The following is a 115,343-nucleotide window of genomic DNA, read 5'->3' as shown; positions in this document are numbered from 1 at the left end:
AAATATCAAAAACAAAAATGAAAAAAATAATCTTTCCAAAATCACTGAAAAAAGGTGATAGAATAGCTGTGATTTCCCCTGCCGGAGCCGTAGATGCTTCTCAATTAGAAAAGGGAATTGAAATGATTAAAAGTAAAGGCTTTGAACCTGTTTTAGGCGAACATCTTTACACTAAATTTTCCAACGGATACAATTACGCAGGAACAGAGCAGGAAAGAATAAAAGACATCAATTGGGCTTTAAACGACAATGAAATTTCAGCGATTTGGGCTTCCAGAGGCGGTTACGGTTGTCAGCATTTAATTCAACATTTGAAACTGAAAAATTTTAATGAAAATCCTAAATGGTATATCGGTTATTCCGATAATACAGTTATTCAAAGTTATTTGTTGAATAAAGGATTTGCTTCGATTCATGGACAAACGATTAAAACTTCAAGTTTTGGAGTGACGGATGAAAGCTATAATCTTATTTTTGATGTTTTAAAAGGAAAAAACCCAAAATACAGTCTAAAATCTCATCAATTTAATAAAACAGGTAATATTGAAGGCGAATTGGTCGGAGGAAATTTAGCCCTGATTTATGCCCTTCTGGGAACGAAATATTCTTTTGATTTTAAAGAAAAAATTCTTTTCATTGAAGATATCGGTGAAAATTTTTATGCGCTTGATCGAATGATTATGAGCTTGGAATTGGGAGGAGTTTTCAATAAAATATCAGGTTTAATTGTCGGAGGAATGACCAATATGGGCGATGAAAAAGAGAATAAACAATACGAAGAAAGTTTCGACGAATTTGCTTATAAACTAATCTCAGACCGAATTTCAAAGTATAATTTTCCAGTAGTTTTTGGTTTTCCCAATGGACATATTAAAGATAACCGACCTTTGATTATTGGAGGGAATGTTAAACTTGAGGTTAAGGACAAGGTTAAGATTGAGTTTTACTAGTCTCTACCTCCCGATTTACTTGGATAACATATTTTTCCATCTCTATTAATGATTACTGGAGCTGAAGTAACAGTTGAATTTATTGGATATTTCCATCTTTCTGTACCATCACTTTCGGAAAAAGCATATATAAAATTTGAACCGCCACCACCTACAAAAACAGTAGAGTTTGTAGCGACAGCCTCTGCACTATTAGAATAAATTGTTTTTTGCCACTTTATATTGCCTGTCTGTTTATCTACAGCAATGATATTTCCAGAACTAGAATTAACATAAACAGAATTTTCATTAACATATGGACTGCTGGAATAAGCACCTGAACTGGAAGTTTGCCAAACAATATTTCCTGTTAAGGCATCTATTTTATATAAAGCATATTGATCAGTAGTATACAAATATCCATCTAAAATTGTAGGAGAAGAAAATTCGATAGAACTACCAAGTTGTTTTTTCCAAATTAATTCACCTGTAAGCTTATTGATATTATAAATACCTCCATTTCTGTTTCCAATATATAGGTTATTTTGTACTATGGAAGCGGAAGAAGAATTGAATAAATCACCAACATAATATTTCCATTTTAGATTTCCACTACTTTGATCTAAAGCATAAATATTACCATCATCACTTCCAAAATATACAATTTCTCCGGAAACTATTGGACTTGAACTAACATTAAAACCAGTAGTATATTTCCATTTCAGTTCTCCGGTTGTAGCATTCAATGCATAGAAATTATCATCATCACTGCCAAAAAAGACCGTATTATTATAGACAAAAACACTTGACTCAATTGCTTGATTTGTTTTATATTTCCATAGCAAACTTCCATTATTTACATCAAGAGCATATAAATAGCTGTCTGTACAACCCACATATAATACCTTATTACTAATAAATGCAGTACTATACTGAAATGTTCCACTTGTAACTGGAAAAGACCATTTTAATATACCGTTTCCAGAATCAAAAGCATAATACATTTTATTGCCACCAATGAACATCATGTTTTTCATCATATTCGGATCACCATTTGTTGTAGTTTCATTATCATCAGAAGAAGAACAATTAATTAAACATATTAGAAGAATGGAATAAAAAATTGAATTAAATTTCATAGGTTTGAATAAGTTTTAAGGCAAATATATAGTTTATTATGGCTACTCACAACGATCTCGGAAAACTAGCAGAAGATCTTGCAGCAGAATTTCTATTAAAAAATGGGTACAAAATTCTTGCAAGAAACTTTCGTTATCAAAAAGCAGAGTTGGATATTATTACCGAAAAAGATAGTTTAGTTGTTATTGTAGAAGTAAAAGCACGTTCAACAGATGTGTTTAATCTTCCGCAAGAAGCCGTTAATAAACGAAAAATTAAGTTGATTGTTTCTGCTGCCAATCACTATATGGAAGAGTTTAATAGAAATCAGGAAGTTAGGTTTGATATTATTTCTGTGCTTCCAGATGAAAAAGGAAAATTAGTCATAGAACATATCAGCGATGCTTTTGAAGCATTTGATGCGAACTGAATTCAATATAACAATCTAAAAATATAGCAATCTAACAATTATTGGTAAACTAATATATTGATAAATTGATACATTTAAAAATTTAAAAAATTTTTATGAAAACAATATTAGTGACCGGAGCAACTTCCGGAATAGGAAAATCTACAGCGGAGCTTTTTGCAAAGCAGGGAAACAGAGTTATCATCTGTGGAAGAAGATCCGAAGTTTTAGAATCTGTAAAAACTGAACTTTCTCAATATACCGAAATTTTTAGTTTGAAATTTGATGTCAGGAATTTGGAAGAAGTAGAAAGTGCCATCAATTCGCTTCCTGAAGAATGGAAAAATATTGATGTTTTGATTAACAATGCAGGGAATGCTCATGGTTTGGATCCTCTTTCTGCCGGGAAAACAGACGATTGGGATTCTATGATTGACGGAAATGTGAAAGGTCTTCTGTATGTTTCTAAGATGATTATTCCGGGAATGAAAGAAAGAAATTCGGGGCATATCGTAAATATTAGTTCAGTCGCAGCGAGACAGACTTATGCAAACGGAGTTGTGTATTGTGCAACAAAAAAAGCAGTCGACGTAATTTCCGAAGGAATGAGGATAGAACTAACTGAATTTGGAATTAAGGTTACCAATATTCAACCCGGTGCTGTAGAAACAGATTTTTCTATGGTAAGATTCAAAGGGGACAGCGAGAGAGCATCCACGGTTTACGCAGGTTATGAGCCTTTGAAAGCTGAAGACATTGCAGATTCTATCGCCTATTGTGTGAATGCTCCAAAACACGTTTGCGTTTCTGATATGACGATTTATCCATCGGCACAGGCAGAGCCGAGAACGATTTACAGAAAATAGTCTGGAAATAATGCTTTAAATTTGCATAAATTATTTAAATAAAATGAAAATTTTATACATCGAAACTTCATCCAAAAACTGCTCAGTTGCAATCTCAGACAATGAAAAGCTCCTTTGCCTTACTGAGGAAGTTTCAGAAAATTATAAACAATCGGAAAGTCTTCATACGTTTGTAGAATGGGCTTTGGAAGGTGCCGGAATTTCAATGAAAGATATCGAGGCGATTTCTTTGGGTAAAGGTCCGGGTTCTTACACCGGTTTGAGAATTGGCGCGGCTTCTGCAAAAGGTTTCTGTTATGGTTTAAAAGTTCCATTGGTTGCGGTGAATTCTTTAGAAACGATGATAGAGCCTTTTTTAGATCAAAACTACGACTTTGTTATCCCTTTGATCGACGCAAGAAGAATGGAGGTTTATACAGTAGTTTATGATGGTAAAACAGGCGAAGAAATTTCTGAAACGGAAGCCAAGATTTTAGATGAGACTTCTTTTGAAGAATTTAAAGATAAAAAAGTAATATTTGTAGGAGACGGCGCAAAAAAAGCGCGGGAAGTTTTTCAGCTTCCAAATGCTGATTTTAATGAAAATATCTACCCTTCTGCACGATATTTAATCAAGAAAAGCCTTGAAAAGATTGAAAATAAAGAGTTTGAAGACATCGCGTATTTCGAGCCTTTTTATTTAAAAGATTTTCATGGTGTAAAGAAAAAAGAAAAGCGAAGATTAATTTCTTCGCTTTTTTATTTTATTGTGGTTTTGCCGGAATCGAACTCGGTTGTAGAGGATTATTATTCGGCGTTTTCTGTGGTCTGTTGCTGTTTCCGCTTGAAGGCTGCATTTTCTGAGGATTGCTCATTTGCCCATTATTTTGGTTTTGGGGTATTCCTACTGCATTGATGGATTGCGTTTGCATAGGTTGTTGCGGAACTCCATTTGCCATATTTGAAGGGTTTTTAGGTATCGCATTTCCCTTATTATCCGTTGGAGTGAAGCTTAGATCACTTTTTAGGTAATTAAGCATTTCTTTAGCCTTTAAGCCTTCAGGTGTTTTGCCATAATTCAAAGCAATTTGTTCTAGCTGAAGAATCATTACCTCTTTCCCACTCGATTTTCCTGCATTGAAAGCATTTAATAAATATAATTTCGGTACTAATGCATCTTTTGGATATTGTTGAATGGTCTTATCGATAATATCTTTACTTTCTCCAAACTTCTCAGATTCATACAAAGCAAAAGCCTGCTTGTATTGCCCTTCAACATCTGCGGATGATTTTACGAAATTATTACTCTTAGGATTTCTTGCAAATTCTGCGTAAGAAGAATACGGATAATCCGTCATTAGAATTTGTTTTGCTCTTTCTGCAGCTTGAGGATTTTTCTCATAATTCATGGCGAAAATCTCGTATAAAGCTTGTAGCATTACTTTTTCTTCGGGTTTTACATCAACCAAGTCATACAATGTTTTTGTCGCCAAAGGGGTGTTGGTAAAATAGTTTTGATACATTACCCCAAGTCCAAGAGAAGCGGTGTCTCTATCCTTTTTCAATTGATCTAATTTTGCAATATCTGTCGGAAGTTGCTCGATATAGAAAGCTGGTTCGAAACGTCTTGGATTTGGAACGTCTGTCGTTCCTAAGGCTTCGTTTTTCATATCGTCGATCGTTGCCATTTTTTTAGAAAAACGCCAGTTATCAATCAATGCTCTATCTCCCCATGTTTGCTTAAAGGTAGAAGTTCCTTTGCTTACTGTACCTGTATTTGCAAAATAGAAACCTTTTGTGGCTACCCCAAAATCTTCAAAATTATTGGAGCTGTTCGCAAATATTGATGTGGAGCTGTAATCTCCCGTATCAAAGCCTTTTGCTCTTTCTGCACGTCTTCTTTCCAGCTCTTCTTTTTCTTCTTTAATCTTTAATTTTGCAATATATTTGGTGAAAAAATCAGTTTTTTGTTCTGGTGACATTTTAGCCAATCTCAGAATACTATCATTTTTCTTGATTAAATAATAGTTTTTCGAGATTTTTTTAATGTAAACAGATTGATCTGCCAAAAGAACTTTCGAAGGCTCATAAGTCATTACAGCTAAAGCAGAATCATAATAAGCCCCTGCTCCGATATAATCGTTTTTGTCTAAATAGCCTTTCCCGATTTCATAATAAGCCAAACCACGAATTTGTCCGTCTGAAACCTTCTCTTTCAAAGATTTTCTGAAATATTCCTGCGCTTCATCTTTCTTACCTGCTTTATTCGCCATTAAACCTAGAGCATAATAAAACTCATTCTTTCTGGAACCGTAAGTTCCTTTTTTACTAATGTCTTCCAGATATTTTTTAGCACCGCTGTAATCGCCTTTTCCGTTAAAAGTTTTGGCAATTTCAATTTGAGATTTAACTTCAAATTCAAAGTCATTGGCGTACTTGTAGGCAGCCATAAAGCTTTCTCTTGCCTTTTCGTTTTGGTTAAGATTTTCCAGAACCTGACCTCTCAGATATGCAATTCTACTCTTTAATTTTCTGTTGGAGTTTAATTCAAAAGCTCTGTCAAGCTCTTTTACAGCTTCTTCTTTTTTACCTTCATCAAGGAAAGCTTCTGCCTGATAAATGCTTAGCAGTTTATCATAATCCTTACTAATTTTTTCGCTTTTTACTTTAGCAAAAACGTCTTGAGATTTATGGTAATCTTTAATTTGTGCATACGCCAAACCCTGATAAACTCTTGCTAAAGGAATTCTTTTATCGTCCTTAAAATGTGTAAAAACATAGTTTAAAGCATCCAGAGCTTCCAGATTCTTTCCTCTGTAAATTCTCGCCTGTGCAAGAATCATGTAAGCATCAAAAATCTTTTTGTTTTTCTCTTCACCGTTTCTGATGACGGAATATTTGTTGATTGCTTTTAAAGCCTTAGCTTCAGCGATTTCCAAAGTCGTTGCCCCTTTTTGTTCGGGTTGCTCCTCTCCTTTTCCAAGTCCCATTTTATCCATTGCTCCGTTTACAGCACCTGATAATGAAGGTAATCCTGTTCCTCCGGACATGCCGTCTGGTCTTCCCGGAGGTCCTCCTCTGCCTTGACTATTGTTTTGAGGACGGTTTACTTCTGCCATTTTCATAGAATTTTCGGCAAAAGCTGAAGATTGACCAAGATCACTTCCCAACGGCTGATCTTCGTAAGTAAGGATAGGAATATAAGGTGCATAAAAATTATCTTTATGGGCCTTATCTCTGGTTTCAAACTCGTTATTCAACGCATCTTTTGCATTAAAAAGCGTGTTGTAATATGTTGTAAATCCTTTCATAAACTTCGATCGCTGCTCCGGCCTCTTCACTTTCGTGGCGCAAGAAGCTACAATACAAAGCATTAAAAGGAAAAAAATATTCTTTTTCATTATTCAATATAACTCGCTAATCTACTTTTTATTATCAGTAGGATTGATGATTTTGTAAAAATAATAAAATTTTATATTGAAACTCTTTATATTTCTTTCAAAATTTTGTAAACCAAATGGGTAGGAAGTCCCATAATGGTATAAAAGCTACCTTCCATTCTTCGGATTTTCGCCATCCCAAGCCATTCCTGAATGCCGTAACTTCCTGCCTTGTCGAAAGGTTTGTAGTTTTGGATATAATATTTTATTTCATCATCTGTTAATTCATCTAGCTCTACATTGGCAACATCTGTTTCTGTAATTGTTTTATCTAAAGTTTTCACCGTAATTGCCGTGTAAACCTGATGTGTTTTTCCCGAAAGCATTTTCAACATGTTCATTGCATCATCTTCGTCTTTTGGCTTTCCAAGAAATTGATTATCAATCGCTACAACTGTATCGGATGTTAATAATACTTCTCCTTCTTCCAGTTTTCGGAATGCATCTGCTTTTAATTCGGATAAATAAGCAGCGGACTCTCCTACTTGGATGTGTTCGGGAACAATTTCTTCACAATCGATTTTTACGACTTCAAATTCAAATCCTAAATTTGATAATAATTCTTTTCGTCTAGGCGATTGTGAGGCTAGTAATAATTTCATTTTCAATTAATTAAATAGATTGAGTGTTGTCGTCATGCCAATTTCCCTGAACTTTCATTACCTGTTCAATCACATCACGCACTGCCCCGCTCCCTCCTTTGATTGGTGAAATATAATCAGCAATTCCCTTTACTTCCGGAACTGCATTCTCAGGACAAGTTGCAATTGCAGATTTTTCCATCATGTGAATGTCGGGTAAATCGTCTCCCATCGTTAAAATTTCTTCGTCTTTAAGATTATATTTTGCCTTAAAATCTTCAAAATCTACCATCTTATCGTGAGATTTCGGATAATAATCCTGAATTCCAAGATAATTGATTCTGTGTTTTACCATTTCATCATTTCCGCCTGTGATAACTCCGATTAAATAATTGTTTTTTAAGGCCTTAACAACAGCGTAACCATCCAAAACATTCATTACCCTGCTCATATTTCCACCGGGCATCAGATAAACGCTTCCGTCTGTGAAAACTCCGTCTACATCGAATACAAAAGCTTTAATATCTTTTAATTTTTCTTTATAACTCATACATTTTTTGAATTGAGTGATTCATTGTTTTATAAATCTCAAGACTTTCGTCTTTTAATAATTGCTCGTGTAATTCAAGAATTCTTTTGTCGTTTCTTACGGCAGGTCCGGTTTGTGCTGCTTTCGGTTCAATTTCATGAATTTTTTGAACCGTTTCATCAATTAACGGTAAAAAATAATCAAACGGAATTTCCTGAGCATCTGAAATTTCTTTTGCCCTCGAAAAAAGATGATTTACGAAATTACACGCAAAAACTGCCGTCAAATGAATGTATTTTCTCTTTTCATGGGTACTTTCCATGACTTTCGATGAAATTTTTGAAGCTAAATCCATTAAAGTTTTCTTGTCTTCATTATTTTCTGCTTCCACAAAAAACGGAATATTGGCATAATCTAATTCTTTAGATTTTGAAAATGTCTGCAAAGGATAAAGACTGGATTTTCTATATTCTCCTGCCAAAATATCTTTAGGCAAAGAACCTGAAGTATGCGTCACCAGACAATCTTTTTTAACAATGATCTTCGAAACTGCTTCTACAGAATTGTCACTTACACAAATGATGTACAAATCTGCATCAACTAAGTTTTTAGTTGAATGGGGTATTTCTAACTCTTCAGAAATTTTATTCAGTTTTGCTTCATTTCTTCCAAAGATTTGGGCTAAATGAATATTATTCTGAACAAATGCTTTTGCCATATGATAAGCTACATTTCCGGAACCGATAATTACAATTTGCATAAAACAAAGATAGGGTTTTGCTGTGAGTTTTTGGTTGGAAGATGTAGGAGGGAAGCTGTAAGTTTAATTACTTCGGATAATATTGGATCTAAACGCAAAGCTTAGGTCATTGCGAGGAACAAAGTTTGCCTGTGCTGAGCTTGTCGAAATAAAGCAAACTCCAAATTGTTTTGTGAGATTCTTCTTTCTAGTAATAAACTGTAAAATGATTTATTTACTCTCGCTGATTTGCAGATTGCACAGATGTTTGTGTTTTATTAGTGAAAATATTTTTAGAATTTGGGTTAAAAAAATTATCAGCAATTTATTTTTAATCAATGAATTATAATTATTTTAATTAAAATAAAATTTTATTAACTCAAAAAAAGACATTTAAATTTAAAATTGAATTTAACATAATGTTGATTATTAAAGGAAAAATTAGATTTATTAGAAAAATATTCATTAGTTTTAAGGATAGGAAATTTTGTAAATATTTAATTTATTGGACTGAAAATTGAATAAGTAATTTAACTTTTAGATATTTTTGTAATCCAAAACAATGAAAGCATCTTATGAAGATTAAGGACGCGGAAATTATTTCGTTGATGCAAAACCCACGAACTCAGAATGAAGGAGTTCGTGCCTTGATGGATGCTTATCAAAGTAGATTGTATTGGCACATAAGAAGGATTATTGTGGACGGAGATCTTGCTCAGGACACTTTGCAGGAGACTTTTATAAAAGCATATCAGAATTTTCACCAGTTCAAAAACGATAGCCAGTTGTACACATGGCTGTACAGAATCGCTACCAACGAAGCATTACAGCAGGTAAATAAACTCAAAAAAATGCAGAAGACTGATGAAGATCCTGAGTATCATATGCAGAATCTGGTTGCCGATAATGTAGAAGGTGATGCCGAGGAAATACAGATTTTACTTCAGCGTGCTATACAAAGCCTGCCCGAAAAGCAGAAACTGGTATTTACTATGAGGTATTATGATGATTTGCCTTACGAAGAGATATCTAAAATTGTAGATATGTCTGTAGGGACTTTAAAAACAAATTATCATTATGCCAAACAGAAGATAGAAGAGTATATCAAAGAGAATTATGAGAGATAATTTTTGAGAAAAAACAACATGAAAGATTTTGATCTAGAAAAATTAGAACGCAAAAACATATACAGGCTTCCTGAAAATCTTTTCGAAGATATTCAGGGAAAGGTATTGAGCGGGGTTAATGATTTTGATCTGGAAAAATTAGAAAGAAAAAATATTTACACCGTTCCTGAAAATCTGTTTCAAAATGTTCAGGAAAATGTATTGAAGAATGTGTTGCCAGTTAAAAAAGCGCCTATCATTAAATTGAATTGGGGATACGCTGTGGCAGCATCATTGGCTTTGGTTTTTGGGGTGACTTTTGTATTCAATTCAGTGAATGATACAAAACCTGCGACTTCAGAGGGAGTTTATGCTTCAAATGTTCAGCAGCCGAAAACAGAAAGCGAAATTGCTTATGAAACTTTAAAATCGGATTTAACTTCTGTTGAAAATAATAATCAAACAGTTGTAAACCAAGATGATAATAAAACTTTTGCACGAGATAACACAACTCCGCAGAAGGAAGAAACGAAAACAGTAAAACCTGTTTCGAGAAAACAAGAAGAAGCTCAAGTAAACGAGTACCTGGATTCATTCTCTAATTCTGAAATTACGGAATTAGCAAGTAATTCTACTCAGGATGTTTACTTAGATCTATATAATTAATGAGAAAGATGAAAAAGATATTATTTACACTTTTAATTATTTACGGTTTTGGCTTAAATGCTCAAAAGACAGATTACGACTGGAAAAAAATGAACCCTAAACAAAGAAAAGAGGTAATAAACAGTCTTTCTCCTGAAGAAAGAAAAGCGCTTCTTACTAAATTTAGGAACAATATGGTTCTTGATAATCTGGACATAGATCCGAGTGATAAAACAGAATTTACACAGATCTATACAGAATATCTGGAAAGTCAGAAGCAGATAAAAAGCCAGTTTAATTCAAACTTTAATCCGGAAACTTTATCCGACGACGAAGCCAAAGCAAAGCTGCAACAAAGCTTTGAAGTAGGGCAGAAGCTATTGGATAACCGAAAAAAATATGCTGATAAAATGCAGCAAGTTATTCCTTGTCAAAAAGTATTGAAGTTATTCCAATCCGAGAAGATGATGAGAGATAAAATGGATGAAAGAATGCCTTCTCACGGAAACCAAAATACTCCGCGACAAAGACAAAACCCATAATAGTTTATTTTTTTAATGTTGGACGACTCTTGCAATTTATTTGTGAGAGTCGTTTAATTTTAAATTAATGCCTATTTTTGCGGAAAATTTAAATTATGAAAAAAATATTGCAGGTTATATTTTCATTTATAGCCATCATTTCAATTGCTCAAACTAAAGAGGCAATTAAATTTCGAGGAAATGTGACGAACTACAACCAAGACAATACATACAAATATCTTACAGTTATTGATCAAAGAGAAGATAAACAAATTGGAACTTTGCCTTTTGGAGATAAGAAAGAAATGCGCGAAGTTGTTTTCCCGACAACGCCTGCAAACGATTTTGGAAACTGGTATACTAAAGCCAATTATCAGGGAGGAAACTATGAGTTTGTTTTAATTTTAAAAAGATTAAAGCTATCCGTCGGAGAAACTGTTGATAAAAAAACAGATGGGAAAATGGATTTTTCGGCTCAAACGTTTTTAAAAGATGGAGATAAATACCATTTTTTATATAAAAAAGATACCGTTTTTGCTTTTAATAATAAAGAAGTTTCTGAATTGATGGTGAAAAATATTCCGACTATTTATTCAATTTTTATCAGAAAGTCTTACGATATTAAACCTACTGAAAAAGCTGTTTCTTTTGATGATTTGAAAGATTATGAAACGCTTACAAAAAATAACTACGAAGCTTTTAAAAATGACAATTTAAAAGACGGAATTTATCTGGATCATCACTCGTTTTTCAACCAAACTCCGGAGCAAGGAAATTATACTTTAGAAATTAATAATAAAGGAGATGTAACAAGGGCTGTAAAGGAAGAAAATGGCAAAAAGGATAAAATTTCTGCCAACAAAATGTACGCTTATGTAGATAAAGGAAAGGCTTATAAGAAGACATTTTCTGGTTTTTTTGAAATTCAAAAAGATGCAAAAGGGTATTTTATTTTAGCAAATAGAGGTTATCTTTTTCCCGTTCAGTCAAATAGCACATTTGGAATGTTTGGCTTAATTGGTGGTGTAGCCGGAGCTATTGAACAGGGTGCAAGACAGAATAAAATGAAAAAAGATGGTGTAGAAAATATTTATCTTGATCCTTTGACGGGAGAATATGATTTTTCTGAGGAATAATTAAAACTAAATGTTCAATATTTAAAACATGAAAAAAATATTATTGTTTTTGTTGTTTTCGGTTTCGTTGACCGCACAACAAACAGAATTGATAAAGCTTAATCAAAATATTAAAGACAAGTTTTCGCGTACAAAATCGCTTACTTTAATTGATAATCGAGCAGATAAAAGTTTAGGAACGGTATCCTATAAAGGGGAAACAGTTCAGATGAGGTTTACTAATGAAGATTTAAAAAACTATATTGAAACTTGGTTTGCCGGAGATAACAAAACAAGAGGAAATAATGATATTACCTTATTGTTGGAAGAGATTAAAATTGATGATTTTAAAAATACGGGTTTAGCTAAAGCAAAGATTAAAATAAGTAGTTTTATCAATAGAAACGGGAAATATTATTTTATTAATAGATACAATAGTACAGTAGATTTCAATTCGAAAATTACTCCGAATATTCCTAGAATGGTTTCCTCAACTATTGAAACTGTTTTCTCATCTTTAATTAATGATTCTTATTCTCATATCGCTTTTAGTACACCAATTCCCGAAGCTGAACTTAATAATTATGAATCTATTGTGAATAAGAATATCAAATTTCTGAATACAACTGAGCTTCCGAATGGAGTTTATAAAGATTTCAGATCATTATCTCTTCTAAAGCCGGAAGCCGGATATTATGTTGAGAAAAACAAAAAAGGGAAGGTAACAGGCGTAAAAAACAGTGAAAATCTTCTTGTATCTGGAGAGTATGTTTTTGCGTATATAGAAGATGGGAAAATTTTTCGATTAACACCCGTTGGCTTTCTGGAAATGCAAAAAAATGATAAGGGATATTTCGTATATTCTTCCAGGCTAGAGTTATTCCCTCCAAAAAACGCGAATAATGGAGCTATGATAGGTGCTATGACGGGAGGTCTGGTTGGGGCTCTTATTGGCGCTGCTATTGATTCTTCAGGCGGCGGTGGGAGAGATAAACCTAATAATTTATCAAATATTTATATCGATCAGCTTACTGGTGAATATACTTTTGAGAAATAAAATTTGATTTAATAAAGAAAAAGAGAGACCGTCCGTCTCTCTTTTTCTTTATTTTTTATCCGTAGAATAAGAATAAGGAAAATCTTTTTCATTCGTTCCTCGATTTTTATTCGGCTTATTTTCCATGTTAAATTGTAAGATTGCCCCCTTCATTAATTCTGAATGACTTAACCAGTTTTTAGAATAATTTTGACCGTTCATATTCATTGATTTTACATAGCGATTTTCGTCACTGTTGTTTTCTGCTTTAATCTCAATTGTTTTTCCGTTTTCTAAATGGATTTTAGCATTTTTAAACAAAGGCGCACCCAAAACATACTGATCCGTTGCCGGAGTTACAGGATAAAACCCCAATGCCGAGAAAATATACCAAGCAGAGGTTTGTCCGTTATCTTCATCACCACAATATCCGTCTGGCGTTGGCTGATACAGTCGATTCATCGTTTCACGAACCCAATATTGTGTTTTCCAGGGCTCTCCGGAATAGTTATATAAATAAATAATATGCTGTGCAGGCTGATTTCCATGAGCATACTGTCCCATATTTGCATTTACCATTTCCTGAATTTCATGGATCGTTGAACCATAATAAGAATTATCATAAATCGGAGGCAATTCAAAAACCTCATCCAATTTTTTTGAAAATTCTTTTCTTCCACCCATCAGTTTTGCCAATCCATCAATATCCTGAAAAACAGACCATGTATAATGCCACGAGTTTCCTTCTGTAAAAGCATCGCCCCATTTAAACGGATTAAAAGGAGCCTGAAAACTTCCGTCCTGATTTCTTCCGCGAGCCAATTTGGTTTCAGGATCAATCACTTTTTGGAAATTTTGGGAACGTTTGTAATATTCTCCCCATTCAGATTCTGGTTTCCCTAAAGCTTTTCCGAGTTGTGCAATCGCAAAATCATCATAAGCATATTCCAAAGTTCTCGCCGCATTTTCATTGATTTTTACATCGTAAGGAACGTAGCCCAATTTTTTATAATATTCAATTCCCAATCTTCCCGTTGCTTGTGGCCCTTCATTATTTGCGCCATGAAGCAGAGCCTGATACAATGTTTCAATATCATAACCTCTCAAACCCTTCATGTAAGCATCTGCAACAACGGAAGCCGAATTATTTCCGATCATAATATCAGAATACGACGGACTCGACCATTCCGGAAGCCAACCGCCTTCTTTATAATCATTAATCAATCCTTTCTGCATTTCAACATTAATGCTTGGGTAAACTAAATTCAGAAAAGGATAGAGCGCCCTGAACGTATCCCAAAAACCAGTTCCCGCAAAACGATACCCAGCTTCAGTTTTCCCTGAATACGGACTGTAATGAACAACTTCTCCCGCCTTGTTAATTTCATACATTTTATGCGGAAAACAAAGCATTCTGTACAAAGAAGAATAAAAAGTTCTCATTTGATCGATGGTTCCGCCCGCAACTTCAACTCTTTTTAATTTTTCATTCCAAGCCAGTTTTGCTTTCTTAAAAGTATCATCGAATGAATCTTTGTTGAGTTCTCTTTGTAAATTTAATTCTGCCTGTTCTAAACTAATGAAAGATGAAGCCACTTTTAAATTCACTTTTTCACCTTTTTTAGTCTTAAAACCAACCACAGCTCCACAATGATCTCCGGTAATCTCCAAAGCATCTTTTACAAAATCTTTATCTTTCCAGGTTGAATATTTCGTGAAAGGTTTATCGGCATAAATCACAAAATAATTTTTAAAGCCAACCAGTTTTCCTCTCGAATATCTTGTTGAATAACCCGTAATTTTGTTCTGAGAAGGAATAATGGTAATGCTTGAACCTTTATCAAAAGCATCGACCACGAACCAAGAATTTTCAGAATCTGGGTAAGTCAATCGAAATTGTGCAGCTCTTTCTGTAGGTGTAACTTCTGCCGTTACATTATGATCTGCCAAATAAACACTGTAATAATACGGTTTTGAAACCTCTGATTTATGGGAAAACCAACTCGCTCTTTCATCTTCATTAAAACGCATTTTCCCTGTTACGGGCATGATGGAAAACATTCCGTAATCGTTCATCCACGGTGAAGGTTGGTGTGTTTGCTTGATTCCACGAATCTTGTCCGCATCATAAGTATATTGCCATCCGTTTCCGTTTTTTCCGGTTTGTGGTGTCCACAAATTCATTCCGTGAGGAACGGCAACCGCAGGATATGTGTTTCCATTGGATAAATCTGGCTTTGATAGCGAACCAATTAACGGATTCACAAATTCTTCCGGATTTTGAACTGCATTTTCAATCCACTGCGACCGAAATTGTGTAAATGGAATAATGAAAAGGAGTAAAAGAACTTTTTTCATGATTTAAAATAAGTTTTGGCTTTCTATAAAGATTTTAAATCTGAAAAGTTAAAAATTTTATTGGAAATGAGAATGAGTATTTATCATAATAATTAGAAGTTATTCTTAGTTTTGTAAAAAATGAAAAACCATGAAGAAAACCTTGCAAATTGTATTTCTATCTTTATCAATACTCATCTTTTCCCAAAGAACTGAAACGATTGAAATTGGCAAAATAAAGGACAAAAGCGGAATGACAAGATCGCTGACAGTCATTGATAACAGAACTTCAAAAGAATTAGGAACTGTTACCGCAAAAGGAGAAACTTATCAATTTGCATTTCCGAAAACGCCAAAATATGCAATAGAAACAGCATTTACGGAATCGAATAAAGACTCAGGAAAAAATGATATTGTTTTGTTGATTCAGGAATTAAATTTTTTCAATGATGATAAGTCTCCTGAAACGGCCAAAGCGAAAATAAGTATTGCCACGTTCTTTAAAAGAAATGATAAATATTTTTTTATCAACAGAACAGATGGCGTCATTTCGGCAACTCAAATAGAAGGGGTAAATGTTGCCAATACAATTACCAGCAAAATTTCAAATCTTTTTAAACAATTGATTTTGAACTCTTACAGTAGTATTGCCGTTGGTATACCAATTAATGAAGACTCAATTGCAAATTATGAAACGATTATTAAAAATACTTATCCTCTTTATAAAACAGAAAGCTTGTCATCTGGAGTTTATTTGAGTTTTAAGTCATTTGTTCAGCAGAAACCTACACCTGCGACCTATCACAGAGATAAAGACGGAGATATTAAAGGTGTAAATGATGGAACTTACAACATTAAAATCGGAGATATTTATTGTATTGTTGAGGATAATAAAATTTTTAAAGCCATCCCAATCGGTTATAAAGAAGTTTTTAAAGATGAGAAAGGATGGTATATTGATGCCATTCCGGCAGATTTGTTTTCACAGAATTTAAATGGAGCCATGCTGGGAGGAATGACAGGAGGAATGGTTGGCGCATTAATTGGCGCAGCAGCAGATAGTGGAAAGAAAAATGCTAATTTTACAAGTAAAGTTAAAACACATATTTATTTAGACCCATTAACTGGAGAATACGTTTTTAAAGATTAAATTTAATTTCGCTCTATAAAATTAAGGTTGAGGAAATATGCTGCAATTTGTTATCTTTGCAAATTACAAGGTTCTTAAATGAAAAACATACGAAATTTTTGCATAATCGCTCATATTGACCACGGTAAAAGTACTTTGGCGGATCGTCTTTTGGAGTATACCAATACGGTGACTCAAAGAGAATTACAGTCTCAGACGCTGGATGATATGGATTTGGAGAAAGAACGTGGGATTACAATCAAGTCTCATGCGATCCAGATGGATTATGAATATAAAGGAGAAAAATATATTTTAAATCTAATTGATACACCAGGACACGTAGATTTTTCTTACGAAGTTTCCCGTTCAATTGCCGCTTGTGAGGGTGCGCTTCTTATTGTAGATGCTGCGCAAAGTATTCAGGCACAAACAATTAGTAATTTATATTTAGCATTGGAAAATGATTTAACAATTATTCCGATCTTAAATAAAATTGACCTTCCTTCTGCAAATCCTGAAGAAGTAACCGACGAGATCATGAATTTGATCGGTTGCGAATATGAAGATGTTTTAAGAGTTTCAGGAAAAACAGGAGAAGGAGTTCATCATTTGTTGGAGCAAATTGTAGAGAGAATTCCAGCTCCGGTAGGAGATCCTGACGCACCGCTTCAAGCTTTGATTTTTGACTCGGTTTACAACCCGTTCAGAGGAATTGAGGCCTATTTCAAAGTAGTAAACGGAAGTATTTCTAAAAATGAAAAAGTAAAATTCTTCGCTACAGGAAAGGAATACGGAGCTGATGAAGTTGGAACATTAAAACTGAAGCAGGTGCCAAAAAAAACGATCCAATGTGGAGACGTAGGATATCTGATTTCCGGAATTAAAGATGCAAGAGAAGTAAAAGTTGGAGATACGATCACAACTTTTGAAAATCCTGCAGCAGGACCAATTGAAGGTTTTGAGGAAGTAAAGCCAATGGTTTTTGCCGGGATTTATCCAATTGATTCTGAGGATTTTGAAGAATTAAGATTCTCTCTTGAAAAATTAAGATTAAATGACGCCTCTTTAGTTTTCGAACCGGAAAGTTCGGCAGCTCTTGGTTTCGGCTTCCGTTGTGGCTTCTTAGGAATGCTTCACATGGAAATCGTTCAGGAAAGATTGGACAGAGAGTTTAATATGAACGTTATCACGACGGTACCGAACGTATCTTATTTTGGTTATACTAAAAAAGAACCAGAAGTTCCGATCCTGATCAATAACCCATCTGAAATGATGGATCCATCGACAATGGACAGAGTAGAAGAACCTTTCATCAAGGCTTCTATCATTACAAAATCTGATTTTGTGGGTGCTGTAATGACGCTTTGTATCGAGAAAAGAGGAGAGATTGTTAATCAAAGTTATTTAACATCGGAAAGAGTTGAATTAATCTTCAATATGCCTTTGGCTGAGGTTGTTTTTGACTTCTATGACCGATTAAAATCTATTTCTAAAGGTTACGCATCATTCGACTATCATCCAATCGGATTCAGAGCTTCTAAATTGGTAAAAATGGACATACTGATTAATGGAGATATGGTAGATGCATTGTCTTCATTGATTCACGATTCTAATGCGTATCACATTGGTAAAAAGATGTGTGAAAAACTTCGCGAGCTAATCCCGAGACAGCAGTTTGATATTGCAGTTCAGGCAGCTTTAGGTACGAAAGTTATTGCAAGAGAAACCATTAAGGCTTTAAGAAAAGACGTTACCGCAAAATGTTACGGAGGGGATATTTCCAGAAAGCGTAAGCTTTTGGAGAAGCAGAAGGAAGGTAAAAAGAAAATGAAGCAGATCGGTAGAGTAGAAGTACCGCAGTCGGCATTTATGGCTGTTTTAAAGCTGAATGATTAAGTAAACGCCAAGTAAAAGGCAAAAGATAAAAGCAAAATCCGCAGAAATGTCTGCGGATTTTTTATTTATTTATTACGAGTGAATTTTATTTCCATCGTTTTAAACTCTTTTCCCGTTTTAGAATCTGGTCCATACATTTCCAGTTTCTGCGTATTGTCATCCACGAAAGTAAAGACTTCTCTTATATCGCAATCTCTTCCGGGTCTTGCAGGATCCGTCATTTTTCCTTTAAATTCTATTGATTTTGATGAAGCATTCCATTCACCTTCCATATTCATAATTCCTGTTCCCATATTGTCTATCCAGTTGCTTACAAACTTCTTTTTGGCATTGTCGTAACCTGTAATGCTCATTCCTTCGAAAGGCATTCCCATAAAATTTCCTTTGTGTTCGCTAACCTGATAACGTCCGTCAAAAATCATTTTATTGCTTACTTCAGAAGTGCTTGTCATTGGCTTTCCACCGTTTTCCATCCACATTGTGTTGGCTCCACTCCAGGCTCCGTCAGATTTTGCCAGCATTTTATGCATCTCACCCGGAGTTGCAAAATCCATCCATGCTTTGGTTGCGGTTGCAGAGTCTACAGGTTTCCATTCCTCTGATTTTGTGGTTTTCACATCCATTTTCACCTTATCACAAGCCAAAAACAAAAATGATGTGCAAACTGCTAATAATAAATTTTTCATAATCGTTTAGTTTTAAGTTGATTATAAATGTAATGAAATTTTTAAAGCAAATTTTTTTAATTTTAAATTTGATATTGCTCAATTTAAAGTGTAAATTTGTGTATTCACAACGCAAATCAATACAATGGAGAATCAAAAAAAAATACAGGATATAAAAGTTGCTGTAGACGCAGTTATTTTCGGATATTTTGATAAAAAAGATCTTCAGCTTCTGTTGATTAAAAGAAATATTGAGCCTTTTAAAGGAGGTTGGGCGCTTCCTGGCGGATTGGTTTTAGATGATGAAAATCTGGATGATGCGGTGAAAAGAGAACTTTACGAAGAAGCAGGTATAAAGCCCGATTTTTTGGAACAGCTCTATACTTTTGGCAACGTAGGTCGCGATCCTAGAAACAGAGTCGTTTCGATAGCTTACTTGGGTTTGGTGAATCCTTCTTATCATGAACTCTTTGCCGATTCGGACGCGGATGATGCGCAATGGTTTGGTATTAAAAACCTTCCAAAGCTCGCTTTCGATCATCAGAATATTATTGATATTGCATTAAAAAGACTTCGAACAAAACTTCAGTATCAACCAATCGGTTTTAATCTTTTGAATGAAGAATTTGCTTTTTCTGATCTTGAAAATTTATATAAAACCATTATTGGAAAGGAAATCGACCGTAGAAATTTCCGAAAAAAGATAATGAGCTATGGATTATTGAATGAAACGAATAATCTTAAAAAAGAAGGCAGCGGCAGACCTGGCAAATTATTTACTTTCAATCAGGATAAATATAAAGAGCTTGAAGAACAGGGTTTTTATTTTGAGATTAAATAGTTTTTCTGCCACTAATTCACGAATTTTTATCTTTAAACCTACTTGATAACTTTTAAATCAAAAATAATTAACAAAATTATTCGTGCATTCGTGGCAATTCTTTAGTACAACGGATTATCTTTAAAATATTTTTAATACTGAAAATCAAACAATTAAATTGTTTAGCGTAAAATTAACACAAATAAATTTGGAAGATAAAATCATAATCTTTTACATTTGTGTAATAATAACGCAATTATGAAATACACATTAAGTAATACGATTGAAAAATATCAGAGAAAAGAAAAGCTGGAATTTCTGTTCTTCTGGGGACATACGATGAAAGATGAAATTACAAAAGCATGTTTCAGCCAATGGTTTCCTTTAGAATTTCAGGAAAACGGAATCAGATATAAAACTGCTGAACATTATATGATGGCAGGAAAAGCTAAATTATTTAATGACCATGAAATTTTAGAAAGAATTTTAAAAGCAGAAATGCCAAACGAAGCTAAAAGTTTAGGAAGAAAAATTAAAAATTTTGATCCTAAAATCTGGGATGAACATAAATATGAAATTGTAAAACAAGGAAACCTGTTAAAGTTTTCTCAAAATGAAGAGTTTAAACAATTTTTACTTTCAACAAACGGTAAAATTATAGTAGAAGCGAGTCCTTATGATACAATTTGGGGAATCGGAATGTTAGAAACAGATCCAAAAGCAGAAAATCCATTACAATGGAATGGTGAAAATTTATTGGGATTTGCTTTGATGAAAGTTAGAGATGAAATAAGAAGGTAAAAACAGAATAACCAAACACAAAATATTAATATAAAAATGCTAATTAAAATAATAATTCGAAAAGAATTAAGGCAAAACCATGCAGTTTTTAATTAGCGTAAAACAAACACAAAATAAAATGAATTATGGAAGAAGACTTAAAACCCAGATTCATCGAATCATTACAGAGAAATAATGACCAGATCAGAGAAGACCGTGCCCGAATTATCGGAGAAGATGCAGAGCTGATTTACAGACGAAGAGTTGAAGATATCGAACTGAAAATCAAAAGACTGGAAAGAGAACAAGAAGGTTTAATCGACATCAGCCCATTAGACAAAAACAGTTTGACATTCGCTGATTTTCAGCCGGAAGCATTCGTTCAGAAAGACATAGAATTATCATTAATCATCAGAAATTTAAATATTCAATTGGAATTAACAAGAACAAGATTCGAATATTTATTTGGCAAAAAATTTTAAGTTATGGGAGGTACAAGATACGACATGGACGCTCGTTTTGACAGAGCAAAGAAAGCAGGATATGCATCAAAATCTGCGAGTGAAATTTTCACGCAGAATGCAAAAAGAAAAGCGCATGAATCGATGAATCCACACGGTATTTCTTTCAGAGAATCAAGAGATTCTGAGGTTCATCCGAATTCGGTTCCCATTATTTTAGGACTGGACGTAACGGGAAGTATGGGACATATTCCTTATGATTTGATCCAAGAAGGTCTTCCAAAACTGATGGGCGGAATTATCCAGGGTGGCGTTCCCAATCCGGCGCTTTTATTCTTAGGAATCGGAGATCATGAATGTGATGGTTATCCCTTACAAGTTGGTCAATTTGAATCGGGTGATGAAGAGCTTGATATGTGGTTAATAAGAACTTATATCGAGTCCGGAGGTGGAGGAAATGCAGGAGAAAGTTATTTATTGGCTTGGTATTTTGCGGCTTTTCACACAAGAACAGATGCTTTTGAAAAGAGAAACCAGAAAGGATTGTTATTCACTATTGGTGATGAACCTTGCCTGAAAACACTTCCTGCTTCTGCAATCAGAGAGATTATGGGAACAGGTCAGCAAACTTTCAAACACACGGAATTATTGGCTGAAGCTCAGAAAAAATATGAGGTTTTTCACATCAGCGTTCTGCATTCCGGACAAGCGGTAAATGCAGATAAAGGATGGAAAGATTTGCTGGGACAAAACTGTTTGTCTATCGAAGATTACAGAGATGTTCCGAAAGTGATCAAAGATGTGGTTTGCAGTAAATTTAAAGATAATTTTACTACAACGGATTTAAAAGGATTAGATAATATTCAAATGTATTAAAAATGAAAACAGCACAAATAATTATAGGCTTAGGATTTGGGGACGAAGGCAAAGGCATTACCACCGATTTTCTGGCTCAGCAACATCCTGAGTCTGTAGTTATTCGGTTTTCTGGAGGTCAACAGGCGGCGCATACGGTTATGATTGATGATAAAAAGCACATTCATTCCAGCTTTGCGAGTGGCGCGCTGCGTGGTTTGCCTTCGTATTTTACGGAACATTGTACGGTTCATCCAACGTTTTTATTCAATGAAAGGGAAGAGCTAATACAAAAAAATGGAAATGTTGAATTGACGATCCATCCGTTAGCAAAAGTAACAACACCTTTTGATGTTTTATACAACAGAAAGAATGTCAAAAACTTAGAACACGGAACTTGCGGAAAAGGAGTGGGAGCAACGATGAAAAGAAATGAAAGTCCGTTTAAATTATTTGCTGTTGATTTAATCGCTCCAAGAGTAATGCTGATTGAAAAATTAAAAGGAATTGCCCATTATTATGGTTTTGAAGAAGATGAAGAAATTACAAATGCATTGCAGGATTTTTTAGAAGCGATTGATAAAATAGATTGGAAAATAGAAGGGTATGAATACTTAAAATCATTTAATCATCTTATTTTTGAAGGAAGCCAAGGAATTTTACTGGACATGGATCATGGGGTTTTTCCAAATGTGACTTACGCAAATACGACTTCTAAAAATGCTTATCAGGTTTGTAAACTGCTTAATATTGAAGATATTGAAATGTTTTATGTGACCAGAAGTTACTCAACCCGTCATGGAAATGGATGGATGAGCAATGAAAAATCATTAAACCTGAAAAATAATGAGCAAGAAACCTGTACTTTTAATGAATACCAAAAGGATCTGCGTTTCGGAGATTTGGATTATGATTTGTTGAATTATGCCTTGAAACTGGATAAAGCTTATGTTGTTGCTCAAAAGAAAAATCTGGTAATAACTTGCTTAGATCAATTGGATAAAACATTTAAAATAGAAAATCTAAAGGTGAGATTTAATCAGGCTTTTGGATCTTATTCGCCTTATTCAAAGAATTTTAAAAGAATTGATTGAAATCTAACATAATGAAAAACTCTTTGTGATCTTAGTTAAGTGAAACGCCTTTGCGAACTTAAAATATACATCGAGAGATAAAACGAAATCTTTGCGGCCTCTGCGTTAAAAAAATTAAAAATAAAAAAGCACACCATGAAAACAAAAACATTATACAGACCCGTCGGAGAAAAAGAAATGCTTTTAATTATCGAAAGCAATTTCAAAAAATTCCCTCCAAGACTCGAATGGCAACCTATTTTCTATCCCGTTTTAGATGAAGGTTACGCTTCCGAAATTGCAGAAAAATGGAATACAAGAGATGAAGCCGGAAATTATCTGGGATTTGTAACAGAATTTGAAGTATTAGAAGAAATTGTCAATAAATATCCTGCACAAAATGTCGGAGCCAAAAATCACAATGAACTGTGGGTTCCTTCGGAAGAATTGAATACTTTTAATCAGGCAATTGTAGGAAATATTAAAGTGACAAAAGTATTTATGGGAAAAGATTTTAAAGAACCAGCAAATGCTCATGTAGAAAATTTACTAATAGACATAAAAAAACTAACGATGACCAATAAAGGAATGGCAAAAGATACTTTGGATATCCTTGCCAAGAAATATTATATAAACGAACACAACGAAAAAATAAATATAGAAAACGAATTGGAAGTTTCCACGAAAGGGACATTTTTGTTCTATCCCGATGAACTTTCAGAATTGGCAAATAACGAACTTCCTGAAACCCATTTTGAAACGCAGTTTGAAGTCTGCAGATGCAGTTCTTTAAAAGCAATTTTACAATTAGCCGAAGAAGAAAATCAGGAAAAAATCATGTGTCTGAATTTCGCATCAGCAAAAAATCCTGGAGGCGGTTTTATCAACGGAGCCGAAGCTCAGGAAGAAAGTCTGGCGAGAACTTCAGGATTGCACGAAAGTCTGCTTCAAGGTTGGGATTATTACAAAATTCACCGCGAAATGGAATCTTGTTTCTACACCGACATGATGATTTACAGCCCGAAAGTTCCGGTTTTCAGAAAGGATAAAGGCGAATTGTTGCCGAAACCTGTTTTGTGTAATTTCATCACTTCTCCGGCGGTGAATGCAGGAGTTGTCAAACGACAGGAACCGGAAAGAGCTCACGAAATTTTCGGGGCGATGGATGTAAGAACAGATAAAATGTTGGCTTTGGCTTTACATCAGGGAAATGAAACCTTGATCTTGGGAGCTTGGGGATGCGGTGTTTTTAAAAATGATCCGAAAGAAATTGCTGAATTATTTAAAAAACATCTTCACGGAAAGTATAAAAATAAATTTAAAAGAGTGGTTTTTGCGATTCTCTCGAAGAAGGAGGAAATGATAAAGCCGTTTGAAGAAGTATAATGGAACTTAAATTTAAAAAATATAAAGAACAACTGCAAGATTGGCCTGAAAAAGGGTATCACATCATGGCTCAATATAATGATGAAAAAATCATCGTTTATCAGTCATATCGAAAAGAGATTGGTGAATTTGCAGTTAAAAATCAATATTTTGGTGGAGCATTCAGCTTAGAAAGAATGACTTGGATAAAACCGAATTTTCTTTGGATGATGTATCGAAACGGATGGGGAACAAAGGAAGGTCAGGAATATGTTTTGGCGATTCATTTAAAAATGAATGCTTTCAAAAAATATCTTGAAAATGCAGTTTATTCAACTTATAATGACAGATTGGGAGTTTCCAGAGAAGAATGGCAAAATCAGGTAAAAGAATCTTCTGTGAGATTACAGTGGGATCCGGATCATGATCCTTTTGGCGGAAAATTGGAAAGAAGAGCTATTCAGATTGGTTTGAGAAATGAATTTACCCGTTCTTTTGCTAAAGAGGATATTCTTTTGATTGAAAATATTTCAGATTTTGTGAAAGAGCAACACCAATTTGTTTTGAATGATGATTTGGATAATTTAATTCTTCCTGAAGAAAAACCGTTGTTGTTTGATGATGAAGAATTAAATATAAAATTAAGGTTAATATAATGAAAGATAAACTCTTACTCGCTTCAAAGTCTCTAACGGGAATCTCTATCGGAGATGCTTTTGGAGAAAGTTTTTTCGGGGAAGAAAGTTTGATGAAATCTTATATTCATCAGAGAATTATTCCTGAAAGTTCTTTAGATTTTACAGATGATACGATTATGGCGATTGCTGTTTACAAATCTTTAGAAAAATTTAGTGAAATCAATCAGTATTTTTTAGCAGAAGAGTTTACCAAAAACTATTATTTAGATATCAACAGAGGTTACGGACCTTCGATGCATCAATATTTTAGAGCAATAAAAAGTGGAGAAAATTGGAAAGAAGTTTCTTATTCAAAATTTGAAGGACAAGGCTCAATGGGAAATGGAGGAGCAATGAGAGCTTCGATAATCGGAGCCTATTTTTATGCTGATTTAGAAAAACTTAAATTGAGTGCAGACCTTTCCTGCGAAGTTACTCATGCCAACAGAGAGGCGATTGAAGGAACGAAAGCCATTGCGTTGGCGGCAGCTTTTGCAGTTCAGGAAAAATTGGGAATAATAAAATTAGATCAGCAGGCTTTTATTCAAAAAATTCAGGATGAATTAAATGATTCTGATATGAAAAGCAAGTTGAACAAAGCTTTATATTTAGATGGAAATCCAAGCATTGAATTATTAGTTAAAACCTTAGGAAACGGAATCAAGATGACCGCTCAGGACACCGTTCCGATTGTAATCTGGATGCTTTCGAGATACAGAAACAATTTTGAAGAATGCCTTTGGAATCCCGTTTCAGCTTTGGGTGACAGAGATACAACTTGTGCGATGGCCGGAGGAGTTAGTATTTTATGTTGCAATGAAAATACAATTCCATCTTGGATTAAAAATGTTGAAAACTGGAGAAAAAGCCAATTTTATGAAAATTGAATTAATAAAAGGTGACATCACCAAAATACAAGCGGACGCAATCGTTAATGCAGCGAATTCATCATTATTAGGTGGCGGCGGAGTCGATGGAGCAATTCATCGTGCGGGAGGAAAACAAATCTTGGATGAATGCATTGAAATCAGAAATCGACAAGGAAAATGTAAAACCGGCGAAGCGGTGGTAACGACCGCAGGAAATCTTCCTGCAAAATATGTGATTCACACAGTTGGTCCGGTTTGGAATGATAATGAAGAAAAAGGATCAAAATTATTGGCAAATTGTTATAAAAACTCACTGAAATTGGCTGAAAGTTTAGACATTAAAACAATTGCTTTCCCAAATATCAGTACAGGAGTTTATAGATTTCCAAAAGAATTGGCAGGAAAAATTGCTGTTGATGAGGTTAAAAATTTCAAATCAGGCATCGTAGAAAAAGTTATTTTCGTCTGTTTTGATGATGAAAATGAAGAGATTTATAAAAAATTATTAGAAGAATAAATTAACACTTATTCGCTGAGTGAAATCGAAGATTCGACGTAGTCAAAAGCCTTTGCGAACGAAAATCTGCAAGACAATTTTAAAATAAAATCTTTGCGAGCTTAGCGTTTAAAAACTAAAACAAAAAACAAATGAAAAAACTAACCATATTAACCGGCGCCGGAATCAGTGCCGAAAGCGGAATAAAAACTTTCAGGGACGGAGACGGTCTTTGGGAAAATCATAATATAACGGATGTAGCAAGTCCGGAAGGATGGCGAAAAGACAGATCTTTGGTTTTGGAATTTTACAATCAGAGACGCCGCCAGCTTCATGAAGTGGAACCGAATGATGCGCACAGATTATTGGCAGAACTGGAAAAACATTTCGAGGTTCAGATTATCACACAAAACATTGACGATTTGCACGAAAGAGCAGGTTCTACACATATTTTGCATTTGCACGGAGAATTATTCAAATCATGTTCCTGCAACAATAAAAATCTGATTTACGAACAAAAAGACGATATCAACATTGGCGATAAAGCAGAAGACGGTGCTCAATTACGACCTTTCATCGTTTGGTTCGGAGAAGATGTTCCATTAATGAAAGAAGCGACGAAAAAAGCAAAAGAAGCGGATATTTTATTGGTAATCGGAACATCTCTGCAGGTTTATCCTGCTGCGGGATTACTTCATGATATCAAGGATGATTGTCTTTTAATTGTAATCAATCCCAACGAAACAGGTTTGGGATACGGACAAAGAGCTGTTGTCATGAAAGAAATCGCAACCAAAGGAATGAAATTATTGTACGATAAATTGTTAAATCTTGCCTAATGGAAAACGCAATAAAATCAGGAATCTTCGGAGTTTGTATCGGTGATGCGTTGGGCGTTCCGGTAGAATTTAAAACTCGAGAATTATTGAAAAGTTTTCCTGTTGAAAATATGCGGGAATTTGGTTCGTGGAATCAACCTAAAGGAACCTGGAGCGACGATAGTTCATTAACGCTTTGTATTGCAGAACAATTAACTAAAGCATATGATTTGGAAAAGATTGGAGAAAGCTTTGTGAAATGGGTGAAATATGGACATTGGACAGCTCATGGAAGACTTTTCGATATTGGCGGAACAACAAGGCATTCCATTGCAAGATTAATTAAAGGGGAAAGCGCCAGATTTTCAGGAAATATTTTTGAAGAAGACAATGGGAACGGTTCTTTGATGAGAACTCTTCCCTTGGCTTTTTATCTTAAAGATGAAGAAAATATTGAGAAATTATATAAAACCGTAAAAGAAGTTTCATCGATTACTCACGGACATTTCCGTTCAGTTTTTGCATGTTTTATCTATGTGATTTTTGCCATTGAATTAATTAAAGGAAAAGATAAAGAAGCAGCTTATCTGCATACTCAAAAAACAGCTTTGGAATTTGCAGAAATTCAGGGTTTTAACTCCAAAGAAATTCAGCTTTTTGATAGGGTTTTAAAGAATGATATTTCAAAATATGATGAAGATACAATTAGTTCCGGAGGATATGTTCTCCACAGCTTAGAAGCCTCATTATGGTGTTTTCTAAATTCTGCAAGTTATTCGGAAGCTGTTTTAAAAGCCGTCAATTTAGGAGAAGATACTGATACAACGGGAGCCATTACAGGAGGAATTGCCGGAATTTATTATGGTTTTGAAAGTATTCCTGAGGAATGGATTAAGGTATTGGCGAGAAAAAATGACATTGAAAACTTATGCATTAAATTAGAAACTCAATTAATGAAATAAATTAAATTAACCATGAACGAACAAAGAAAGAAAAAAATAAGCAAATTTATCAGCTTAGTTCTAAGACATAAACCCGAAATCATCAATTTAAATTTAGATGAAAACGGCTGGACAAGCGTGGATGAATTAATCACAAAATCAAAAAGAGATTCCTACGAGGGCTTTACCTTCGAAGAACTCGAAGAAATGGTGGAAACCAATGATAAAAAACGTTTCATATTTAATGAAGATAAAACCAGAATCAGAGCCAATCAAGGACATTCTATTGATATTGATTTAGCATTGAAGCCACAGCAACCACCCGAATTTCTGTATCACGGAACGGCTGAAAGAAATAGGGATTCTATTTTAGAAAAAGGAATTGAAAAAAGAAACCGGCAACATGTTCATCTCAGTCAGGACAAAGAAACCGCAACCAAAGTCGGAATGCGCCACGGAAAACCTCTTATTTTGATTATTAAAACAAAAGAGATGTTTAATGATGGAATTGAGTTTTATCTTTCCGAAAATAATGTCTGGCTGACGGATTTTGTGGATACTAAATATATTTATAATAAAGATTAATTGAAAAAAATTAGTACAATAAAAAAAAATTATTTTCATATTGAATATTTCATATATTAGTGTAATAATATCGAGGTATCCGAAAAGCGTATAGAGTAGGAAAATCAAACAAAATCATTATGAAAAAATTAAACAAGATTTCAAGAGAAAATTTAAAATCTATTAAAGGAGGAATTACGCCAGAATGTGCATCTTGGTGGGCTTCAGGTAAACCATATTACAGTTCCGAGGCAACTTGCCTTCAATCTTCTACAACAGATCCCGATCTTGAGCCATTTTGTGTTAATCAATGTGGACGTTGGTATGCTTTTTAATTGAAATATAAAGTAAAAAATACCCCTTATAAGCATTAAACTTTTAGGGGTTTTTTATGGGAAATCAAATTTGAATTTTAGTAAAGTCAAAAGAGGTTTTCATCAGGAATTCAAGTATAATTGACATAGTAAAATTAATTTCAAACTTGTGCTTTTGTCGAAAAAAATAATCACATGCAGCCAGAGATTCTTTACTCCATGTATTCTGTTCTGAAGGACAAACTCCATTTTGAAAAATAGATATCAGTTCGCAAACTTTGAGTAATTTTAAACCTCGAAATATCACTTCAATGAAACTGAAATATTTTCTATTTTCTCTTGCTTCAACCTTGGCTTTTGCACAGACTCAATTCCAGACACCTTTTGAAAAAGGAGATGGAAATCAGACCGTTACTTATGACGAGATGAATGCATATTATCAAAATTTAGCTAAAAACTTCAATACGGTTCAATATTTAAAAAAGGGAGAAGATGACAACGGAAAACCAATTTATGTAGTTATTTACAATCCTTTTCCGGAAAAAGATTTACATCAGTTAAGAAAAGAAAAAGCAATTTTGTTTGTCAACAACGGAATTCACCCCGGAGAACCGGACGGTATTGATGCAACGATGATGTTGATGAGAGATTTAGCGACGCAAAAAATAAAAACTCCACAAAACTTTATCATTGCAGCAATTTCAGCATATAACGTGAGCGGAATGCTGAATCGTGGTTCCTTTTCCAGAGCCAATCAAAATGGTCCTGAACAATATGGTTTCAGAGGAAATGCCCGAAATTATGATTTGAATCGTGATTTCATTAAAGCAGATACAAAAAATGCCAGAAGCTTTCAGGAGATATATCAATGGCTGAAACCTGATGTTTTTATTGATAATCATGTGAGTAACGGAGCAGATTATCAGTATACTTTCACTTATATTTCAACTTTCAAAGAAAGGTTGGGAAATGTTTTGGGTGAATATTTTTACAATAATTATCAGGCTAAAAATCTTGAAGATCTAAAGAAACTGGGGTACGAAAGTACACCGTATGTCAATATTCATGGCGATATTCCGGAGGTGGGTTTTACTTCATTTGAAGATTCGCCCAGATATTCTACAGGTTATACAACATTGTTCAATTCTCTGGGAACTGTTCCTGAAACGCATATGCTGAAACCTTACGATAAAAGAGTCGATGCAACGTACAAGTACATGTTGGTGAATCTTCAAAATTTAGATAAAGATTATAAAAAGATTAAACAGCTCAGAATTGAAAATTTAAAACAATATCAAGCCGGAAAACAATACGGAATTCGTTGGAAAATAGATTCAACAAAATATTCTACGATAAATTTCAAAGGGTATGAAGGAAAATATAAACCAAGTGAAATTTCAGGAAAACCGAGATTGTATTACGACAGAAATAAACCATTTACGAAAAATATAAAACTTTTCACAACGGCTGTTCCGACAGGCTATATCACAATTCCGAAATATTATGTGATTCCGCAGTCGCAATATCGTGTAATTGATGAGTTTAAAAGAAACCAAATTCAGATGAAGCCGATTCAAAAGGATAGTATCATTGCCGTTGAATCTTATAAAATTAATGATTTTAAAACGGTGAAAAATCCTTACGAAGATCATTATTCTCATTATGAAACGACAGTTGATAAATCAAATAAAACGATAACATTTTCTGCTGGAGATTATATTGTTCCGACTAGTCAGGCAGGTGTAAAATACATCATTGAAACTCTTGAGCCTGAGGCTTTAGACTCTTTCTTCAACTGGAATTTCTTTGATGGAATTCTAGCTCAAAAAGAATATTATTCAGCCTATATTTTTGAAGATACAGCAGCGGAATTATTGAAAAAAGATAAAGATTTAAAACAAAAATTCGAGGCTAAAAAAGCATCAGACAAAAAATTTGCTGATGACGGAACCGCTCAATTGGATTGGGTGTACAGAAATTCTCCTTACTTCGAAGAGAAAACTTTCAGACAATATCCGATTTATAGAATATTATAGGATGGAAAATAAATCACTCAAAGCGACGAAGGTCAGATAATATTTTTAATTATAATTAATTCATTGATAATCAATGATTAATTTCCGTGATTTTCACACACGCAATTGTTGTTTTTACTGATGGAATTTAATTTTTATCAGACGAAATTTGCTTTACTAAAACCAATAAAAACTAACATTTATGGCAACTAAAAAGCAATTTTTCGTTTCATTGGAAGGCGTAGACCTTACAGACGAGCAGCTAAAAAACATCGACAGAGGAATTCAGAGTGTAGTTCTTGCCGAGCTTTCGAAAGTAGATAATACTCAGGCTTTTGGAGCGCACAGAAATTTCAAAGAATTGGTAAGACCGCTCAAAGTGAAAGATTGGTTTCCTTGGGGAATCATTATTTTCAAACCGGGCGTTGATTTCAATAAGCAAATTATAGACATCCAGGCTCAAATAAGAGGGTATGGAGGCTAGTTTTAATTCTTCAAAGAAGATGTGTCCCAGTTATGTTGGAAAAGTTGGGGCACAGCTTTTTGGAGTGGTCAACAAAGATGGAAAGGTGCAATTTATTACGCCTCTTACCGTTACAGAAGATTTCATTGAACAAAACGAAAACCTCGAACAAAGATTCCGTTTTACGGGAAAATGTGTTGAAAAAGGTTGTGCCCAATGGAATCATGATGAATTAAAATGTTCTTTATCCAAAAAGGTTCAGAATTTAGATCTACATCAAAATAGAGAATTATCATTTTGTCCGATTCGTTCGCAATGCCGCTGGTTTTTTCAAGACGGAAATGAAGCCTGCTTTTCCTGCAACGAGATTACGAGAAATATGGAGGAACTTCTTTTAAACTTTTAATTAAATAAAAAAATAAGCTACAAATTGCAGCTTATTTTTAGTTGTGAATCTAAACTATGTAATTTAGATTTCCTGTTGCTCCCTGTGGCAGAAAAACAACTTTTCTTTTAATGCTTTTTGCTTTTTCCAAAGCTTTTAGTGCTTTTTGTCTTTCGATTTCCCTGTTGAAATGGGAGTTGTCAGATTGTGAAAATGAATTCATATGTAATATTTTTTTTGGTGTGTGTAAAAACATTTAATCTAAAAGTATACCATTTTCAGGGCAAAAATTAAATTGTGGTATCTAAAATAAATTTTTAAAAAATCTTAAAAAAAAATTAAAAAAAACTTATTCTTGGCATAGTGCTTGAATACTTATCGGCAACTATTAAAAGTTAAACATAATAAGGGACACCAAATATTCCCAAAGTAATTTGGGAATATTTTTTAAATCTAAGAGCATTAAAAAACACCAATTCACTATAAATATTAATACTTTGATTAAACCTTCAGCTTTTGCTGAGGGTTTTTTCTTTCCCGAAAAAAAATTAAACAGACAAAAAAAAGACGCTTCAAACAGAAACGCCTTTTATCTTATTTTGGTAAGCCTCTTTTCAAAGCAATTTCTGCTCGTTTGATGGCTATTTTTTCTTTCCAGTCCATGTATTTCTTCTTGAAATTTTTCTTCATGATATCATCGAATTTACGCTGAACCGTAAGATTCCATAAAGAGTGTGCTTTCACTGCCCAAGATTTGTCCCATGCTCTTAGAGAAATAGAGAAACTTCCGTCCAGATATTTCATCCAGTGCCACCAACCGGTTGGCATAAACAATGTGTCGCCGTGCTCCAGATAACAATCAATCCCTTCAATTCCATTCAATGCAGGAAACTTCTCAAAATCAGGATTTTCGATATCATAATCCTCTAACGCATATGTTGCATATGGAATCTGATAAAGTCTTTCTCTCCATTTGTTTTCGAACAAGATAACATGTTTTCTTCCATTAAAATGCGTATGAAAAATGTGAGCTAAATCGATATCAAAGTGAAGAAAAGTAACAGAACCCTTACCTCCGAAGAACATTGAAGGATATTTATCTAAAAATCCACCCATCAATTCTTTGGGAGAAATATAATCCTCCAATAGCTTTTTTGCCTGTTTTATTGGATCAAAAAAGAAAATTCTAAGATCGGTAGGCTCTCTTTGGATAAGGTCTATATAATCTGCAAATTTCATTTTTGCGGTAGGAGTGTTGATGGGAGCAGCAGGATCGGCCTTTGAACTGTCGTATAACGGAACTTCCACATCACCAACTACTTCCTTCATGTATTCCATTGTCCATTTTTGATAAGCAGGCCATTTTCTCGCCATGTTTTTTATCACAACAGGCCTTCTTGGCTTTAGATATTTTTCAATGAATTCTTCTTGTGTAATATCATCAACAATATCTATAGGCTTTAAATTGATTCCCATTTCTTGAAATTTAATGTTACAAAATTATTAAATAAAAAAATATAGTGAAGAATTTAAGTTTATTTTAATCTATGATTCAAATCATTTTTAGCTATTTATTCTAAATAAAAAATGAAAAAATGCTTACTCATAAAATATTTCAATTTACGCAAAAGAAAATACCCTGCAAAAAGAATTTACAGGGCAAAAACACAAATTGATTGAATAAAAATTCATTCTGATTCGAAGATAAAAAAATATTTGAAATTCAAAATTTATAAAAACTTGAAAATGTATATGTTAATATTTGTTTTGTGTTTTTAAAATTCTTTATAAAATCAAAATAAGTTCAAATAAAAAAGTATTAAAACAAAATCTTAGAATGTTTTTACAATTTTCAAAAGATAAAAAAAATTAAAACTCAAAAAATATAACTATGTTTGTAGTGATAAAATAAACTTTTAACTTTTTGTAGTAAAACCAATCTTTATTGATGTGTAACAAAAAGCTATAACCTTTAACTAATTAGGCAAATAATAAATTATGAAAAAGAAAATTTCTTTATTCTTGATGATTTTTTTCGCAGTCCTTTCTTTTGCACAAAAGACGGTATCCGGAAAAATCACGGATGAAGACGGAGTTGCGATTCCTAGTGCAAGCGTAACTGTCGAGGAGCCGGGAAAGGACGCAATTCTGGCTTACGGAATTACAAATTCTAAAGGAGAATATAAAGTAACGTTCACTTCTGCAGAATCTAATGTAGATCTGAAAGTGAAGGCATTCAATCAAAGACCTTTAACAAAACAAATAAGCAATAGTGATCAGACTTTAAGTTTTAAAATGGAGTCTGAAGCCACTGAAATTAAAGAGGTTCAGCTTAAAACAAAGATGATTACCTCAAGGGGTGATACCATTGCGTATGATTTGAAAGCTTTTGACAGCAAAAGCGACAGAACACTAGCTGATGTAATGAAGAAAATCCCAGGAATTGAAGTAAATACAGACGGAACGATTCTTTATCAGGGAAATGCCATCAATAAATTTTATGTCAACGGAAAAGACTTAATGGAAGGAGGTTACGGAACGATCAACAACTCGCTTCCAAAAGATGCTGTACAAAAAGTTGAAGTTTTGGAAAATCACCAGCCTGTAAAAATATTACAGGATAAAGTGCCTTCTGATCAGGCAGCCATCAATATTAAATTAAAAAACTCTGTAACAATTACGGGTCGTGGAGAAGTGGGAACAGGTTTTGGAGATCCATGGCTTTGGAATGTAAAATTAACGCCTATGTTTTTTGGACAGAAAAGTCAGTGGGTAGTCAATTACAAGACAAATAACATGGGAGAGCAGGTGGAAAACGAAGGAAATATTTTGGCATTTGGAAGCGGATGGGAAGGTAGAAGAATAAATGCGGCACAGAATGACTGGCTGAGCGTTGAAACTGCGGGAACACCAAATACTCCTGTAAAAAGATATTTGATGAATAATGTTCATTATCTTTCTGCAAATTATCTTACAAATATTGATAAGAAAAAAGAATGGGAATTAAAGGCGAATGCTAACTACACAAATAATGCTGTAGAAAGAGAAGAATATAAAGAAACGACTTACCAAAACGGCTCGAAAATTATTAACAGTATAAGAAATAATTTTTATACAGATAAAATAAAGGGAGAACTAATTTTCACTAAAAATGCTAAAAAGGGTTTCTTTAAAAATACAACAAGTTTTAGCCAATTCTGGAATGGGGACAGAGGTTATGTAGAAAGAGAAGGGAGAATAGGTAAAGAATCTGTGCAATCGCCAACTTCATCTTTCCAAAACTCACTAAGTACTATTATTCCTTGGAAAGAAAAAATGGTAAATTTTAAATCATATATCAGTTATCAGGATGATAATCAAACTTTGCAGGTAACTCCTGCTACATATATGCAAATTCCTTTTAAAGTAAGCGCAGATTCAATTGGTAGAATCAACTTTGCTCCGGGATCAATTGCAGAACAAAGGTTCAGATTGAAAACTTTAGATACTTCTCATTCAGCAAATATTAGTTTCTCTACAAAAGGATGGACATTCACCCCACAGGTTGGATTTGATTTTTCATCAGACAGATTAAATACGAATTTTGATGGATTGGCAGTTCAAGCAAATCCACAGGATATTCAACCAGACTTTAATAGTCCTGCTTATGAAAACAATTTAAGATTTACAGAAATTAATCCAAACGCATCGTTAGGAGTTAACTATAAATCTGAAAACTGGAGTTTATTTGCAAACTTTCCGGTAAATTTCAACAATATTAAAGCGGATGATGATTTAAGAGGTGTTTCAAAATCATTGAATAAAACAACATTTACTCCAAACATTTTTGCTCAGTATACATTTGCATCTTTCTGGAAAGCTAGTGTGAACGGAAATATCAGTAATAATTTTGGAGATATTCAGACTGCTTATGCAGGATATATGTTATTGTCTCCCACAGGATTTAATGTAATGGATCCTAAAAACCCAATTCCACAAACGACTACTTCAAGTGGAGGAGCAAGAATTGAATATAGAAATCCATTAAATAATCTATTCTTTAACGTAAACTACTCATTGAGTGACAGCAAAAGAAACCTTTTAGGAGCTCCTATTTTGGATCCGTCGACAGGATTTACTTTAATGCAGTATAAAGATCAAGAAAATCATTCAAAAAATAATAGATTAAGTGTTGAGGTAGGTAAATATTTTCCAAAGTTTAAAACAAACGCATCAGTTAGCTATGGAAATACAACTTCAATTTCAGATGCATTTTTATCTGATCCAATTGAAGGAGATGTAGAGTTTAAAAATAAAAACAACGCTCAGACGTATGGTTTTAAATTTAATAACACCTATTTCAGCTGGATGAGCTTAGACTATAATATGAGTCTTTCAAGAACGAAACAAGACAGCCGTGGAGGTTCATTGGGAACATATAAAGGATATAATCATAATTTAGCAGTGTTCTTTTATCCAATTGAAAATCATACAATAGGGTTTAATTGGGATCAGGTAAACACAGTTAATGGACTAAATAAATATAATAATCCTTTCTATGATGTATCTTACCAGTTCACGTGGGCTAAAAAGAAAATTGATTTTGAATTAAAATGGATGAATATTGCTAACCGAAGAGTATTCGAAACATATAATTTAGATGGTCAGTTTGGATCGACAACTTACACAAGAATTCAACTTCGCCCTAGCCAAGTTATGTTCACCGTAAAGTTCAACTTTAAATAAAACAAAAACCAATCTCATTGAGGTTGGTTTTTTCATTATAGGATCTTGAATAATAGAAAAGTAAAAAATAATTTCAAAAAATTTGTAACAAAAGTTAGAAACTACTAACTAATTACAATAAACATTCAAAAAACAATGAAAAAACTATTTTCAATATTCTTTATCGCTCTTTTCGCTTTTGTAAGCGCTCAGGATAATGATTCGAAGGAAACAGCGAACCGATTTTTTTATGAATTAACGTTCAAACCAAAAAAAGATTCTGTAAAAACTGAAAAAGTAATGACTGTTCTGGATATTGTAAAAGACAGATCGGTTTACAGAGATTATACCATGATCGGGCAGGATTCTATTATGAAAGTTCAGATTGAAGCAATGCAGAAATCAGGTGCTTTTAAAGATTTGTCAAAATCGATCAGAATGCCGAAGTTTTCGGAAAAAATCGTGAAGCATTATCCGGATATGAAGCTGCAGTATATCGAAAGAATCTCAAGCGGATTCACCCCTGCAGGAATCGCATACAGCGAAACAGAAAAATTCGACTGGAAAATCTCAAACGATAAAGCAAAAATAGGTGCTTATAATGCTCAGAAAGCAACGGTAGATTTTGGAGGAAAAAAATGGGTAGCTTGGTTTACGACAGAGCTTCCTTTCCAGGACGGACCGTACAAATTCTCAGGACTTCCGGGATTGATCGTGAAGATTGAAGATGAAGGAAAAAACTATTCTTGGGTTCTTCAGGGAAACAAAAAAGTGACGAATTGGGAAGAATTATCTTATGCAGAAAAAATTTCAAATATGAATTTGAAGGTGACGGAAATGCCAAGAGAAAAATTCGAAAAAACATTTACAGAGTTCAAGAAAGATCCTTTTGCGACAGTAAGACCCATGATGAATCAGGAAATGTTGTCTAAAACAATTCCCGGAATGGATGGAACCATTGGCGATATGCTGAAAAAACAGGAAAAAATGTATAAAGATTTCTTCAATGCAAACGACAACCCAATCGAACCCCCTTACCAAAAGCTTAAAGTCGGAAAAGTAGAAAAGGTCGGAAAAGAAAACTAAGACAGACATTCATATCAACTAAATTATATTCAAATCAACCCAAATGTATTAACGCATTTGGGTTGATTTTTTTTACCCCAATCTGTTATTTAGATTAAATTTAAATAACGTATATTTGCAGACACAAAAATTTGGTTTTGAAAGAGAAAGGTTTGCATAAGTTGAGCGGATTTCCCAAAAACAGAATGGGAAAGATTTTGGGGTATGATAATGAAAGTCTTAAAATGCCTAATAAAATCATCGAAATGGGGCTTCTTCCGGAAACTTCATTTAGAATTTTATATCAGGCGCCTTTCAGCGGACCAATGTATGTGGAATTTGGGGATGAAAAAAGCCGTATCGCTCTTCGTGAAGAAGAGGGAGATTTTATTATTGTTGAAGAATTGAATTAATGCAGGAAAACAAGAAAAAACAGGTACTTTTAGTCGGAAATCCAAATGTTGGAAAATCGACGGTTTTTAATGCGCTTTGTACAGATAAGAAGCAGAAAACCGGAAATTATGCAGGAGTTACCGTAGCAAGTCATTCTGGAAATTACACATACAAGGATGAGGACGTCGAGATCATCGATTTGCCGGGTTCGTACAGTATATATCCAAGTTCCGAGGACGAAGCTATTTTTTCTAAGTTTCTGATGGAAAACCAGAAAGACTATGCCGGAGTTATTTATATCCTGGAAGCATTAAGTTTAAAAAGAGGACTTCTTTTATTTCAACAGATTCAGGATCTGGGCGTTCCAATGATTTTGGTTGTAAATCAGATCGATCAGGCAAAAAGAAGAGGAATTTCTATTGATATGGAAAAGTTCTCAGAATCTTTAGGCATTACCATTATTCAGACCAACGCCAAAGAGCAGATTGGAATTGATGATATCAAAGAAGCTGTTTTAAAAAACCATTTCGTAACATCTGAAAAACAATCCTTCGAAACGCCCAACGAACATAAAGATTTCATTCATAAAGTTGCGGCTCACAAAGGCATCAACAACGAATATAAAGCATGGCTAAGTCTATCATTGGGAACAGATTTAGGCAGAATCAGCTCTATTGTTGAGCAAATGAACGAACCAGACTCTAAAAGTTTGGTTCCGAAAAGATTACAGGTTCAGGAAACGGTAAGAAGATATCAGAATGTTGATAAAATTTTATCGAATGTCATTACTAAAAAACCGCAGTTCAAAGAATTATTAACTGAGAAATTAGATAAAGTTCTCGTTCATAAATTCTGGGGATATGTGGTCTTCATGGCGATTCTACTAATCATTTTCCAAAGTGTATTCTTTCTGGCAGAATATCCAATGAACTGGATCGATGATTTCTTCGCATGGCTAACTGCTTTCTCATCTGAACATTTACCGGAAGGACCTATAAATTCATTAGTTTCAAACGGGATTATTCCCGGTTTGGGAGGAATTATCGTCTTCGCTCCTCAAATTGGAATCTTATTATATTTCTTGTATTTATTGGAAGATTCGGGATATATGGCAAGAGTCGTTTTTCTTATGGATAGGCTTCTCCGACCATTTGGATTAAATGGAAAAAGCATCGTTCCCTTAGTTTCGGGAACAGCGTGTGCAATTCCGGCCGTAATTTCAACAAGAAATATTGAAAACTTAAAAGAAAGATTACTAACCATTTTGGTAACTCCTTTCATGACGTGTTCCGCAAGGCTTCCTGTTTACAGCATCATTATTGGTTTAATAATTTCAGATAAAACTTTTTTAGGAATAAATTACAAGGCTTTGGTCTTGATGGGAATGTATTTGCTGGGCTTTGCCGTAGCGTTACTTTCTGCTGCAATTCTTAATAAATTCATTAAAAATAAAGGTAAAACTTATTTGGTAATGGATCTGCCGACATACAAAAAACCACTTTTCATGTACGATTTTAAAATGGTTTTGGGAAAAGTTTGGGATTTCATTACGGGTGCTGGAAAAATTATTTTCATTGTAAGCATCATCATTTGGTTTTTGAGTTATTTTGGTCCAAAGCAAAAGCCGGATCAGTTCGTGGCGACAGATGTTCATTTGGATCATTCTTACTTGGCTAAAATGGGTAAAGGAATCGAACCAATCATCGCTCCACTTGGTTACGACTGGAAAATGGGTGTCGGAATTCTGACGAGTTTTGTGGCGAGAGAAGTTTTCGTAGGAACGATGTCGACATTATACAGCCTTGAAGATGATGCTCCTGAAGTAAAAGTAATCGATAAAATGAGACGGGACGTAAAACCGAACGGCGAAAAAGTTTTTAGTTTTGCAACGGGCGTTTCAGTGCTTTTATTTTACGCATTTGCAATGCAGTGTGTTTCTACACTTGCAGTGGTCTACAGAGAAACCAAAAGCTGGAAATGGACAGCTTTTCAGGTCGTTATGATGACAGGTTTGGCATATTTTGTGTCGATGTTAGCTTATCAAATATTAAAATAATGGGTTCTTCATTAATTTTACAGTACGTAATCGTTCTATTGGTCGTTGCATTCGCATGTTACTCTTTGTTTAAAATCTTGAGAAAGAATTTTGCACCGAAAAAATTTAGCTCAAAAAGAACAAATTGTGATAAGGATTGCGGATGTTCTTAAATTTTAATTAATATTTTTTAGGAGTTATTTCCCGCTTGGAATTTCCACTGAGCGTGTCGAAGTGCTGTATCTTTTTGGTCACGGCTGGAGCGAAGCGGAAGCCGTGACCAAAAAGGATGTTGTTGCAATCGGGGCTAGATAGTCGTATATTTAAGCATTTGGAAATATCCATACAGTTTGTCCTTCCGTAGGAATCTAGACACGAATCTTTCCATAATTTTTCTAATACTATGCCGTAGATCCCTACAGGATGACAAGGGCTGAAAATAAAATAATCTCATCAATATTTTTCGACAACAACTCCCACGTTTTATTTGTATTTTTGAACAAAATTTAAAAACCATTTTCCCGATATCGGCAAAATGGTTTCACTAGGAATGTATAAATAAAAACATAATTAATGTCATTAATAAAAAGTATTTCAGGAATCCGAGGAACAATCGGTGGAAAAGTAAACGATAACTTAACACCGCTTGATGTGGTAAAATTTGCTTCAGCATTTGGAACCTGGCTTCAGAACAATAAAAATAAAAAAGATTTAACGCTTATCATCGGAAGAGATGCCAGAATTTCTGGTCAAATGGTTTCTTCTTTGGTGACTGCAACTTTGCAAGGTCTTGGAATTAATGTGGTTGACTTAGGACTTTCAACGACACCTACCGTTGAAATCATGGTTCCCGAATTGAAAGCAGATGGCGGAATTATCCTTACTGCTTCTCACAATCCAAAACAATGGAACGCACTGAAATTATTAAACGAAAAAGGAGAATTCATCACAGGAGAGAACGGAGCAGAAGTTTTGGCTTTGGCTGAAAGTGAAGATTTCAACTATGCTGAGGTTGATGATTTAGGAAAATACGAAACAAGAGACGATGCTTTTGATATTCATATTCAGCAGATTTTAGATTTGCCGATGGTGGATACAGAAGCCATTAAAGCGAAAAATTTTAAAGTAGTTTTAGATGCAGTAAATTCTACAGGAGGTATCGCAATTCCTATGCTTTTGGATAAATTAGGTTGCGAAACTGTAAAATTATATTGTGAGCCAACCGGTCATTTTCCACACAATCCTGAACCATTAAAAGAACATTTAGGAGATATTTGTGAGTTGGTGAAAAAAGAAGGTGCAGATCTTGGAGTTGTTGTTGATCCGGACGTTGACAGATTAGCTTTAATCGACGAAAAAGGCGAAATGTTTGGGGAAGAATACACTTTGGTTGCTGTTGCAGATTATTTATTGAAAAATAAAAATGGTGTTGCGATTTCCAACCTTTCTTCCAGCCGTGCGTTGAGAGATGTTGCACATGCTCATAATTCAGAATATTTTGCAAGTGCAGTAGGAGAGGTGAATGTAGTCACTTTAATGAAAGAAAAAGATGCGGTAATCGGAGGCGAAGGAAACGGAGGAATAATCTATCCTGATTTACATTACGGAAGAGATTCTTTGGTAGGTATTGCTTTGTTTTTAACTCATTTAGCAAAAGAAAATAAAACAGTTTCTGAATTGAGAGCTGGTTATCCAAGTTATTTCATGGGTAAAAAGAAGATCGAATTAACGCCGGAAATCAACGTAGATGATATTTTGTCTAAAATGGAAAAAGAATATCAGAACGAGGAAGTTTCTACGGTTGACGGAGTGAAAATTGATTTCGAAAACAACTGGGTTCACCTAAGAAAATCAAATACAGAACCGATTATCAGAATTTATACAGAAGCTAAATCTCAGGAAGAAGCGGATAAATTAGGAGACGATATCATCGCGAAAATCAAAAGTTTGATTTAATAAAAAATACAGGGAACGAGGCTTTTTGTCTCGTTCTTTTTTTTAAAAAAATCTTAAAAAATTTATCCGTTAACGGAAATTTAAAAATTGATACAGAAACCATTAACCCTGAAGATATCAAAAGGGTTTGGAAAAGCAAAATTTCAAACAAAAAGCGAGTGATAGTGTTAACTTAACAATAACTCCTCTTTTTTTATCCACAATTCTTTGATTATAATGTTCTTTTCACTATCTTTAAGATAGAAATTTACGAAAATGAATGTCAAAAAAAATTCGCAACTTTGCATACATTTTGAATATTAAATTTCAGAAGTAATATTAATTTAAAAAAGTTTGTCGAGGTTTGTAAGCATATTCAAACATTGGCTGACTAAGGATAACGGTATTGGAAGAGTATTTTGGAAATGAACTTGTAAAAAAGTTCGAAGAAATGATGGAAAATAATGATGAATTTTACTTTGATACAGAAGAGTTGGAAGACATTATTATTTATTATTTGGAGTTGGGAGACTTTAATTACGCAGACACAGCGGTAAATTATGGTCTGAAACTTCATCCCAATTCTTTAGATATCAAGATCAAAAGACTTGAAATTCTTCTTGAATGGGAAGATTATAATACAGCAAAAGAGCTTATCGACGAGTTGAAGGGTTCTTCTATGGAACACACAGACTTTTTGGTTTGTTATGCGAAGTATTATTCGAACCTAGGAAATCCTAAAAGAGCTATAGAAATTTGCAAAAAAGCTTTAACATTGGGTGAGGAAGAAAATTTCCTTCACAACTTTATTGCGGATGAATATGTGAATCTTGGAGATCCTTTTAACGCTCTTAAACACTACAGAAAAGCCCTTAAAGAAGATCCAACAGATGAATATTCTTTGGAAAACTGTATGGTTTGCTTTGCAGATCTAAATAAGAGCGATGAGGCAATTGCCTTCTTAAATGAATATTTGGATGAATTTGCCTATTCCGAAACCGCTTGGTTTGAATACGGACAATTTTATTTCAACAGAAAAAATTTCGAAGAAGCGATAAAAGGTTACGATTATTTATTGGCAATCAATTCAAATTCTGTTGGAGTGTATGCCAATAAAGCGGCTTGTTATGAAGCTTTAGGACAGTACAAAAAAGCAATCGAGGTCTACGAAGAAATGCTCGAGTTGGAATATACAAAAGCGTTTACGTTCTATAAAATCGGACTTTGCTATAAGGCTTTAAAACAACCAATTGTGGCTTTAAATTCATTTCAAAAATCATTGAGAGAAGATCCTCAGTTTTATTTGGCGATGATGGAACAGTCTTATCTTTACGAAGAAATGGGCGGAATGTCCGAGGCTTTACATTTTGCAAGAGAAGCAACTCATTTGAATGAAAATAATCTTGATTATCAAAAAAGATTAGCATTTTTATTCATAGATTCCGGCAAATTTGAAGAAAGCCTTTCTTGTCTGAAGAAATTGGTAGATGCTGAGCCTTCAAGATTTTACAATTGGTATGCATATTCAGAAGTATTGATGCTTTTGGGCGAGTATGAAGAGGCGGTTACGATCTTAAACAGAGCTTTAAAAGCCCACAACAGAGCAGAATTGTATTATCAGCTAAGCAACTGTTATTTTAATCTAAAAGATCAGGAAAAAGGCATCGAATCGCTTAAGAAAGCTTTGGAATTAGACCCTTCTTTAGCCACGGATATGCAAAAAAAATATCCTTTCATTAAAGATGAGGTGAAAAAGGTGAAAGCTAAAGTGAAAAAGAAAAATTAATTATTAGTTGGAAGATAGAGGATGGAAGTCTTAAGTTTACAATTAAATGTTTTTCTTTAAAAATTTAAATAAAGTTTAAATCAAATAAAAATCCTGCAGAAATGCAGGATTTATTTTTTTATAACATTTGGTTTTGTTCTCAGAAAGATTAATCCAGCGATAATAATTCCAGCACCTACAAATTGTAAAACAGACAGTTTTTCGCCATCCAGAAATCCCCAAATAATAGCCACGATCGGCATCAATAAAGTAACTGTGGATGCAAATAGGGGAGAAGAGACTTTTAGCAATCGATAATTCATCATCATTGCCAGTCCGGTTCCGAATATGGATAATAAACTAACGAACATTAATCCTGTTAAATTATTTTCATTAAAACTAAAAGTTGTGAAGAATCCTGTAAAGCTTAAAGCAATCAATGAAGGAAAAAATAAAACAAATGAAAAAACAAAAGCCGATAAAACAGTTGATGAAACTTCCATCAATTTAGATTTTACAGTCGTTGTACTTAAGGCATAGCAGAACGTTGCCAATAACAGTAATAAAATTGGAATTAATTTAAATTTTCCACCTTCTCCGTCTCCTCCAAAAGCGAGCAAACAAACTCCGGCAAAACTGATTAAAGTTCCTACAATCTGCTGTTTTGTGGTTTCAAATTTCCAAATTAAAGCACCAACAATAATCACAAAAATCGGCATCATCGAGTTGATAATTCCGGCAATGCTGCTGCTCACTTCTGTTTCTGCAATCGGAAATAAAAACATAGGAATAAAATTTCCTGTAAATGCAGCTAAAATTAACCATTTTAAATGTTTTTTCGGAAATAATTTATATTTCGAAATGGCAATTGGCAATAAAATAATTCCGGCAATCAGAACTCTCAAAGCTCCGACCTGATACGGACTGAAATGCTCCAGTGATTTTTTAATTAAAATAAAAGATGATCCCCAAATAATACTAAGGACGATCAAAAGAATCCATTTTTCTTTATCTGCGTTCATTGTTTTTGTGTAAAATTTTTAAAAATTCCATCTTAGGAATCATTCTAGCACCAAGGCTTTCTAAGTGGTCTGTATGAGATTGACAGTCAATTAATTCAATATCGTTTTTATGGGTTTCAACAAAGTGAATAAATCCTGCTTTTGAAGCGTTGCTCACTTTCGCAAACATACTCTCGCCACAGAAAACATTCCCAATTTGAAGTCCGTAAAATCCGCCAACCAATTCTCCATTTTGCCAGACTTCAATACTTCTTGCCAAACCATATTCATGAAGTTTAATGAAAGTTTCCATCAGTTCATCCGATAGCCACGTTCCGGTTTGCCCTTTTCTGCTTGTTTGCTGACAGTTTTTAATAACTTCTTTAAAATTTTGGTTCTCGGAGAAGGTGAAGATTTCTCGATTTAAGATTTTTCTCATCGATTTTGAAACCTTCAATTCATCCGGAAACAGTACAAATCTTGGATCAGGACACCACCATAGAATTTCTTCCCCCGGATTATACCACGGAAAGATTCCCAGCTGATACGCAAACCAAATTCGTTCTATCGAAAGATCTCCACCAAAGGCAACAATTCCTTCATGTCCGTCATAAATTTCAGGATCAGGGAATGAAATTTCGTTTTCGTCTAATCGAACCATTTTTTAAGGAAAAAAAATCCCACTTAAGAAAGCAGGATTTTATATTTGATTTAAATATTTTTAATTAAAAAGGTAAATCATCATCGTCGTCATTTGCAAACGGATTCTCATTAGAAACCGGAGATGCAGACTGAGAAGGTGCAGCTTGTGTAGGCTCTGCAGCATTATCAAAAACTTTTTCTACTCTCCATCCTGTAATAGAATTGAAGTATTTTGTTTCTCCTTGAGGAGAAACCCATTCTCTTCCTCTGATGTTGATTCCGACCTTTACATTCTCGCCTTCTTTCAAATTATCCAATAAACTGATCTTATCAGACAAAAATTCTATGTTTATCGGCTGTGGATACTGCTCCTGCGTCAAAATTACCATTTCTCTCTTTTGGAAGCCGCTCGCAAAAGTCTGAGCATCAAATATTTTCTTTACCGTTCCTTGTAATTCCATATCATATTAATTAACGATGTAAAAGTAAGAAAATGAATCGTAATAAAGGCTACGAGAAAAAAAAATGTAAAAATTTTAATTTTTTTTGGTGAAAAGTTTGGAGGTAAAATAATTTATCCTATCTTTGCACCACTGAAAACGAGAAAACGAAACAAGTTCTTTAAAATTGAGTTTTCATTAATAAACGACGCGGATGTGGTGTAATTGGTAGCCACGCCAGACTTAGGATCTGGTGCCGAGAGGCGTGGGGGTTCGAGTCCCTTCATCCGCACAGTATGCGAAAATAGCTCAGCTGGTAGAGCACAACCTTGCCAAGGTTGGGGTCGCGGGTTCGAATCCCGTTTTTCGCTCCACACCATGCCCTGGTGGTGGAACTGGTAGACACGCAGGACTTAAAATCCTGTGCCTCTTTTGGCGTGCGGGTTCAAGTCCCGCCTGGGGTACTAAAACCCTCTGTAATTTGATTACGGAGGGTTTTTTGTTTTTATAACTTTTCAAAGCTAGTATTCCTTTTTTCAATGAATTTTTTTTAATTATTTATCTGAAATCAGTCTAAAGGTTAGAATTACATTTTATATGTTTAAATTTTTTAATAGTTAAACATAATTTTATTTTAAAAATTAAAATCTGTACCCATAAAAATACAAACTTCTGTATCTGTACCTAAATAATAATACTCTATAACTTTGCTGAAGTAAAGCAAGTATTATGGAAACGACTCTTCAACATCAGAATCGGCTTCACTATGCTGAAGTATATGTATCAGATATTTTCGAACTGAAAAACCTTTTTCTTCAGAGATTCGGATTAGACAAGATCAATGAAAGCTTCGGAATTCCTTTTCTTGTAATTAAAAAAGATAGTAAGATGGAAGCATTTGCAAGTCTTATCATCGATCAAAATAATCAAATTGGTTTTGAGATTTATGAAATTTCAGATTTAAAATTGAATGAAAAAGAAGATTTTAAGATCAAAGCAAATAATTATTTTAAAAGGAATACTTCGGAAGACTTTAGAAATCCTGAACAGTTGAAAAGTAGCATTCAAGAATTGATTAATGGATTGAATGTCTGATGATTTATGCTCATTGTACTTTACTTAAAACACGAATCTTTTTATGTCTAAAGATGTTTTATACTTAAAAATTGCAAAATCTGTGACGGAGCAGATTCAAAGCGATACATTACAATTTGGAGACAGGTTGCCTTCACTGCGAAGTGCCCAAAAGCTTTATAATGTAAGTTTAAATACCGTAAAACAGGCTTACATGGAGCTGGAAAGCCGTTCTTTAGTAGAATCTCGCCCTAAATACGGATATTTTGTAAGCCAGACTTCACAACGAAAATTGGCCCTTCCTTCGATTGCAAAAATCAAGGAAGCGGCAGTTCAGAAATCTCCTGAAGATCTTATCGATAAGGTTTTTGGAACAATTTCCGGAAAAGATATCACTCAATTTGCGTTGGGAATTCCGGGTGAAAGTTTTCTTCCTTTGGCAAAATTGAAGAAAAGCATCAACAATGTCATCAAAAGAAAAAATGACAGCGGAACAGATTACGAACCTGTTCAGGGAAGCGAACATTTGCGTCGCGAGATTGCAAAATGGGCCTTGGTTTTAGAAGGAAAAATTACAGAAGATGATTTGGTAATCACATCAGGAGCAATGAATGCTGTTTATAATTGCTTGATGGCGGTTACAAAACCCGGAGATTCGGTGGCGGTGGAAAGTCCGGTTTATTTTGGGATTTTACAGGCGATTGAATTGTTGGGATTAAAGGCAGTGGAAATTCCCACTCATCCGATTCTTGGAATTGACTTGGATGAATTGAAAAAAGTTCTTCCAAAGCTATCGGCTTGTTGTTTTGTGACGAATTTTAATAATCCTCTCGGATTTCAAATGCCCGATGAAAATAAGAAGGAATTAGTAAGATTAATTACAGAATACAATGTTCCTCTGATTGAAGATGACATCTACGGGAACGTTTATTTTGGCGCGGAAAGGCCAAAACCATGCAAATATTATGATGAAGCCGGATTGGTAATGTGGATTGGATCTGTGACGAAAGTTTTAGCTCCGGGATATCGTGTTGGTTGGGTTGCACCGGGAAAATTTAAAGATAAGATTATTCGCCAGAAATTGGTGCAAACGGTCTGCAGTCCGTCTTTATATTCAGATGTAATTGCTGATTTCTTGGAATATGGACGTTACGATCATCATTTGAGAATGTTCAGAAATAAATTATATGCGAATTATCATCAGATTCAAAAATCGGTAGCGAGTTATTTTCCTGACAACACAAAAATTTCTGAGCCAAAAGGCGGATTTATGCTCTGGCTGGAATTGGATAAGCGAATTTGTACTGAAGATTTGTATGATGAAGCATTTAGTAAGAAAATCAATTTTGCGCCAGGAAGAATGTTTTCTCAATACAATCAGTATCAGAATTGTATGCGTTTGAATTATGCCTTAGAATGGACAGACCGCGTTGAAAGTGATCTTGAGAAATTAGGTAAAATGATAAAAAATAGACTTTAATTTAAATATAAAGGGATGAACGATAATAATAATGAAGTGAAAATTGTTGATTATGATTCAAAATATCAGCAGGACTTCCGGGATTTAAATGAAGAATGGATCAGTAAATTTTTTAAAATGGAAGCAAGCGACTACAAAATGCTTGATAATCCTGAAGATTACATCATTAATAAAGGCGGGTACATTGTTTTTGCTCTTTTAAATAACGAAGTGGTAGGGACTTGTGCTTTAATAAAAACTTCTGATGAACCGTTGGTTTTTGAACTCGCAAAAATGGCGGTAAGTCCGAAAGCGCAGGGAAAAAAGATTGGTTATTTAATCGGTCAGGAATTAATTAAAAAAGCGAAAAACTTAAATGCAAAAGAAGTTTTCCTAGAAACAAATTCTGTGCTTGTTCCTGCGATCAGATTATACGAAAAGTTAGGTTTTCAGCATATTCCGGTGATCGATTCTCCGTATGAGAGAGCAGATACGAAGATGCTGCTGGAACTCAATTTTTAGATATTTCAATTTTGTTAAAGAGAAGGCACGCTGATTTTTTTCAGGGTGCTTTTTTTGGTTAAAATTTAATCAGAATTAAACTTCTATCACCATGCTTCTAGCTTCCCTCTCTCACTCCCAAATAAATTTTCTATTTTTGTCTAATTCCTTATCTCAATGAAAAAAATTATCTTAATCGAAGACGAAACCAGCGTAGTGTCCTTTATCAAAAAGGGACTTCAGGAAAATGGATATGAGGTTTCTGTAGCTTTTGACGGGCGTACTGGGGCTCAGTTGGTAAAATCCAATGATTTTGATTTGGTGATTTTGGATATTATGCTGCCGGAAATGAATGGTCTCGATGTCTGCAAAGAGATCAGAAAGACTAATCAGCACGTTCCGATTTTGTTTTTAACGGCATTGGGAACTTCTGAAAATATTGTTCTTGGATTGGAAAGCGGAGGAGATGATTATTTGGTTAAGCCATTTAAATTCATAGAGTTAGTGGCTCGTGTCAAGTCTCTGCTGAGAAGAAGTAATAACGGAAACACTCCTGAAATTGCTGAGCCGGAAGTTGATCACGAACATATTTATCAGTTTTCAGATTTAATTTTAAATGATTATACAAAGAAAGTGACGCGGGGAGGCGAAGAAATTTCCCTTACTTCAACAGAGTATAAATTATTAATGTATTTTTTGAATAATCCTGAAAAAGTGATCTCCAGAACAGAAGTTTTGGAGGCGGTTTGGGGAGTAAATTATGAGCTGGGAACCAATGTTGTAGATGTTTATGTGAATTATTTAAGAAAAAAGCTAGATAATCAGGAAGATAATAAGCTGATTCATACGGTAATAGGAATGGGTTATGTATTGAAAAAATCTTAATAAATGTTTAATAAAGTTGTTACAAATCAGACCAAAACGATGGTGCTTTTGATGTTGGTTTTTACTGCCATCATATTACTATTCAGTGGATTGGTTTATTTCTCTATTGTCAACTTTTCACATCAAAGATTTTATGAATTATTAAAAATTCGAACTACAACGATTGTTCAGATTGAAAAAAGTAAAGATGATCTCGACCTTCCCGAAAATTATATCTTAAACAGCCTAAACGACGAAGAGCTTCCCATGGAGCGCGATTATGTTTTTGCAATTCCGACGGATTCCAATTATAAAAAAATTTCGCAGGAAGTCCATATTCCGGATTATTTTTTTAAGAATATTGTAAAAAATGGAGAAGCCAATTATAATGATAAAGAGTTTTACTATATCGGGCAAACATTTAAACATGATGAAAAAAATTACATCGCAATAGCTTCCGCCAAAAATCATTATGTAGTTTATTATTTAGGCTTTTTGAAGCGAACTTTGATAACCTGTATCGTACTTTCATTGTTTTTTAGTATGATTTTCTCTTTTTATTTGTCTAAAACCTTATTCCGTCCTATTTTAAAAATTACAGGAAAAGTAAAGGAAATTAGCTCTGAGAATCTTCATTTACGTCTTGAGCCTCAGTTAGATAATAAAGAATTAAACGAATTGGTTGATACCTTTAACGATATGCTCAACCGAATCGAAACATCTTTTGAAACTCAAAATCATTTAATTGGGAATGTTTCGCATGAATTGAGAACACCTTTAACATCAATCATGGGGGAAGCCGATGTTGCACTTTCTATCAGTAGAACCAGCTCCGAATACAAGGAAACTTTAGAAATAATCCTCAACGAAGCCGAAAAACTAGATAAAAAAATCAAAGCTTTGTTGATGATTGCTCAAACCGGTTTCGATGGAAAAATCCAAAAAATGGATAAAGTTCGAATCGATCAGCTTCTTTGGGATGTAATTGAAACTTTGCGAAGAATTGATTCAAGAAATAATATTTATCTGGACATAAGTATGTTACCTGATAATCCAAAAAAACTGAAAGTTCAAGGGAATGAACAATTGCTTCATCTTGCGGTGACGAACATTATTCAGAATGGTTGTAAATATTCTAATTTTCAACAGGTTAAAGTTTCTTTAGGAGCTACAGACACAGATGTTTACATCATCATCAAAGACAACGGGATCGGAATTCCTGAAGAGGAAATGAATAAAATTTACGATCCGTTTTTCCGAGCTTCTAATACCAAAAACTACGAAGGATACGGAATCGGGCTTCCGTTGGCAAGAAATATCGTGAGAATGCACCACGGCGAACTGATCGTGAGTTCGCAGGAAAATCAGGGAACGACGGTGCAGTTGCGTTTTCCTAATTTTTATAGTATGCAGACGGAAGAAAAGTTGGATTAATTAGATGCTTCGACAAACTCAGCATGACATATCTCCAATACTAACCGTTTTTACTGAACAGAATATTTTTAGCGATGCCATGCTGAGCCTGTCGAAATATCTAATTCTAATAAAGTACTTCTAGTCCTCAATGTTAACGCCCTTTAACAATTTTCTAATCTCATTTTAATCTCTTTAATCATATTTTAATTCCATTCAAAGAGGCTTTTAATTTGGTCATTTTAGTTTTGTATCATCGAAAAAGATAATTACGAACCTAAATCTTAAAAATATGACCAAAACGATTTTAATAGCCACAGATTATTCTCTTGAGTCTTTGAATATTTTAAAGAAAGTGCTTAAAGAGAAAGATGCTTCGGAAGACCAAAATCAATACAATATTCTTTTGGTTTCGGGATATGATACAGGAGATTCCATCAGAGATCTTTTGTTTAATACAAAAAGTACGATTTTCAACAAGCTGAGACCACAGGAGTTTTGCGATGCGTTTGGAATCATCAAGAATAAATATCCTCATTTAATCAACAAAATTGTCTGTGATATTTTCACGGGAAGTTTTCAAAGAACTTTCAACAATTATGTGAAAGCAGAGAATATTGAAGAAGCCTATTATTCGCCTTCGATAAAAAGTAAAGGAAAAGGCAAGTTTGACTTAATTCCTTACATCAAAAAATGCAAAGACCTTGAATCTCATGAAATAAAAGTTGAGATCCAGGAAAGTCTTCCGGAGAAAGGAAGATTGGCAGAGATCTTTGCAGAAGCCTAAAGAAACACACAACAACACACTCTAAAAATTTGTAAAATGTTAAGGAATTATAGTAACAGCAGAACGTTGGGAGACAACATCAGACTGGGGACGCTGACTGCCTTTACGGCAGGTACTATAAATATAGCTTCTCTATTAATTTTTCTCTCATTTACGTCGAACGTGACGGGGCATTATGCCATTTTAGCGGCAGAAATCAGTAAGGGGAACTGGTCGCAGGTTGCCGTTGTGGGAATGTGGATTTTCCTGTTCTTCTTCGGGGGATTTGTATCGAATTTTATCGTTATCACATTCAATAAGAAAAGTAAATATTTCGCTCATGCGATGCCGATTGTATTGGAAATCATCTGTTTATTATTCGTTGGTGTTTACGGACAGCTTTTTTACAAAAAAACACTGGAAGAAACAGAATGGCTGGTTTCATTGATGTTGTTTGCAACAGGTTTGCAGAATGGTTTAACGGCAAGTATATCCAACTTTTCCGTGAAAACAACCCACCTTACGGGTACAACAACCGATTTGGGTATTTTATTTTCGATGTTTACTCAGAAAAAATTTAGGAAAAACGGTGAGTTAGTCGGAAGAGCTAAATTGTTGATGAGCATTATGTTGGCGTATGTTATGGGAGCGGTATTTTCGGGATTAACTTATTATCATCTGGAATTCAGGGTTTTCTATGTAATTAGCTTATGTCTTTTGGTAGTAATTGGTTATGATGCTTATAAAATCCATGTGAGACACTTCAAAACACAATACAGATACAGTAAGATTTATAAAAAGACAAATCTAATGACATATTTGTATGATAAAATCCACGGAATTCCTGAGATTAAAGGAAAGCAACGTGAAAAGAAACGAAAACTTATTTTTGAAGATTAAAAATATTCTACAAAAAGCGTAAAAGAAAAGATTTAATTCACATTAAAGTCACGTATGCTTTTTATTTGATTATTTTTTATTAAAAAAGCAATACTATTTAAGAGATATAAATATCAGTATTAATTTTGTGTAAACTAGCTGTGAATCAATCCTCTAATTGTGTGGTACAATTGGGGGATTGTACTTTTAGCGGAAATAGGCATCAACAGGACAATTTGGCTCAAAACCGATGTGTGGCTAGGTTGTTGATATGTTGATAATTAAATTTTAATTCACGGACTTATTATTTTAATTCTTAAATTGAATGACTATTTTTGTAAGTTGATTTACGTTTTTTATGTCAGATATTATTCAGCTTTTACCGGATCATGTAGCCAACCAAATTGCGGCGGGAGAAGTGGTGCAGAGACCTGCGTCCATTGTAAAGGAACTTTTGGAAAATGCCATCGATGCAGGAGCTACGAAGATCGAACTGATTATCAGGGATGCCGGAAAAAACCTTATCCAGGTTGTAGATGACGGAAAAGGAATGTCTGAAACAGATGCGAGAATGGCATTCGAAAGACACGCAACATCCAAGATCAGGGGCACGGAAGATATTTTTAAGATCGCCACAAAAGGCTTTCGTGGTGAGGCTTTGGCTTCCATCGCTGCCGTTTCTCAGGTTGAGTTGAGGACAAAGCAAAAAGACGCAACCATCGGAACCAATATCTACATTGAAGGTGGAGTTTTCCAATTTCAGGATCCGGTTCAGACGGCGGATGGATCAAATTTTTTAGTTAAAAATTTGTTCTACAATGTTCCGGCAAGAAGAAAGTTTCTTAAAAATAATAATATCGAATTCAGGCACGTAATTGATGAGTTTCAACGTGTTGCATTGGCACATGAGAATCTGGAATTTTCTTTATTTCATGATGATGATGCTGTTTTCAGACTGAGGAAAGGAAGTCAGATGCAACGTGTCGTAGATATTTTCGGTAGAAAACTACAGCCTCAGTTGGTTCCAATTAAAGAAGATATTATCTGGTGTAAGCTTCATGGATATGTTGCAAAGCCGGAGGGTGCAAAAAAAACAAGAGGAGAGCAATTTCTTTTTGTAAATGGAAGATATTTTAAAAATCCGTATTTCAATAAAGCAGTTCAGGAAGCTTTTGAAGGATTACTTTTGCCGGGTTATATTCCGACGTTTTTCCTTTTTTTGGAGCTTGATCCGGAGAAAATAGATGTTAATATTCATCCTCAGAAAACGGAAGTTAAGTTTGAAGATGAACATTTGATTTTTGCATTGCTCCGTTCAACAATCAAAAGATCTTTAGGAATTTATAATGTTTCTCCAAGTCTGGATTTTGAAAGGGATCCTCATTTTGATGATATTATGCAGAAAACTTTTCCAAGCAAAAGCAACAGCGGTGGAGGAGCTTCATTAAAAATGCCTGAAATCATCGTTGATAAAGATTATAATCCGTTTTTGGAAGAGCGGGAAGTAGCACAGGCTGAAATTCAGAATCTTACAGAGATGTATCATCAGAATATCACGGCAGAGCCTTCGAAAATCAATTTATTTGAAGATGAAGATTTTGATGAGGATCTGATGAGGCTGCCGAATGGCTATTGGTTGTTCAACAAAGGGGATAAAACGCTGATGCTGGATTTGGGAAGAATGCACAGACTTTGGGTTTCCGAAAATACAAAACCTGTAAAAAAAGGAACGACAAACAGTCATGCACTCCTTTTTTCCTTGGAGTATCACATGAACGAAGTAGAGAAAACGAAATACAATTCCATTAAAAAATATCTTCCGGAATTAGGATTTGAAATGAGTATTGCTCATGAAAGTGTTTTAAGAATTGATGCAGTTCCGGAGGGATTAAAGGAAACTCAGGTAATGAAATTCCTGGAAGATCTTTTTGAAATTCTGGAATATAAATCTGAGGATGAGTTCATGCATTTTTATGAAAATCAATGGAATAAGCTACAGTCGAAATCCAGGTTTGATTTCATTTACAAAAAAGATGCGGAACAGTTAATTAAAGATTTTACAGCATTAGGTTTCCCGGAATTTTTACCAAATGGAAAAAGATGTTTTTATGAGGTTCCGTTTAATGATTTTAAGAATAAATTTTAAAGATGTTTAATAATATACCGCCGATTACAAGAAATATTATCATTATAAATGTGATAGTTTTTATCATTGCAAATTTATTGTTGCAGGATAAGCTTGTCGGTTATTTAGCTGCTTTTTACCCTTTTTCTCCTTTCTTCAAATCGTGGCAGGTAATTACGCATATGTTTATGCATGGAAGCATAATGCATATTTTGTTTAACATGTTTACTTTGTTCAGTTTCGGACCTGTTTTGGAGCAGAGTTTAGGTCAAAAAAAATACCTGATTCTTTATTTTGTAAGCGGTTTGGGAGCCTTTTTCTTATTTAATTTGTGGAATTTTATCGAAGTTCAACAAATTTCGAATGAATTACAGCAATTAGGATTTAATGTTAATGCTTATCTATCTGGAGCAAATGTCGGATATTCAGGAACTTCGGAAGTGATTCTTCAACAAAAAAACTTAGTTGGAAGTTTGAACGATATTATGGGAACGCCCATGGTTGGAGCTTCAGGAGCAATTTTTGGCGTTATAGCTGCCTTTGCAACACTTTATCCTGATGCAAAAATTGGAATCATGTTTATTCCAATTCCAATGAAAGTTAAATATGTTTTACCAATTGTCATTGTAGGATCCATTTACTTAGGTATTTCCGGAAATGGAGGAGGAATCGCCCACCTAGCTCACGTTGGAGGAGCTTTAGTCGGTTGGTTGTTGGCAAGAAGCTGGAAAAAGCATTTATACAGATTCAATTAAAATCTTGTGAAAATCGTTCGTCTCATACTTTTAATTCTCCACGTAGGAATATTTCTTCTTTTATCGGGAATGCTGATGAATGCTTATATCCCACCGAAAATATTTCCCTGGCTCAATTTGCTTTCATTAGGTTTTCCTTTTTTAATAACCGGATATCTTCTGCTAACAATTTTCTGGATTATCAGCTGGAAAAAGAGAGCTTTTGTGTTTCTTTTTGCTGGTTTATTGTTCTTCAATGCAACGGTAAGATGGGTGAACTTTTCTTCTGAGAAAAAGGAAGCAGCTGATTTGAAAATTGTTACATTTAACACCAAAGGAGGTATTTTAGAGGGTAGGGAAAAGATACAGCAATATCTCAAATCTCAAAATGCGGATATTATTTTTTTACAAGAAGACAGAGGAAGTGGTTTTGAATTTAATAAATACAATAAAAGTAATGCAAAAGCTATTCTTACAATTTTTACTAAACATAAAATTTCAGGTGATAAATTAATTGACTCTCAGTACGTTGATGTAAATGCTTACGGAACTCAGACCGACCTTGAAATAAAGGGGAAGTTGTATAGGCTAATCAACGTTTATCTGCATCCCTTTAAATTTGATAAAAATATGGTAAAGCTTGATGGAAGTAAAGAAGAAAAAGAGCAAAAGCTTAAAAATATTATAAAAAGACTAATTCCCACGTTTAAAGAACATCAGGAGCAGATTAATGTTTTAAGAAAAGCAATTGAAAATTCTCCTTATCCTGTCATTTTAGCGGGGGATTTCAATTCAGTTCCCAATTCATATGAATATTATCATTTAGGAGAAGGATTACAAGATGCTTTTATAAAGGTAGGAAACGGAAGTGCAACAAGCTTTCACGATTATAAATTTCCTATAAGAATAGATTATATTTTTACGTCAAAATCTATACAGCCGATTACTTATAAAGTAGACCGTTCTGTGAAAATTTCAGATCATTATCCTGTAGTAGCTACCTTTAAATTAAGGTAATAAATCATAAAGTTAGTTAAAATAGTTTATATTGGTAGAGTTTTTGCTTAAAAATTAAAGTACCCTGAGACTGTTTTATGAAGCTGCGACAATTACTACTTTTTGCTCATACTACCATTATAATATTACTGATGTGCACATTGGTAAATGCTTGGGTACCTCCTAATTTCATAAGTAATCTCAATCTACTTTCTCTAGGATTTCCATATTTAATTGTTACTCATTTCATATTGACGATAATTTGGATTATCATGCGGAAAAAAATTGCAGTTGCGTTCCTTTTAAGCACATTGCTTTTTTACAATCCAATCCGTAGATGGGTAAATTTTTCTCCTAAAACAGAAAATGCGAAATCAATCAGAGACATTAAAGTGCTTACCTTCAATGTTAAATATGGAGATTTTGGTTGGGATAAGGTAAAAAAATATATTACTGACCAAAATGCAGATATTATTTTGGTTCAGGAAAAAGATACGAATCGTGCTCTTAGACAGGATCTTGTGAAATATCCCTCTGTGATTTTGAAAACAAAGCATAAAATTGTAAGACAGGAAGAATTAATCACCGATAAATCCAGAGGAAATTCTTTCTATGCGGATATTGATATCAATGGAAAAATTATCCGTGTTGTAAATGTTTATTTAGAACCTTTCAGATTGCATAAGTCCATGTTGAAATTCGATGGATTTGGAAAAGAGGGTGGAAAAATAAATACACTTTTATCTCATATGCTTCCGACTTTTAAAGCACATGAAGATCAGATTAAAAAGATTAGAAAAGCAGTAGATCTTTCACCATATCCTGTGATTTTGGCAGGTGATTTTAATTCGGTTCCCAATTCTTACGAATATTATAATTTAGGGAAAGATCTTCAGGACGCATTCCTAACGGCAGGAAACGGTAGTTCTTCAAGCTTTCACGATTATAAAGTTCCTTTGAGGATTGATTATATTTTCAGTTCAAAATCAATTATTCCTTTAAGCTATAAAGTGGATAATTCTGTACAATTATCGGATCATTATCCTGTAATTGCAGAATTTCTGCTAAATTAGTTCCATGAAAAATTTACTTTTTGTAGCCTTCATCTTTTCGGTTTTAACGCTTTCCTGTTCTAAAAAAGAACCGGCTGATTTTTATCCAACTGACAGTCCAAAAGCCAGTTATGATACAACAGCAATCGATTCTTTTTCCAACGGAGCGACTTCTGTAGACATTGTTCGACAAATCAGAATGTCTTCGCAGCAATATCAGGATTCTGTGAAAGAGGCTTTAAGATTGCAGGCGGAAGAGAAAAAGCTGAAAGAAGAACTGGAAAAGGAAAACAAAAAGAAAGCAGACGAGGAAAAGAAAAAAACAGAAGATGAGAAGAAGCAAAAAGCTCCTGAAACTACGACTGCAGCGGAATTCAAAACCGAATAATATTTATTATCAAATTACGTTTAAAAACAAAATATCAACTCGTATGAAAAAAAGCATTTTATCAGGATTAATGATCGCCGTATTGGTTGTATCATGCACAAAATCTACAACAAAAACAGAGGAAGTTCAAAATCCGGACGGATCGGTTACAACGACAACAACAACGGTTTCAGAAACCGGAATGGGTGTTGACAGCGCAAAAATCAATAAAACAAAAGAAGATGTGAACGCTAAAGTGGATGAAGCTGGAAATAAGATAGACGAGGCTGCGCAAAAAGCCAAAGATAAGATCGATGCCACTGCAGATAAAACTAAGGCAGATCTTCATAAAGCTGGGCAGGATATTAAAGCAGAAGCTAACAAAGTGGGGAAAGATGCTAAAGATGCTGCCGCAAAAGGGGCTTCGAAAGTTGAAGACGCTGCTAAAAAGTTAAAAGAAGATTTAAGCAAATAAAAAAAGAAACCGCAGAATGTACTGCGGTTTTTATTTATTATTCAATTCCAGCAAAGGATCGATATACTCACGGTCATTACTTAATCTCGGAACTTTATTTTGTCCGCCTAGTTTTCCTTTAGATTCAAGCCAGCAATAGAAAAGGTTGGGCTTTGCGATGTGTACAATTGGTCTCTTTAAAGTAATATTATTATACCTTTTCGCTTCGTAATCTGAATTGATTGATTTTAAATGGCTATCAAAAACATCAATAAAACGCTCTAAATCGCTCGGTTTTTCGCAGAATTCGAAAATCCATTCATGAGCACCACCTTCATTTTCTTTCATGAAAACAGGTGCTCCTGTGAAGTCGGAGATGGATGAGTTGGTTTCTTCACAAGCTTTCGTTAAGGCAGATTCTACGTTGGTAATCATCAATTCTTCTCCAAAAGCATTAATATAATGTTTTGTTCGTCCCGTAATTTTTATTCTAAAAGGATTGGTTGAAGTAAAAACAACTGTATCTCCAATCAGGTATCTCCATAATCCGCCGTTGGTGGTGATAACCATTGCGTAGTTTTTCCCGATTTCCACATCTTCAAGACTTACGACTTTCGGATTTGAAAAATGGAACTGATCCATTGGAATAAATTCATAGAAAATACCGTAATCAAGCATTAACAACATTTCATCACTATTCGATCTATCCTGAATTCCGAAAAAGCCTTCAGAAGCGTTGTAGATTTCGTAATAGTTAATATTTTTTCCAATAATCTGTTTGAATTGTTCTCTATAAGGTTTAAAACTGATTCCTCCATGGAAGAAAACTTCCAGATTTGGCCACAGTTCGGAAATATTTTTAACATCCGTTTCCTGCAAAACTCTTTGTAAAAGAACCATCATCCAGCTTGGAACACCCAAAATACTTCCAATATCTTGGTTTTTGACTTCAAGAGTAATGGCTTTCAGCTTACTTTCCCATTCTCCCATCAAAGAAACTTTTTTGCTTGGAGTTGTCGTAATTTCTACCCAAAACGGGAGATTATCAATTAAAATAGCCGATAAATCGCCGAATTTTGTATTAAAATCAGCATATAATTCGGAACTTCCGCCCAAACGCAAGTTTTTATAATTAAAAAGCTGGTTTTCAGGATGATTATTGGCGTAAATGGAAACCATATCTTTTCCTGCTTTCATATGACAGTATTCTAGACTCTCAGCAGAAATAGGGATGAATTTGCTTTTCGCATTGGTTGTTCCGGAAGATTTAGCAAAATGTTTGATGTAACCCGGCCAGCTTATATCTTTTTGCCCTTGTCTCGCTTTTTCGATGTAAGGCTCCATTTCTTCGTAGGTAACGATAGGAACCTTGTTTTTAAAGTCCTGATAACTCGAAATAGAATTGAACCCATGCTTCCTGCCGTACTCGGTATCTTCGGCATGAAATAACTGGGAAAATAAGATACCCTTCTGTGTTTCAATAGGATGATCCATGAAATTCTGAATCTGATCTATCCTCTGACGGATAAACCAATTGACCACAGTGTTGAAAAGTGCTTTCGTTGCCATTTCAACAAATATAATAATAATTGGATTTTCAGAGAATTTTTTATTGTGTTAAATAAGAATTAAAAATCTTTTTTCGTGTATTTTAATCTGAATTAATTTGTTCTTTAAAATGTTTGTGCGGAATATTGTCATGCTGTAAGCATCTAAACATGAATCTTTTCTTTTCTAATACTATGCTTGGATCCTTTCAAGATGACAAACATTCTGGATATTTTTCAAGTTTTTATATGGATGTCTACATTCTAGCCCCGATCGCAGCATTTGTTTGAGCTCATTTTTTTGGTTTTTGCGCGGAAGCTTCGCTTCCGCGCAAAAACCAAAAAAATAGCGAGTGCGGAGAGCGGGAATAGCTTCAAATAAAAAACAAAAAACCGCTACAAAAATGTAACGGTTCTATATTTCAATTGATTGTTCTTAGCAGTACTCGTCGTAAGCAGCCTGAAGGTTTGCAGCGATTGCTCCTGCAGGATTTCCTTCAATGTGGTGTCTTTCTAGCATGTGAACCAATTCTCCGTCTTTAAAAAGAGCTACACATGGTGAGCTTGGAGGGAATGGAGCTAAATGTTTTCTGGCTTCAACAACAGCTTCTGTATCGAAACCGGCGAAAACAGTCGTTAAATGATCAGGTTTTTTATCTCCTGTTAAAGAGTATACAACTCCTGGTCTTGCAGCTCCTGCAGCACATCCGCATACAGAGTTGATGACCAATAGAGTAGTTCCTGATTGTTTTAATGCCTCTTCAACTTGAGTTGGAGTTGTCAAGTCTTCAAAACCTTTATCTGTAAGTTCAGCCTTCATAGGCAGTACTAAATCTTGTGGATACATATTTTTGTTTTTTAATTTAATAAAGTACAAATTTAAGCATTTCTTTACTTTTCATCAATATATAAAAACTATCACTGCTTTTGGTAAACAAAATGAATTGAATATTAATAGTTTAAGAATATTCTGATTTTTATGAATTAAATTCGTTAATGTTCAAAAATAATTATTAATTTTGGAATGATTCTGAAAACAATTGACCATGAAAAAACTTTTATCCATTTCCCTCAATCAAAACAGTTTATTCGGTTCAGCCTGAATTCCCATTAAGGATGAATTGAATGTATCATAGAAATGAAACCCGAAACTGAAAAGTCTCGGGTTTCTTTAATCAAATCGATATGCAAAGGTTGAATATCCGTGTGGAATTGTTGATGGTTTTGGGTTATTAGTTGATGGTCTTGGTAAATCCTATCAACAAGTAACAATCAACCAACAACTAAGAAAGCAGCTTTTTCGCCATCTCGGAAATGCTTTTTCCATCCGATTTTCCAGCTAAAGATTTGGATGATGCTCCCATTACCTTTCCTAAATCTTTGGCAGATTCAGCGCCTGTTTCAGCGATAATTTTTTTTATTTCAACTTCCAATTCTTCTGCCGAAAGCTGCTTTGGTAAGAATTGCTCGATAACTTTCATCTGAGCTTCCTCCACTTCTGCCAAGTCATTTCTTCCCTGTGCAGAAAACTGATCGTAAGAATCTTTACGTTGTTTTACCATTCTCTGAAGAATAGCAATTTCTTGTTCTGGAGAGACTTCCGCCCCCAAAGATTCTGTTTTTAATAATTGTATTTGAGATTTTACAGCACGAAGAGAATCTAAAGCAACTTTGTCTTTTGCTCTCATTGCTGTTTTTATAGCTTCGTTTATTGTATTTTCTAAACTCATTTTAATTAATTTACCAATGTAAAAAGTTTATCAATGTACCAGTCATTAGAAATGCACAAAATTGTTACATTATTAGATTGATACATTGTTAAATTATTAGTCTACGTCTTTATTTAAAAATCTATTTTCTCTGATTTGCATGTTTCCATTATTATCAGACAAATAGGTGTTGATATTTTGATCTGAAGCATTGGTCCCTTCAATAGAGATATTCTTTCTCTTGAATGCAGGAACAGATTCGAATTCGCTTGTGCTGTCAAAGCTTTGATAGCGTGAATTGAATTCTTTTAATTTATTTCTTCTTTCAATTACTCTTTCCTGATCTACCGTTTTATTCACAAACGTGAATTCTTCTTCAGCAGGTTTTGGAGTTTCAATAATTTCAGATTTTGTTTCAACAATTGGTTCTTCCTTCAATGTTTGAAAGAAATGCTCTACTTTTTGAAGCGGTTCTTCTGTCAATTGATTTACTTCGGCCGCAACGGATAATTCAGCTTTTGGCTGTCCAAAATCAGATTTCGGTTCGTTTTTGATAGGCTCATTTACGAAGAAACTGAACTCAACAGGCTTTTCTTGAGAGTAAGAATTGCTGAAAGTATTGTTCGTTTGCGGCTCTTCTTTTTTATTATCAAAATCAAACTTGAAAGATTCGATTTCCAAATCATTCGGATCTTCATTTTCATCATCAACAGAGAATAAGCTGAAAGATTCTTCTTGCTCTTCTTCGTTGTTTCTCCAGCTCTGAGTAGGGTTATCCAACGTATCTTCCTCTTTATCAAAGAAGTTGATTTCCGTTCTTACGGGTTCTTCTTCAATAGTCATTTTTTTTTCAGGAGATGAAGAACTGAATAGTGGAGCATCATCTTCATCATCTAATCTGAAAAGATTTTTACCCCCAAAATCATGAGTGATCTCTGTGTTTGCTCCTCTTTCTTCTCTTGTTTTAAACGGCGATTCTTTTGGAGAATCAAAACTATCATTTAAGCTAATTTTGATTTTCTCTGTCGGTCCAGAAAACTTTTTGTTGTCATTTGAAAAGCCAGTAGCGATTACAAGAACGCTTACAGAATCTCCTAATTCCTCATCTGCACCAACCCCGAAAATGATATCTGCTGTGTTTCCAGCTTCTTTCTGGATATGATCCATGATGATACCTATTTCGTCCATTGTAACTTCTTCCGCACCGCTTCTGATCAGCAATAGAACGTTTTTAGCACCCGTAATTTTGTTGTCGTTTAATAACGGAGAATCTAATGCCTTTCTTACTGCTTCTTCGGCCTTATTTTCACCTGAAGCAACACCTGTGGACATCAATGCCGTTCCTGAATTTTGAAGTACAGATTTAGCATCTCTAAAGTCAATGTTTACATCAAAGTAACCTGTAATAACTTCTGCCATTCCTTTGGCAGCGTTGGTTAAAACTTCATCGGCTTTTGAGAATCCCTGCTTGAATCCAAGGTTTCCGAATTGCTGTCTTAATTTATCGTTATTGATTACAATTAATGAATCAACATTATTTCTTAGCTTATCAAGTCCGTTTTCGGCTTGTTCCAATCTTCTTTTACCTTCAAAACTGAAAGGAACTGTAACGATCCCAACCGTTAAGATTCCCATATCTTTGGCAACTTTAGCAATAACAGGAGCGGCACCGGTTCCTGTTCCACCGCCCATTCCGGCAGTGATGAAAACCATTTTGGTGTTTTGTCCCATCGCAGCTTTGATGTCTTCTATGCTTTCGATTGCAGATTTTTCACCAACTTCAGGATCTGCACCAGCGCCTAGACCTTCTGTGATGGTAGTTCCCAACTGTACTTTGTTGGCAACCGGGTTATTATCTAAAGTTTGAGCGTCTGTATTACAAATAACGAAGTCTACTCCGTGAATCCCTTTTTCGTACATGTGTTTCAGGGCGTTGTTTCCACCGCCTCCTACACCGATTACTTTAATGATCGATGAATTTCCTTTTGGCAAATCAAATGAAAATCCTTGTGTACCTATATTTTCCATAATTAGTTCTTTTAATAATTAATAATCGATTAATGATAATTTAAACATCATCCATATTATCATTGCTCATTTATAATTTATTCTACTTCTTCAAAGAATTTTTTTACTTTTTCCATCAGCGACTGTCCAAATGTAAGTCTCGCCGCTTTCTTACTTTCTTGCTGTTCCTGTGCAGGATGTTGTTCCAAAATAGGAGCAACGGTTTGCGGCTGAATCGGTTGAGCTGCTTCAACAGGATTTTTTGCTGTCACAGCTTCTGTTTGAGCTTTTTCCTGAACGATTTCTTCTTCCTCAACAATAGTCAGTTTTTTATCCCTGATTTTTAAACTTTCCATTAATAACCCAATAGAAGTCGCAAATTCCGGTCCTTTAAGATACTGATTTTTATCGTTCGCAATGTATTCGTTTGCAAAACCAATTCTACTATCGAAACCTGTTGTATAATTTGCCAGTTGACGAAGATGTTTCAAATTTGAACCACCACCCGTTAAAACAATTCCGGCAATCAGCTTTTTCTTTTGTTCGAAAGCTCCGTAAGCCTTTAATTCTGTATTTACCATTTCCAAAATTTCCTCAACTCTTGCATTGATGATCTGTGCTAAAGTTTTTAAAGAAATCTCTTTATCCGGTCTTCCATGAAGTCCCGGAATGGTAACGTATGTACTGTCTTTTTCAAGTTCAGGAACAGCAGAACCGAATTTTACCTTCAGTTGTTCCGCATGTTTTTCTATAATTGAACAGCCTTCTTTGATGTCTTCCGTAATAATTCCTCCTCCATAAGGGATTACACATGTATGACGGATGATATTGTCTTTAAAGATCGCGATATCTGTAGTACCACCCCCAATGTCGACAATAGCAACTCCGGCTTCTTTTTCTTCTTTTGTAAGTACCGCTTCAGACGATGCCAAAGGCTCGAGAGTAAGTGCTTCCATTTCCAGACCTGCTTCTCTTACACATCTTGCAATGTTTCGAATGCTTCCCATTTGTCCTACAACAACATGGAAATTGGCTTCCAAACGTTTGCCATGCATTCCTACAGGCTCTTGAATTTCACCTTCCGAATCCACTTTGTATTCCTGTGGCAGAACGTGAATGATTTCTTCTCCAGGAAGCATAACCAGCTTTTTTACCTGATCTTTTAATGCTTCAATGTCGTCATCTGTGATGAATTTATCCGGATGTTCACGCATAATATAATCTGAGTGCTGCAGAGAACGGATGTGTTTCCCTGCAATTCCCACCGTAACTTTACGGATTGGAACTCCTGCGCTGGACTGTGCTTCTGACACAGCAGCTTTGATTGAATTAATGGTCTGTGAAATGTTATTCACGATCCCTTTGTGAACACCAAGACTTTTCGCCTTTCCAACACCGAGAACTTCTATTTTCCCGTGTGCATTCCTCCTTCCGACAATCGCAACAATCTTTGTTGTCCCGATGTCCAGACCTACTGAATACTCTTGATTTTCCATTTTTATACCGATTTGATTTTTTCGTTTTTTTACAGTCCTTTTTTAATAAGGATAAATAGTTTTTAAGCTATTTTATAATAAAGTTTTTTTATTCTATCTCAACTTTTGCTTTAGTTTTCGGTTTTGATGCCGTTGATTTCTCCGTTTTTTTTGTTTCCTTTGGCTTTGTTGTGGCTTTGGGTTTTGTGCTTTCCTTCGGTTTCGTTGAAGTGGAGCTGGTTTTCTTGGTTTCTTTTTTAGCTTCGGCTTTCGGCTTAGACTCTGTCTTTTTTATTACAGGAGTCGGGGCTTTTGCCAGTTCTTTATTTCCTGCTTTTAAAATACTGTCATTTTCTTTAAAATAAGGATTTAAAGTGGTTACAATCTGGTTCTGATATTTAATAGAAACCATACTGTACTTTTGAGGATCCTGATAGACAAGGTATTTTTCAACAAAAGCTTTAAAACCTTTTACTTTTAAATCAATATTATCTAAATCTCCTAATTCTACTTTATAATTTCCTTCGCTTGTCAGAAGATTGTAATCGCCGTTTCTGTCTTTTGAAATTCCGATGAAATATTTTTTACTGAAATCATCTTTGTCGATTTTTCCAACTAATTCAGCCAATTTTTCGTACTCATCCTTTTTCACATTTCCTGTTACCAGCATACAAGGGTGAGAATATGTTTTGGAAATTGGGAATTCAACGCCCTTTTCATCTACATAAAAATCTCTTCCTTCTTTGTTTAATCTGAAAACCGGAACTCGCTGCTTGATGTCTAAATTTAATTTTCCATTTAAATTTAAATAAACATTTGCACTGTCTACTGCAGGAAGGCAGTTGATCTTCTTTTCCAAAGCAGGAATATTCAAATCTCCAACTTTTCCGGAAGGGTTTTCTTTTTTTACAATCTCACGGATGTCTTTTTCATCAACGAAGTAAACCGGGGTTTTTTCGTTCATTTTTACAGAAATTTTATTGTCCGTAATCTTCTGGCCGCTGAACTTCTTCAAAGAGAAACTCAACAGAAATCCAAGAATGATTACTGTGATGGCAATTTTTAATATTCTGTACTTATTTTTCATTTTGTTTTTAGGCTTTTCCTACTTGTAGCTTTTAACGCAATAGTAGCGAGGGTTTTTCTAATTATTCCTATTTTTCGCTATACTTATTTGGTTAAATTTATTTAAACTAATTTTTCTTCATCCACTCACAAATAGGATCATACAGCGTATCAATATTTCCTGCGCCTACTGTAAGAAGAATATCAAAATCTTTTTCTTTTATTTTATTAAAAGCATCAGCTAAAGTGGATACTTCTTTTTTATCTAAATTCACTTTCTCTAATAACCAATTTGAAGTAATTCCTTCAAAATTTTCCTGAAGCTCTCTTGCAGGATAAATATCAAGCAAAATCAATTCATCAGCCTGAGTTAGGCTTTCGGCAAATCCGTCTGCAAAATCTCTCGTTCTGCTGAAAAGATGAGGTTGGAAAGCCACCAATAATTTCTTTTCGGGGTAAAAAGTTCGGATCGAGCTTACCACTGCATTGATTTCCGTTGGGTGGTGTGCATAATCGTCGATGTAAATTTTACCGTTTTCATATCTGTGCTTCGTATATCTTCTTTTAATTCCCTTGAAATTAGCAATTGCTTTTTTCAAGATTTCAAAATCAACACCTAACTTGTTTAAAATTGCAAGGGCAACTGTCGCGTTTTCAACATTATGAATTCCAGGAATATCCCAAACGAAATCTTTGATAATTTCTGTTGGAGTGTGAAAATCAAAATAATTTTGATCTCCCTCCATTCTCAGGTTATCAGAATAATAATCAGCGACTTCATTCACAGCATAAGTGATATGAGGCCTTCCGATTTCAATTCCTTTTCTTACAAAAAGTTGTTTATCACTGGGAACTAAAGCTGCAAATTGCTTGAACCCTTCTTCAATATGGTTTTTATCTCCATAAATATCCAAATGATCTGCATCTGTAGAAGTTACAACTGCCCAGTCCGGAGAAAGGTTTAGAAAACTTCTGTCATATTCGTCTGCTTCAACCACAGAATATTGCGAACCATTGTACAGGAAATTCGATTTAAAGTTCTCAGAAATTCCACCTAAAAAACATGAAAAAGGTAAATCTGCTTCTTTGCATAAATGAGCAACCAGAGTAGATGTTGTTGTTTTTCCGTGAGTTCCCGCAACAGCAATACAATCTGTGTTTTCGGTGATTAAACCTAAAACTTTTGCGCGTTTTAATACTTCAAATTCATTAACGATAAAATAATCTAAGATCCCTAGTTTTTTAATCGCCGGAGTATAAATTACCAATGTATTTTCTTTCTCAAGAGAAGCGATTCTTTCGTCAATGACATCTTCAAAAACAATATCAATTCCTTCGTTCATTAAAGCCGTCGTCAATTTGGTATTGGTTTTATCGTAGCCCAACACTTTTTTGCCCGAAGCATGGAAGTAACGCGCCAAAGCACTCATCCCGATACCTCCGATTCCAACGAAGTAAAAATTTTGATATGTTTCTAAATTGTTCATTATTTAATTTAAAATTTTCATTTTGTCATTCTGAGGAACGAAGAATCTGAACCTTGCAGATAGATTCTTCACTTCACTTTTGAACTTCGTTCGTAAACCTTCAGTTTATGTTCTGAATGACAACTTTTATATTTATTTTATCACTTTAAAAATCTCGTCCACAATCTCTTTTGCAGCATTTGGCTTGGCAAAATATTTAAGATTTTCGGACATTTCTTTTCTTACATTTTCATTTTCGCAGATTTCTGAAAGGGTATTCCAGAATTTTTCCTGCATTTCAGAGTCTTTTACCATTTTGGCCGCATTTTTTTCAACCAGATTCATGGCATTTTTTGTTTGATGATCTTCCGCTGCAAACGGGAAAGGAATCAATAAAACCGCCTTCTGTGCTACCGCCAACTCTGAAATGGCAATCGCACCCGCTCTCGAAACAATCACATCTGCTGCAGAATAAGCGGTTTCCATGTCTTTGATGAATTCCTTTATTTGTATCTGGTTGCTGGTTGCTGGTTGTTGGTTACTTCCATCAACTGTCAACTGAAAACTATCAACAATTTCTTTATAGTCTAACTTTCCGGTTTGCCAGATCAATTGATAGCCTTTTTCTTTCAGGTTTTCTAAATTATCTTTCCAACCATTGTTTAATGTTCTTGAGCCTAAAGATCCTCCGACAGATAAAATTGTCAGTCTGTCTTTGTCTAAGCCCATTTTTTCTTTTGCCCGGGAAGTTTCCTGCATTCCTGAAACAATATTCTCACGAATCGGATTACCCAAAAACTTTATTTTTTCAGCCGGAAAACCTTCCAATTTTGGATAGGCTGTAAAAACGGCTTTTGCTTTTTTACTTAAAATTTTATTGGTTACTCCTGCATGCGCATTCTGTTCCTGAATAAAAATCGGGATTCCTAATTTGCTCGCTTCATATAAAGCTGGTCCGCTCGCAAAACCACCTGTTCCTACTGCAAAATCCGGAGCAAAACTTTTAATGATCTTTTTGGATTTAGATAAACTTTTTAAAATTTTAAAAGGCAAACCTAAGTTCGACAGCATATTTCCTCTGTCTATTCCGGCAATATCAATTCCTTCAATCTTGTAGCCAGCATGCGGAACTTTTTCCATTTCCATTTTTCCGTTGGCTCCGATGAACAAAAACTCAGCATTAGGAAATCTTTTTTTGATCTCATCTGCAATAGCGATGGCAGGGAAGATGTGACCTCCTGTTCCTCCGCCGGATAATAATACTTTTATTTTTTTGTTCATTTTATATCAATTTAAAATTGATTTTATATTCTATTTTTTTCGTTACCGAAATTGTTTTTAATTTTCTGATAGGATTTCATCCTACCCTTATTTAAGTCGTCCCTTCGGGACTTTCTGTTTTTTTTATTAAGCAATGTCGTTTATTTCGGCAATGCTTTGTTTTTTGCCCATACCTTCTTCATCGTAAATCTGAATCCTAGAGCTGATATTTAAGATAATTCCTAACTGCAAATATGTTACCAGCATTGAAGTTCCTCCATAACTTATCAATGGCAGCGGTTGCCCTGTAACAGGGATTAAATTAACTGCAACTGCAATATTTACAGAGAGTTGTATGAAAATCATCACACCGAGACTGAGAACGAGCAAAGACCCGAAAAATGCGGGCATCTTGCTGGCTATCATTACGATACGAATTATCATAATTAAATATAAACTTACCAGAAAAACAGCACCAATTACTCCGTATTCCTCAACAATTACCGCAAAAATAAAGTCGGAGGCGGACTGCGGAAGCATCTGTTTTAATGCACTTTTTCCTGGTCCCATTCCCGTGACCCCGCCGTGAACGATTGCTGCTTTTGCCATCATTACCTGATAATTTTTGGCTTTTATGCTTTCGTCATCTACGTCGGCTGTCTTCGCTTTGCTTGATGTAAAGGTTTCGATACGGCTCATCCATGTGTGAACACGGTTTCCGCCGATCATATTGGTATTTAAAGCAATTAATAAAAATAAAACGATCGCAATAAATGATGCAGAAATAAATCCTGCAATATATTTCCAATGTAACTGTCCAATAACCAGAACAATAACGGAAACCATCAAGATCATTAATGCTGTAGAACCGTTATCTTTTGCAACTAAAACAAAAACCAATAAAATAGGTCCGAAAATGTACATAATATTCTCAATAGGAAGCCTCTCTCTGGTGATTTTCTTGGTTAAATATCGACACAAATAAATAATCAACATTAAAAAAGCAAATGAAGACGGCTGGAATGAAATTGGTGTTCCTGGAATTTTCAACCATCGTGAAGCACTTGCTCCGTCGATTGTCTGTCCGGTAAACATGGTCACAATTAATAAAATAACCATCAAGCCAAGCAAAATGCTGCTGAGCTTTCCGATGTATTCGTATTTCACCATTCCCACAACTCTCATGATCCCCAAACCTAAGACTACGAAGAACATATGCTTGATAACGTGACCAGTTGTAGTTCCGTTATTTACGATATATTCCAGATTCGAACTTGCAGAATATACAGGGAAAATCGAGAAAATGGAGATCACAAGAATGACCATCCAAAGCACCTTATCGCCCTTTAGAAATTCAAATCTGTTTTCTGTGTCTTGTTCGTTCATGTTATTTAATGAATCATGAAAAATTAATCATGAAAAATGCAATTTCACTTTTAATTATTCATTGTTAACTATTAATTTTTTAACACTTGCTCTTTAAACTGACGTCCTCTGTCTTCGTAGCTTTTGAATAAATCAAAACTTGCGCAACAAGGAGAAAGTAAGACTGTATCACCCTTTTTAGCTAAAGACTTTGAAATCTCAACCGCTTTTTCCATACTTGAAGTGTCGTAAATAAACTCTTTTTTGTCTTTAAAGAAGTTGATAATTTTTTCATTATCAATTCCTAAGCATACTATCGCCTTTACTTTTTTCTTGACTAAATCTTCAATTTCGGTATAGTCATTTCCTTTATCTAAACCTCCAACAATCCAAACAGTCGGAGTTTTCATGCTTTCTAACGCGTAATACGTTGCATTTACGTTGGTTGCTTTGCTGTCGTTGATGTATTTTACGCCATCAATTTCAGTTACAAGCTCCAATCTATGTTCAACTGCCTGAAAAGTCATTAATGAATTTCTGATGCTTTCATTATTGATTTGCAGTATTTTACCGGCAATTGAAGCAGCTAAGCTGTTCGCAACATTATGAGTTCCCAACAATGATAATTCATCAATTTTCATTGAGAAAGCATCCTTTAGTTTTACCTCAATTTTATCATCATTAATGAAACCCCCTTCGGACAATTTTTCTTTTGTTGAGAAAGGAATCATTTTCGCTTTAATCTCTAATTTTTCGAGAATGTTTTTACTCATTTCATCATCTTTATTGTAGATGAAGAAATTGTCATTCTCCTGATTTTCAGCTATTCTGAATTTTGCTAATGCATATTCTTCATAATTGTAATTGTATTGATCCAAATGATCCTGCGACAAATTCAATAATAAAGAAATATAAGGTCTAAAATTCTGAATATCATCTAATTGGAAAGAGCTAACTTCCAGAACATAATACTCAAAGTTTTCATCGGCAACCTGTTTTGCAAAACTGTACCCGATATTTCCGCCTAAACCTACATTCAATCCGTCATTCTTCAGGATATAATAGATCAAAGAGGTAGTTGTTGTTTTTCCGTTGCTACCCGTGATTGCGATGATTTTTGCATCTGTAAACTCCGAAGCGAACTCAATTTCAGAAGAAAGTCTGATTCCTTTCTCATGAATTTTCTGAATCATTTCAGCCTTCTTCGGAATTCCCGGACTTTTTACAATCCAGTCTGCATTTAAAATTCTTTCTTCATCATGACTGCCTTCTTCAAATTCGATTCCATTTTCGATCAGGAACTGCTTGTAATTATCCTTTATAGCGCCTTTGTCCGAAAGAAAAACTTCCATTCCTTTCTTTTTAGCCAAATACGCAGCTCCACAACCGCTTTCTCCTCCTCCTAAAACAACTATTTTCATATTATTTGCTTTATGCTGTAAGCTCTAAACTGGTGCTTATTGCTTACTGCTGGTTTTATCTCATCTTCAAAGTAATCAAGCATACAATTGCCAGCACTACTCCGATGATTATCATTCTGTTAACGATTTTACTCTCATGAAAGCCTCCCTTCTGATAATGGTGATGTAAAGGGGACATTCTGAATAATCTATTATTTTGGGCATATTCCAACCCGAATTTTCTTTTTCTATATTTAAATACGATGACCTGGAGCATTACAGAGATATTTTCAATTAAGAAAATCCCACATAGCACAGGAATCATTAATTCTTTTCTTAAAATAATTGCTAAAACGGCAATTACTCCTCCCAACATCAAACTTCCGGTATCTCCCATAAAAACCTGAGCAGGATAAGTATTATACCAGAAAAATCCGATAACGGCTCCTACCATTGCGACCACAAAAATGGTCGTTTCACCCATGTTGGGGAGGAACATAATGTTCAGATAATCAGCGAAAATGATGTTTCCGGAAAGGTATGCGAACAAACCTAAAGTCAGTAAAATAACTGTACTTGTTCCGGCGGCAAGACCATCAATTCCGTCGGTGATGTTGGCTCCGTTGGAAACCGCTGTCACAATGAAAATAACAATCGGAATGAATACAACCCATGCCCATTCGTGAGCATCTTTATCATTCATCCAGAACAGCATTCCGCTGTAATCAAATTCATTATTTTTTGTAAACGGAACAGTCGAAACAGTGATTTTTTCTGTTGGCATAAAGTTTTGCTCAACATTATTTCTGTTCACTACTTTTGCATCTGCATATTTTCTTTTAACGGTAATATCAGGGTGGAAGTACATTGTAACTCCGACAATTAGCCCTAATCCAACCTGTCCTACAATCTTGAATTTTCCACTTAAACCATCTTTATTCTTCTTGATTTTCTTTAAATAATCATCTAGAAAACCAATTGCACCCATCCAAATTACCGAAACAATCAAAAGGACGATATAAACATTTGTAATTCTGGTAAATAGCAATACCGGAATCAATGTTGCCAAAATGATGATAAGACCTCCCATTGTTGGAGTTCCTTCTTTTTGTTTTTGTCCGTCTAGTCCAAGATCACGAACCAATTCTCCCATTTGTTTTGCTCTCAGATAGTTGATGATCCTTTTTCCGTATACAAGAGCAATCGTTAATGAGAAAAGTACCGCCATTCCTGCGCGGAAAGAGATGTATTTCAACAATCCCAATCCTGGAACGTGGATTCCCATACTGGTTAGATATTCGTATAGATAGTATAGCATTCTTTCAAGTTTTAATAAATGATAATTTTACTTGCTCATTAATTTCCAAAGCTCATTGATCGTTTCCTTGTCATCAAAATGATGTTTTACACCATTGATCTCCTGATATGTTTCGTGCCCTTTTCCGGCCACAAGAACAATATCTTTCGGTTCTGCAAACTTTATCGCCATTTTGATGGCTTCTTTTCTGTCGGGAATTGAGGTGTATTTGCTGAAGTTTTGAGGTTCAACACCCGCTTCAATTTCCTTAATTATTGCTGTCGGATCCTCCGTTCTCGGATTATCTGAAGTAATGATTGCCAACGTCGATTTTTTTGTAGCAATATTACCCATTTCAGGTCTCTTTGAATGATCTCTGTCGCCTCCGCAACCGAAAACAGTAATTAATCTCTCATTTTTTGTTCTGATATCATTAATGCTGTCCAGAATATTTTCTAAAGCATCCGGAGTGTGCGCATAATCTACAATGAAGAAAATTCCACCATCTGATTTGAATGTTTCAAATCTTCCGGAAACTCTTTTTAATTTGCTGATGGCCTGCAAAATTTCGTCTGATTCAAAACCAAGTTCAGAAGCAATTCCGAATACCAATAGCAAATTATAGGCATTAAATTTTCCCGTTAATGTTGTCCAGAATTCTTTTCCGTTGAAATTCAACAGCATTCCGTTGAAATCAACTTCCAAAAGTTTTCCATGAAAATCTGCCATTGTTTTCAGAGCATAAGACCTTTTTGTGGCCTTTGTGTTCTGAAGCATGATATTTCCGTTTTTATCATCTACGTTTGTGATGGCAACGGCTGTACTTTCAAGCTCATCAAAAAATCTTTTCTTTGTTTTTAAATATTCATCAAAAGTTTTGTGATAATCTAAATGATCATGTGTAAGATTGGTAAATCCTGCCACTTTAAAATGAAGTCCTTCTATTCTGTTTTGGGCAATACCATGAGAGCTTACTTCCATGAAAGCAAAATCACAACCCTCTTCAACTGCCTGAGCTAAAATTTTATTGATTGTAATAACATCCGGGGTCGTGTGAGTCGCCGGAATTATTTTATCTCCAATTCTGATTTCAACCGTAGAAAGTAAAGCAGAATCGTAGCCTAAGTTTTTAAATACATCAAATAGAAGGGTAGAAACAGAAGTTTTTCCATTGGTTCCTGTAACTCCGATTAATTTTAATTTTTCAGATGGATTTCCATAGAAATTGGAAGCCATTTGACCTAAAGCTTTAGAAGAATCTTTTACTTTAATATAAGTAACATTTTCATGCAAATTTTCAGGGAATTCTTCGCAAACGATAGCTTTTGCTCCTTTTTCAACTGAAGATGCAATAAATGAATGTCCATCCACAACCGTTCCTCTCATTGCGATGTACAAAGAGTTTTCCGTAACCTTTCTGCTGTCGAAAACCAATTCTGAAACCTCACGAGCTTCGTCGCCGTGAATTTCTAAAACTGGGATTCTTTTTAATAATTCAATTAATTGCATTTCTATATTTTTTAATAGGATTTTCATCCCATCCTGTTTTAAATCGTCCCTTCGGGACTCTTCTGTTTTAATTTTGCAGAGACAAATAAATTCTCTGATTTTTACTAATTGTTGTACCTTCCAATGGGAATTGCTCGGTGATTCTCCCAACTCCTTTGAAATCGACACGATATCCTAAATTTTCCAATTGCGGGATTACGTTTTTACCGATTAATCCGACAACACTTGGCATTTGTTTATTATTGACTGCTATTTTTACATTCGGTTCTACCATTTTATTTAGGTTTACCTTTTTGTCGACAAGCATTTCTCTTTCAATATTTTGTGGCGTTTTCAGGAATGTTTTTCCTGCAATTTCTTTAAACACCGGCGCTGAAACCGTTCCTCCGTAAAATCCTTTCGCCGTATTCGGTTCGCTAATCATCACATAACACGTATATTTTGGATTATCAGCCGGATAGAATCCCGCAAATGATGCGCGATATTTCATCGGACCAGGCAACCAATATTCAAATCTTGCGGTTCCTGTTTTTCCTGCCATTTTTAAATTGGGCGTGAAAATACTTTTTCCTGTTCCTTTTTCAACAGCTTTTGTCAGAGCACTTGTCATCATTTTAATAGCCTTTTCAGAAGCCATTTTATCAACCATTACTTCTGGTTTGGCATTGTACATTACCTTTCCGTCTTTCATGATTTTATCGATGAATAGAGGCTTCAGCATTTTGCCACCATTAGCAACTCCGTTGTAGAAAGTTGCTAATTGTAATAAATTGATGTTTGATGAGTATCCGTAAGCAATTGAAGCCAATGTTGCGGCGTTCCATCTTTTATTTTCAGGCGTTACGATTTTCGGTTTTGTGATTCCCGGAAGCTCGATATCCATTTTGTCGAATAATTTCCAACGTTTCAAATGATCTAGGAAAATCTGAGGTTTGTCGGCGTAATATTTTGTAATTAATTTCGCTGTTCCTACGTTACTGGACTTTGCTAAAACATCACTAATGTCGTAAGTTCCGCCACCGTGACCGTCTGAAATTCTTTGTTTAGCATATACCCAAACTCCGTTTCCGACATTTACTGTTGTATTTTCATCGATGAAACCGTCATCCATTGCTGCTAGAAGCGAAATTGTTTTGAAGGTAGAACCGGGCTCGATGTTATCTTTTAAAGCATAGTTGTAAGAATCAACATAATTTCCATCGTCATCTCTTCTTAGATTAACCAAAGCACGAACTTTTCCTGTTTCAACTTCCATCACGACAACAGTTCCGTGTTTTGCTTCGAAATTGATTAATTGTTTTTCTAATGCCGAATGCGCAATGTCCTGAATTCTAAGGTCTAAAGTCGTATAAACATCTTCGCCGTCAACAGGTTCCTGAACTTTCCAGAAATCAATTGGTTTCCATTGAGAAGAATTGATTCTTTGCTCTAATCTTTTTCCGTCTGTTCCTCTTAAATATTTTGAGAAAGCTCCTTCCAGACCAGCTGTATGTTCCCCGTCGTCCATTCCGATGGTTCCCGCTCCAATTTCTGAAGTGGCCAGTTCTCTCTTGTAATTTCTGTCTACGATGAAACCTCCTTTATTTTTTCCTTTTTTAAATATTGGAAATTGTCTGATTCTGTCATACTGATCGAAATCGAGACCTTTTACCAAAGTATAATATTGGTTTTTCTTTTTTCTCTGCTCGTCAAATTTCTTTCTGAATTCACCTCTCGATTTTCCGAACATTTTGCTTAAAGAATCTGTTAGAGCACCAATGTTGTTGGTGTAAACAGTGTCTTTCATGGTTTTAAAATCAAGATAGATGTCGTAGCGCATCACGGTAGTTGCCAAAATCGAACCGTCGGAAGCAAATAGATTTCCACGGGCAGCCTTTAGCGTGGCTTCGCGATAATTTTTATTAATGTAATCGTCTTTAATTTCCTGAACATTAGTGTTTTGCAGGATTACGATCCTCGCCAAAAACATTACAAACACGCACAAAGCCACCACTGCAAAGAGGTAGCCCCATCTCAACGTTTTTTTACGTTTGTTATCGTATTCATTTGGTTTTTGCATCTGTACTGTCCAGTTTTATTAGCAGTTTATGAGGATGATTTTCCAGGGTCATCAAAGAGTCCCGTGCAACTTCTTTCCCCAACTCCGATTCCATTTTTACTTTTATCAGCTTACTTTGTGCGTAAGCGTTTCGCGATTTATATTCTTCTGTTTCTTCTTTTAAGGCATTAACAATTTTAATCTTCTTGTTGACGAGATGATTGCTGTAGATCATCGCCATCATTAAGATAAACAACAGGAGAAAATACTTGTAATGTATTTTGATCTCATCACGGTTCAGGAAATTACCTTTTATAATGTCTATAAAAGTTAATCTCTTCTGAGGGCGATTTGTCGTTGCTCTTTTTGCCATTTGTTTTTTTGTTGATGGTTGCTTGTTAATAGTTGCTGGATTTAAAGCTAACAACAATCAACAGTCAACTAAAAACTATACTTTAATTCCTGTTCTCATTTTAGCGCTTCTGGCTCTTGAGTTTTCTTCGATTTCCTTATCGTCGGGAACAATCGCTTTGCTCTTTACGAGTTCGAATGCTTTTTTATAATTTCCGTAAATGTCTCTTTCGGGTTCTCCCTCAAACATTCCGTTTTTCAAAAATCTTTTTACCAGCCTGTCTTCTAACGAATGGTAAGAAATGACAACCAGTCTTCCTTCCGGTTTTAAAACATTGTATGCCTGAACAAGCATTTCTTTTAAAACTTCTAATTCTTGGTTCACTTCAATTCTAATGGCCTGAAACAACTGAGCATAAAATTTATTCACTTTATGCGGCGGAAGATAGCTGAACAGTTTTTTCAGATCTTCTGTTGTGTCGATGCTTTTAGCTTTTCTGTGATGAACGATGTCACGAGCTAATTTTCTCGCTTCTCTCAATTCACCATAATAATAAAAAATATCAGCCAGTTGTTCTTCTTCATAATCATTGATGACTCTTTTGGCATCAAGGCTCTGCATGACATTCATTCTCATGTCCAAAGGCGCATTGCTTCTTGTTGAGAACCCCCTGTCTGCTTCATCAAACTGGTGAGAAGACACACCTAAATCTGCCAGAACTCCATCAACTTGCGGAACTCCATACATTAACAAAGAGTTTTCCAGAAATCTGAAATTCTGATTAATTAATGTAAATCTCGAATCATCAATTGTATTTTTAAGAGCGTCTAAGTCCTGATCAAAACTGAACAACCTTCCTTTATCCGAAAGTCTGCTCAATATCTCTCTTGAATGGCCACCGCCTCCAAAAGTACAGTCCACGTATGTTCCGTCTGGATTCGTCACCAAATCATCTACACTCTGCTTCAGCAAAACGGGGTTATGATACATGTTTAGTTGTGTTTTTTTTGCACCTTTTTATTCAGTGCGGTTATTCTTCATCGAATGAGCCCATTACATCTTCGGCCAGGTTTGCAAAATCGTCTTCATTGATGGAGATTACTTTTTCATAATCGTCTTTATCCCAAATTTCAAAAAGTTCTCCTGCGCTCGTAATTACAATATCTTTCTGAAGATTTGCAAAAACAGTAAGATCTTTTGAAATCTGTAGCCTTCCAGCATTATCCAATTCTACAGTTTTCACACCTGCCGTAAACATTCTAATGAAATCAGCATTCTTTTTAATGAATCTGTTCAGTTTATTAATTTTGCCCATCACCTTATCCCATGCATTCATAGGATAAACTTCCAGGCAAGGTTGGAACACAGATCTCTTGACTACAAACGCCTTGTCGTCGAAGTTTTCCATCTGCTTGATAAGAGATGAAGGAACTTTTAGTCGGCCTTTGTCGTCAATTTTGCACTCATATGTTCCAATGAAACTCTTCATTTGGAGCAAATTTATATAATAATTTCCAAAATCTCCCACTTTTTCCCACTTTTTGACTTAATGTTAATAAGTTTTATCAAAGATTTAGATTTTGGGGTGTAAAAGGTTGATATGTCGGGGTTTGTAAAATATAGTATTTAAGCCATAATAAAGAGATTTTCAAAAAAAAAGTTAAAAAGCAGGTTATTATATTATTTTTATTTTAAATTAGGGTAATCAAAATATTTTTGAGGTTTAATTTGTATTTTTGCAAGGCTTTATTACAGGCATTATATGATATTTAGTACAAAAAAAGAAAAGAAATATACCTTTGTAGAGGCGGGAGAAGGACATCCATTGGTGCTATTGCACGGTTTAATGGGTGGTTTGAGTAATTTCGATAAGATGGTGGATTTTTTTTCGAACAGAGGATTCAAGGTTTACGTTCCTCAGTTGCCGATCTACGATTTGCCGGTACTCAATACAAATCTTACGACTTTAGCAAAGTATATTATAAAATTTATTGAAAGCCACATTGAAGGTCCGGTAACGATTGTCGGAAATTCGATGGGAGGTCATGTCGGGTTGATTTTAACACTGGCAAGACCGGACTTGGTGAAAAACCTTGTTCTTACGGGAAGTTCCGGGTTATATGAAAGAACTTTCGGCGACAGTTTTCCGAGAAAAAACGACCGTTCTTACATCAGAAAAAAAACGGAAGAGGTTTTCTATGATCCTTCTGTGGCTACTGAAGATTTGGTAGACGAAGTTTTCGGGGTTGTAAACGACAGAATGAAAGGGATAAAAACCGTAATGCTGGCAAGAAGCGCCATCAAGCACAACATGTTGAATGATTTACCTAAAATTCTGACACCTACGTGTCTGATCTGGGGGAAACAAGATAATGTAACACCTCCTGAAGTTGCAGAAGACATGCACAAATTTATACCAAATTCAGATCTGTTCTGGATTGATAAATGCGGACACGCTGCGATGATGGAGAAACCAGATGAATTCAATGAAATTCTTTACAGCTGGATAAAAGATAAAGTTTAAATTTAAAATAAAAATGACCATTAAGAGCTTTTCTTAATGGTTTGTTTTTCTAAAAAATATTCTAAAAAATGGTTATTAAAACAGCAAATTTTGTAAAAAGTAGCGGAAAATGGCAGGATTGCCCCGAACCTACAATTCCCGAATATGCTTTTATCGGAAGGTCGAATGTTGGAAAGTCTTCATTGATTAATGCAATGATGAATCACAAAGATTTGGCTAAAACTTCGCAGACTCCCGGTAAAACGCAGCTTATCAACCATTTTTTAGTGAATGAAACATGGTATTTGACGGATTTACCTGGTTATGGATACGCAAAGGTTTCAAAATCAATTAGAAAGGATTTCGAAAAACTGATTACCAATTATATTTTAAATAGAAAAAATTTGGTGAATCTTTTTGTTTTGGTGGATTCGAGACATAAACCACAGGCGATTGATTTGGAATTTATCCAATGGTGTGGAGAAAGTGGAGTTCCGTTTTCAATTGTTTTCACGAAAGTTGATAAGTTGAAACCGAATGTGGCAATTAAAAATGTTGAAGATTATAAAGCAGAGCTTCACAAAACATGGGAAGATTTGCCGGAACTTTATGTAACCTCAGCGGAAAAGAAAGTGGGTGGCGATGAAATCCTGAATTTTATAGAAAAGACAAATGATTTTTTAATACAAAATAACGTACACTTTGATGAGTAATATTATTTGGAAGATTAAAACCTTCGACGAGTTCACGGTTCCTGAACTTTATGCAGTTTTGAAAGCAAGAATTGATGTTTTTGTAATTGAGCAAAATTGTCCTTACGAAGATTTGGATAATTATGACCAAAAAGCGATTCACATTTGGGCGGAAGAAGATGGTGAGATTTTAGCGAATTGCAGAATTTTTGATAAAGGAATTAAATACGAGGAAGCTTCAATCGGAAGGGTTTTAACAACAGAAAAAGCAAGAGGGAAAAAACTCGGAAAACTTTTAATACAATATGCTGTTGAAACTATTGAAAACCGTTATCATACTTCTGAAATCAGGATTTCTGCACAGGATTATTTGCTGAAATTCTACTCGGATTTTGGTTTTGTAGATACGGGTAAGAAATATTTAGAAGATGATATTCCGCACACGGAAATGTTGAGAAAATAAAGAAAAGCGAAGAAATTATTCTTCGCTTTTTTGATAGTTAAATATATATGAAGTGTTTTTATTTTCCTGAAATAGCTTTCAAAATAATAGGCTCAAGATTGGATGGAAGATCTGCGGATTTGATCTGATACTTCTTGATTTTCATTTCTTTAAACCAATTTTCCCAATATTCTTTGATAACGGCTTCTTCAAAAGGATTTCCTTTTTCCGGATTGATGCCCAAAACAATTACTTCGAGATTATTCAAATTATCATTGGCTTTTACGAAACCGAATTTGTTTTTTTCGATGGTGCTTTTGAAGTTAGAATCGGTGAGATTGTTTGATTTAATTAATTTTGAAGTTAAAAACGATGTTTGTTTATCTTGTGAAAACATAGAATCTTTGTGATACATATATCCGTCTGTTAAAATAAAAAGCACGTTTCTTCGGTCATTTTTTATACAATAATCTTTAACCTTATTTCTGAAAAATTCCCAAATATCAGAACCGACATAATTTCCGTCTTTTATCGCTGACTGATAAATATTTAAAGGTAATTCCGCGTATTTTTTCTCAACAGAAGTGAAGTAATCTTTGCTTGTATTTTTATCAAAAGCAACTTTAAGCTCTTTTGTAAATTCATTCATTTTCGGATCGGAAGGTTCCGGATTGAAGAAAACCTGCATCTGATCGTCGTAAGTAATGATCTTTTTAGATTTAATATGATTTAAAAATCCTTTTGAAATGGCTTTGATATATTCTGTATCTCGCTGGAAATATTGCATTGTAGGATTTGGATTCGTTTGAGGATCGATTCTGTCTGATAAATCTATTAAAATGCTGAGGTTGATGTTGTTTGAATCAATTTCAGTTTTTGGAGGACAAGTTGTACAAGGAGCTGGCGGAGTATCTTTACAACAAGAAACCAAAGAAACAATCATAAGTAGATAAAATATTTTTTTCATAATCTGTGATTTATAAAGATGATAAATAAACTAAATTTTGGTTGTCCGAATTTGCCCCTACTTTTTCAAGACTTGCTTTGTACATTTCAATGCTACTGTCTATCAATGCCTGTTTTTCAGTTCTTGAAACTGCGATTTTCTCACCTATAAACGTAACCCAACCCTGAACATATTCCGAAGCATAAAGTGCGTAGTCTTTGGTTGGAATAATCACCCCATCAATAATATTCTGAAGCTCTTCAATTCTGCCACGTGTTTTTATAATTAATTCTTTCGTATTTCCGATTGCTGCAAGAATTTCTTCAATTTCGCTTTTCAGAGTATTGATTTTTTCCTGAAAAAACTCCACTTTTTTCTGTCTGATTTCCTGCTCATTTCGGATTTTGTCCTTATCACGATGTTCTTTCATGACAAAATCGAAAACAAGCCCCCAAATAATGTAAACAATGAATCCGGCGAAAATAATTCCCCAAAACTGAATTTTGGTAAAAGCGATTTTAATATCGAAATCAGGAGTGTTAAAAGTTTTATTTAATTCATATAATTTAGATTCAATCTCATAGGCTAAAATGGAATCGAAAATGAAAGTCACAACAAATAAAAGTCCAAGTTTAATATAATTGGCTCTGGTTTTATTCTCACTGAACATATGAATCAAAAACCCTAAACCTAGAAAAACAAACGGAATTAAAGTAACAAATGCTCCTTCAATTGCACCTTCGTTCCATGCTTTGCTCCATGCCTGTGCGTCCAAAACACTTTGTATCACAGTACTTTTTGCATCAAAACTTTTAAAGAATGCAGAATAAGAAGTCGAAATATAAAATGTAATTAAATATAAACTTATCGGAAGCAAAAGAATTGTCCCAATCCAAAATTTCGTAGAAGCTCCTCTCGTTGCCTTTACATTGTACTTTTCCGGATTTCTGGGCAGGTCTAAAATTTCGGCTTTTAAATTTTCAATCGTATGCTGATGATTTTCAATCTCTGTATTTTTGTTTTTTAACTGTTCCTCTTTCGTTTCCTGAGAAACCGTTAAAGCCTTGATTTCTGTTTCACGGTTTTTCTGCTCATTTACGTAAGATTCTTTCAGTTTCTGCTGTTTTTCAACCATTTCTTTTTCCTCATTCTGAAATTTTGAATACACTGCATCCAAACAGATCGAAAGGGTAGAATGGTTTCCGTTAGTTCGCGAACTGTCTCTGTAACCAGATTCGTGGTAGGTTCTTTTTCTGCTTTCTTCGGCAGATTCGGAGTTAGGGTCTGTTTCTGTCTTCTGGGTTTCTTCCTCTTTTGGGGTTTCTACCGGAACAGATTTTAATTTAAACAGGTTTTTTATAGTTGTGGTATCCATAGTGTGTTAGTTTTTTAGTTCATATAAAATGTCATTCTTGTTTTTACCGATTTTTACGGCTTCGATGAGATAATCAACGATGGCTTTCACATTTTCTTCCATAAAACCAAACATCAGAACATACTTCTCCATGGCAGAATATTCATTTGGAGAAACTACTCCGTCTGCCCAGATCATGACGGTGAGATCATACAGATAATCGACTTTTTCTTCAATGGTTTTGGGAACGAGAGATTTAAGATTGATTGGATTTAAAAGAATTTCATCTAAATTTTTTGACGAAATACCTCTTTCTTCAGCACATTTATAAAGCATTTTCAATTCAAGAGCGCTGAAATCATCATCACAAATAGCCATTTGATAAAGCCTTAAAAAGTGAGCTTTAAGATTTTCTGTAATTTGATTATTTTGCATGGTTTTTATTCTTCTTTTGGTTTTTTAGGATTAATAATTCTGTCTCTGGAAACAGTTCTTTGGTGTATCGGGATGGAGTGCTCTGAAGTTTCTTCGGTAATTTCTTCTTTCTTTTTCGGTTCTGTTTTTTCTATAAAATTGATCAGCAGAAATAAGATTCCTGTAATGGTGTCAATGGGAATCCAAATGCTTTTTCGATATAAATAAATGGGAAAAACAGGGTTGAAAAGAATAAGTATGACAAGAAAAATTATACTGAAATAATGTTGCCTGAAACTTAAAGTACTGTATAAAACAAGTAAAGCTCCAATAGAAACAAGAATTCGCAAAAAGGTATAATATTCTATGGGAAGCCTGAAAATACCAGCAAAACAACAAATCGCACAGAATGTGAGAAATGGTTTCATGAGGTAAGGTTTTTAAAATCCGGTTTTGAGATTATATTTAATATTAAAACGACTTTCCGACATGAAAATGAAGATAAAAAAATCAAAAATAGAAATCAGAGCAGGAATAAAAGTCCAACAAAATACAAGGTAAAGTAATCCTGCAATATTTTGTCCCAAATAAAATCTGTGTATGCCCAATCCTCCTAGAAAGAGAGCAAGTATCGCTGTGGTAGATTTTGATTTCATAATGTTTAAACACGTGATAAAATCTGGTTCTTTTTTTCTTCGAATTCTTCGGGAGAAATTACTCCGTTTTCCATTAAGCCTTTCAGTTTTTGCAAAAGGGCAAAAGGATCTTCATTTTCTATCAGCAGAGGTTTGGGTTGCTGCTGCTGAAATTGTTGAGGTTGAGCAATGATGGGAGTTGCATTGTTTACCGTAACTCCGCCTGCGGAAGCTCTTCTTGTTTCCAGATCTTTTTCTCTTCTTACTCCTCTCATCCGTTCTTCAACTTCCTGAGCGTACTGGTACAATTTTCTGGCTTGGTTTTTAGGTAAATAATCCATCATATTTATATGATTTCTTGTTGTTTTCATTAAAAATGTAGACCCAACAATACCTTCTGTAATATGACAATCGACAACATCTACCCAATTATAATCCTGAAAATCCATTGATAATCCGAAAGTTTTTGGTCTGCAAAAAATGATTCTTCTATTGGTAAGCGCAATACAATCGGGGGACAGATTAAGAAGAGGTTTTTTCTGAACAGCAATATACTCTACATATTCCTGAGAAGTGAGAAGACTGTTGATTCTCTCCAAAAGCTTTTCTACTGCTTTTGGATCTTGTTCTTCGTTTAAAAATTTCTTTAAATTCATGATTGATATTTGTTTTTAGTTATTTTACATCTTTATAAACATATCCAATTTTTTTACTTTTCGGCAATTGTACTTTAATCCACGGGCCTTGCTTTGAAAGCTGAACCAGTTTCGTGTTCTTCGGAACCGTTGTTAAAATTTTTGATTTTAAAGATGCTTTTTCATAAATGCTTATTAATGAATTTCCTGCTAAATATCTAGGGGAATTGATATTTACATTTACCTCATCAATAAAGACTTTTGGAGGTTTATTAGATTTTGATTTTGATGATCTGTAAGATTCAGATTCTGAACTTTTATGCTTCCTGGTTTTGCTTTTCTTGGGTGACGTTTCAGAAGAATTTCTGCGCGACGATCCTCCGCTACAAACTCCGCACGTTCCGCCACCGCTGCAATGTCCGCAACGAGAGCAGTTCGAGCAGGCTGTACAGTAAGCAGAACCGGTACATCTTCCGTCATGTCCCACATTATCATTGGCTTTAAAACAAGAATTTAAAAGAAATAAACTGAATGTAAGTATGATGAATGGTATTAGTCTTTGCATGATATTAATTATAATTTTCTAATGTTTGATGAAGCTGATTCCTGAAATTGTAGATTTCGTCTAAGCTATTTAATAAAACCTTTTCTCCGGCTTCTTTTCCGTTGTGGAAGGTTTCCAGATATTTATTTGAAGTATTAAAATGCAGTCTGCAAAGAGGTTTTCTATTGTTATCATCCAATAAAATCCCGAAATAAGACAGCGTATCTCTGTAAGCAATTCTTGCCGAAGGAATTTTCTCTCTCAAAATGGCTTTTACAATTTGGAAACCTTCCAGTTCCTCTTCTGTCGTTACAATTTTAGAATCGTTATTTTCATCGATTGGCTGAGAAGTTTTTACCTCATCTTCTCGTTTTTCAATCTGTTCATTAATGCTTAAGGCAGATTTTAGCCTGAAGCTAATTGACTCATTAATAGATGTTGCCAAAGCTTTCTTTGCATATTCCTTAAAAGAAACCATTCTGTTAGCCGTTAAAGGTTTTTCAAAAAAGCGATTCACTAACAATTTCACCAGTTCATCCGAAGGATTTTCGATTTCCTTTTCAAATTCTTTTCTGATGGCTTTGATGTATTTTAAAGCTTCCGCAGAATCCAAAATACTTTCAAGGTTATAATCTTTCTTGGTAAAACTTTCAAGAATTTTAATGGAACTGTCTTTTAAATCTTCAATATTGATGGTGAAAAATGGCTTTTCATCCATAATATTCGGTTTCTCAAGATCTGTATAGAAATTGTAAACAATACCGTTGGTAAGAACTCCGAATCTTGTTTTGGAAACATGATAATACCTGTGAAGCTGCGAATTGTGGGCATCTGCACTTTCTTTCCAGTGTTTGCATTCGATAATAAAGATGGGTTCATCATTATTTTTAATGACGTAGTCTACCTTTTCTCCTTTTTTTGTTCCTATGTCGCAAACGTGCTCCGGAACAACCTCTGTCGGATTGAAAATATCATACCCTAAAATTTGGATGAAAGGCATGACGAAAGCATTCTTTGTTGCTTCTTCGGTTCCGATTTGTTCCTTTAAACCAACAACTTTTTGGTGTAATTGTTCGAGTTTTATTTTAAGATCCATGCGTTTGGCTTTTAAGGGTTTCATCAACGATTTCCGCAGTTGGGGCATTAGATTTTACCGCATTTATTCCTCCTTCCATTGCCGATTTAGAACTATATAACTGGCTTTTCCCAATAATCTCTCCGTTTCTGGCTTTTAGGACGAAATAATCTTTTCCGTTCACAGCGGTTCTTCTGTCGTATTTGGAATCATCCTGAGAATTAACTCTCACGGATTCTATTCCTTTATGACAAGATGCTTTTTGAACATAGCCTTCGCTGGTTAAAATAATTTCTCCGTTTCCGGCTTTTAAATTAAATTGATACTCTTTGTTGATTCTCTGAGTAATTACAAATTTTCCCATGATTGATATTTTTATTTAGCTGGTGTGGCATTCGTTTGAACAAGTTTTGCATCCGTTGGATTGCGGGTACTCCGTTTTTGCTTCTTTCACCGCATCTTTACATGACGAGAATTCACCCAAATATTTTCTGTTTTCGCTGCTGGGTAAATATTTACAATCTACAAGGTGTACTTCATGATCTCCATTGCTTTGTGCTTTTTTGTTTACATAATACTTTTTCATAAAAATTTTTTTAACTGATTTTAATACTCCAAAAATATGAGCATTAATGCCCGTCTCCTTACGGAAAACCGTAAAAGCCTAGTTTTTAATAAAAAAACCTCTCAGAGATACTGAAAGGTCATTAGTTTTTATGAAGTAAAAAAATTAGATGATGCCAATGTCTTTGCACATTACAATCATTTCGATGTTGTTTTTGGCGTTTAGATTTTCGCGCAATTCGTTTAATCTTTTTTCTATAGCACTTTTGCTATCCGGAGTAATATTGTTCTTCTTAAAATATTCTTCTATTTGGTTTTGTTTCCATCCTTTAGCCAGAAGTTCAATTAATATAACATCGTATTCTTTAAAATCGAAATCGGTATTTCTGATAGAATTTAAAATTTCTTGTGGAATAACGGTTTCATTTTTCAGAACTTTCTTGATGGTGTTTTTTAGATCTTTACCATCATTTCTTCCTTTACTCACAAAACCGTTGATTTTTTGAACTTTAAAAAGATCATCAATCACCTTTGGTCTTTTTTCAATGGAAAAAGCAATCACCTTCAAATTGGGATGAATCTTTCTAACCTCAGAAATCAATTCTTGTCCGGAATTTAAGTTTTGTACAATGTGATCTTTATCAAATGACAAATCTGTAATTAATAGGTCATAAGGAGTATTTTCGGCTGCTGCTTTTATTTTTTGCAATGCCTCATCGCAATAACTTACAAAATCATAATTCTGAATCTGCAATTCTGAAAGGGTATTTACAACGCCTAAATTTCTGACTTCGTGATCTTCTACTATTAGTGCTTTTTTAAACATACTTTAAATTTATTGGAATAGTTATTTGAATAATTAATCCTCCCGTTGGATTTTTTTCAAAAGTAATATCTCCTCCAATGGTATCAATACGGTTTTCCGTATTATGGATCCCGGCTCCCTTTTGTTTGCTTAAATCTTTTATCCCAACGCCGTTGTCGGTATATCTTATTTTTAAAGTGTCATTATCTTTCTCAAACTTCACGGAAGCCAGTTTTGCCTCACTGTGTTTTTTCATATTGATAAGGATTTCTCTTACAATATAATAAAGCTCAAGCTGAATAGTATAAGATATATTTTCCCAAATGCTTTCTTTGTACCCAACAGGTAAAACAACCTGTTCTTGTGAAGAATAAGATTTAATCATGTTAATAAAACGCAGAGAAAAATCTTCTTCCCGAATATTTTCATGAGAAATGTCTCTGGATTCTTCATACATTTTTTCGATGTCATTCAGGATTCTGGTTTTATCCACTTCCGGATTGTTTTGAACATCTATCATCATATGGTAAAGTCCATTCGCCACCACATCATGAACTTTCTTCGACATTTTGAGCTGTGTGTTTTTGACTTCGAGCTCTTTTTCTTGCTCGAGACGTTTTTTTCTTTTTTTGTAGTAGAATGCTCCTCCGATTAACGCTAAAGCTAAAGCTGCAAGACCAATGTTTTGTTTGAACGTTTGATTTTTTAGTCTCTGATTATCAGTGTTTTTTTGTTCAACATCATACCTCACCATAGCAAATTGACTTTTATGTTTATTTCGAGATGTTTGAATGTTCTCATTTATTGAGTCAAATTTTTGAAAATTTCGCAAATAATTTTCAGGCTCTAAGGTTACAATTCTTTTTAATGCTGTTATTTGATCATCAGGACTATTATTGTTTGTTGCTTCTGTAAGCATTTTTTTTGCAAACTTTAATGATAAGTTTTTATCCTTATCTAAATAATATGTTGACAAAGTTTCGAAACTAGAGTTTAAATCAAGATTGTCTTTTTTTTGTTTCTAATCTCTAGTGCTTTAAATATTTCTTGTAGGGGGTCGTAACTTTTATCGTCAAGATATTTCGCTTTTGCAAAATTGTTTAATGCTCTAGCATAGTTATCAACACTATCGGCATGGATTGCTTTTTCTAAGTATACTTTTGCTAATTTTAGATTTCCTTGACTTATTAATACATCACCAATATTATTATAACAAATATATTTAGCTTCATTATTGTCTGCGTATTTTATTGCCTTTTTGTAATAAACTATTGCGCTATCAAAACTTTTAAGACTATTAGATGCATTAGCAATATTATTATAATTAGAAGTCAGTATTTTCTTGGCAATTGTATTATTTTCATTTTTAAGAAACTTATTACTTTCTAATGATGTTTCAATTGAACCAAAAAAGTCTCCTTTATCATTTTGGATAAATGCCATATTTACTAAAGCTCTTGCTGCTCCAATGGAATCATTTTTGTCTAAAAAAGCATTTTTTGATAAGTTAAAATAATAAAACGCTGAATCTGTGCTATTGTTTTTACTAAATATTTGTGCTCTTTCAAAATCCTTATTTGTAGGAGGTTCAATGCTTATTTTGTTTTCTTGTTTACAAGAATATGTTGTAAATAGAATAATTAATATTAATAAATTTCTCATGGGGAATAGTTTGATGCAAAGTAAGAAAAAGGACAGATTTATGCAATCTGCCCTTTGAAGTAATTATTATGGATTTGTAAATGGTGGAGGAATTTGCCCTGTGTTTCCTCCTACTGGTCCGCTGCCGTCGCCTGGATCTGTTCCCGTTCCCGGATCAGTTCCGCCACCTGGGTTTGTCAATTGAGTGGTTGGTTGTCCGTTATTATCGTGATTACATGATGATGTATTTGCGTTATTGTGACCGAATGCTAAACCTAATAGCATTAAAATAAATTGGATCATTGTTCAAAAAATTTATTGTTAAAGCATTCGTGTTCTTCCCTGCGAAACCGATCGCAGACAGTGTTACACGTTAAAAAAAATTGAAGCGCTTCTAAATTTTTTGGGAAGTGGAACCTTCAAAAACGGAAGAGAAACATCTGCTTCCCAACCCGGAGTTTTCTTCCGTTTTATCTGGCGATTTTTGAAATCAGTTTTGTAAATTTGTTATTGTCTTTTGTTTTAATTGTTTGTTTGTCAACTGATTTCTGTAGCAAAGATGCGACAAACAGTGACGCATGTGTTAGACAAAACATGGACATCGATGGACAAGAAAATGGACAGGAATTCGTTACGGAAACCCGTAATGCGACACAGTAGAAAATCAAGTATTTTGTAATTGCTTTTAAAAACTAACTATGTCCAAGAAAAAACTATTAATTAATGAAGTGTTTGAACAAGCTAAGCGGGAATCAGACAGAACATCAAAAAGTGGTTTATCAATGTATCTTAAAATACATTTGGAAACTTTCAAACTTTTTCTTGATGAGAGAACATTCGTAAGATATCATGACTCATTTGTAACGGGAATTAAAAAAGAAGTTAATCCAGATCCTGATATTTTGGATAAATTAAGCCAATATATTGGGTATAAAAATTTCTTAGATTTTTCCAATACTTTTATAAAAAGAGATGAAGATGCAAACTTTACAGAAGTAAAAGTTAGTGTTGATAATAATCCTCTTTCTTCGACGAATGATGGATCTTCAGGTGTTGTTATTAATATTTCAAATACTAACTCGAACGATAACAAAAACGATCAGCGTTTCAATATTCCAGATTTCATAAAACAAAATGGTTTTGGTATTTTGGAAATTACTTTTGTTTTACTGCTTGTTACAGGAGGTGTTGTTCTTCCAAATACTAAAGACGTATCACATCAATCTGGTTCTTCCTCAATATTAACATTGTGGGGTAAATCCGATTTAGATAAAAAGTATATGTATTGGGATGTGGAAAGATTTATTGCAACAGATAGTAGTAAATTAGGACCTCTAGTAGATGTTGTTCCAATGAATCATGATCTTTTCAAGTACTTTAAGAAAATCATGAGAAAAGATACAATGACTGTTCAAAATTCATTGGGAAAAGTCTGGTGTTCAAAATATAATAATGATGTAGACTTTTTTACAATGGATGGAAGAAATCCTGAAAATGGAAAAGAATTAAAATTAGCAAGTGAGCATATGATTCTAACATATGCAGGAAAAGAAATAGATTCAATACAAATTGCAGAATAATTTCCTTCACAATAATTTAAAATTCAATTAAAATACTCCACAGAATATTCCTTTAATTTCGTTCTTTTTTAAGATGAATCAAGGAATATTCTCATTTTTACTATTTGCGTTTTCGTTGTTTTCGGCTCAGCAAAAACAGGTGCAGATTGCTTTTCTTTCGGATGTGCACTTTCAGGATCTGTATGGAAGTTTTTCCGATAACGATTTTAAAGGAATTATCAATCCCAAAACGGGAAAACCAACGATTCTCAGAACAATGGATTCTCAATTGCATTCCACAAGAATTTTTAATGAAAACTATTTTGCCTTCCTGAAAGCTTTGGATGATATTGCACAAAAAGGAATTAAAATTGTTGCGATGCCCGGTGATTTTTCGGATGATGGACAAACGTATAATATCCGCGGATTGCACAAAATTTTAGAAAAATATCACAAAAAATACGGAATCGATTTTTACATCACGACAGGAAATCACGATCCGGTTGGTCCGTTCCGACAAGATGCTGGAAAAGACGATTTTCTCGGACAAGACGGAAATCCATTGGGAGTTTACAGTAAAGAAAATATTGGAAAAGTCAGTAATAAAATCATTACAAAAGACATTGCAGAATCGGGATATCTTGAAATTTTGGATGAATTAAAAGACTTTGGTTTTTATCCTAAAAAAGAGAATTTATTTTGGAGTACGCCTTTCAATTTTCAGTCTGTTAAAAATTATTCATATGAAAAAGCCTTACAAAAAGCCGATTATTCGCACAGAATGTATGAAGTTTCAAAAGGTTTTTCTGTTCCAGACTTAAGTTATGTCGTTGAACCAGTAAAAGGCGTTTGGATGATAGCCATTGACGGAAATACTTATATTCCGAAAAATTTAAATGAAAATCCCAATAACCCTTCAAATTATAAAGGCGCAAGTATTGGCTACAACAATGTTCTGACGAATAAAAAACACCTTATCGACTGGGTAAAAAAAATTACCCAAGAAGCGAAATTGAATGGAAAAACAGTGATTGCTTTTACCCATTACCCAATGATTGATTTTAATGACGGAGCAACACATGAAATCAAGAATTTATTAGGCGAAAAAAGATGGCAGTTGGAAAGGGTTCCCGATGAAGAAGTCGCGAAAGTCTTTGCAGAAGCTGGTTTGCAGGTTCATTTTGCAGGCCATATGCACATCAATGATACGGGAATTCGAAAGTTTGGAGATAAAATATTGGTCAATGTTCAGGTTCCTTCGTTAGCAGCTTATCTCCCGGCGTATAAAATTCTGACAATTTATTCACCAGAAAAAATAGATGTAGAAACGAAAATTTTAAATGATGTTCCGGATTTTGATGAATTATTTCCGCTTTACAAAAAGGAATATGAGGCTTTAAAAAGAGACAAAAATAAAACCCTTTGGAATAAAAATATTTTGAAATTGAAATCGTATCATGATTTTATGTTGTTTCATTTAAAAGAACTGGTTCGTCTGAGGATGATTCCTGATGATTGGCCGAAAGATTTTATTGAAAAAGCAGAGAAATTGAATGGGGAAGATCTGTTATTATTGGTTCAAAATAAAAATCAAATAAAGGAAAAAGAAATTAACTCAAATGCCTTTAAAATTTGGAGATTTGAAGATCTTTTACTTGACTTATATAAGTTTCAATCTGCTGATGAATTGGCAAAAAAAGACATTCCAAAGGAAAGATTACAGCAATATCAAACTTTAGAAAAACTGTTTCAAGAAAATGAATCGAACGATCCATTTATTATAAAATTAAAAACTGTTTTTAAAATTCTTTCCTTACTCTCAAACGGCGATCCGGCAGATCATTTTGAAATAGATTTGAAGAAGAATGAAATTGAGCGAATGTAATTTTATTTGCCACGAATTCACGAATGTTTATTTCTTGCCGAATGTTTTGATTATACAGATGGACATAATAATTAATCTATTAATAAATATTAGTGTAAATTTGTGAATTCGTGGCAGGAAAAGACAGAAAAACAGAAAAGACCATCAACAATCTGACAGCCTTTTCATTATAAATCTAATCGTAAAAATGTTCTATTTTCCGTTCACCGGATTTTTTCTTTCATAGGTATCGTTCTCAAAACTAATTTTATAGTTTGACTTAAACAATTTACTCGGTTGATAATAATCTGTTGTAATTACCTGTGCACCGCTTTCTTTTGCTTTTTCAAATCTTGAATAATCTTCTTTTCGTGCTTCCATAGTATCTGCATCGGCTCTTGTTCGAATGATGTAGCCTTGCTTCACCAGCTCCGTAATTTTCGGGCTCGGATCATTCATAAATAAAACGGCAGATTCAGGAGTTCCGGGAGTTGAATTGGTGAAAATCATTCTTCCCTTTAAAGAAGGATGACCCTTTATATATAAATCTCTGTTTTCACTGTTGTTATCAAGTACAAAGAGGAATTTCCCTTTGGCGTCTTTTACTTTTGGCCAGTTTTTGTTTAAAACCGCTTCATTTAAAGTTGAATATTTTCCTCTGATATCGTCCGGTGAGATAATTTTATTTTTTCCTAAATATTTTTTTAACTCATTGTCGAGATCTTCGAAAAGTTTTGAAGTATAATGCTCCGGTTCAGTTCCGAATTGGTTGGCTTTGCCGTCCTTTGGTTCAAGCGTAATAAAGATCGGATCATGGTCCGGATGTGCATCAGACCATTTTTTAAGATCTTTTAAGCAATCTTCCAAGGTATAATATTGCGTCTGATAATCGATATCCGTGATATGAATCATTTTATAACCCGGCTTTTTCATTTTTCCTTCGGGATCGAAAGGCTGCGTTGTTTTTACCAGATCTAAAATTTTCGGATGTGCATATTTTCCGCCTTTGCTGTCTGCATAAACATCGATTTCCAAATTTCTAAGTCCCAGATCCAATTGTTGAGGAATCGGAATATGTTCATATTGAATTCTCGGAAGAAAATTCAGAGAATCTTTTTTAGAAAGATACTCATAAACTTCGGGAAGAATTGCCTTTTTATAAGAATTGTGTGACCCAATAACCTGAATTTCATTGATTTTTAAATCATTTAAATTCTGAGACTGCGACCACAAAAGGTTTAATGAAGATAAATACAAACCTAAGAAAACTGCCTTTTTCATTACTTCAATTTTTGTCATGGCGAAATTAGGTGTCTTTTATTCAACAGCATTTATACATTATGTTAAGTGTTTTTTAAGATTGTATAAATCTCAAAAAACCAATGTTTATAAATGCCTGATAATGAATTGTGTAATAATTTCTCAAAATGGGATATTCATCTTTTATTGACTTTAAGATAATATTATGTTAAAGTAATTTCGTGGTAGATCTACTTACTTTGTATGCCGAAAAATGAAACGAAAATGTGAAAAAAATACCGCTGTTGCGGGAACAACAGCGGCTGTTTATTAAGCAAGCAAAATTCACAATTACTTTACTTAATGATATGTACCACAAAATTAATTTTTTTAAGTTTAAAAAACTAATTCCGATCGCATTGATTTTCCTTGTGGCGAATCAAGCTTATGCAGAGGGTTTTACGGCAAATTATTCTGTTTCCTCTTTGGTGAATGAAACGATTACCGGAACTGTAACGGATCAGGATGGTTCTACGATCGAAGGCGCAAAAGTCACTGTCGTGGAAACGGGAGCTACAACAATGACGGATGCATCAGGAAATTTCTCTATTTCTGCATCTATCGGGCAAACTTTATCCATTTCTTATGATGGTTATGGTATACAGGTAGTGAAAATTACCGGCACTTCGGTTTCGGTTAATCTAAAATCTAAAAAAGGTGCAACTTCTATCGAAGAAGTAACTTTGGTGGGTTATGGATCTCAGAAAAAATCTGATTTAACGGGAGCGGTAAGCCAATTGAAAGCAGAGAACTTCAAAGAAGGAATGAATATTTCAGTTGATAATTTAATGCAGGGAAAAATCGCAGGTGTACGAATCGTTCAGACGAGCGGTGAACCGGGAGCGGGCGTAAATGTTTCTATCAGAGGTATTGGATCCATCAGAAACGGAAGTACGCCATTATTTGTTGTGGATGGAGTTCCATTAAACAATGATCCTGTAAGCGCTCAAGCACCCAATATCGGTTTAGGAAATGCAGGAGCTAAAAACCCATTAAATTTTTTAAATACAAGTGATATAGAATCCATCACTGTGTTGAAGGATGCTTCTGCAGCTGCAATTTATGGTGCAAGAGGCTCAAATGGAGTTGTTTTGGTAACAACAAAAAGAGGAAAGAAAGGGGAGCCAATGTTTACGTATGATACGTATTTAGGTTTTTCTTCGGTGATTAAAAAATTAGATTTAATGACGGCTGATGAATATAGAGCGGCAGGAATTGATAAATCTTACGATCATGGAGGAAATACAGATTGGCAGGACGAAATCTACAGGAATGCAGTTTCGTCAAATCATTCTGTTTCATTTTCGAAAGCTACGGAAACGGGAAATTATTTCGCTTCACTTTCTCACATGGATCAGGATGGAATAGTATTAAACAGTAGCTTTAAAAGAACGACAGCTCGTTTAAATGCAGAAGAGTCTTTCTTCGATAATAAAAGATTAAAAGTAAAAGTAAATCTTACTGCAAGCGACATTAAGGAAACCGGAATTCCCAACGGAGGAAATGCAGGGTCAGACGGACAGGTGATTATCCATGCTTTAATGGCAAATCCTACACGTTCTGTGTATGATGAAAATGGAAATTACACTAATTTCAATATGAATGCTCACTATAATCCTTTGTATTTATTGAGTGTTTATCAGGATAAAACAAGTACATTCAGGGTATTAGGAAATACAGAAGCTACATTGAGAATCTTACCGGGACTAAATTATAAATTCAATTTAGGAGTAGATAAAACTGTATCTGAGAGAAATACAACAATGTTTCCTAATATTACCGACAGATCCCCAAAGGGAACCTATGTTCAGGCTAATTTAGATTCTTATAATGTGCTTTTAGAGCACTACTTAACATACGATTTAAGTTTAAACAGGCATAATTTTAGCTTATTGGGAGGTTTTTCTTACCAAAAGTTTAAAGCTACAGCTACCTATTTTGGGGTAAGAAATTTTGTAAACCAAGGAGCCGGAATTGCACCGGAAATTAATCCGGGCTATTCGGGAGATTTGTTTGTCCCATCACCCGGAACAGCACAGGAAAACGAATTACAATCGTATTTCGGAAGATTAAATTACAATTTTGATAAAAAATATTTCTTAACAGCTTCTATAAGAGCCGACGGGTCTACACGTTTTGGAGACAACAATAAATATGGATATTTTCCATCTGTTGCTGTCGGGTGGACGATCTCAAATGAAGAGTTTCTAAAAGGATCTTCAATTATTAATGAATTGAAATTAAGAGGAAGTTGGGGACAGACCGGTAATCAAGAAGTTTTAAATAAAATTACAAAAGCAAGTTATTTATTGAGTCAGTCTGCAGGTTATTATCTATATGATAATTTAAATCTGATTAATGGAGTTCAGGTGGTAAGAACTCAAAATCCTGATTTGAAGTGGGAGGTTGTTTCGCAAACGAATATTGGTGCAGATTTCAGTTTATGGAAAAATAGATTGTATGGTTCTTTGGAATATTATAATAAAACAACAAAAGACCCAATCTTAAATATCGCGCCGCCACCATTGAGTCCAACGGATAATATTTGGCTAAATGCTGGTGGGCAAATTGTGAATAAAGGCTTTGAATTCTCTTTAGGTTCAGAGGTTATCAGAAATGAAAATTTCACTTGGAATCTTGATGTAAACGGAGCAACGGTAAATAATGTTGTAAAAAACCTTCCGGTTTCAGGAATCAATTCGGGAGAAGTTTCGGGTCCCGGGCTTTCCGGAGTTACGGCAAACATCTATAGAAACGGATATGAGGCAGGCTCTTTCTATATGCTGAATTATTTAGGAGTTGATGCCAACGGAAAATATATTTATGAAGATGTAAACGGAGACGGAAGAATCGACCAAAAAGACAGAAAGATTTTTGAAGGAGCCATTCCGAATTTTACTTTTGGGATCAATTCTTATATGAAGTACAAAAAGTTTGATTTTGCATTCTCATTCATCGGACAAACAGGAGGATATCTGGTTAATAATACGGCATTAGATTTAAATATCAACAATTTAGCTTCAGACAGAAACGTTCTGAAAAGATTTTATGATTCTGGAGCAAGCTTTACCAATCAGCCGCAATTGTCTTCTTTATATCTGGAGAAATCAGATTTTATTCGTCTGAACAATGTAAGGCTAGGATATACTTTTGATATCAATCAATTGAAATTCCTAAGAAGCATCAACCTTTACGTGAGCGCGCAGAATTTATTCACCATTACCAACTATTCAGGTTACGATCCATTGGTAGATACGAGCAAACAGGTGGGTGGAAACCAATCTTTGGGAATTGACTACACAACGTATCCGTCTGCGAAGACTTTCATTTTGGGTGCAACCGTTAAATTTTAATTTAAGTTAAAAAAATCATGATATCTAAATTTTTAAATATTAATAAAATTGTTTTATCCATCGCAGTAATATCTTTAATTGGATGTACAAATTTGGATGAAAAACTTCTTGATGAGGTTCCAAGTTCTGTAAATGCAGATCCAGAAGCAGCTTTAGCAGCAGCTTACGGACAGCTTGGTGACGGAACTTTTGTTGATCACGGAAGTGTTTTTGCTTTGCAGGAATACTCTACCGACGAAGCAATCTTACCAACCAGAGGAAGCGATTGGGGAGATGGCGGAAAATGGAGAGCCATGCACGAGTTTACATGGGATTCTAATAATGATGTTGTAAAAACAACTTTCAATCAGTTAACTTCAGGAATTACAAAATCCTTAACGGCTATTGGGAGTATCAATCAAAGTAATATCAGCAATAAGGCTTTATTTTTAGCAGAAGCAAAGGCATTATTAGTTTATTACACATATACAACACTGGATTTATACGGACAGGCACCCTACAGGAATCCAGATAATATAAAAGCTCCGATTGAGATAAGAAAAGCAGATACCTCAATTGATCCTTTGATCTCTGAGTTGGAAGGTCTTATCCCAAATTTAGCAGATATAAAAACACAGAATACCCATGCCGGAAGATTTACAAAACAAGCAGCGTATGCACTTTTAGCAGATATGTATCTGAATAGAGCTGTACTGAAAAATAAAACAGCAAGTACCTTCAATTTTACAGAACAGGCCATCGGTGGAGGAGGAACAGATATGGATAAAGTAATTCAATATTGTAATTTATTGATAAACAATTCCAATTTCAGTCTGGAATCAAATTATTTTCACAATTTTGATATCAATAATGATACAAGTAAAGAATTAATCTTCACTATTGTACAGAAAAAAAACTCGCTCCGAAATGCCGATAACGATTTGGCATATATGTCAATGGAAAGAATTCAGAAGCCTTCTCCCGATAATAGAGGAACAAACGCTTCTTGTGTTACTCCGGAATTTTATTATTCATGGAACGGAAATCATGATGATCCCCGCTTCCAAAGGACATATCAGTATGAAGATGGAACATGGTTCAGAAACGACGGAACAGACGTAAGTGTACCATCAACAAGTAAAGTAGAAGGTACGGGAAAACCTTGGTTTCATTTCAATAGAGGATTGCAGGTTGGGCAACAATATGGCCCAAAAATTCTTTCGAATGGAAATTTTGATATGACTGCAGATGGAAGAATTAAAGTGTATAAATTATTCACTGAAAAAACGCCAACTCTTGCGGCTGACTTCACTCCTGAATTGAATTTTGATAATCCTTCAGAAGCTGTTTTCACGCAAGCACAAATCAACAGAGGAGTTAGAAACTTCAAATTTGAATTTGATCCCGGCTACGGAAATAACGGAACCAGCGGAATGGATGTGCCTCTATACAGATTGGGAACTATCTATACCATGAGAGCAGAAGCTTACTTCAGAAGTGGTAATGTAGCAGCTGCTTTGGCTGATGTAAATAAACTGAGAACGAGCAGAACAAATGATGCTTTACATGGTAATTCCGCAGGAGTTGCACTTACTTCTCTGGACGCAAATGCCTTAATCAGAGAATCTGGGTTTGAATTGTATTGGGAAATGTACAGAAGAAAGGCATTGATAAGATTTGGAAAGTTTGATTTGGCAGGAACAGCAAAACCGGCTACTCAACCTTACAGAAGAATCTTCCCGATTCCTCAATCTGCTATTGATGCATCAAAAGATTTTACCCAAAACCCTGGATACTAAAAACAAGTTTCTTCATATAAAACAATTATTTTTGCAAACAACAAAGCGAAGGGATTTCTCTCTTCGCTTTGTTTTTAATAAAGCTATTCTAAACCCCGAAGGTTTGAATTCCAATATTTATTCTGCATTCAACATTCCCAATTCTCCGAAATGCTTTTTAAATTTTTGAATTTTCGGACCTACAACAGCGCTGCAATATGGCTGTGTCGGATTTTCATTGTAATATCCTTGGTGATATTGTTCTGCAGGCCAGAATTTATCAAATTTCGTTAGTTCTGTTACATAAGTTCCCGACCATCTTCCGGATTCTTGAGATACTTTGATCGCTTCTTCAGCTTTTGTTTTTTCAACATCATCTTTATAATAAATTACCGAACGGTATTGTGTTCCGATATCATTTCCCTGTCTGTTTAATTGTGTAGGATCGTGAAGGAAAAAGAAAACATCCATCAATTGTTCATAAGAAATGATGGCAGGATCATAAGTGATTTGTACCACTTCTGCATGACCAGTTTCTCCGGTGCAAACTTCTTCATACGTCGGATTATCTTTGTGACCTCCAGAATATCCTGAAATAGCAGATTTCACACCTTTCAGCATATTAAAACAGCTTTCTACACACCAAAAACAGCCACCTCCGAAAGTGATTTGTTCTAAATTATTGTTATCCATTCTAAGTTGATTATTGTATTTAAATCTTTTCTCTTTTAAAAATTATTTAAAGGAAAAAACTAATCAAAAATATGAAAAACTTTTCCAATTTATACTTAATCATATCTTCTAAAGCCAAATTGTGATGATAGATAAGACAAATTTTGTTTAAACACATATCACACAAATGATTTCACCAAGTAATACAAATTATAAAGCATAAACATCTGCGTCATCAGCGAAATCTGCGAGAGAAAAAATTTAACGAAGATTTATTTTAAATAATTAAATATTTTAAGGAGCAAAGAATAACAACAAGTTGATTTGATGAAGCTATATTTTTCAAGCTCAGTGAAGCGAATTTATTTGTCATTGCTATTCTAAAATCAGCGGTTCAATAATAAAATCTTTGCGTTTAAATTAGATTTTAAAAACAAATTCCACAAATAGACACGAATAATAAAACACAATTATTTGTGAAAATCCGTGAAATCTGTGGGAAAAAGAAAAGCACCCTTAAAAAGGATGCTTCATATCATTGAATAGCTTTCAGTTACTTTTCCCAAACCAAAGCACTTGCTCCCAAAATAGCAGCATCCGCTTCGTCCAGTTCACTGAAAACCAATTTCACTTTATTTCTGAAAATCGGAAGAAGATTTCTTTCCATGTGAAGTTTTGCAGGTTTTAAAATAAAATCACCAGCTTTGATAACTCCGCCAAATAAAAGAATGGCTTCAGGAGAAGAAAACATCACGAAATTCGCCAATGCTTCACCTAATTTTTGCCCTGTATATCTAAAAACTTCAATCGCAATAGGATCACCTTTTACAGCGCACTCATAAACAGTCTTAGAATTAATTTCTTCCTCAGGAAACTGGCTCAACATCGATTCCGGGAACTCTGCTCTCATTTTCTTTGCTGTGATTGCGATTCCTGTTGCAGATGCATAAGCTTCTAAACTACCTTCAGAACCTGTGCTCCAGTGTTTTCTTCCACCCGGTTTTACGATCGTGTGACCCAATTCTCCTGCAAATCCGTCATGACCGTAAATCAATTTTCCGCTGGACACGATTCCGCTTCCTACACCTGTTCCTAGAGTAATCATGATGAAATCTTTCATTCCTCTTGCCGCTCCGAAAAGCATTTCACCAAAAGCTGCAGCATTTGCATCGTTGGTTACTGTTGCAGGAAGACCAAATTTTTCAGTCATTAATTTACCAAAAGGAATTACACCTTTCCAAGGTAAGTTTGGAGCTTGCTCGATTGTTCCTGTATAATAATTGCCATTAGGAGCGCCAATTCCTATTCCGTCGAACGTCCTTTCCTCGCCACTATACCTTTCAATCATAGGATTGATGTTTTCATACAAGGCATCAATATACTCTTCTATGGTTTCGTAGGCATCTGTACGCAGATGTCCTTTTTCAAGAACTTCACCTCGGTGGTTTACAACTCCAAATTTTGTATTCGTTCCGCCTATATCAATACCAAGGGCAACGTTTTTTGATAAATCGATTAATGACATTTCTATTCTAAAATTCTAAAAGGTTAAAATTATAAAAAAGATTGTATTCTGAGACGATTAACCCAATATTTATTTAAAAAAATTATTATGTTGTTTTTGGAGCTTTCTTTTTTCTTCTTCCCCACCAAATCATGAAGCCAGTCACTGGTAATGAGGCACATATCAAACTTACAATGAATGCGATGATCTTTGTTGGAAGTCCTAAAATCGATCCTACGTGAATATCATAATTCGCTCCAACTGTTTTTTCACCGAAATTTTTGTCTTTCATATCGTGAGTATGAAGCAATTCGCCAGAGTTTTCATCGAAAATCAAACTGCTGCTTTTATGGTAAGAATATGATAAGTGTTTTACGTAAACTTCAAAATTCGGATGTTCGTGATCGTCCATATGTTCATGTCCAAGATCTATCGAGAAACCATAAGAGTTTGGATATTTTGCTTTTACCGTATTACTGATTTTATCTAAAGTTCCTTCCGTTCTCAATTCAATCGGCGCTTTAGTTTTAATCATTGAAAAGTCAGGATATTGAGTATTTCCTCCTGAAAAGATGAAGTAAAATGCTGCCTGAACTGCAAAGAATGCGTAAAATAATCCTGTTAGTGAAAAGATTAATGCAAAAATAGATGCATAAAATCCTAAGATGTTGTGAAGGTCATAATTTTTTCTTTTCCAGCTTTTTACATTTTCCCATTTGAAAGAAAAGCGTTGTTTTCTGGCTGCTTTATTTTTAGGCCACCAAAGTATAATCCCTGAAATCAGCATGATCACAAAAATGATAACCGGAATTCCGACCACATAAGTTCCCCAGTCTTGTTTTAAAAGAAAACTCCAATGGATCATCTTTACAATTTGGAAGAAACCGTTTTTTTCATCATATGTTCTTAAGACTTTTCCGTTGTATGGATTAACGTAAGCAACTTTATAGATGGGGAATTCATCGAAATAATTCCAGCCTTTCGGGTCGTGTTCGTACCAATAAAAAAGATAAGACATCTTTTTGTCGATAGGAATATTCACCCAATGAACAGGATATTTTTCTTTAACCTGTTCTACTACGGCCTTCTCCAAAGTACGGATCGGAAGAACTTGTTTCTGCTCTATATTTTGTTCGTTGTGATAAATGACATCCTTTCTGGTTGCATTCTCAATTTCATCCTTGAAAACATATAAAGCTCCTGTAATAGAGATAATGAAGATTAAAAATCCGATGCCCAAACCGAACCACAGATGCAGTTTTCCGGTCCATTTTTTAAATGCGCTTGGTTTTCTCTTATGGTGATGTTTCTTCTTCATATCTTCTTTAAGTCCGGCAAAGATAAGATTTTTAATTTTTATTTAGAATGTTTATAAATTGTATTGAATGTTTTAATTGAAATTTTTCTTTGATCGCAAAGGAAAACAAAGTTTTATTTTGAATTTTGCGTTTGGTTTTTAAGATAAACAAAGGCGTCTCACTTAATTTCGAATTACAAATTGTAAATCTTGTTAAATGAAACGCCTTTTATTTTTTTGATTATTTTTTATTTTTTCTTCAAAGTATTTCCGTTCAGTTTGTCATGCTGTAAGCATCTAAATGTAGTATTAGAAACATTATTGAACAATTCGAGTCCGGATCCTTTCAGGATGACAAACTTTGTGAATATTTCTCAAATATTTAAATTAATGACCGAGGTTTAGCCCCGATTGCAATGACATCCTTTTTCTGAAATGGCTTGAAAAAAGCGTTGGCGAAAAAGATATAATGGAAAGCGGGAAATAGCTTCAAATAAAAAAATTAAAATTTATATTCAACCATAAAAGTTCCTCTCATTCCCAAAGAATTGGTGAAATCGCTGTCTCTTGCGCCCCACCAAGCGATTGCGGGCTGATACAATTTATTGAAAACATTTTCTACACCTAAAGAAAGTCTCCAATTTTTGTTGACATCATAGCTTGATTTGAAGTTGAAAACCGTATATTCAGGAACTCTGCCTTCACCATAAACATACAATCCCGTTTTCGCATTTGGTTGGAATCTGTTTTGCTCAAATGCATGAAGCATATCCAAACCAACAGATAATTTCTGTGTAGGTCTTACCTGAATGTAAGCCAAAACTTTCGGTGCAGAAATTCTGCTGTTATTGATTTTCGTTGAATAATCGCCGTCGTCTTTTGGAGAGGTAATTCCTTCCATCCAACTGTAGCTTCCTCCGAAATTGATCCATTTTACTGGAGTGAAATGCAAGAAACCTTCAACTCCATACACAACTTCCGGCGCTCTTTGGATCGTTAAAGCTCTGTCCGGGCTTTGGATGAAAGTTGCCCCCAATTTTGAAGTACTTACATAAGAAGTTACTTCGTAATTCAACCATTTTGTGATGTTTCCTGTTGCTCCCAATTCGTAGTTATTTACGATGATTGGTTTTGTTTCAAGATTGGTGATCGTATCAGAAGTTGAGGTTCTCAAGATTCTCCCCAATTCGTTGATGGAGTATGCCTGTGAAAAACTTCCGAAAAGATTAATCATAGGATTGATGTTGTAACGAAGACCTATGTTTGCGACTAAAGCATTATATTCTAAATTTCCGCCTGTTACAAAGATGCTTTTGGTGAAAGTTCCATCTGATTTAAGAGTAGAAAGCGTGTTGAAATCTCCAACTTTTACTTTCATATTTTCATAACGAAGACCTCCTTTGATGGTTAATTTCTTTAATAAATCAATTTTAACCAACATAAAAGGCGCAATATTCGTCATGTCCATGTCCGGAGTCCAGTAACGACCGTCTTCCAGCTTTTGAACAGTTTGGTCATTCAAAATATCAACACCATAAATAACTTCCGCCTGAGAATTTTGAGCATTCCACAATTGCGTATCGAAATTTACCCTTGCTCCTTTTTTCTTTGAAATAACATTGGACTGACCACCATTCAGGAATGTATCGCTGTATCCGTAAACAGTTCTGAAGTCTTGGAAATAAAGATTTACATTCAATGCAGTTCCTTTCCAAAGGTTTTTATTGTCGTAGCTTACTTTAAAATTGTGGTTTCTAGGTGTTCCTTGCGGAGTTGTCTCTAGGTTTTTCCCCGAGCCTTCCCCGATAGTTGGTGTAACTCCGTATTTTCCAGTTTTTAAACCTAAATCTAAATCAGATTTTGAGGCATAACCGATATAAGACGCTTCAATTCTTTGATTATCATTAAAATTATAGCCCAATTTCAGCATTCCGTTGTAGTTGTCCATTTTTGCTGGGCTGTAAGTCGGACTTAAATTCACACCATCTGCATCTTTCATATAGCCTGTTCTTTCGTAAGCTAGTGAAGCAACGTAATCGAATTTCGGAGTAATTTTCCCTGAAAGCAACTGACTTGCTCTGAAACCCAGCGTTCCGCCATAAGGTTGTCCTGTAACGCCAAATTGAGTAATCCCCGAAATTTTTTTATCAGAACTGCTTTTTCTTGTAATATAATTAATGATTCCTCCGTCTGCACCGTTTCCATAGATCGATGAAGCACCTTTGATTACTTCAATTCTTTCAATAACCGATGGATCGATGGATCTTAAATCTCGTGCACCGTTACGAAGTGGAGTAGACTGTGGAATTCCATCAATTAAAACTAAAACCTGACGACCTCTCAAAGTTTGCCCGGTGTTGGAAGTCTGTCCCGAACTTGTCGCCAAACTCGGAACAGTATACTGTAGAATACTTGTAATGTCTGAATTGACTGTTAACTGAGACTGAATTAGTTTTTGATTAACAATCGTAACAGAGCTTGGTATTTCTTTGATGTTTTCTCTTTTTCTGGATGCAGTCATTATAACTTCATCCATGTCCTTTACCTGTAAAGAGTCTTTTTGCTGAGCAAATATTGTGGTTGTAGCCAGAGTTGCTACGGATAGTATTAATTTCTTCATTATCGTGTTTTAATTCCTTTTTTCTTCTTTTTTCCTAGCCATATTAAAAATCCCGTTACGGGCAATGAAGTGCAGATTAATCCTGCTATAAACCAAATGATTTTTCCGATGATCCCGAAATAAGAACCTGTGTGAATATCGTAATTGGCATTGGCATATTTTTCTGCGGTATTAAGCTCCTGATGAGGCTTATTTGATAATAATTTTCCCGAATATTTATCGAAAACCAATTGATTTCTGATAGCAAATCTCCCATCTTCGCCATAAACAGAAACCGGAATGTTTTTTAATTCTTTTCCTTTTTTATTTTTTCCGTTTAGTGGAATTCTGAAACTTGATGAAGCAGAGTATAATTTTCTTGTTTCCTGTACTGTAAGATCAAAAATCGCTTTATTCTTCGACATTAATGAATCAGGAGATTTAATTTCCTTTTCTTTTGGAAGTTCCAGCTTGCCGGAAAGGGTGAAATTAAAGACATTCTTCACCCATGGATATGCAAAGTAAATTCCAGATAAACTCAATATTAAAGCTATAAATGAAACATAGAATCCTAAAATATTGTGAAGATCGTAGTTTTTACGTTTCAAAGTCTTTATATTTTTCCAGTCGAATGAGAATCTTCCTTTTCTTGCCTTTTTATTTTTAGGCCACCAAAGAATAATTCCTGTAATCAGCATAATGATAAATAAAACCACTGGAATTCCTACTACATATTTTCCCCAGTCTGCTTTTAATAATAAGCTCCAGTGGATAGCTTTTAAAATAGGGAAGAGGTCATACTTTTCATTATAAACTCCAAGAATTTCGCCTGTATATTGATTGACGTAAACCAACTTATTGATTTTAACTTCATCAAAATAATTCCAAGCTTTTTTATCTTTTTCATAATATAAAAACTCGTAAGATTTGTTTTTATCTAAAGGAATTTCAACCGAACTGATTGGAAATTTTTCATTGATTTCCAACGAAACTTTTTCCTTTAAAACCTCAATAGAAAGTGGTTTTTCGTTTACCGTTTCCGTTTTTACATAAATAGCATCTTTTCTAAGTTGATTCTGAATTTCATCCTTAAAAACATACATCGTCCCCGTCAAAGAAACAATAAATACAATAAGCCCAACGGACAAACCAAACCACAAATGCAGTTTGGCAGACCATTTTTTTGTAAAAGAAGGTTTCTTTTTATGATGATGCTTCTTTTTCATTTAAAAGAAAACTATTCCTGATCTTTCAGGAATAGTAGTTATTTTTTTATGATTAAAACTTATAAGTAACTGTTCCAAGAGCATTGATAAGCTTTTGTGGATTTCCAGTTGTATATCCGATCCAGTAATGTTGATTTGTAAAATTGTCAACTTTTACTCCAATTCTAAATTTCTTAGCATCATAGAATGCATTAGCATTTAGTACAAAATATTTGGGTAGGATAAATGTTTCAACTTTTGCCGTTGCTGTATTTTCTTGATTGTAAATCTTATTAGCATTAGCAAAGTTTCCTCCAACTCCAAAACCAAGACCTTTCAAAGTTCCATCAACAAACTGATAACTTGCGTTAAAGTTTCCTAACCATGGAGATCCTGCTGTACTTGGTCTTAAACCAGTGCTTAGGTCTGTTGTATCATTGTAAGATAAACCTCCGATCAAAGAGAACCCTTTTACTAAATAAGCATTCACTTCAAGTTCCACTCCTTTGCTTTGAATTTCCCCTGTTTGCGTTTGTACGGCATTACCAGCAGCAGTATATTGTCCTGTACCAAGTAACATATTTTTTACTTTAATATCATAATAGCTTACTGTAGCATTGATTTTTCCATTGATAAGGTTTGCTTTGAAGCCTCCTTCAAACTGATTGGCTCTTTCCGGATCTGAAAGGGCGATTGCTCCTGCTAAATCCGTTGTATAATAACCATTACTTTTAAAGCTATTCTGGTAGTTTCCGAAAACTGAGAATTTATCTTTAATAATCTGATAAACTATACCAGCTTTTGGAGTTAATGCAGACTGGTTATACGCCGGAGTGTCATTTATCCAAACTTTACCACCTAAGAAATCGTTGTTTTCGTAACGTAATCCTAAAACAATATTAAGCCCTGAAATTGGTGTGAAAACGTTTGAAATATATCCACTGTAAGTATTTGTATCTCCATCTACGTTATATTCTCCAATATTTGCTGGATCATTGTAAAGTGCACCTAAAGTTGTTCCATTAAAATCCGAGTAGTTCCCTCCATTTGCAGGAACTGTAAATGTTGCTCCATTTGTAAGATAAAAGAAACGAGATCTATCCTTAGTCTTTAGATAATCAAAACCAACAACTGTTCTGTTTCTCATTCCGTTTCCAAAACTATAGTCGAAGTTGAAGTTTTGTTGAAGCTGTAGATATTTTTTTCTACTGTCTTTCGTCGCCTGATCGAATCTGTTTACAGAAACATTATTATTTGCGTCAACTGATGCTGAAAAATATGGTCCGAATCCGTCAGAATAACTGCTGGAAGTATTAATATTAGTTGAAGACTTAATATTATCGCTAATCTTATAATTTATCTGACCAAAGATATTATTTACTCTTGCAGTTGTATATAAATCATCTCCAATATAAGATTCCTTGTAGTTTAATCCTGCTTTCTCAAGATCTTTCATGTTATCAATTCCATTTAATGCTCCTGGCGTTAAATAAAAGAAGAATTGATCTCCAACAGCTCTTGTATTGAACATTTCATATTCAACATTAAATTGTAGTCTGTCGTTTAAGTTATATGTTAATGACGGAGTAAATGCGAAATATGAATTCTTTGCATCTTTCTTTTGGAAAGTTCCTTGGTTGGTATATGCTGTATTAATTCTGAAAAGAAGTTTTTTATCCTTTGTCAGCGGAGCATTAATATCAGCCTGAGCTCTATATGTGTTGTAACTTCCACCCATTAGACTTACTTGTCCTTCAAAGTTTTCGTAAGGTCTTTTTGTAATTCTGTTGATTAAACCTCCGTATGAAGCAACGTTACTTCCGTATAATGTTCCTGATGGCCCTTTTAATACTTCAAGTCTTTCAATGTTTACTGCATCAATCGTAGTTGTAACAGGGGAAATTAAACCATTTCTCATTGAATTATTAGAAGGAAAACCTCTTAAAACAACAAACGATCCTCCATCTCCGGCTCTGCTTGTAGGACTCCACATTTGCTGTAAACCGGTAACGTTTCTGTAAGCATCGTCAACTGTGAAAATAGCCTGATTCTCTAAAATAGTTTTATTAATTGAAGAAAAAACTTGTGGATCTTCAATTGCCTTGATAGACATCTTATTTGAAAAATCAGAATCTTTCTTAATATAAGTGTTGATAATTACTTCATCAATATTTTTGGTGTTTGTTGAATCCTTTTTTTCCTGTGCAAACGTTAGCATAGAACCTAACAATGAAGCGCAGATCAGTACATTTTTCATGAAGCTCAAATTTCTGCAAAGATATTGTTTTTAATTATTCTAAATTAGAAATAGGATTGATATTTATCATATAATTATTATACAATAAATAAGAAAAACCCGCAACAATCTGAGTTGATGCGGGTTTTGTATTATGAATTAATTATTTTTCTTATGCAGGAATTTCTCCTTTGTACAAGAATGAAATAATTTCTTTATTCAATTTGTCAATCATTTCGCTGAATAAGTGGAAAGATTCCTGCTTATAAATTACCAACGGATCTTTTTGTTCGTAAACGGCTCCCTGAGAAGATCTTCTTAAGTCATCCATTTCACGAAGGTGAAGTTTCCAATTTTCGTCGATGATGGATAAAGTGATGTTCTTTTCAAAATCATTAACTAAACTTTCACATTGTGTATCATAAGCTTCTTTAAGATCTGCAACAATTGTCATTGTTTTGTGACCGTCCGTGAAAGGAACCTGAATCATTTTGAACATCGAACCTTGATTTTGATATACATTCTCAATAATTGGGAATGACTTCTCTTTCAATAAGTTCAGTTTCATCTGATAATCTTCCTGAGCCGCCTTGAATAAAATATTCGTTAGATCCTGAACATTTTTATTCTTGAAATCATTCTCAGAAACAGGAGATTCCATTGTGAAAGTTTTGATGATCTCGTATTCGAAATCTTTATAATTTCCTGTAGCTTTTCCTTTGGCAACGATAGAATTAGCAACATCAAAAATCATATTTGTGATGTCATATTTCAAGTGATCTCCGAAAAGGGCATTCTTTCTTCTCTTATAGATTACGTCACGCTGCTTATTCATAACGTCGTCATATTCAAGAAGTCTTTTTCTTGTTCCGAAGTTGTTTTCTTCTACTTTTTTCTGAGCTCTTTCGATAGATTTAGAGATCATAGAATGCTGAATAACTTCACCTTCTTTATGACCCATTCTGTCCATCATTTTCGCAATTCTTTCAGAACCGAAGAGACGCATCAGGTTATCTTCTAAAGATACGTAGAACTGAGAACTTCCCGGATCTCCCTGACGTCCCGCTCTACCTCTCAACTGTCTGTCAACACGTCTAGAATCGTGTCTTTCTGTTCCGATAATTGCCAAACCTCCCGCTTCTTTTACTTCTTTAGAAAGCTTGATATCGGTACCACGACCTGCCATGTTGGTTGCAATGGTCACAACTCCAGGCTGTCCTGCTCCCGCAACGATTTCTGCTTCTTTTTTGTGAAGTTTCGCGTTAAGAACCTGATGAGGAATTTTTCTTAATTGTAATGCTTTTGAAAGTAACTGAGAAATTTCAACAGATGTTGTACCTACTAGAACAGGTCTTTTTGCTGCGGTTAATTTTTCAATTTCTTCAATTACAGCGTTATATTTTTCTCTATTAGTTTTGAAAACTAAATCCTGTCTGTCATGTCTTAAAATCGGACGGTTGGTAGGAATTACCACAACATCTAATTTATAGATTTCCCAAAGCTCACCCGCTTCCGTTTCTGCAGTACCTGTCATACCCGCAAGCTTGTTGTACATACGGAAATAGTTCTGTAAAGTAACTGTCGCAAACGTCTGAGTTGCAGCTTCAATTTTTACATTTTCTTTAGCTTCGATTGCCTGGTGAAGACCGTCAGAATAACGTCTTCCTTCCATAATACGACCAGTTTGCTCGTCAACGATTTTTACTTCACCGTCAATGACCACATATTCATCATCTTTTTCGAATAATGTGTATGCTTTAAGCAATTGGCTCATGGTGTGAACTCTTTCAGATTTTTCAGCAAAATCAGAGAAAAGTCTTTCTTTAGCTTCGAATTCTTCTTCTTTAGATAAATTTTTAGCTTCCACTTCAGCGATTTCAGTTCCGATATCCGGAAGAACGAAGAAGTTGGGATCAGAGTTTCCTTGAGACATGTACTCAACACCTTTGTCAGTCAAATCAACCTGATTATTTTTTTCTTCAATAACGAAGTAAAGATCTTTATCTACGATCGGCATATCACGGTTATTGTCCTGCATGTATTGAGCTTCAACTTTTTGAAGCAATGCACGGTTTCCGCTTTCCGATAAAAATTTAATTAATTGTCTGTTTTTAGGAAGACCTCTGTAGGCCTGAAGCAATTTGAATCCTCCTTCTTTAGTGTTTCCTGCCGCGATTAATTTTTTAGCTTCATTAAAAATTGCAGAAACCGTTTTTTTCTGAACTTCAACGATTCTGTCGATAGAAGGTTTTAGAACATCAAATTCCTGTCTGTCTCCTTGTGGAACCGGACCGGAAATAATCAACGGTGTTCTTGCGTCATCTACCAAAACAGAGTCAACCTCATCGACGATAGCAAAGTTTAGTTCTCTTTGTACCAGCTCTGAAGGTGAAGTTACCATGTTATCTCTCAAATAATCGAAACCGAATTCGTTATTGGTTCCGTAAGTAATATCTGAATTATATGCTTTTCTTCTTCCGTCTGAGTTAGGCTGATGATTATCAATACAATCGATGCTCATTCCGTGGAATTGGTACAATGGTCCCATCCACGCCGAGTCTCTCTTCGCAAGGTAGTCATTAACTGTTACAACGTGAACTCCTCTTCCCGGAAGTGCATTTAAAAAGATTGGCAATGTTCCTACCAAAGTTTTACCTTCTCCGGTTGCCATCTCGGCAATTTTACCGCTATGAAGAATAATACCTCCGATAAACTGAACATCATAATGCACCATGTCCCAGTTTACGGGTGTTCCGGCAGCATCCCATGAGTTTTTCCAAATAGCAGTGTCTCCCTGAACCTCTACGAAATCTTTTCCGGCAGCAGCCAGCTGTCTGTCCCAGTCAGAAGCTTTTACCTGAATAGATCCGTTCTGAGCCCATCTTCTTGCTGTTTCTTTTACTAATGCAAAAACTTCAGGAAGAATTTGTAGAAGAACTTTTTCTTCGATTTCGTATGATTCTTTCTTTAGAGTCTCAATTTTTGAGAAAAGAGCCTCTTTTTCATCCACGTTTTTCGAATTTTTTATCTGCTCTTGGATTTGTTCTATTTGAGCTGTGATTTTGCTGGTTGCAGATTTAATATTTTCTTTAAACTCAGCAGTTTTCTCTCTTAAACCATCGTCAGACAATTGCTGAATTCCCGGTTCAACAGCTTTGATTTTTGTTACAACTTTTTTTACTTCTTTTAGGTCCTGCGCTTTCTTGTCTCCCAAAAACCCTTTTAGAACTTTGTTTAAAAAACTCATAAATTTTTTGCTTTATGCCTAAAGGGATATCCTTTAAGCGTTTTTACTAACACTTATAGTGTATAAATAGATATTTAAAAAAGGGCAAAAAAGCTCTAAGCGAGGCCTAAAGCTCAATGCTTTTAATTAATATTCGTCTTCGTTCCAAAGATAATCTTCGTCCGTAGGATAGTCACTCCAGATTTCGTCGATTGCATCATAGATTTCCCCTTCATCTTCAATTGCCTGAAGATTTTCTACCACTTCCATTGGTGCACCAGTTCTGATTGCATAGTCGATAAGTTCAGACTTTGTCATTGGCCAAGGTGCGTCACTTAAGTAAGAAGCTAATTCTAATGTCCAGTACATAATTTTCTAATTTTTTGCAAAAGTATAAAAATAGCTTATATTATATGCTTTTTTATACTTGATTTTCAATTCTTTTTATTAATTTTTGTTCATTGTATGCCAATAAAAAGTACTAGAGCGACTTTCACAGGCATACTTGATGTCATTTTCTCAAAAACCATTCCACAAATTTTTTTATGCCATTTTGGAAGTTTGTGTCAGGTTTGTAGCCAATTAAAGTCCTTGCTTTTGTAATGTCTGCATTGGTTTTCTGCACATCTCCGGGTTGCATTGGCAGATTTTTTCGGATGGCAGATTTTCCTAATGCATTTTCAATCGTGGAAAGCATTTCATTTAAATTAATGACTTGACTTTCTCCAAGATTAATAATTTCATACACATCGGAATTATTTTCCAGATAAATGATAGATTTAGTAATCCCATCAATAATATCATCAATATAAGTATAATCTCTCGCCGTTGTTCCGTCGCCGTAGAAAGGGATTTCCTGTTCCTCTGAAATTAATTTAGCAAATTTATGAATCGCCAGATCCGGTCTCTGTCTTGGTCCGTAAACCGTGAAAAACCTTAATTGAATCATGTCGATTTTATAAAGGTCATGATATACGTGACCTAGAATTTCACCACATTTTTTGGTCGCTGCATAAGGTGATATTGGGTTGTCTACATTGTCCGTTTCAGCAAAAGGAACTTTTTCGTTGTTTCCGTAAACACTTGAAGATGATGCACAAATGAATTTTTTAATATTAAAATCTTTGCACAACTCCCAGAGATTCATTGTTCCTCGAACATTGACTTCTTCATATTCTAAAGGTCTTTCGATGGAAGGGCGAACTCCCGCAAGAGCCGCCAAATGAATAACTAAATCAATCTGGTGATTTTTAAAAATTTTCTCCAACCCCTTTTTATCGCGAATATCTTGATAATAAAGTGTATAGTTGTCTGATTTTGAAAGAGTAATTAATTTGTGGATATCTTCTTCTTTTTCAGAGAAGCCAAAATTAGAATTATCATTAATTGACTCTAAAGTATTTTTAATTTTTATCTGATAAGGATAGAAATCATCAAAGTTGTCAATGTTAATGACAGAATGTCCATTTTTTAATAATTGCTGGACTAAGTGGGAACCAATAAAACCGCTTCCGCCGGTTACAAGATATATCATCTGTATGTTTTTCTTATTGCAAAAATATAAATTTACTTCGTGAAAAATATAATCATTAAATTTACTTAAAAAAGTTAACTAAAATTAATATGCAGTTTCAAGGGCAAATTTTAAAAATGACGAGCTTTAATGATGAGCCGATTCAATATTATCTTAATCTTTCCGATGATCTTATCCATATGAATGAATTGTTTGGAAAGGAAATCACAATTAAACATACAGGCTTTCAGTGTGTAAACTGCGGTGAACCTAAAACCATTTACAGAATGGGGTTTTGCAAAAGCTGCTTTTTTGAAAGTCCATATGCAAGCGATACAATAATTCGTCCGGAACTTTCTACAGCGCATTTGGGAATTGCAGAGCGTGATTTGGCGGTTGAACAGCAAATTCAGCTGCAGCCTCATACGGTTTATTTGGCTTACACGGGCGATGTGAAAGTGGGTGTAACGAGAAATACGCAAATTCCTACGAGATGGATCGATCAGGGAGCTACTTTTGCCTTACCGATTGCGAGAACCGAAAATCGTTATGAAGCCGGAATGATAGAAGTTGCTTTGAAAGAGCATCTTGCGGATAAAACCAACTGGAGAAAAATGCTTCAGGATGATTTTGAAGATGATGTCGATTTACTTGATTTTCAGCAAAAAATAAAAGAATATTTTCCGGAAGATTTCCAAAAATTCTACAGCGAAGGCGAAAATCTTTGGAAATTTGATTATCCTTACGAAAAGCCTGAAAAAATAAATTCTTTTTCACTGGATAAAAAACCTGAGTTTACCGGGAAATTAACGGGAATCAAGGGACAGTATTTGTGTTTTGACAGTAGTAATTTTATGAATGTGAGAGGACATGAAGGATATGTGGTTGAGCTGCATGTAAAAAATTAATATGTTTAGAATTTTATTATTGCTTATCTTAATTTCATGTTCTGGAAATTCACAAAAGATTTCTAAAGATGATATTAAATTTAAACAGCTTGATTCTATTTCCAATTGGTTTTTAATTCAAAATAATCAAGGAAAATGGGGATATGCAGATAAAGAATTAAATATAAAAATACCAATCAAATATGATGATGCCGGTATTTTTTCTGATAATGGAAAAGTATATATCAAAGAAAATGATAAATATGGCTATTATGATCTTAAGGGAAATATTGTAATTCCAATTAAATATGCTTATGCATGGTATTTTCAAGATAACGGACTTGCTCCCGTTTGTGTAGGAAAAAATAAATGTGGCTTTATTGATGAAAACGGGAAAGAGATTGTTCCAGCGATTTATAGTAGTATAAAATTTGGACAGCTTGATAATATTATTGCTGCAAAAAATGCTTCTAAATGGGCTTTTTTTAATAATAAGGGAAAACAGATAACAGATTTTATTTTTGATGATATTTACACGAGCTATAAACAAGTTAATAATAACGAAAGAGATACCTTTTTCAAAAATGGAGCAGTTTTAGTTTTAAGAAAAAATAAGTATGAATTTCTTAATGAGCAGTTTAAACCTGCTTTTTCACAATATCAATTTGATTTTGCTTTTCCATTTGATACCAATGGTAATGCTGTTGTGAAGAAAAATGGAAAATTTGGAGTAATCAATAATTTAGGGGAGACTAAAGTTGCTTTTGAAAAAGATATGATTCAAGCTTTTGATAAATATGATACAGGTCAAATTGGCTCCTATAGATCTCAGAGTGGAAGAACTACTGAAATCTATGATAAAAACTTTAATTTATTTATAAAAACAGAGGATAAAAACATAACATCTACTTTTTTTAAAATAAGAAATAAAAGGAAAGAAGTATTTATATTTAAAAATGAACAGAGTAAAACAGGAGTAATTACCAAAGACAAGGAAGTTATTATTCCATTTGAATATGATGATCTGAGAG

At 34.5% G+C, this 115,343-nt stretch carries 107 protein-coding genes, 3 tRNA genes and 1 pseudogene (2 of these 111 cut by a window edge); 59 read left to right on the top strand and 52 right to left on the bottom strand.

All coding sequences use genetic code 11. From position 1 onward, the window contains the following. Window positions 1-21 carry the 3' portion of a LysE family translocator gene (locus tag ACKX2A_RS11515; RefSeq protein ID WP_415324737.1) on the top strand. It extends 666 nt beyond the left edge of the window, so 21 of the gene's 687 nt are visible here — the last part of the coding sequence; its start codon lies beyond the left edge, outside the window; it ends in the stop codon at window positions 19-21. Further along, window positions 18-950, top strand: coding sequence for a S66 peptidase family protein (locus tag ACKX2A_RS11510; protein WP_415324736.1), 933 nt, complete (start codon window positions 18-20; stop codon window positions 948-950). The genes ACKX2A_RS11515 and ACKX2A_RS11510 overlap by 4 nt, the downstream gene beginning before the upstream one ends. Here ACKX2A_RS11510 and ACKX2A_RS11505 read toward each other — a convergent pair. Beyond that, window positions 947-2,068 (bottom strand): PQQ-binding-like beta-propeller repeat protein, encoded by a 1,122-nt coding sequence (locus tag ACKX2A_RS11505; RefSeq protein ID WP_415324734.1) that lies wholly within the window; start codon window positions 2,066-2,068, stop codon window positions 947-949. The two genes, ACKX2A_RS11510 and ACKX2A_RS11505, sit on opposite strands and share 4 nt — an antisense overlap. A 38-nt stretch (window positions 2,069-2,106) precedes the next feature. Here ACKX2A_RS11505 and ACKX2A_RS11500 point away from each other — a divergent pair, with 38 nt between their 5' ends. The 3 genes and pseudogenes from ACKX2A_RS11500 to tsaB all read left to right on the top strand — a co-directional run. Continuing rightward, entirely contained in the window at window positions 2,107-2,478 is a 372-nt protein-coding gene (locus ACKX2A_RS11500) for a YraN family protein (protein ID WP_415324733.1), read from the top strand. A gap of 95 nt (window positions 2,479-2,573) precedes the next feature. Next, window positions 2,574-3,323, top strand: a complete 750-nt coding sequence (locus ACKX2A_RS11495) for an SDR family NAD(P)-dependent oxidoreductase (protein ID WP_415324731.1) — start codon at window positions 2,574-2,576, stop codon at window positions 3,321-3,323. A gap of 43 nt (window positions 3,324-3,366) precedes the next feature. Beyond that, window positions 3,367-4,035, top strand: a pseudogene (gene tsaB / locus ACKX2A_RS11490) (tRNA (adenosine(37)-N6)-threonylcarbamoyltransferase complex dimerization subunit type 1 TsaB); the annotation flags it as partial. Window positions 4,036-4,066: 31 nt separating this feature from the next. Here the strand turns inward: tsaB and ACKX2A_RS11485 are convergent. The 4 genes from ACKX2A_RS11485 to ACKX2A_RS11470 form a co-directional block, all read right to left on the bottom strand. Further along, complete coding sequence (locus tag ACKX2A_RS11485; protein WP_415324729.1) at window positions 4,067-6,703, bottom strand: tetratricopeptide repeat protein; 2,637 nt, start codon at window positions 6,701-6,703, stop codon at window positions 4,067-4,069. 86 nt (window positions 6,704-6,789) lie between these two features. Then, window positions 6,790-7,344 carry a Maf family protein gene (locus tag ACKX2A_RS11480; protein WP_415324727.1) on the bottom strand — a complete coding sequence of 185 codons (555 nt, stop codon included), beginning with the start codon at window positions 7,342-7,344 and terminating at the stop codon, window positions 6,790-6,792. Between the two features lie 10 nt (window positions 7,345-7,354). Beyond that, entirely contained in the window at window positions 7,355-7,873 is a 519-nt protein-coding gene (locus tag ACKX2A_RS11475) for a KdsC family phosphatase (RefSeq protein WP_415324725.1), read from the bottom strand. Continuing rightward, the gene (locus ACKX2A_RS11470) at window positions 7,863-8,612 is read right to left on the bottom strand and encodes a Rossmann-like and DUF2520 domain-containing protein (protein ID WP_415324724.1); all 750 of its coding nucleotides are present in this window, start codon (window positions 8,610-8,612) and stop codon (window positions 7,863-7,865) included. The genes ACKX2A_RS11475 and ACKX2A_RS11470 overlap by 11 nt, the downstream gene beginning before the upstream one ends. Before the next feature lie 554 nt (window positions 8,613-9,166). On the opposite strand from ACKX2A_RS11470, the gene ACKX2A_RS11465 reads away from it, so the two are divergent. The 5 genes from ACKX2A_RS11465 to ACKX2A_RS11445 all read left to right on the top strand — a co-directional run bounded on the left by ACKX2A_RS11465 (window position 9,167) and on the right by ACKX2A_RS11445 (window position 13,035). After that, window positions 9,167-9,718: an RNA polymerase sigma factor gene (locus tag ACKX2A_RS11465; RefSeq protein WP_415324723.1), complete on the top strand. Its 552-nt coding sequence runs from the start codon at window positions 9,167-9,169 to the stop codon at window positions 9,716-9,718. A gap of 18 nt (window positions 9,719-9,736) precedes the next feature. After that, window positions 9,737-10,363, top strand: a complete 627-nt coding sequence (locus tag ACKX2A_RS11460) for a hypothetical protein (protein ID WP_415324721.1) — start codon at window positions 9,737-9,739, stop codon at window positions 10,361-10,363. A gap of 8 nt (window positions 10,364-10,371) precedes the next feature. Then, entirely contained in the window at window positions 10,372-10,884 is a 513-nt protein-coding gene (locus tag ACKX2A_RS11455) for a hypothetical protein (protein ID WP_415324719.1), read from the top strand. Window positions 10,885-10,979: 95 nt separating this feature from the next. Beyond that, window positions 10,980-11,999 carry a hypothetical protein gene (locus ACKX2A_RS11450; RefSeq protein WP_415324717.1) on the top strand — a complete coding sequence of 340 codons (1,020 nt, stop codon included), beginning with the start codon at window positions 10,980-10,982 and terminating at the stop codon, window positions 11,997-11,999. Window positions 12,000-12,027: 28 nt separating this feature from the next. Further along, complete coding sequence (locus ACKX2A_RS11445; protein WP_415324715.1) at window positions 12,028-13,035, top strand: hypothetical protein; 1,008 nt, start codon at window positions 12,028-12,030, stop codon at window positions 13,033-13,035. A 48-nt stretch (window positions 13,036-13,083) separates the two neighbouring features. Here ACKX2A_RS11445 and ACKX2A_RS11440 read toward each other — a convergent pair whose 3' ends face one another. Beyond that, window positions 13,084-15,372, bottom strand: a complete 2,289-nt coding sequence (locus ACKX2A_RS11440) for a GH92 family glycosyl hydrolase (RefSeq protein WP_415324713.1) — start codon at window positions 15,370-15,372, stop codon at window positions 13,084-13,086. A gap of 130 nt (window positions 15,373-15,502) precedes the next feature. Between ACKX2A_RS11440 and ACKX2A_RS11435 the strand changes: the two genes are divergently transcribed. Beyond that, the gene (locus tag ACKX2A_RS11435) at window positions 15,503-16,501 is read left to right on the top strand and encodes a glycine zipper family protein (RefSeq protein ID WP_415324711.1); all 999 of its coding nucleotides are present in this window, start codon (window positions 15,503-15,505) and stop codon (window positions 16,499-16,501) included. A 78-nt stretch (window positions 16,502-16,579) separates the two neighbouring features. Further along, complete coding sequence (lepA, locus tag ACKX2A_RS11430; protein WP_415324709.1) at window positions 16,580-18,376, top strand: translation elongation factor 4; 1,797 nt, start codon at window positions 16,580-16,582, stop codon at window positions 18,374-18,376. A 65-nt stretch (window positions 18,377-18,441) separates the two neighbouring features. Here lepA and ACKX2A_RS11425 read toward each other — a convergent pair whose 3' ends face one another. Beyond that, complete coding sequence (locus ACKX2A_RS11425) at window positions 18,442-19,062, bottom strand: DUF1579 domain-containing protein (protein ID WP_415324707.1); 621 nt, start codon at window positions 19,060-19,062, stop codon at window positions 18,442-18,444. A 142-nt stretch (window positions 19,063-19,204) separates the two neighbouring features. On the opposite strand from ACKX2A_RS11425, the gene ACKX2A_RS11420 reads away from it, so the two are divergent. From ACKX2A_RS11420 to ACKX2A_RS11345, 16 genes are all read left to right on the top strand, one after another. Then, entirely contained in the window at window positions 19,205-19,882 is a 678-nt protein-coding gene (locus ACKX2A_RS11420; protein WP_415329463.1) for an NrtR DNA-binding winged helix domain-containing protein, read from the top strand. Between the two features lie 237 nt (window positions 19,883-20,119). Next, entirely contained in the window at window positions 20,120-20,662 is a 543-nt protein-coding gene (locus tag ACKX2A_RS11415; protein ID WP_415324705.1) for an NADAR family protein, read from the top strand. 125 nt (window positions 20,663-20,787) lie between these two features. Next, window positions 20,788-21,123: a hypothetical protein gene (locus ACKX2A_RS11410; protein ID WP_415324704.1), complete on the top strand. Its 336-nt coding sequence runs from the start codon at window positions 20,788-20,790 to the stop codon at window positions 21,121-21,123. Between the two features lie 3 nt (window positions 21,124-21,126). Beyond that, window positions 21,127-21,978: a hypothetical protein gene (locus ACKX2A_RS11405; protein ID WP_415324702.1), complete on the top strand. Its 852-nt coding sequence runs from the start codon at window positions 21,127-21,129 to the stop codon at window positions 21,976-21,978. Window positions 21,979-21,980: 2 nt separating this feature from the next. After that, window positions 21,981-23,051 (top strand): adenylosuccinate synthetase, encoded by a 1,071-nt coding sequence (locus ACKX2A_RS11400; RefSeq protein ID WP_415324701.1) that lies wholly within the window; start codon window positions 21,981-21,983, stop codon window positions 23,049-23,051. Window positions 23,052-23,186: 135 nt separating this feature from the next. Next, window positions 23,187-24,416, top strand: coding sequence for a TIGR02452 family protein (locus ACKX2A_RS11395; RefSeq protein WP_415324700.1), 1,230 nt, complete (start codon window positions 23,187-23,189; stop codon window positions 24,414-24,416). After that, a complete protein-coding gene (locus tag ACKX2A_RS11390; protein WP_415324699.1) occupies window positions 24,416-25,051 on the top strand; it encodes a DUF4291 domain-containing protein in 636 nt (211 codons plus the stop codon). Before ACKX2A_RS11395 ends, ACKX2A_RS11390 begins: the two co-directional genes overlap by 1 nt. Then, window positions 25,051-25,959, top strand: coding sequence for an ADP-ribosylglycohydrolase family protein (locus ACKX2A_RS11385; RefSeq protein WP_415324698.1), 909 nt, complete (start codon window positions 25,051-25,053; stop codon window positions 25,957-25,959). Before ACKX2A_RS11390 ends, ACKX2A_RS11385 begins: the two co-directional genes overlap by 1 nt. Beyond that, window positions 25,949-26,458 (top strand): O-acetyl-ADP-ribose deacetylase, encoded by a 510-nt coding sequence (locus tag ACKX2A_RS11380; RefSeq protein ID WP_415324697.1) that lies wholly within the window; start codon window positions 25,949-25,951, stop codon window positions 26,456-26,458. The genes ACKX2A_RS11385 and ACKX2A_RS11380 overlap by 11 nt, the downstream gene beginning before the upstream one ends. Before the next feature lie 131 nt (window positions 26,459-26,589). After that, window positions 26,590-27,276, top strand: a complete 687-nt coding sequence (locus ACKX2A_RS11375) for an SIR2 family NAD-dependent protein deacylase (protein ID WP_415324696.1) — start codon at window positions 26,590-26,592, stop codon at window positions 27,274-27,276. Then, entirely contained in the window at window positions 27,276-28,217 is a 942-nt protein-coding gene (locus tag ACKX2A_RS11370) for an ADP-ribosylglycohydrolase family protein (RefSeq protein ID WP_415324694.1), read from the top strand. The genes ACKX2A_RS11375 and ACKX2A_RS11370 overlap by 1 nt, the downstream gene beginning before the upstream one ends. Window positions 28,218-28,229: 12 nt before the next feature. After that, window positions 28,230-28,781, top strand: coding sequence for an RNA 2'-phosphotransferase (locus tag ACKX2A_RS11365; protein WP_415324692.1), 552 nt, complete (start codon window positions 28,230-28,232; stop codon window positions 28,779-28,781). A gap of 119 nt (window positions 28,782-28,900) precedes the next feature. Next, window positions 28,901-29,095, top strand: coding sequence for a hypothetical protein (locus tag ACKX2A_RS11360; RefSeq protein WP_415324690.1), 195 nt, complete (start codon window positions 28,901-28,903; stop codon window positions 29,093-29,095). A 290-nt stretch (window positions 29,096-29,385) separates the two neighbouring features. After that, complete coding sequence (locus tag ACKX2A_RS11355) at window positions 29,386-31,110, top strand: hypothetical protein (RefSeq protein ID WP_415324689.1); 1,725 nt, start codon at window positions 29,386-29,388, stop codon at window positions 31,108-31,110. A gap of 181 nt (window positions 31,111-31,291) precedes the next feature. Next, complete coding sequence (locus tag ACKX2A_RS11350) at window positions 31,292-31,573, top strand: hypothetical protein (RefSeq protein WP_415324687.1); 282 nt, start codon at window positions 31,292-31,294, stop codon at window positions 31,571-31,573. Then, entirely contained in the window at window positions 31,563-31,958 is a 396-nt protein-coding gene (locus tag ACKX2A_RS11345) for a hypothetical protein (RefSeq protein ID WP_415324685.1), read from the top strand. The genes ACKX2A_RS11350 and ACKX2A_RS11345 overlap by 11 nt, the downstream gene beginning before the upstream one ends. A 49-nt stretch (window positions 31,959-32,007) precedes the next feature. Here the strand turns inward: ACKX2A_RS11345 and ACKX2A_RS11340 are convergent, their stop codons facing one another. Beyond that, window positions 32,008-32,160, bottom strand: coding sequence for a hypothetical protein (locus ACKX2A_RS11340; protein WP_415324683.1), 153 nt, complete (start codon window positions 32,158-32,160; stop codon window positions 32,008-32,010). Window positions 32,161-32,531: 371 nt separating this feature from the next. Further along, window positions 32,532-33,413 carry a cupin-like domain-containing protein gene (locus ACKX2A_RS11335; protein WP_415324681.1) on the bottom strand — a complete coding sequence of 294 codons (882 nt, stop codon included), beginning with the start codon at window positions 33,411-33,413 and terminating at the stop codon, window positions 32,532-32,534. A 522-nt stretch (window positions 33,414-33,935) separates the two neighbouring features. On the opposite strand from ACKX2A_RS11335, the gene ACKX2A_RS11330 reads away from it, so the two are divergent. The 6 genes from ACKX2A_RS11330 (at window position 33,936) to ACKX2A_RS11305 (ending at window position 43,855) form a co-directional block, all read left to right on the top strand. Continuing rightward, a complete protein-coding gene (locus ACKX2A_RS11330) occupies window positions 33,936-36,662 on the top strand; it encodes a hypothetical protein (RefSeq protein WP_415324680.1) in 2,727 nt (908 codons plus the stop codon). 135 nt (window positions 36,663-36,797) lie between these two features. Continuing rightward, a complete protein-coding gene (locus tag ACKX2A_RS11325) occupies window positions 36,798-37,727 on the top strand; it encodes a GLPGLI family protein (protein ID WP_415324678.1) in 930 nt (309 codons plus the stop codon). 185 nt (window positions 37,728-37,912) lie between these two features. After that, complete coding sequence (locus ACKX2A_RS11320) at window positions 37,913-38,119, top strand: FeoA family protein (RefSeq protein WP_415329461.1); 207 nt, start codon at window positions 37,913-37,915, stop codon at window positions 38,117-38,119. Beyond that, window positions 38,119-40,155 (top strand): ferrous iron transport protein B, encoded by a 2,037-nt coding sequence (gene feoB / locus ACKX2A_RS11315; RefSeq protein WP_415324676.1) that lies wholly within the window; start codon window positions 38,119-38,121, stop codon window positions 40,153-40,155. The genes ACKX2A_RS11320 and feoB overlap by 1 nt, the downstream gene beginning before the upstream one ends. Window positions 40,156-40,707: 552 nt before the next feature. Further along, window positions 40,708-42,090 (top strand): phosphoglucosamine mutase, encoded by a 1,383-nt coding sequence (glmM, locus tag ACKX2A_RS11310; protein ID WP_415324674.1) that lies wholly within the window; start codon window positions 40,708-40,710, stop codon window positions 42,088-42,090. A gap of 385 nt (window positions 42,091-42,475) precedes the next feature. Beyond that, a complete protein-coding gene (locus ACKX2A_RS11305; protein ID WP_415324673.1) occupies window positions 42,476-43,855 on the top strand; it encodes a tetratricopeptide repeat protein in 1,380 nt (459 codons plus the stop codon). 110 nt (window positions 43,856-43,965) lie between these two features. Here ACKX2A_RS11305 and ACKX2A_RS11300 read toward each other — a convergent pair whose 3' ends face one another. The 3 genes from ACKX2A_RS11300 to ACKX2A_RS11290 form a co-directional block, all read right to left on the bottom strand. Continuing rightward, the gene (locus tag ACKX2A_RS11300; RefSeq protein ID WP_415324671.1) at window positions 43,966-44,856 is read right to left on the bottom strand and encodes a DMT family transporter; all 891 of its coding nucleotides are present in this window, start codon (window positions 44,854-44,856) and stop codon (window positions 43,966-43,968) included. Further along, entirely contained in the window at window positions 44,843-45,496 is a 654-nt protein-coding gene (gene aat, locus ACKX2A_RS11295) for a leucyl/phenylalanyl-tRNA--protein transferase (RefSeq protein WP_415324670.1), read from the bottom strand. The genes ACKX2A_RS11300 and aat overlap by 14 nt, the downstream gene beginning before the upstream one ends. A gap of 64 nt (window positions 45,497-45,560) precedes the next feature. Further along, window positions 45,561-45,938, bottom strand: coding sequence for a DUF3127 domain-containing protein (locus ACKX2A_RS11290; protein ID WP_415324668.1), 378 nt, complete (start codon window positions 45,936-45,938; stop codon window positions 45,561-45,563). A gap of 189 nt (window positions 45,939-46,127) precedes the next feature. On the opposite strand from ACKX2A_RS11290, the gene ACKX2A_RS11285 reads away from it, so the two are divergent. The 16 genes from ACKX2A_RS11285 (at window position 46,128) to ACKX2A_RS11210 (ending at window position 58,622) form a co-directional block, all read left to right on the top strand. Further along, window positions 46,128-46,209: transfer RNA gene (locus ACKX2A_RS11285), tRNA-Leu, on the top strand. Window positions 46,210-46,215: 6 nt separating this feature from the next. Continuing rightward, window positions 46,216-46,291 (top strand) — tRNA-Gly (locus tag ACKX2A_RS11280). A gap of 6 nt (window positions 46,292-46,297) precedes the next feature. Beyond that, window positions 46,298-46,381, top strand: a tRNA-Leu gene (locus tag ACKX2A_RS11275). Between the two features lie 265 nt (window positions 46,382-46,646). Further along, window positions 46,647-47,012 (top strand): hypothetical protein, encoded by a 366-nt coding sequence (locus ACKX2A_RS11270; RefSeq protein ID WP_415324666.1) that lies wholly within the window; start codon window positions 46,647-46,649, stop codon window positions 47,010-47,012. Window positions 47,013-47,055: 43 nt separating this feature from the next. Continuing rightward, a complete protein-coding gene (locus tag ACKX2A_RS11265) occupies window positions 47,056-48,471 on the top strand; it encodes a PLP-dependent aminotransferase family protein (RefSeq protein WP_415324665.1) in 1,416 nt (471 codons plus the stop codon). A gap of 15 nt (window positions 48,472-48,486) precedes the next feature. Then, window positions 48,487-48,972 (top strand): GNAT family N-acetyltransferase, encoded by a 486-nt coding sequence (locus ACKX2A_RS11260; protein WP_415324663.1) that lies wholly within the window; start codon window positions 48,487-48,489, stop codon window positions 48,970-48,972. Window positions 48,973-49,128: 156 nt separating this feature from the next. Then, on the top strand, window positions 49,129-49,836 hold the full coding sequence (locus ACKX2A_RS11255; RefSeq protein ID WP_415324662.1) for a response regulator transcription factor: 708 nt from the start codon (window positions 49,129-49,131) through the stop codon (window positions 49,834-49,836). Window positions 49,837-49,839: 3 nt separating this feature from the next. Continuing rightward, window positions 49,840-51,249 carry an ATP-binding protein gene (locus ACKX2A_RS11250; RefSeq protein WP_415324661.1) on the top strand — a complete coding sequence of 470 codons (1,410 nt, stop codon included), beginning with the start codon at window positions 49,840-49,842 and terminating at the stop codon, window positions 51,247-51,249. Between the two features lie 271 nt (window positions 51,250-51,520). Continuing rightward, complete coding sequence (locus ACKX2A_RS11245) at window positions 51,521-52,015, top strand: hypothetical protein (protein WP_415324660.1); 495 nt, start codon at window positions 51,521-51,523, stop codon at window positions 52,013-52,015. A gap of 36 nt (window positions 52,016-52,051) precedes the next feature. Continuing rightward, the gene (locus ACKX2A_RS11240) at window positions 52,052-52,894 is read left to right on the top strand and encodes a YoaK family protein (RefSeq protein WP_415324658.1); all 843 of its coding nucleotides are present in this window, start codon (window positions 52,052-52,054) and stop codon (window positions 52,892-52,894) included. A 337-nt stretch (window positions 52,895-53,231) separates the two neighbouring features. Beyond that, window positions 53,232-55,019, top strand: coding sequence for a DNA mismatch repair endonuclease MutL (mutL, locus tag ACKX2A_RS11235; RefSeq protein ID WP_415324656.1), 1,788 nt, complete (start codon window positions 53,232-53,234; stop codon window positions 55,017-55,019). Window positions 55,020-55,021: 2 nt separating this feature from the next. Then, entirely contained in the window at window positions 55,022-55,753 is a 732-nt protein-coding gene (locus ACKX2A_RS11230) for a rhomboid family intramembrane serine protease (RefSeq protein WP_415324654.1), read from the top strand. A 6-nt stretch (window positions 55,754-55,759) separates the two neighbouring features. Continuing rightward, the gene (locus ACKX2A_RS11225; RefSeq protein ID WP_415324652.1) at window positions 55,760-56,749 is read left to right on the top strand and encodes an endonuclease/exonuclease/phosphatase family protein; all 990 of its coding nucleotides are present in this window, start codon (window positions 55,760-55,762) and stop codon (window positions 56,747-56,749) included. 251 nt (window positions 56,750-57,000) lie between these two features. Continuing rightward, a complete protein-coding gene (locus ACKX2A_RS11220; protein WP_415324650.1) occupies window positions 57,001-57,801 on the top strand; it encodes an endonuclease/exonuclease/phosphatase family protein in 801 nt (266 codons plus the stop codon). A gap of 4 nt (window positions 57,802-57,805) precedes the next feature. Beyond that, the gene (locus tag ACKX2A_RS11215) at window positions 57,806-58,168 is read left to right on the top strand and encodes a hypothetical protein (RefSeq protein ID WP_415324648.1); all 363 of its coding nucleotides are present in this window, start codon (window positions 57,806-57,808) and stop codon (window positions 58,166-58,168) included. A 43-nt stretch (window positions 58,169-58,211) separates the two neighbouring features. Further along, window positions 58,212-58,622 carry a hypothetical protein gene (locus ACKX2A_RS11210; protein ID WP_415324646.1) on the top strand — a complete coding sequence of 137 codons (411 nt, stop codon included), beginning with the start codon at window positions 58,212-58,214 and terminating at the stop codon, window positions 58,620-58,622. Window positions 58,623-58,652: 30 nt separating this feature from the next. Here ACKX2A_RS11210 and ACKX2A_RS11205 read toward each other — a convergent pair whose 3' ends face one another. The 16 genes from ACKX2A_RS11205 to mraZ all read right to left on the bottom strand — a co-directional run bounded on the left by ACKX2A_RS11205 (window position 58,653) and on the right by mraZ (window position 78,580). Beyond that, the gene (locus ACKX2A_RS11205; RefSeq protein WP_415324644.1) at window positions 58,653-60,170 is read right to left on the bottom strand and encodes a GH3 auxin-responsive promoter family protein; all 1,518 of its coding nucleotides are present in this window, start codon (window positions 60,168-60,170) and stop codon (window positions 58,653-58,655) included. A 414-nt stretch (window positions 60,171-60,584) separates the two neighbouring features. Beyond that, entirely contained in the window at window positions 60,585-60,995 is a 411-nt protein-coding gene (locus ACKX2A_RS11200) for a BrxA/BrxB family bacilliredoxin (RefSeq protein WP_267403742.1), read from the bottom strand. Between the two features lie 436 nt (window positions 60,996-61,431). After that, entirely contained in the window at window positions 61,432-61,878 is a 447-nt protein-coding gene (locus tag ACKX2A_RS11195) for a GatB/YqeY domain-containing protein (RefSeq protein ID WP_415324642.1), read from the bottom strand. A gap of 96 nt (window positions 61,879-61,974) precedes the next feature. After that, a complete protein-coding gene (gene ftsZ / locus ACKX2A_RS11190; RefSeq protein ID WP_415324640.1) occupies window positions 61,975-63,885 on the bottom strand; it encodes a cell division protein FtsZ in 1,911 nt (636 codons plus the stop codon). A gap of 77 nt (window positions 63,886-63,962) precedes the next feature. After that, window positions 63,963-65,360 (bottom strand): cell division protein FtsA, encoded by a 1,398-nt coding sequence (ftsA, locus tag ACKX2A_RS11185; RefSeq protein WP_415324638.1) that lies wholly within the window; start codon window positions 65,358-65,360, stop codon window positions 63,963-63,965. An 88-nt stretch (window positions 65,361-65,448) separates the two neighbouring features. Beyond that, entirely contained in the window at window positions 65,449-66,426 is a 978-nt protein-coding gene (locus ACKX2A_RS11180) for a cell division protein FtsQ/DivIB (protein ID WP_415324636.1), read from the bottom strand. A 106-nt stretch (window positions 66,427-66,532) separates the two neighbouring features. Beyond that, window positions 66,533-67,891 carry a UDP-N-acetylmuramate--L-alanine ligase gene (gene murC, locus ACKX2A_RS11175; protein ID WP_415324634.1) on the bottom strand — a complete coding sequence of 453 codons (1,359 nt, stop codon included), beginning with the start codon at window positions 67,889-67,891 and terminating at the stop codon, window positions 66,533-66,535. A gap of 132 nt (window positions 67,892-68,023) precedes the next feature. Next, entirely contained in the window at window positions 68,024-69,151 is a 1,128-nt protein-coding gene (murG, locus tag ACKX2A_RS11170) for an undecaprenyldiphospho-muramoylpentapeptide beta-N-acetylglucosaminyltransferase (protein WP_415324632.1), read from the bottom strand. A gap of 126 nt (window positions 69,152-69,277) precedes the next feature. After that, entirely contained in the window at window positions 69,278-70,516 is a 1,239-nt protein-coding gene (locus tag ACKX2A_RS11165) for an FtsW/RodA/SpoVE family cell cycle protein (RefSeq protein WP_415324630.1), read from the bottom strand. Between the two features lie 71 nt (window positions 70,517-70,587). Next, entirely contained in the window at window positions 70,588-71,916 is a 1,329-nt protein-coding gene (murD, locus tag ACKX2A_RS11160) for a UDP-N-acetylmuramoyl-L-alanine--D-glutamate ligase (protein WP_415324628.1), read from the bottom strand. 55 nt (window positions 71,917-71,971) lie between these two features. Continuing rightward, window positions 71,972-73,213, bottom strand: coding sequence for a phospho-N-acetylmuramoyl-pentapeptide-transferase (gene mraY / locus ACKX2A_RS11155; protein WP_415324626.1), 1,242 nt, complete (start codon window positions 73,211-73,213; stop codon window positions 71,972-71,974). 27 nt (window positions 73,214-73,240) lie between these two features. Next, window positions 73,241-74,701 (bottom strand): UDP-N-acetylmuramoyl-L-alanyl-D-glutamate--2,6-diaminopimelate ligase, encoded by a 1,461-nt coding sequence (locus ACKX2A_RS11150; RefSeq protein WP_415329460.1) that lies wholly within the window; start codon window positions 74,699-74,701, stop codon window positions 73,241-73,243. A gap of 67 nt (window positions 74,702-74,768) precedes the next feature. After that, entirely contained in the window at window positions 74,769-76,760 is a 1,992-nt protein-coding gene (locus ACKX2A_RS11145) for a penicillin-binding transpeptidase domain-containing protein (RefSeq protein WP_415324624.1), read from the bottom strand. Continuing rightward, window positions 76,744-77,112 carry an FtsL-like putative cell division protein gene (locus tag ACKX2A_RS11140; RefSeq protein ID WP_076444357.1) on the bottom strand — a complete coding sequence of 123 codons (369 nt, stop codon included), beginning with the start codon at window positions 77,110-77,112 and terminating at the stop codon, window positions 76,744-76,746. The genes ACKX2A_RS11145 and ACKX2A_RS11140 overlap by 17 nt, the downstream gene beginning before the upstream one ends. Window positions 77,113-77,187: 75 nt before the next feature. Then, window positions 77,188-78,081, bottom strand: a complete 894-nt coding sequence (gene rsmH / locus ACKX2A_RS11135; protein ID WP_415324623.1) for a 16S rRNA (cytosine(1402)-N(4))-methyltransferase RsmH — start codon at window positions 78,079-78,081, stop codon at window positions 77,188-77,190. A gap of 40 nt (window positions 78,082-78,121) precedes the next feature. Further along, window positions 78,122-78,580, bottom strand: coding sequence for a division/cell wall cluster transcriptional repressor MraZ (gene mraZ / locus ACKX2A_RS11130; protein WP_415324621.1), 459 nt, complete (start codon window positions 78,578-78,580; stop codon window positions 78,122-78,124). Between the two features lie 273 nt (window positions 78,581-78,853). Here mraZ and ACKX2A_RS11125 point away from each other — a divergent pair, with 273 nt between their 5' ends. The 3 genes from ACKX2A_RS11125 (at window position 78,854) to ACKX2A_RS11115 (ending at window position 80,749) form a co-directional block, all read left to right on the top strand. After that, entirely contained in the window at window positions 78,854-79,615 is a 762-nt protein-coding gene (locus ACKX2A_RS11125; protein ID WP_415324619.1) for an alpha/beta fold hydrolase, read from the top strand. 68 nt (window positions 79,616-79,683) lie between these two features. Then, entirely contained in the window at window positions 79,684-80,307 is a 624-nt protein-coding gene (gene yihA, locus ACKX2A_RS11120; protein ID WP_415324618.1) for a ribosome biogenesis GTP-binding protein YihA/YsxC, read from the top strand. Beyond that, window positions 80,300-80,749, top strand: coding sequence for a GNAT family N-acetyltransferase (locus ACKX2A_RS11115; protein ID WP_415324616.1), 450 nt, complete (start codon window positions 80,300-80,302; stop codon window positions 80,747-80,749). The genes yihA and ACKX2A_RS11115 overlap by 8 nt, the downstream gene beginning before the upstream one ends. A gap of 58 nt (window positions 80,750-80,807) precedes the next feature. Here the strand turns inward: ACKX2A_RS11115 and ACKX2A_RS11110 are convergent, their stop codons facing one another. From ACKX2A_RS11110 to ACKX2A_RS11045, 14 genes are all read right to left on the bottom strand, one after another. Next, window positions 80,808-81,695, bottom strand: coding sequence for a hypothetical protein (locus tag ACKX2A_RS11110; RefSeq protein ID WP_415324615.1), 888 nt, complete (start codon window positions 81,693-81,695; stop codon window positions 80,808-80,810). A gap of 10 nt (window positions 81,696-81,705) precedes the next feature. Next, window positions 81,706-83,049 carry a beta-carotene 15,15'-monooxygenase gene (locus tag ACKX2A_RS11105; protein ID WP_415324614.1) on the bottom strand — a complete coding sequence of 448 codons (1,344 nt, stop codon included), beginning with the start codon at window positions 83,047-83,049 and terminating at the stop codon, window positions 81,706-81,708. Between the two features lie 6 nt (window positions 83,050-83,055). After that, window positions 83,056-83,463: a hypothetical protein gene (locus ACKX2A_RS11100; RefSeq protein ID WP_415324612.1), complete on the bottom strand. Its 408-nt coding sequence runs from the start codon at window positions 83,461-83,463 to the stop codon at window positions 83,056-83,058. Between the two features lie 5 nt (window positions 83,464-83,468). Beyond that, on the bottom strand, window positions 83,469-83,870 hold the full coding sequence (locus ACKX2A_RS11095; RefSeq protein ID WP_415324611.1) for a DUF6804 family protein: 402 nt from the start codon (window positions 83,868-83,870) through the stop codon (window positions 83,469-83,471). Between the two features lie 12 nt (window positions 83,871-83,882). Next, on the bottom strand, window positions 83,883-84,098 hold the full coding sequence (locus ACKX2A_RS11090; protein WP_415324609.1) for a TM2 domain-containing protein: 216 nt from the start codon (window positions 84,096-84,098) through the stop codon (window positions 83,883-83,885). A gap of 5 nt (window positions 84,099-84,103) precedes the next feature. Next, complete coding sequence (locus ACKX2A_RS11085) at window positions 84,104-84,733, bottom strand: PH domain-containing protein (RefSeq protein WP_415324607.1); 630 nt, start codon at window positions 84,731-84,733, stop codon at window positions 84,104-84,106. A gap of 19 nt (window positions 84,734-84,752) precedes the next feature. Further along, on the bottom strand, window positions 84,753-85,277 hold the full coding sequence (locus tag ACKX2A_RS11080; RefSeq protein WP_415324605.1) for an SH3 domain-containing protein: 525 nt from the start codon (window positions 85,275-85,277) through the stop codon (window positions 84,753-84,755). A 4-nt stretch (window positions 85,278-85,281) separates the two neighbouring features. Beyond that, a complete protein-coding gene (locus ACKX2A_RS11075) occupies window positions 85,282-86,352 on the bottom strand; it encodes a type I restriction endonuclease (RefSeq protein ID WP_415324604.1) in 1,071 nt (356 codons plus the stop codon). Then, the gene (locus ACKX2A_RS11070; RefSeq protein ID WP_415324602.1) at window positions 86,342-86,695 is read right to left on the bottom strand and encodes a YegP family protein; all 354 of its coding nucleotides are present in this window, start codon (window positions 86,693-86,695) and stop codon (window positions 86,342-86,344) included. Before ACKX2A_RS11070 ends, ACKX2A_RS11075 begins: the two co-directional genes overlap by 11 nt. Window positions 86,696-86,710: 15 nt before the next feature. Further along, window positions 86,711-86,917 carry a hypothetical protein gene (locus ACKX2A_RS11065; RefSeq protein ID WP_415324601.1) on the bottom strand — a complete coding sequence of 69 codons (207 nt, stop codon included), beginning with the start codon at window positions 86,915-86,917 and terminating at the stop codon, window positions 86,711-86,713. Between the two features lie 144 nt (window positions 86,918-87,061). Next, window positions 87,062-87,721: a response regulator gene (locus ACKX2A_RS11060; RefSeq protein WP_415324600.1), complete on the bottom strand. Its 660-nt coding sequence runs from the start codon at window positions 87,719-87,721 to the stop codon at window positions 87,062-87,064. After that, window positions 87,714-88,619, bottom strand: a complete 906-nt coding sequence (locus ACKX2A_RS11055; RefSeq protein ID WP_415324598.1) for a sensor histidine kinase — start codon at window positions 88,617-88,619, stop codon at window positions 87,714-87,716. The genes ACKX2A_RS11060 and ACKX2A_RS11055 overlap by 8 nt, the downstream gene beginning before the upstream one ends. 74 nt (window positions 88,620-88,693) lie before the next feature. Next, complete coding sequence (locus ACKX2A_RS11050) at window positions 88,694-89,362, bottom strand: tetratricopeptide repeat protein (RefSeq protein ID WP_415324597.1); 669 nt, start codon at window positions 89,360-89,362, stop codon at window positions 88,694-88,696. 66 nt (window positions 89,363-89,428) lie between these two features. Continuing rightward, window positions 89,429-89,644 (bottom strand): hypothetical protein, encoded by a 216-nt coding sequence (locus ACKX2A_RS11045; protein ID WP_415324595.1) that lies wholly within the window; start codon window positions 89,642-89,644, stop codon window positions 89,429-89,431. Window positions 89,645-90,123: 479 nt separating this feature from the next. Between ACKX2A_RS11045 and ACKX2A_RS11040 the strand changes: the two genes are divergently transcribed. Then, a complete protein-coding gene (locus ACKX2A_RS11040) occupies window positions 90,124-90,921 on the top strand; it encodes a hypothetical protein (protein ID WP_415324594.1) in 798 nt (265 codons plus the stop codon). A gap of 73 nt (window positions 90,922-90,994) precedes the next feature. Then, entirely contained in the window at window positions 90,995-92,785 is a 1,791-nt protein-coding gene (locus ACKX2A_RS11035) for a metallophosphoesterase (RefSeq protein ID WP_415324593.1), read from the top strand. 192 nt (window positions 92,786-92,977) lie between these two features. Here the strand turns inward: ACKX2A_RS11035 and ACKX2A_RS11030 are convergent, their stop codons facing one another. Then, window positions 92,978-94,045 (bottom strand): phosphatidylinositol-specific phospholipase C1-like protein, encoded by a 1,068-nt coding sequence (locus tag ACKX2A_RS11030; RefSeq protein ID WP_415324591.1) that lies wholly within the window; start codon window positions 94,043-94,045, stop codon window positions 92,978-92,980. A 326-nt stretch (window positions 94,046-94,371) separates the two neighbouring features. Between ACKX2A_RS11030 and ACKX2A_RS11025 the strand changes: the two genes are divergently transcribed. Both ACKX2A_RS11025 and ACKX2A_RS11020 read left to right on the top strand, forming a co-directional pair. After that, window positions 94,372-97,416 carry a SusC/RagA family TonB-linked outer membrane protein gene (locus ACKX2A_RS11025; RefSeq protein WP_415329458.1) on the top strand — a complete coding sequence of 1,015 codons (3,045 nt, stop codon included), beginning with the start codon at window positions 94,372-94,374 and terminating at the stop codon, window positions 97,414-97,416. A 17-nt stretch (window positions 97,417-97,433) separates the two neighbouring features. After that, entirely contained in the window at window positions 97,434-99,194 is a 1,761-nt protein-coding gene (locus tag ACKX2A_RS11020) for a RagB/SusD family nutrient uptake outer membrane protein (protein WP_415324590.1), read from the top strand. Between the two features lie 117 nt (window positions 99,195-99,311). Here ACKX2A_RS11020 and msrA read toward each other — a convergent pair whose 3' ends face one another. The 9 genes from msrA to ACKX2A_RS10975 all read right to left on the bottom strand — a co-directional run bounded on the left by msrA (window position 99,312) and on the right by ACKX2A_RS10975 (window position 113,446). Then, the gene (msrA, locus tag ACKX2A_RS11015; RefSeq protein WP_415324589.1) at window positions 99,312-99,866 is read right to left on the bottom strand and encodes a peptide-methionine (S)-S-oxide reductase MsrA; all 555 of its coding nucleotides are present in this window, start codon (window positions 99,864-99,866) and stop codon (window positions 99,312-99,314) included. A 532-nt stretch (window positions 99,867-100,398) separates the two neighbouring features. Next, a complete protein-coding gene (locus ACKX2A_RS11010; protein ID WP_415324588.1) occupies window positions 100,399-101,370 on the bottom strand; it encodes an ROK family protein in 972 nt (323 codons plus the stop codon). 85 nt (window positions 101,371-101,455) lie between these two features. Continuing rightward, window positions 101,456-102,667 carry a PepSY-associated TM helix domain-containing protein gene (locus tag ACKX2A_RS11005; RefSeq protein ID WP_415324587.1) on the bottom strand — a complete coding sequence of 404 codons (1,212 nt, stop codon included), beginning with the start codon at window positions 102,665-102,667 and terminating at the stop codon, window positions 101,456-101,458. Between the two features lie 481 nt (window positions 102,668-103,148). Continuing rightward, window positions 103,149-105,266 (bottom strand): TonB-dependent receptor, encoded by a 2,118-nt coding sequence (locus ACKX2A_RS11000; protein WP_415324585.1) that lies wholly within the window; start codon window positions 105,264-105,266, stop codon window positions 103,149-103,151. Further along, entirely contained in the window at window positions 105,266-106,471 is a 1,206-nt protein-coding gene (locus tag ACKX2A_RS10995) for a PepSY-associated TM helix domain-containing protein (RefSeq protein WP_415324584.1), read from the bottom strand. The genes ACKX2A_RS11000 and ACKX2A_RS10995 overlap by 1 nt, the downstream gene beginning before the upstream one ends. A 52-nt stretch (window positions 106,472-106,523) precedes the next feature. Further along, window positions 106,524-108,707: a TonB-dependent siderophore receptor gene (locus tag ACKX2A_RS10990; protein ID WP_415324582.1), complete on the bottom strand. Its 2,184-nt coding sequence runs from the start codon at window positions 108,705-108,707 to the stop codon at window positions 106,524-106,526. A 151-nt stretch (window positions 108,708-108,858) separates the two neighbouring features. Continuing rightward, a complete protein-coding gene (gene secA / locus ACKX2A_RS10985) occupies window positions 108,859-111,933 on the bottom strand; it encodes a preprotein translocase subunit SecA (RefSeq protein WP_415324580.1) in 3,075 nt (1,024 codons plus the stop codon). A gap of 126 nt (window positions 111,934-112,059) precedes the next feature. Beyond that, complete coding sequence (locus ACKX2A_RS10980; RefSeq protein ID WP_047399050.1) at window positions 112,060-112,281, bottom strand: DUF2795 domain-containing protein; 222 nt, start codon at window positions 112,279-112,281, stop codon at window positions 112,060-112,062. 142 nt (window positions 112,282-112,423) lie between these two features. Next, window positions 112,424-113,446, bottom strand: a complete 1,023-nt coding sequence (locus ACKX2A_RS10975) for a GDP-mannose 4,6-dehydratase (protein ID WP_415324578.1) — start codon at window positions 113,444-113,446, stop codon at window positions 112,424-112,426. Between the two features lie 89 nt (window positions 113,447-113,535). Between ACKX2A_RS10975 and ACKX2A_RS10970 the strand changes: the two genes are divergently transcribed. Together ACKX2A_RS10970 and ACKX2A_RS10965 are read left to right on the top strand one after the other, a co-directional pair. Then, a complete protein-coding gene (locus tag ACKX2A_RS10970) occupies window positions 113,536-114,333 on the top strand; it encodes a DUF2797 domain-containing protein (RefSeq protein ID WP_415324576.1) in 798 nt (265 codons plus the stop codon). Between the two features lies 1 nt (window position 114,334). After that, window positions 114,335-115,343: the 5' portion of a WG repeat-containing protein gene (locus ACKX2A_RS10965; RefSeq protein WP_415324575.1), read on the top strand. It continues 689 nt past the right edge of the window; the window shows 1,009 of its 1,698 coding nt (coding positions 1-1,009); its start codon is at window positions 114,335-114,337; its stop codon lies off the right edge, out of view.

Source organism: Chryseobacterium sp. MMS23-Vi53 (assembly GCF_047651245.1).
In the GTDB taxonomy this organism is placed as follows: Bacteria; Bacteroidota; Bacteroidia; order Flavobacteriales; family Weeksellaceae; genus Chryseobacterium.
Note: the sequence above shows the minus strand (reverse complement) of the source record. Positions and strands in the feature narration are given on the sequence as shown.

Coding starts and splice junctions, on each gene's coding strand:
- ACKX2A_RS11340 (WP_415324683.1), bottom strand. CDS start 32,160: ATGAATTCATTTTCACAATCTGACAACTCCCATTTCAACAGGGAAATC.
- ACKX2A_RS11465 (WP_415324723.1), top strand. CDS start 9,167: ATGAAGATTAAGGACGCGGAAATTATTTCGTTGATGCAAAACCCACGA.
- ACKX2A_RS11230 (WP_415324654.1), top strand. CDS start 55,022: ATGTTTAATAATATACCGCCGATTACAAGAAATATTATCATTATAAAT.
- ACKX2A_RS11335 (WP_415324681.1), bottom strand. CDS start 33,413: ATGGGAATCAATTTAAAGCCTATAGATATTGTTGATGATATTACACAA.
- ACKX2A_RS11145 (WP_415324624.1), bottom strand. CDS start 76,760: ATGCAAAAACCAAATGAATACGATAACAAACGTAAAAAAACGTTGAGA.
- ACKX2A_RS11300 (WP_415324671.1), bottom strand. CDS start 44,856: ATGAACGCAGATAAAGAAAAATGGATTCTTTTGATCGTCCTTAGTATT.
- ACKX2A_RS11255 (WP_415324662.1), top strand. CDS start 49,129: ATGAAAAAAATTATCTTAATCGAAGACGAAACCAGCGTAGTGTCCTTT.
- ACKX2A_RS11345 (WP_415324685.1), top strand. CDS start 31,563: ATGGAGGCTAGTTTTAATTCTTCAAAGAAGATGTGTCCCAGTTATGTT.
- ACKX2A_RS11075 (WP_415324604.1), bottom strand. CDS start 86,352: ATGGATCTTAAAATAAAACTCGAACAATTACACCAAAAAGTTGTTGGT.
- ACKX2A_RS11020 (WP_415324590.1), top strand. CDS start 97,434: ATGATATCTAAATTTTTAAATATTAATAAAATTGTTTTATCCATCGCA.
- ACKX2A_RS11485 (WP_415324729.1), bottom strand. CDS start 6,703: ATGAAAAAGAATATTTTTTTCCTTTTAATGCTTTGTATTGTAGCTTCT.
- ACKX2A_RS10995 (WP_415324584.1), bottom strand. CDS start 106,471: ATGAAAAAGAAGCATCATCATAAAAAGAAACCTTCTTTTACAAAAAAA.
- ACKX2A_RS11445 (WP_415324715.1), top strand. CDS start 12,028: ATGAAAAAAATATTATTGTTTTTGTTGTTTTCGGTTTCGTTGACCGCA.
- ACKX2A_RS11260 (WP_415324663.1), top strand. CDS start 48,487: ATGAACGATAATAATAATGAAGTGAAAATTGTTGATTATGATTCAAAA.
- ACKX2A_RS11080 (WP_415324605.1), bottom strand. CDS start 85,277: ATGCAAAGACTAATACCATTCATCATACTTACATTCAGTTTATTTCTT.
- ACKX2A_RS11245 (WP_415324660.1), top strand. CDS start 51,521: ATGACCAAAACGATTTTAATAGCCACAGATTATTCTCTTGAGTCTTTG.
- ACKX2A_RS11125 (WP_415324619.1), top strand. CDS start 78,854: ATGATATTTAGTACAAAAAAAGAAAAGAAATATACCTTTGTAGAGGCG.
- ACKX2A_RS11355 (WP_415324689.1), top strand. CDS start 29,386: ATGAAACTGAAATATTTTCTATTTTCTCTTGCTTCAACCTTGGCTTTT.
- ACKX2A_RS11460 (WP_415324721.1), top strand. CDS start 9,737: ATGAAAGATTTTGATCTAGAAAAATTAGAACGCAAAAACATATACAGG.
- ACKX2A_RS11370 (WP_415324694.1), top strand. CDS start 27,276: ATGGAAAACGCAATAAAATCAGGAATCTTCGGAGTTTGTATCGGTGAT.
- ACKX2A_RS11390 (WP_415324699.1), top strand. CDS start 24,416: ATGGAACTTAAATTTAAAAAATATAAAGAACAACTGCAAGATTGGCCT.
- ACKX2A_RS11060 (WP_415324600.1), bottom strand. CDS start 87,721: ATGTTTAAAAAAGCACTAATAGTAGAAGATCACGAAGTCAGAAATTTA.
- aat (WP_415324670.1), bottom strand. CDS start 45,496: ATGGTTCGATTAGACGAAAACGAAATTTCATTCCCTGATCCTGAAATT.
- ACKX2A_RS11470 (WP_415324724.1), bottom strand. CDS start 8,612: ATGCAAATTGTAATTATCGGTTCCGGAAATGTAGCTTATCATATGGCA.
- ACKX2A_RS11085 (WP_415324607.1), bottom strand. CDS start 84,733: ATGAATTTAAAGAAATTTTTAAACGAAGAACAAGATCCAAAAGCAGTA.
- ACKX2A_RS11425 (WP_415324707.1), bottom strand. CDS start 19,062: ATGAAAAATTTATTATTAGCAGTTTGCACATCATTTTTGTTTTTGGCT.
- ACKX2A_RS11110 (WP_415324615.1), bottom strand. CDS start 81,695: ATGAAAAAAATATTTTATCTACTTATGATTGTTTCTTTGGTTTCTTGT.
- ACKX2A_RS11220 (WP_415324650.1), top strand. CDS start 57,001: ATGCGGAAAAAAATTGCAGTTGCGTTCCTTTTAAGCACATTGCTTTTT.
- glmM (WP_415324674.1), top strand. CDS start 40,708: ATGTCATTAATAAAAAGTATTTCAGGAATCCGAGGAACAATCGGTGGA.
- ACKX2A_RS11100 (WP_415324612.1), bottom strand. CDS start 83,463: ATGCAAAATAATCAAATTACAGAAAATCTTAAAGCTCACTTTTTAAGG.
- ACKX2A_RS11415 (WP_415324705.1), top strand. CDS start 20,120: ATGAAATACACATTAAGTAATACGATTGAAAAATATCAGAGAAAAGAA.
- ACKX2A_RS11040 (WP_415324594.1), top strand. CDS start 90,124: ATGTATCTTAAAATACATTTGGAAACTTTCAAACTTTTTCTTGATGAG.
- ACKX2A_RS11215 (WP_415324648.1), top strand. CDS start 57,806: ATGAAAAATTTACTTTTTGTAGCCTTCATCTTTTCGGTTTTAACGCTT.
- rsmH (WP_415324623.1), bottom strand. CDS start 78,081: ATGTATCATAACCCCGTTTTGCTGAAGCAGAGTGTAGATGATTTGGTG.
- ACKX2A_RS11250 (WP_415324661.1), top strand. CDS start 49,840: ATGTTTAATAAAGTTGTTACAAATCAGACCAAAACGATGGTGCTTTTG.
- ACKX2A_RS10975 (WP_415324578.1), bottom strand. CDS start 113,446: ATGATATATCTTGTAACCGGCGGAAGCGGTTTTATTGGTTCCCACTTA.
- ACKX2A_RS11500 (WP_415324733.1), top strand. CDS start 2,107: ATGGCTACTCACAACGATCTCGGAAAACTAGCAGAAGATCTTGCAGCA.
- ACKX2A_RS11320 (WP_415329461.1), top strand. CDS start 37,913: ATGGGAAAGATTTTGGGGTATGATAATGAAAGTCTTAAAATGCCTAAT.
- ACKX2A_RS11115 (WP_415324616.1), top strand. CDS start 80,300: ATGAGTAATATTATTTGGAAGATTAAAACCTTCGACGAGTTCACGGTT.
- ACKX2A_RS10980 (WP_047399050.1), bottom strand. CDS start 112,281: ATGTACTGGACATTAGAATTAGCTTCTTACTTAAGTGACGCACCTTGG.
- ACKX2A_RS11095 (WP_415324611.1), bottom strand. CDS start 83,870: ATGAAACCATTTCTCACATTCTGTGCGATTTGTTGTTTTGCTGGTATT.
- ACKX2A_RS11360 (WP_415324690.1), top strand. CDS start 28,901: ATGAAAAAATTAAACAAGATTTCAAGAGAAAATTTAAAATCTATTAAA.
- ACKX2A_RS11480 (WP_415324727.1), bottom strand. CDS start 7,344: ATGAAATTATTACTAGCCTCACAATCGCCTAGACGAAAAGAATTATTA.
- ACKX2A_RS11410 (WP_415324704.1), top strand. CDS start 20,788: ATGGAAGAAGACTTAAAACCCAGATTCATCGAATCATTACAGAGAAAT.
- lepA (WP_415324709.1), top strand. CDS start 16,580: ATGAAAAACATACGAAATTTTTGCATAATCGCTCATATTGACCACGGT.
- yihA (WP_415324618.1), top strand. CDS start 79,684: ATGGTTATTAAAACAGCAAATTTTGTAAAAAGTAGCGGAAAATGGCAG.
- ACKX2A_RS11090 (WP_415324609.1), bottom strand. CDS start 84,098: ATGAAATCAAAATCTACCACAGCGATACTTGCTCTCTTTCTAGGAGGA.
- ACKX2A_RS11010 (WP_415324588.1), bottom strand. CDS start 101,370: ATGTCATTAATCGATTTATCAAAAAACGTTGCCCTTGGTATTGATATA.
- ACKX2A_RS11400 (WP_415324701.1), top strand. CDS start 21,981: ATGAAAACAGCACAAATAATTATAGGCTTAGGATTTGGGGACGAAGGC.
- ACKX2A_RS11065 (WP_415324601.1), bottom strand. CDS start 86,917: ATGAAAAAGTATTATGTAAACAAAAAAGCACAAAGCAATGGAGATCAT.
- ftsZ (WP_415324640.1), bottom strand. CDS start 63,885: ATGGAAAATATAGGTACACAAGGATTTTCATTTGATTTGCCAAAAGGA.
- ACKX2A_RS11510 (WP_415324736.1), top strand. CDS start 18: ATGAAAAAAATAATCTTTCCAAAATCACTGAAAAAAGGTGATAGAATA.
- mutL (WP_415324656.1), top strand. CDS start 53,232: ATGTCAGATATTATTCAGCTTTTACCGGATCATGTAGCCAACCAAATT.
- ftsA (WP_415324638.1), bottom strand. CDS start 65,360: ATGGAAAATCAAGAGTATTCAGTAGGTCTGGACATCGGGACAACAAAG.
- ACKX2A_RS11440 (WP_415324713.1), bottom strand. CDS start 15,372: ATGAAAAAAGTTCTTTTACTCCTTTTCATTATTCCATTTACACAATTT.
- ACKX2A_RS11205 (WP_415324644.1), bottom strand. CDS start 60,170: ATGGCAACGAAAGCACTTTTCAACACTGTGGTCAATTGGTTTATCCGT.
- ACKX2A_RS11240 (WP_415324658.1), top strand. CDS start 52,052: ATGTTAAGGAATTATAGTAACAGCAGAACGTTGGGAGACAACATCAGA.
- ACKX2A_RS11105 (WP_415324614.1), bottom strand. CDS start 83,049: ATGGATACCACAACTATAAAAAACCTGTTTAAATTAAAATCTGTTCCG.
- ACKX2A_RS11070 (WP_415324602.1), bottom strand. CDS start 86,695: ATGGGAAAATTTGTAATTACTCAGAGAATCAACAAAGAGTATCAATTT.
- ACKX2A_RS11050 (WP_415324597.1), bottom strand. CDS start 89,362: ATGAGAAATTTATTAATATTAATTATTCTATTTACAACATATTCTTGT.
- ACKX2A_RS11000 (WP_415324585.1), bottom strand. CDS start 105,266: ATGAAGAAATTAATACTATCCGTAGCAACTCTGGCTACAACCACAATA.
- ACKX2A_RS11055 (WP_415324598.1), bottom strand. CDS start 88,619: ATGCTTACAGAAGCAACAAACAATAATAGTCCTGATGATCAAATAACA.
- secA (WP_415324580.1), bottom strand. CDS start 111,933: ATGAGTTTTTTAAACAAAGTTCTAAAAGGGTTTTTGGGAGACAAGAAA.
- ACKX2A_RS11025 (WP_415329458.1), top strand. CDS start 94,372: ATGTACCACAAAATTAATTTTTTTAAGTTTAAAAAACTAATTCCGATC.
- ACKX2A_RS11140 (WP_076444357.1), bottom strand. CDS start 77,112: ATGGCAAAAAGAGCAACGACAAATCGCCCTCAGAAGAGATTAACTTTT.
- ACKX2A_RS11380 (WP_415324697.1), top strand. CDS start 25,949: ATGAAAATTGAATTAATAAAAGGTGACATCACCAAAATACAAGCGGAC.
- murD (WP_415324628.1), bottom strand. CDS start 71,916: ATGAAAATAGTTGTTTTAGGAGGAGGAGAAAGCGGTTGTGGAGCTGCG.
- murC (WP_415324634.1), bottom strand. CDS start 67,891: ATGAACAATTTAGAAACATATCAAAATTTTTACTTCGTTGGAATCGGA.
- ACKX2A_RS11035 (WP_415324593.1), top strand. CDS start 90,995: ATGAATCAAGGAATATTCTCATTTTTACTATTTGCGTTTTCGTTGTTT.
- ACKX2A_RS11495 (WP_415324731.1), top strand. CDS start 2,574: ATGAAAACAATATTAGTGACCGGAGCAACTTCCGGAATAGGAAAATCT.
- ACKX2A_RS11450 (WP_415324717.1), top strand. CDS start 10,980: ATGAAAAAAATATTGCAGGTTATATTTTCATTTATAGCCATCATTTCA.
- ACKX2A_RS10990 (WP_415324582.1), bottom strand. CDS start 108,707: ATGAAAAATGTACTGATCTGCGCTTCATTGTTAGGTTCTATGCTAACG.
- ACKX2A_RS11290 (WP_415324668.1), bottom strand. CDS start 45,938: ATGGAATTACAAGGAACGGTAAAGAAAATATTTGATGCTCAGACTTTT.
- ACKX2A_RS11475 (WP_415324725.1), bottom strand. CDS start 7,873: ATGAGTTATAAAGAAAAATTAAAAGATATTAAAGCTTTTGTATTCGAT.
- ACKX2A_RS11180 (WP_415324636.1), bottom strand. CDS start 66,426: ATGAAAAATAAGTACAGAATATTAAAAATTGCCATCACAGTAATCATT.
- ACKX2A_RS11045 (WP_415324595.1), bottom strand. CDS start 89,644: ATGATCCAATTTATTTTAATGCTATTAGGTTTAGCATTCGGTCACAAT.
- ACKX2A_RS11330 (WP_415324680.1), top strand. CDS start 33,936: ATGAAAAAGAAAATTTCTTTATTCTTGATGATTTTTTTCGCAGTCCTT.
- ACKX2A_RS11270 (WP_415324666.1), top strand. CDS start 46,647: ATGGAAACGACTCTTCAACATCAGAATCGGCTTCACTATGCTGAAGTA.
- feoB (WP_415324676.1), top strand. CDS start 38,119: ATGCAGGAAAACAAGAAAAAACAGGTACTTTTAGTCGGAAATCCAAAT.
- ACKX2A_RS11200 (WP_267403742.1), bottom strand. CDS start 60,995: ATGTATCCACAAGATTTAGTACTGCCTATGAAGGCTGAACTTACAGAT.
- mraY (WP_415324626.1), bottom strand. CDS start 73,213: ATGCTATACTATCTATACGAATATCTAACCAGTATGGGAATCCACGTT.
- ACKX2A_RS11455 (WP_415324719.1), top strand. CDS start 10,372: ATGAAAAAGATATTATTTACACTTTTAATTATTTACGGTTTTGGCTTA.
- ACKX2A_RS11505 (WP_415324734.1), bottom strand. CDS start 2,068: ATGAAATTTAATTCAATTTTTTATTCCATTCTTCTAATATGTTTAATT.
- mraZ (WP_415324621.1), bottom strand. CDS start 78,580: ATGAAGAGTTTCATTGGAACATATGAGTGCAAAATTGACGACAAAGGC.
- ACKX2A_RS11030 (WP_415324591.1), bottom strand. CDS start 94,045: ATGAAAAAGGCAGTTTTCTTAGGTTTGTATTTATCTTCATTAAACCTT.
- ACKX2A_RS11395 (WP_415324700.1), top strand. CDS start 23,187: ATGAAAACAAAAACATTATACAGACCCGTCGGAGAAAAAGAAATGCTT.
- ACKX2A_RS11365 (WP_415324692.1), top strand. CDS start 28,230: ATGAACGAACAAAGAAAGAAAAAAATAAGCAAATTTATCAGCTTAGTT.
- murG (WP_415324632.1), bottom strand. CDS start 69,151: ATGAACAAAAAAATAAAAGTATTATTATCCGGCGGAGGAACAGGAGGT.
- ACKX2A_RS11150 (WP_415329460.1), bottom strand. CDS start 74,701: ATGCAATTAATTGAATTATTAAAAAGAATCCCAGTTTTAGAAATTCAC.
- ACKX2A_RS11195 (WP_415324642.1), bottom strand. CDS start 61,878: ATGAGTTTAGAAAATACAATAAACGAAGCTATAAAAACAGCAATGAGA.
- ACKX2A_RS11265 (WP_415324665.1), top strand. CDS start 47,056: ATGTCTAAAGATGTTTTATACTTAAAAATTGCAAAATCTGTGACGGAG.
- ACKX2A_RS11385 (WP_415324698.1), top strand. CDS start 25,051: ATGAAAGATAAACTCTTACTCGCTTCAAAGTCTCTAACGGGAATCTCT.
- ACKX2A_RS11435 (WP_415324711.1), top strand. CDS start 15,503: ATGAAGAAAACCTTGCAAATTGTATTTCTATCTTTATCAATACTCATC.
- ACKX2A_RS11375 (WP_415324696.1), top strand. CDS start 26,590: ATGAAAAAACTAACCATATTAACCGGCGCCGGAATCAGTGCCGAAAGC.
- ACKX2A_RS11165 (WP_415324630.1), bottom strand. CDS start 70,516: ATGAACGAACAAGACACAGAAAACAGATTTGAATTTCTAAAGGGCGAT.
- ACKX2A_RS11210 (WP_415324646.1), top strand. CDS start 58,212: ATGAAAAAAAGCATTTTATCAGGATTAATGATCGCCGTATTGGTTGTA.
- ACKX2A_RS11350 (WP_415324687.1), top strand. CDS start 31,292: ATGGCAACTAAAAAGCAATTTTTCGTTTCATTGGAAGGCGTAGACCTT.
- ACKX2A_RS11405 (WP_415324702.1), top strand. CDS start 21,127: ATGGGAGGTACAAGATACGACATGGACGCTCGTTTTGACAGAGCAAAG.
- ACKX2A_RS11325 (WP_415324678.1), top strand. CDS start 36,798: ATGAAAAAACTATTTTCAATATTCTTTATCGCTCTTTTCGCTTTTGTA.
- msrA (WP_415324589.1), bottom strand. CDS start 99,866: ATGGATAACAATAATTTAGAACAAATCACTTTCGGAGGTGGCTGTTTT.
- ACKX2A_RS11005 (WP_415324587.1), bottom strand. CDS start 102,667: ATGAAGAAGAAACATCACCATAAGAGAAAACCAAGCGCATTTAAAAAA.
- ACKX2A_RS10970 (WP_415324576.1), top strand. CDS start 113,536: ATGCAGTTTCAAGGGCAAATTTTAAAAATGACGAGCTTTAATGATGAG.